At 68.8% G+C, this 113,875-nt stretch carries 109 protein-coding genes and 5 tRNA genes (2 of these 114 only partly in view); 75 read left to right on the top strand and 39 right to left on the bottom strand.

Going from position 1 to position 113,875, the window contains the following annotated elements; genetic code table 11:
- The 3 genes in view from DEU36_RS01815 to DEU36_RS01805 are tightly spaced (at most 44 nt apart) and all read left to right on the top strand, a layout consistent with a single transcriptional unit that may run on beyond the window.
- A protein-coding gene (locus DEU36_RS01815) for a carbohydrate ABC transporter permease (RefSeq protein WP_259455174.1) crosses the window boundary here: on the top strand, nt 1–703 show its 3' portion. Its footprint begins 224 nt before the window's first position; only the last 703 of its 927 coding nucleotides appear in the window; the start codon falls outside the window, past its left edge; the stop codon is at nt 701–703.
- A 44-nt stretch (nt 704–747) separates the two neighbouring features.
- Nucleotides 748–2,415, top strand: a complete 1,668-nt coding sequence (locus tag DEU36_RS01810) for an extracellular solute-binding protein (RefSeq protein WP_120262663.1) — start codon at nt 748–750, stop codon at nt 2,413–2,415.
- Between the two features lie 32 nt (nt 2,416–2,447).
- Nucleotides 2,448–3,152 (top strand): hypothetical protein, encoded by a 705-nt coding sequence (locus DEU36_RS01805; protein WP_120262662.1) that lies wholly within the window; start codon nt 2,448–2,450, stop codon nt 3,150–3,152.
- 13 nt (nt 3,153–3,165) lie between these two features.
- Here DEU36_RS01805 and DEU36_RS01800 read toward each other — a convergent pair.
- Nucleotides 3,166–3,238 (bottom strand) — tRNA-Arg (locus tag DEU36_RS01800).
- Between the two features lie 144 nt (nt 3,239–3,382).
- On the opposite strand from DEU36_RS01800, the gene DEU36_RS01795 reads away from it, so the two are divergent.
- Nucleotides 3,383–3,562 carry a methyltransferase gene (locus tag DEU36_RS01795; protein WP_259455173.1) on the top strand — a complete coding sequence of 60 codons (180 nt, stop codon included), beginning with the start codon at nt 3,383–3,385 and terminating at the stop codon, nt 3,560–3,562.
- Here DEU36_RS01795 and DEU36_RS01790 read toward each other — a convergent pair.
- Nucleotides 3,543–4,205: a YitT family protein gene (locus DEU36_RS01790; RefSeq protein WP_120262660.1), complete on the bottom strand. Its 663-nt coding sequence runs from the start codon at nt 4,203–4,205 to the stop codon at nt 3,543–3,545. The genes DEU36_RS01795 and DEU36_RS01790 overlap by 20 nt on opposite strands.
- 61 nt (nt 4,206–4,266) lie before the next feature.
- Between DEU36_RS01790 and DEU36_RS01785 the strand changes: the two genes are divergently transcribed.
- Nucleotides 4,267–5,676 carry a PLP-dependent aminotransferase family protein gene (locus tag DEU36_RS01785; protein WP_120262659.1) on the top strand — a complete coding sequence of 470 codons (1,410 nt, stop codon included), beginning with the start codon at nt 4,267–4,269 and terminating at the stop codon, nt 5,674–5,676.
- A 27-nt stretch (nt 5,677–5,703) separates the two neighbouring features.
- Here the strand turns inward: DEU36_RS01785 and DEU36_RS01780 are convergent, their stop codons facing one another.
- Nucleotides 5,704–5,964, bottom strand: a complete 261-nt coding sequence (locus DEU36_RS01780) for a hypothetical protein (protein ID WP_120262658.1) — start codon at nt 5,962–5,964, stop codon at nt 5,704–5,706.
- Between the two features lie 114 nt (nt 5,965–6,078).
- Here DEU36_RS01780 and msrA point away from each other — a divergent pair, with 114 nt between their 5' ends.
- The 5 genes from msrA (at nt 6,079) to DEU36_RS01755 (ending at nt 10,043) form a co-directional block, all read left to right on the top strand.
- Nucleotides 6,079–6,606, top strand: coding sequence for a peptide-methionine (S)-S-oxide reductase MsrA (gene msrA / locus DEU36_RS01775; protein ID WP_120262657.1), 528 nt, complete (start codon nt 6,079–6,081; stop codon nt 6,604–6,606).
- A 154-nt stretch (nt 6,607–6,760) separates the two neighbouring features.
- Nucleotides 6,761–7,255, top strand: a complete 495-nt coding sequence (locus tag DEU36_RS01770; RefSeq protein WP_120262656.1) for a single-stranded DNA-binding protein — start codon at nt 6,761–6,763, stop codon at nt 7,253–7,255.
- Between the two features lie 37 nt (nt 7,256–7,292).
- Complete coding sequence (locus DEU36_RS16255; RefSeq protein ID WP_259455172.1) at nt 7,293–7,787, top strand: DUF6993 domain-containing protein; 495 nt, start codon at nt 7,293–7,295, stop codon at nt 7,785–7,787.
- Between the two features lie 56 nt (nt 7,788–7,843).
- Complete coding sequence (ettA, locus tag DEU36_RS01760; RefSeq protein ID WP_120262655.1) at nt 7,844–9,523, top strand: energy-dependent translational throttle protein EttA; 1,680 nt, start codon at nt 7,844–7,846, stop codon at nt 9,521–9,523.
- Nucleotides 9,516–10,043, top strand: coding sequence for a thioesterase family protein (locus tag DEU36_RS01755; RefSeq protein ID WP_259455171.1), 528 nt, complete (start codon nt 9,516–9,518; stop codon nt 10,041–10,043). Before ettA ends, DEU36_RS01755 begins: the two co-directional genes overlap by 8 nt.
- Here the strand turns inward: DEU36_RS01755 and DEU36_RS01750 are convergent.
- Nucleotides 10,021–10,968 (bottom strand): acyl-CoA thioesterase II, encoded by a 948-nt coding sequence (locus tag DEU36_RS01750; protein WP_183045263.1) that lies wholly within the window; start codon nt 10,966–10,968, stop codon nt 10,021–10,023. The genes DEU36_RS01755 and DEU36_RS01750 overlap by 23 nt on opposite strands.
- Nucleotides 10,969–10,988: 20 nt before the next feature.
- Here DEU36_RS01750 and DEU36_RS01745 point away from each other — a divergent pair, with 20 nt between their 5' ends.
- A complete protein-coding gene (locus DEU36_RS01745) occupies nt 10,989–11,663 on the top strand; it encodes a hypothetical protein (protein WP_120262653.1) in 675 nt (224 codons plus the stop codon).
- 1 nt (nt 11,664) lies between these two features.
- Here the strand turns inward: DEU36_RS01745 and DEU36_RS01740 are convergent, their stop codons facing one another.
- From DEU36_RS01740 to pepN, 7 genes are all read right to left on the bottom strand, one after another.
- Nucleotides 11,665–12,135 carry a globin gene (locus tag DEU36_RS01740; protein WP_120262652.1) on the bottom strand — a complete coding sequence of 157 codons (471 nt, stop codon included), beginning with the start codon at nt 12,133–12,135 and terminating at the stop codon, nt 11,665–11,667.
- Entirely contained in the window at nt 12,132–13,256 is a 1,125-nt protein-coding gene (locus DEU36_RS01735) for a mechanosensitive ion channel family protein (protein ID WP_120262651.1), read from the bottom strand. Before DEU36_RS01735 ends, DEU36_RS01740 begins: the two co-directional genes overlap by 4 nt.
- A 46-nt stretch (nt 13,257–13,302) precedes the next feature.
- On the bottom strand, nt 13,303–13,977 hold the full coding sequence (locus tag DEU36_RS01730; RefSeq protein WP_183045262.1) for a response regulator transcription factor: 675 nt from the start codon (nt 13,975–13,977) through the stop codon (nt 13,303–13,305).
- On the bottom strand, nt 13,967–15,226 hold the full coding sequence (locus tag DEU36_RS01725) for a sensor histidine kinase (RefSeq protein WP_259455170.1): 1,260 nt from the start codon (nt 15,224–15,226) through the stop codon (nt 13,967–13,969). Before DEU36_RS01725 ends, DEU36_RS01730 begins: the two co-directional genes overlap by 11 nt.
- A gap of 10 nt (nt 15,227–15,236) precedes the next feature.
- Nucleotides 15,237–16,046, bottom strand: coding sequence for an ABC transporter permease subunit (locus DEU36_RS01720; RefSeq protein WP_120262650.1), 810 nt, complete (start codon nt 16,044–16,046; stop codon nt 15,237–15,239).
- Nucleotides 16,043–16,957, bottom strand: coding sequence for an ABC transporter ATP-binding protein (locus DEU36_RS01715; RefSeq protein WP_120262649.1), 915 nt, complete (start codon nt 16,955–16,957; stop codon nt 16,043–16,045). The genes DEU36_RS01720 and DEU36_RS01715 overlap by 4 nt, the downstream gene beginning before the upstream one ends.
- Nucleotides 16,958–17,066: 109 nt before the next feature.
- A complete protein-coding gene (gene pepN, locus DEU36_RS01710) occupies nt 17,067–19,613 on the bottom strand; it encodes an aminopeptidase N (RefSeq protein ID WP_120262648.1) in 2,547 nt (848 codons plus the stop codon).
- 112 nt (nt 19,614–19,725) lie between these two features.
- Between pepN and DEU36_RS01705 the strand changes: the two genes are divergently transcribed.
- From DEU36_RS01705 to DEU36_RS01690, 4 genes are read left to right on the top strand one after another with little or no spacing between them, the layout of a single operon-like run.
- The gene (locus DEU36_RS01705) at nt 19,726–20,271 is read left to right on the top strand and encodes a ribose-5-phosphate isomerase (RefSeq protein ID WP_120262647.1); all 546 of its coding nucleotides are present in this window, start codon (nt 19,726–19,728) and stop codon (nt 20,269–20,271) included.
- Entirely contained in the window at nt 20,271–21,278 is a 1,008-nt protein-coding gene (locus tag DEU36_RS01700) for an Fpg/Nei family DNA glycosylase (RefSeq protein ID WP_120262646.1), read from the top strand. Before DEU36_RS01705 ends, DEU36_RS01700 begins: the two co-directional genes overlap by 1 nt.
- Nucleotides 21,279–21,282: 4 nt before the next feature.
- Complete coding sequence (locus DEU36_RS01695; protein WP_120262645.1) at nt 21,283–21,936, top strand: FMN-binding negative transcriptional regulator; 654 nt, start codon at nt 21,283–21,285, stop codon at nt 21,934–21,936.
- The gene (locus tag DEU36_RS01690; protein WP_120262644.1) at nt 21,933–23,435 is read left to right on the top strand and encodes an amidohydrolase; all 1,503 of its coding nucleotides are present in this window, start codon (nt 21,933–21,935) and stop codon (nt 23,433–23,435) included. The genes DEU36_RS01695 and DEU36_RS01690 overlap by 4 nt, the downstream gene beginning before the upstream one ends.
- Nucleotides 23,436–23,554: 119 nt before the next feature.
- Here the strand turns inward: DEU36_RS01690 and DEU36_RS01685 are convergent, their stop codons facing one another.
- On the bottom strand, nt 23,555–24,040 hold the full coding sequence (locus tag DEU36_RS01685; RefSeq protein ID WP_120262643.1) for a DNA starvation/stationary phase protection protein: 486 nt from the start codon (nt 24,038–24,040) through the stop codon (nt 23,555–23,557).
- A gap of 109 nt (nt 24,041–24,149) precedes the next feature.
- Here DEU36_RS01685 and DEU36_RS01680 point away from each other — a divergent pair, with 109 nt between their 5' ends.
- Nucleotides 24,150–24,686, top strand: a complete 537-nt coding sequence (locus tag DEU36_RS01680) for a gamma carbonic anhydrase family protein (protein WP_120262642.1) — start codon at nt 24,150–24,152, stop codon at nt 24,684–24,686.
- A 35-nt stretch (nt 24,687–24,721) separates the two neighbouring features.
- Here the strand turns inward: DEU36_RS01680 and DEU36_RS01675 are convergent.
- A tRNA-Gly gene (locus DEU36_RS01675) sits at nt 24,722–24,795 on the bottom strand.
- A 135-nt stretch (nt 24,796–24,930) separates the two neighbouring features.
- Here DEU36_RS01675 and DEU36_RS01670 point away from each other — a divergent pair.
- The 6 genes from DEU36_RS01670 to DEU36_RS01645 all read left to right on the top strand — a co-directional run bounded on the left by DEU36_RS01670 (nt 24,931) and on the right by DEU36_RS01645 (nt 30,163).
- Nucleotides 24,931–25,004: transfer RNA gene (locus DEU36_RS01670), tRNA-Pro, on the top strand.
- Between the two features lie 71 nt (nt 25,005–25,075).
- Complete coding sequence (tig, locus tag DEU36_RS01665) at nt 25,076–26,635, top strand: trigger factor (protein ID WP_120262641.1); 1,560 nt, start codon at nt 25,076–25,078, stop codon at nt 26,633–26,635.
- 160 nt (nt 26,636–26,795) lie between these two features.
- A complete protein-coding gene (locus DEU36_RS01660; RefSeq protein ID WP_023950833.1) occupies nt 26,796–27,380 on the top strand; it encodes an ATP-dependent Clp protease proteolytic subunit in 585 nt (194 codons plus the stop codon).
- A 23-nt stretch (nt 27,381–27,403) separates the two neighbouring features.
- On the top strand, nt 27,404–28,069 hold the full coding sequence (locus DEU36_RS01655) for an ATP-dependent Clp protease proteolytic subunit (RefSeq protein ID WP_023950830.1): 666 nt from the start codon (nt 27,404–27,406) through the stop codon (nt 28,067–28,069).
- 169 nt (nt 28,070–28,238) lie between these two features.
- A complete protein-coding gene (gene clpX, locus DEU36_RS01650; RefSeq protein ID WP_120262640.1) occupies nt 28,239–29,507 on the top strand; it encodes an ATP-dependent Clp protease ATP-binding subunit ClpX in 1,269 nt (422 codons plus the stop codon).
- 59 nt (nt 29,508–29,566) lie between these two features.
- Nucleotides 29,567–30,163 carry a dihydrofolate reductase family protein gene (locus DEU36_RS01645; RefSeq protein ID WP_120262639.1) on the top strand — a complete coding sequence of 199 codons (597 nt, stop codon included), beginning with the start codon at nt 29,567–29,569 and terminating at the stop codon, nt 30,161–30,163.
- A gap of 10 nt (nt 30,164–30,173) precedes the next feature.
- Here DEU36_RS01645 and DEU36_RS01640 read toward each other — a convergent pair whose 3' ends face one another.
- A complete protein-coding gene (locus tag DEU36_RS01640) occupies nt 30,174–32,216 on the bottom strand; it encodes a M3 family metallopeptidase (RefSeq protein WP_120262638.1) in 2,043 nt (680 codons plus the stop codon).
- Nucleotides 32,217–32,285: 69 nt separating this feature from the next.
- On the opposite strand from DEU36_RS01640, the gene DEU36_RS01635 reads away from it, so the two are divergent.
- Together DEU36_RS01635 and DEU36_RS01630 are read left to right on the top strand one after the other, a co-directional pair.
- Nucleotides 32,286–32,903: a helix-turn-helix domain-containing protein gene (locus DEU36_RS01635; protein WP_120262637.1), complete on the top strand. Its 618-nt coding sequence runs from the start codon at nt 32,286–32,288 to the stop codon at nt 32,901–32,903.
- A gap of 2 nt (nt 32,904–32,905) precedes the next feature.
- Complete coding sequence (locus tag DEU36_RS01630) at nt 32,906–34,219, top strand: MFS transporter (RefSeq protein ID WP_120262636.1); 1,314 nt, start codon at nt 32,906–32,908, stop codon at nt 34,217–34,219.
- Nucleotides 34,220–34,241: 22 nt separating this feature from the next.
- Here the strand turns inward: DEU36_RS01630 and DEU36_RS01625 are convergent, their stop codons facing one another.
- The 5 genes from DEU36_RS01625 to DEU36_RS01605 all read right to left on the bottom strand — a co-directional run bounded on the left by DEU36_RS01625 (nt 34,242) and on the right by DEU36_RS01605 (nt 39,445).
- Complete coding sequence (locus DEU36_RS01625) at nt 34,242–34,475, bottom strand: hypothetical protein (protein WP_120262635.1); 234 nt, start codon at nt 34,473–34,475, stop codon at nt 34,242–34,244.
- A 1-nt stretch (nt 34,476) separates the two neighbouring features.
- Nucleotides 34,477–37,056 carry a valine--tRNA ligase gene (gene valS / locus DEU36_RS01620; protein WP_120262634.1) on the bottom strand — a complete coding sequence of 860 codons (2,580 nt, stop codon included), beginning with the start codon at nt 37,054–37,056 and terminating at the stop codon, nt 34,477–34,479.
- 105 nt (nt 37,057–37,161) lie between these two features.
- Nucleotides 37,162–37,983 carry a MetQ/NlpA family ABC transporter substrate-binding protein gene (locus tag DEU36_RS01615; RefSeq protein WP_120262633.1) on the bottom strand — a complete coding sequence of 274 codons (822 nt, stop codon included), beginning with the start codon at nt 37,981–37,983 and terminating at the stop codon, nt 37,162–37,164.
- Nucleotides 37,984–38,015: 32 nt separating this feature from the next.
- Nucleotides 38,016–38,687 carry a methionine ABC transporter permease gene (locus DEU36_RS01610; protein ID WP_259455169.1) on the bottom strand — a complete coding sequence of 224 codons (672 nt, stop codon included), beginning with the start codon at nt 38,685–38,687 and terminating at the stop codon, nt 38,016–38,018.
- A complete protein-coding gene (locus DEU36_RS01605) occupies nt 38,684–39,445 on the bottom strand; it encodes an ATP-binding cassette domain-containing protein (protein ID WP_120262632.1) in 762 nt (253 codons plus the stop codon). Before DEU36_RS01605 ends, DEU36_RS01610 begins: the two co-directional genes overlap by 4 nt.
- A gap of 45 nt (nt 39,446–39,490) precedes the next feature.
- On the opposite strand from DEU36_RS01605, the gene DEU36_RS01600 reads away from it, so the two are divergent.
- Complete coding sequence (locus tag DEU36_RS01600; RefSeq protein ID WP_120262631.1) at nt 39,491–39,907, top strand: OsmC family protein; 417 nt, start codon at nt 39,491–39,493, stop codon at nt 39,905–39,907.
- A gap of 10 nt (nt 39,908–39,917) precedes the next feature.
- Here DEU36_RS01600 and DEU36_RS01595 read toward each other — a convergent pair whose 3' ends face one another.
- Both DEU36_RS01595 and DEU36_RS01590 read right to left on the bottom strand, forming a co-directional pair.
- Complete coding sequence (locus DEU36_RS01595; RefSeq protein WP_120262630.1) at nt 39,918–40,424, bottom strand: GNAT family N-acetyltransferase; 507 nt, start codon at nt 40,422–40,424, stop codon at nt 39,918–39,920.
- Nucleotides 40,421–41,104 carry a hypothetical protein gene (locus tag DEU36_RS01590; protein WP_120264303.1) on the bottom strand — a complete coding sequence of 228 codons (684 nt, stop codon included), beginning with the start codon at nt 41,102–41,104 and terminating at the stop codon, nt 40,421–40,423. The genes DEU36_RS01595 and DEU36_RS01590 overlap by 4 nt, the downstream gene beginning before the upstream one ends.
- 212 nt (nt 41,105–41,316) lie before the next feature.
- Here DEU36_RS01590 and ileS point away from each other — a divergent pair, with 212 nt between their 5' ends.
- Genes ileS through ndk form a run of 4 tightly spaced genes read left to right on the top strand, consistent with a single transcriptional unit; the run spans nt 41,317 to nt 46,850 of the window.
- The gene (ileS, locus tag DEU36_RS01585; RefSeq protein WP_120262629.1) at nt 41,317–44,694 is read left to right on the top strand and encodes an isoleucine--tRNA ligase; all 3,378 of its coding nucleotides are present in this window, start codon (nt 41,317–41,319) and stop codon (nt 44,692–44,694) included.
- Nucleotides 44,691–46,043: a folylpolyglutamate synthase/dihydrofolate synthase family protein gene (locus tag DEU36_RS01580; RefSeq protein ID WP_120262628.1), complete on the top strand. Its 1,353-nt coding sequence runs from the start codon at nt 44,691–44,693 to the stop codon at nt 46,041–46,043. Before ileS ends, DEU36_RS01580 begins: the two co-directional genes overlap by 4 nt.
- Nucleotides 46,031–46,432 (top strand): DUF4233 domain-containing protein, encoded by a 402-nt coding sequence (locus DEU36_RS01575; RefSeq protein ID WP_120262627.1) that lies wholly within the window; start codon nt 46,031–46,033, stop codon nt 46,430–46,432. Before DEU36_RS01580 ends, DEU36_RS01575 begins: the two co-directional genes overlap by 13 nt.
- A 1-nt stretch (nt 46,433) precedes the next feature.
- Complete coding sequence (gene ndk, locus DEU36_RS01570; protein WP_120262626.1) at nt 46,434–46,850, top strand: nucleoside-diphosphate kinase; 417 nt, start codon at nt 46,434–46,436, stop codon at nt 46,848–46,850.
- Between the two features lie 63 nt (nt 46,851–46,913).
- Here the strand turns inward: ndk and DEU36_RS01565 are convergent, their stop codons facing one another.
- A complete protein-coding gene (locus DEU36_RS01565) occupies nt 46,914–47,513 on the bottom strand; it encodes a vitamin K epoxide reductase family protein (protein ID WP_120262625.1) in 600 nt (199 codons plus the stop codon).
- Between the two features lie 278 nt (nt 47,514–47,791).
- Here DEU36_RS01565 and DEU36_RS01560 point away from each other — a divergent pair, with 278 nt between their 5' ends.
- Complete coding sequence (locus tag DEU36_RS01560) at nt 47,792–50,221, top strand: Rne/Rng family ribonuclease (RefSeq protein WP_120262624.1); 2,430 nt, start codon at nt 47,792–47,794, stop codon at nt 50,219–50,221.
- 33 nt (nt 50,222–50,254) lie between these two features.
- Here DEU36_RS01560 and DEU36_RS01555 read toward each other — a convergent pair whose 3' ends face one another.
- Nucleotides 50,255–50,527, bottom strand: a complete 273-nt coding sequence (locus DEU36_RS01555) for a DUF4031 domain-containing protein (RefSeq protein WP_120262623.1) — start codon at nt 50,525–50,527, stop codon at nt 50,255–50,257.
- A gap of 232 nt (nt 50,528–50,759) precedes the next feature.
- Between DEU36_RS01555 and rplU the strand changes: the two genes are divergently transcribed.
- The 10 genes from rplU to DEU36_RS01505 all read left to right on the top strand — a co-directional run bounded on the left by rplU (nt 50,760) and on the right by DEU36_RS01505 (nt 57,753).
- Complete coding sequence (gene rplU, locus DEU36_RS01550; protein ID WP_023950787.1) at nt 50,760–51,068, top strand: 50S ribosomal protein L21; 309 nt, start codon at nt 50,760–50,762, stop codon at nt 51,066–51,068.
- 17 nt (nt 51,069–51,085) lie between these two features.
- Nucleotides 51,086–51,343 carry a 50S ribosomal protein L27 gene (rpmA, locus tag DEU36_RS01545; protein ID WP_005053492.1) on the top strand — a complete coding sequence of 86 codons (258 nt, stop codon included), beginning with the start codon at nt 51,086–51,088 and terminating at the stop codon, nt 51,341–51,343.
- 73 nt (nt 51,344–51,416) lie between these two features.
- The gene (gene obgE, locus DEU36_RS01540; protein WP_120262622.1) at nt 51,417–52,928 is read left to right on the top strand and encodes a GTPase ObgE; all 1,512 of its coding nucleotides are present in this window, start codon (nt 51,417–51,419) and stop codon (nt 52,926–52,928) included.
- Entirely contained in the window at nt 52,925–53,749 is an 825-nt protein-coding gene (gene proB, locus DEU36_RS01535) for a glutamate 5-kinase (protein ID WP_120262621.1), read from the top strand. Before obgE ends, proB begins: the two co-directional genes overlap by 4 nt.
- A gap of 30 nt (nt 53,750–53,779) precedes the next feature.
- A complete protein-coding gene (locus tag DEU36_RS01530) occupies nt 53,780–55,042 on the top strand; it encodes a glutamate-5-semialdehyde dehydrogenase (RefSeq protein ID WP_120262620.1) in 1,263 nt (420 codons plus the stop codon).
- A gap of 47 nt (nt 55,043–55,089) precedes the next feature.
- A complete protein-coding gene (locus DEU36_RS01525; RefSeq protein ID WP_120262619.1) occupies nt 55,090–55,317 on the top strand; it encodes a hypothetical protein in 228 nt (75 codons plus the stop codon).
- A 10-nt stretch (nt 55,318–55,327) separates the two neighbouring features.
- Nucleotides 55,328–55,924, top strand: coding sequence for a nicotinate-nucleotide adenylyltransferase (gene nadD / locus DEU36_RS01520; RefSeq protein WP_120262618.1), 597 nt, complete (start codon nt 55,328–55,330; stop codon nt 55,922–55,924).
- Nucleotides 55,921–57,267, top strand: a complete 1,347-nt coding sequence (locus DEU36_RS01515) for a hypothetical protein (protein ID WP_120262617.1) — start codon at nt 55,921–55,923, stop codon at nt 57,265–57,267. The genes nadD and DEU36_RS01515 overlap by 4 nt, the downstream gene beginning before the upstream one ends.
- Complete coding sequence (gene rsfS, locus DEU36_RS01510; RefSeq protein WP_120262616.1) at nt 57,264–57,653, top strand: ribosome silencing factor; 390 nt, start codon at nt 57,264–57,266, stop codon at nt 57,651–57,653. Before DEU36_RS01515 ends, rsfS begins: the two co-directional genes overlap by 4 nt.
- 27 nt (nt 57,654–57,680) lie before the next feature.
- A tRNA-Ala gene (locus tag DEU36_RS01505) sits at nt 57,681–57,753 on the top strand.
- 397 nt (nt 57,754–58,150) lie between these two features.
- Here DEU36_RS01505 and DEU36_RS01500 read toward each other — a convergent pair.
- From DEU36_RS01500 to DEU36_RS01485, 4 genes are read right to left on the bottom strand one after another with little or no spacing between them, the layout of a single operon-like run.
- The gene (locus DEU36_RS01500) at nt 58,151–59,032 is read right to left on the bottom strand and encodes a 3-methyladenine DNA glycosylase (RefSeq protein WP_396652144.1); all 882 of its coding nucleotides are present in this window, start codon (nt 59,030–59,032) and stop codon (nt 58,151–58,153) included.
- A 37-nt stretch (nt 59,033–59,069) separates the two neighbouring features.
- Nucleotides 59,070–59,777: an SOS response-associated peptidase gene (locus DEU36_RS01495; RefSeq protein ID WP_120262615.1), complete on the bottom strand. Its 708-nt coding sequence runs from the start codon at nt 59,775–59,777 to the stop codon at nt 59,070–59,072.
- Between the two features lie 55 nt (nt 59,778–59,832).
- Nucleotides 59,833–60,867: an App1 family protein gene (locus DEU36_RS01490; RefSeq protein WP_120262614.1), complete on the bottom strand. Its 1,035-nt coding sequence runs from the start codon at nt 60,865–60,867 to the stop codon at nt 59,833–59,835.
- Nucleotides 60,868–60,871: 4 nt separating this feature from the next.
- The gene (locus DEU36_RS01485; RefSeq protein WP_120262613.1) at nt 60,872–61,552 is read right to left on the bottom strand and encodes a DedA family protein; all 681 of its coding nucleotides are present in this window, start codon (nt 61,550–61,552) and stop codon (nt 60,872–60,874) included.
- A gap of 51 nt (nt 61,553–61,603) precedes the next feature.
- Here DEU36_RS01485 and DEU36_RS01480 point away from each other — a divergent pair, with 51 nt between their 5' ends.
- The 6 genes from DEU36_RS01480 (at nt 61,604) to DEU36_RS01455 (ending at nt 71,749) form a co-directional block, all read left to right on the top strand.
- A complete protein-coding gene (locus DEU36_RS01480; RefSeq protein ID WP_120264301.1) occupies nt 61,604–62,953 on the top strand; it encodes an anthranilate synthase component I family protein in 1,350 nt (449 codons plus the stop codon).
- A 52-nt stretch (nt 62,954–63,005) separates the two neighbouring features.
- Entirely contained in the window at nt 63,006–65,588 is a 2,583-nt protein-coding gene (leuS, locus tag DEU36_RS01475; protein WP_120262612.1) for a leucine--tRNA ligase, read from the top strand.
- A 207-nt stretch (nt 65,589–65,795) separates the two neighbouring features.
- Nucleotides 65,796–67,169 (top strand): glutamate decarboxylase, encoded by a 1,374-nt coding sequence (locus DEU36_RS01470; protein ID WP_120262611.1) that lies wholly within the window; start codon nt 65,796–65,798, stop codon nt 67,167–67,169.
- 10 nt (nt 67,170–67,179) lie between these two features.
- Nucleotides 67,180–68,739, top strand: coding sequence for an amino acid permease (locus DEU36_RS01465; protein WP_120262610.1), 1,560 nt, complete (start codon nt 67,180–67,182; stop codon nt 68,737–68,739).
- Between the two features lie 68 nt (nt 68,740–68,807).
- Complete coding sequence (locus tag DEU36_RS01460; RefSeq protein ID WP_259455167.1) at nt 68,808–69,422, top strand: ComEA family DNA-binding protein; 615 nt, start codon at nt 68,808–68,810, stop codon at nt 69,420–69,422.
- Nucleotides 69,419–71,749 (top strand): ComEC/Rec2 family competence protein, encoded by a 2,331-nt coding sequence (locus DEU36_RS01455; protein ID WP_259455166.1) that lies wholly within the window; start codon nt 69,419–69,421, stop codon nt 71,747–71,749. The genes DEU36_RS01460 and DEU36_RS01455 overlap by 4 nt, the downstream gene beginning before the upstream one ends.
- 11 nt (nt 71,750–71,760) lie before the next feature.
- Here DEU36_RS01455 and DEU36_RS01450 read toward each other — a convergent pair whose 3' ends face one another.
- Entirely contained in the window at nt 71,761–72,360 is a 600-nt protein-coding gene (locus DEU36_RS01450) for a TetR/AcrR family transcriptional regulator (RefSeq protein WP_120262609.1), read from the bottom strand.
- Between the two features lie 88 nt (nt 72,361–72,448).
- Between DEU36_RS01450 and DEU36_RS01445 the strand changes: the two genes are divergently transcribed.
- Together DEU36_RS01445 and holA are read left to right on the top strand one after the other, a co-directional pair.
- Nucleotides 72,449–73,564, top strand: a complete 1,116-nt coding sequence (locus DEU36_RS01445) for a zinc-binding alcohol dehydrogenase family protein (RefSeq protein WP_120264298.1) — start codon at nt 72,449–72,451, stop codon at nt 73,562–73,564.
- A 42-nt stretch (nt 73,565–73,606) separates the two neighbouring features.
- Nucleotides 73,607–74,647 carry a DNA polymerase III subunit delta gene (gene holA / locus DEU36_RS01440; protein WP_120262608.1) on the top strand — a complete coding sequence of 347 codons (1,041 nt, stop codon included), beginning with the start codon at nt 73,607–73,609 and terminating at the stop codon, nt 74,645–74,647.
- 61 nt (nt 74,648–74,708) lie between these two features.
- Here the strand turns inward: holA and rpsT are convergent, their stop codons facing one another.
- From rpsT to DEU36_RS01425, 3 genes are all read right to left on the bottom strand, one after another.
- Nucleotides 74,709–74,969, bottom strand: coding sequence for a 30S ribosomal protein S20 (gene rpsT, locus DEU36_RS01435; protein ID WP_112614742.1), 261 nt, complete (start codon nt 74,967–74,969; stop codon nt 74,709–74,711).
- Between the two features lie 116 nt (nt 74,970–75,085).
- Nucleotides 75,086–75,823 carry an alpha/beta fold hydrolase gene (locus DEU36_RS01430; RefSeq protein WP_120262607.1) on the bottom strand — a complete coding sequence of 246 codons (738 nt, stop codon included), beginning with the start codon at nt 75,821–75,823 and terminating at the stop codon, nt 75,086–75,088.
- Nucleotides 75,824–75,940: 117 nt separating this feature from the next.
- Complete coding sequence (locus DEU36_RS01425) at nt 75,941–80,833, bottom strand: ExeM/NucH family extracellular endonuclease (protein ID WP_259455165.1); 4,893 nt, start codon at nt 80,831–80,833, stop codon at nt 75,941–75,943.
- Between the two features lie 270 nt (nt 80,834–81,103).
- Here DEU36_RS01425 and lepA point away from each other — a divergent pair, with 270 nt between their 5' ends.
- The 11 genes from lepA to era all read left to right on the top strand — a co-directional run bounded on the left by lepA (nt 81,104) and on the right by era (nt 92,024).
- Complete coding sequence (lepA, locus tag DEU36_RS01420; protein WP_120262606.1) at nt 81,104–82,954, top strand: translation elongation factor 4; 1,851 nt, start codon at nt 81,104–81,106, stop codon at nt 82,952–82,954.
- A 26-nt stretch (nt 82,955–82,980) separates the two neighbouring features.
- A complete protein-coding gene (locus DEU36_RS01415; protein ID WP_120262605.1) occupies nt 82,981–83,640 on the top strand; it encodes a DUF1990 family protein in 660 nt (219 codons plus the stop codon).
- Complete coding sequence (gene hemW / locus DEU36_RS01410) at nt 83,640–84,857, top strand: radical SAM family heme chaperone HemW (protein WP_120262604.1); 1,218 nt, start codon at nt 83,640–83,642, stop codon at nt 84,855–84,857. The genes DEU36_RS01415 and hemW overlap by 1 nt, the downstream gene beginning before the upstream one ends.
- Nucleotides 84,858–84,937: 80 nt before the next feature.
- On the top strand, nt 84,938–85,975 hold the full coding sequence (gene hrcA, locus DEU36_RS01405) for a heat-inducible transcriptional repressor HrcA (RefSeq protein WP_120262603.1): 1,038 nt from the start codon (nt 84,938–84,940) through the stop codon (nt 85,973–85,975).
- A 39-nt stretch (nt 85,976–86,014) separates the two neighbouring features.
- Complete coding sequence (dnaJ, locus tag DEU36_RS01400) at nt 86,015–87,133, top strand: molecular chaperone DnaJ (protein WP_120262602.1); 1,119 nt, start codon at nt 86,015–86,017, stop codon at nt 87,131–87,133.
- Nucleotides 87,134–87,137: 4 nt separating this feature from the next.
- Nucleotides 87,138–87,866: a 16S rRNA (uracil(1498)-N(3))-methyltransferase gene (locus DEU36_RS01395; protein WP_120262601.1), complete on the top strand. Its 729-nt coding sequence runs from the start codon at nt 87,138–87,140 to the stop codon at nt 87,864–87,866.
- Nucleotides 87,867–87,910: 44 nt separating this feature from the next.
- Entirely contained in the window at nt 87,911–88,258 is a 348-nt protein-coding gene (locus tag DEU36_RS01390) for an HIT domain-containing protein (RefSeq protein WP_120262600.1), read from the top strand.
- A 46-nt stretch (nt 88,259–88,304) separates the two neighbouring features.
- Nucleotides 88,305–89,342, top strand: a complete 1,038-nt coding sequence (locus DEU36_RS01385) for a PhoH family protein (protein WP_120264296.1) — start codon at nt 88,305–88,307, stop codon at nt 89,340–89,342.
- The gene (gene ybeY / locus DEU36_RS01380) at nt 89,339–89,803 is read left to right on the top strand and encodes an rRNA maturation RNase YbeY (RefSeq protein WP_120262599.1); all 465 of its coding nucleotides are present in this window, start codon (nt 89,339–89,341) and stop codon (nt 89,801–89,803) included. The genes DEU36_RS01385 and ybeY overlap by 4 nt, the downstream gene beginning before the upstream one ends.
- Nucleotides 89,800–91,128, top strand: coding sequence for a hemolysin family protein (locus DEU36_RS01375; RefSeq protein WP_120262598.1), 1,329 nt, complete (start codon nt 89,800–89,802; stop codon nt 91,126–91,128). The genes ybeY and DEU36_RS01375 overlap by 4 nt, the downstream gene beginning before the upstream one ends.
- Entirely contained in the window at nt 91,125–92,024 is a 900-nt protein-coding gene (gene era / locus DEU36_RS01370) for a GTPase Era (RefSeq protein WP_120262597.1), read from the top strand. Before DEU36_RS01375 ends, era begins: the two co-directional genes overlap by 4 nt.
- Here the strand turns inward: era and DEU36_RS01365 are convergent.
- Nucleotides 92,021–92,623: a hypothetical protein gene (locus tag DEU36_RS01365; protein WP_120262596.1), complete on the bottom strand. Its 603-nt coding sequence runs from the start codon at nt 92,621–92,623 to the stop codon at nt 92,021–92,023. The two genes, era and DEU36_RS01365, sit on opposite strands and share 4 nt — an antisense overlap.
- Before the next feature lie 206 nt (nt 92,624–92,829).
- On the opposite strand from DEU36_RS01365, the gene leuA reads away from it, so the two are divergent.
- Nucleotides 92,830–94,590, top strand: a complete 1,761-nt coding sequence (leuA, locus tag DEU36_RS01360) for a 2-isopropylmalate synthase (RefSeq protein WP_120262595.1) — start codon at nt 92,830–92,832, stop codon at nt 94,588–94,590.
- 60 nt (nt 94,591–94,650) lie between these two features.
- Here the strand turns inward: leuA and DEU36_RS01355 are convergent, their stop codons facing one another.
- Complete coding sequence (locus DEU36_RS01355) at nt 94,651–95,373, bottom strand: 3'-5' exonuclease (protein ID WP_396652160.1); 723 nt, start codon at nt 95,371–95,373, stop codon at nt 94,651–94,653.
- A gap of 90 nt (nt 95,374–95,463) precedes the next feature.
- On the opposite strand from DEU36_RS01355, the gene DEU36_RS01350 reads away from it, so the two are divergent.
- The gene (locus tag DEU36_RS01350) at nt 95,464–96,363 is read left to right on the top strand and encodes an alpha/beta fold hydrolase (protein WP_120262593.1); all 900 of its coding nucleotides are present in this window, start codon (nt 95,464–95,466) and stop codon (nt 96,361–96,363) included.
- Here DEU36_RS01350 and DEU36_RS01345 read toward each other — a convergent pair.
- Nucleotides 96,323–96,883 carry a CGNR zinc finger domain-containing protein gene (locus DEU36_RS01345; protein ID WP_120262592.1) on the bottom strand — a complete coding sequence of 187 codons (561 nt, stop codon included), beginning with the start codon at nt 96,881–96,883 and terminating at the stop codon, nt 96,323–96,325. The genes DEU36_RS01350 and DEU36_RS01345 overlap by 41 nt on opposite strands.
- Before the next feature lie 74 nt (nt 96,884–96,957).
- Here DEU36_RS01345 and DEU36_RS01340 point away from each other — a divergent pair, with 74 nt between their 5' ends.
- Nucleotides 96,958–97,965, top strand: coding sequence for a DMT family transporter (locus tag DEU36_RS01340; protein ID WP_120262591.1), 1,008 nt, complete (start codon nt 96,958–96,960; stop codon nt 97,963–97,965).
- On the opposite strand, the gene DEU36_RS01335 is transcribed toward DEU36_RS01340, so the two are convergent.
- The 3 genes from DEU36_RS01335 to DEU36_RS01325 form a co-directional block, all read right to left on the bottom strand.
- The gene (locus DEU36_RS01335; protein WP_120262590.1) at nt 97,931–98,401 is read right to left on the bottom strand and encodes an Lrp/AsnC family transcriptional regulator; all 471 of its coding nucleotides are present in this window, start codon (nt 98,399–98,401) and stop codon (nt 97,931–97,933) included. The two genes, DEU36_RS01340 and DEU36_RS01335, sit on opposite strands and share 35 nt — an antisense overlap.
- A gap of 80 nt (nt 98,402–98,481) precedes the next feature.
- Nucleotides 98,482–99,084: a histidine phosphatase family protein gene (locus DEU36_RS01330; protein WP_120264295.1), complete on the bottom strand. Its 603-nt coding sequence runs from the start codon at nt 99,082–99,084 to the stop codon at nt 98,482–98,484.
- A 37-nt stretch (nt 99,085–99,121) separates the two neighbouring features.
- The gene (locus DEU36_RS01325) at nt 99,122–99,970 is read right to left on the bottom strand and encodes a Sir2 family NAD-dependent protein deacetylase (protein ID WP_120262589.1); all 849 of its coding nucleotides are present in this window, start codon (nt 99,968–99,970) and stop codon (nt 99,122–99,124) included.
- Between the two features lie 55 nt (nt 99,971–100,025).
- Between DEU36_RS01325 and DEU36_RS01320 the strand changes: the two genes are divergently transcribed.
- Entirely contained in the window at nt 100,026–100,817 is a 792-nt protein-coding gene (locus tag DEU36_RS01320) for an RNA methyltransferase (RefSeq protein WP_120262588.1), read from the top strand.
- Here DEU36_RS01320 and DEU36_RS01315 read toward each other — a convergent pair whose 3' ends face one another.
- A complete protein-coding gene (locus DEU36_RS01315) occupies nt 100,818–101,663 on the bottom strand; it encodes an SGNH/GDSL hydrolase family protein (RefSeq protein ID WP_120262587.1) in 846 nt (281 codons plus the stop codon). It abuts the gene before it with no gap.
- 78 nt (nt 101,664–101,741) lie between these two features.
- On the opposite strand from DEU36_RS01315, the gene DEU36_RS01310 reads away from it, so the two are divergent.
- The 4 genes from DEU36_RS01310 (at nt 101,742) to DEU36_RS01295 (ending at nt 105,983) form a co-directional block, all read left to right on the top strand.
- Nucleotides 101,742–103,586, top strand: coding sequence for a DEAD/DEAH box helicase (locus tag DEU36_RS01310; RefSeq protein WP_120262586.1), 1,845 nt, complete (start codon nt 101,742–101,744; stop codon nt 103,584–103,586).
- A gap of 97 nt (nt 103,587–103,683) precedes the next feature.
- Nucleotides 103,684–103,768, top strand: a tRNA-Leu gene (locus tag DEU36_RS01305).
- A gap of 72 nt (nt 103,769–103,840) precedes the next feature.
- On the top strand, nt 103,841–105,139 hold the full coding sequence (locus tag DEU36_RS01300; RefSeq protein ID WP_120264294.1) for a M20/M25/M40 family metallo-hydrolase: 1,299 nt from the start codon (nt 103,841–103,843) through the stop codon (nt 105,137–105,139).
- A 10-nt stretch (nt 105,140–105,149) separates the two neighbouring features.
- Entirely contained in the window at nt 105,150–105,983 is an 834-nt protein-coding gene (locus DEU36_RS01295) for an undecaprenyl-diphosphate phosphatase (RefSeq protein WP_120262585.1), read from the top strand.
- A 30-nt stretch (nt 105,984–106,013) separates the two neighbouring features.
- Here the strand turns inward: DEU36_RS01295 and DEU36_RS01290 are convergent, their stop codons facing one another.
- Nucleotides 106,014–106,880, bottom strand: coding sequence for a PAC2 family protein (locus DEU36_RS01290; RefSeq protein WP_120262584.1), 867 nt, complete (start codon nt 106,878–106,880; stop codon nt 106,014–106,016).
- A gap of 122 nt (nt 106,881–107,002) precedes the next feature.
- On the opposite strand from DEU36_RS01290, the gene DEU36_RS01285 reads away from it, so the two are divergent.
- The 8 genes from DEU36_RS01285 to DEU36_RS01250 form a co-directional block, all read left to right on the top strand.
- Nucleotides 107,003–107,683 carry an HAD family phosphatase gene (locus tag DEU36_RS01285; RefSeq protein WP_120264293.1) on the top strand — a complete coding sequence of 227 codons (681 nt, stop codon included), beginning with the start codon at nt 107,003–107,005 and terminating at the stop codon, nt 107,681–107,683.
- Complete coding sequence (locus tag DEU36_RS01280) at nt 107,680–108,690, top strand: tRNA (adenine-N1)-methyltransferase (RefSeq protein WP_120262583.1); 1,011 nt, start codon at nt 107,680–107,682, stop codon at nt 108,688–108,690. The genes DEU36_RS01285 and DEU36_RS01280 overlap by 4 nt, the downstream gene beginning before the upstream one ends.
- 9 nt (nt 108,691–108,699) lie before the next feature.
- On the top strand, nt 108,700–109,662 hold the full coding sequence (locus DEU36_RS01275; protein ID WP_120262582.1) for an FKBP-type peptidyl-prolyl cis-trans isomerase: 963 nt from the start codon (nt 108,700–108,702) through the stop codon (nt 109,660–109,662).
- A 35-nt stretch (nt 109,663–109,697) separates the two neighbouring features.
- Complete coding sequence (locus DEU36_RS01270; RefSeq protein ID WP_120262581.1) at nt 109,698–110,699, top strand: YafY family protein; 1,002 nt, start codon at nt 109,698–109,700, stop codon at nt 110,697–110,699.
- Nucleotides 110,696–111,655, top strand: coding sequence for a YafY family protein (locus tag DEU36_RS01265; protein ID WP_120262580.1), 960 nt, complete (start codon nt 110,696–110,698; stop codon nt 111,653–111,655). Before DEU36_RS01270 ends, DEU36_RS01265 begins: the two co-directional genes overlap by 4 nt.
- A 60-nt stretch (nt 111,656–111,715) precedes the next feature.
- On the top strand, nt 111,716–111,964 hold the full coding sequence (locus DEU36_RS01260; RefSeq protein ID WP_120262579.1) for a twin-arginine translocase TatA/TatE family subunit: 249 nt from the start codon (nt 111,716–111,718) through the stop codon (nt 111,962–111,964).
- Between the two features lie 66 nt (nt 111,965–112,030).
- On the top strand, nt 112,031–112,810 hold the full coding sequence (gene tatC, locus DEU36_RS01255; RefSeq protein ID WP_120264292.1) for a twin-arginine translocase subunit TatC: 780 nt from the start codon (nt 112,031–112,033) through the stop codon (nt 112,808–112,810).
- Nucleotides 112,807–113,875, top strand: the start of a protein-coding gene (locus tag DEU36_RS01250; RefSeq protein ID WP_120262578.1) for an RNA helicase. It continues 1,406 nt past the right edge of the window; the window shows 1,069 of its 2,475 coding nt (coding positions 1–1,069); the start codon lies at nt 112,807–112,809; its stop codon lies off the right edge, out of view. The genes tatC and DEU36_RS01250 overlap by 4 nt, the downstream gene beginning before the upstream one ends.

Genomic DNA, 113,875 nt, shown 5'->3' with positions numbered 1-113,875 from the left:
CAACATCGACACCTTCCGCGTGGTGATGAACGACGGCACGTTCTGGACGAACTACGGGAACACGTTCCTCTACACGATCGTCGGGACCATCATCGCGATGGCGATCACGACGACATATGCGTACGCGCTCAGCAAGCCGTATCTGAAGGGCCGGACCTTCTTCGTCGGCATCGCCGTCTTCACGATGTTCTTCGGCGGCGGGCTCATCCCGAACTACATCCTGATCGCGAACTATCTCGGGTGGCGGAACAGCATCTGGGCGGTCGTCGTCCCCGGGGCGCTCAGCGTGTTCAACCTGCTCGTCATGAAGTCGTTCTTCGAGAACTTCCCCGAGGAGCTCGAAGAGGCGGCAGCCATCGACGGGCTCACAACCTATGGCATCTTCTTCCGGGTCGTGCTGCCGCTGTCGAAGGCCGTGCTCGCGACGATGACGCTGTTCTACGCGGTCAGCATCTGGAACTCGTGGTTCAACGCCTTCCTGTTCCTCGACGACAAGTCGCTGTTCCCCGTGACGGTCTATCTCCGAAACCTCATCGCTGCCGCGACGGGGGTACAGGAAGCGCTCGGCGGCGAGTCCGCGCAGGTCGCCTCGAACATCCAGGCCGTCACGATGCTCCTCACGGTGCTCCCCATCATCTGCCTGTACCCCTTCATCCAGCGCTACTTCGTCTCGGGCGTGATGCTCGGGTCGGTCAAGGGCTGAATCCCCTACGTCGAACGACGGCGTTCACACAGAGGAGAAACACAATGAGAATCACTCGCCACACCTTTGCCGGTGCCGCGGGCTTGGCGGCTGCCGCGCTCGTGCTCTCGGCCTGCTCCGGACCCGGTGCCGAGGATGCTGCCGGCGACGGCGGCGCCACGATCGCGGATGCGCAGTCCGTCGGCGCCATGGAGGACTTCGAGGCCGGGGTCACCTTCGCCGCGACCGAGCCCGTCGAGTTCTCGCTGATGTACCGTGACCACCCCAACTACCCGGTGAAAGACGACTGGTCGATCTTCCGGCATCTTGAGGACGATCAGAATGTCACGTTCTCGCGCACGGACATCCCCATGGCCGACTTCGACCAGAAGAAGTCGCTGCTCATCGGTAGCGGCGAGGCGACCGATATCATCTCGTCGACCTACGCCGGGTCCGAGACGCAGTTCGTTTCCGGCGGGGCGCTCCTGCCGATATCCGACTACTTCGACTACATGCCGAACTTCCAGAAGAAGATCGCCGACTGGGGTCTCGAAGACGACCTCCAGAATCGCCGGCAGGAGGACGGGAAGATCTACCATCTGCCGGGGCTGCGAGAAGTTCCCGACGTTCAATACTCCGTTGCCATCCGCGAGGATCTCTGGGAGAAGGCCGGCATCTCCGAAGACCCGGCCACGTGGGATGAGTACCTCGAGCAACTCGAGAAGGTTGCCGCAGCCAACCCCGAACTCGACTACGCCATGTCGGACCGCTGGACCGACGCGACGCCGCTCGGCTCGCTGCTGAGCATCATGGCGCCGAACTATCCGACGGCAGCCGGCTGGGGCTATGCGAACACGTGGTACGACCAGGAAGCCGGCGAGTACGTGTTCACCGGCGCGTCCGACGGGTACAAGGAGGTCGTCTCCGACGCGGCCGCTCTGGTCGAGGCGGGCGTCCTCGACCCGGAGATCACCCAGAGCGACGACCAGGCCGTGCAGAAGTTCATCGCCGGCAAATCGGCCGCGATCTCCGGCAACACGCAGACAATCGCCGAGTACCGGCAGAAGTTCGCTGACTCGGGGCAGGGCGACGTTCCGATCCGGCTGCTCTCGCTCCCCGGCGGACCGGCGGGGGACAAGCTGCCGAGCGGTCGCTTCACATCGGGCATCCTCATCTCGAGCGCTGCCGCCGAGAAGCCCTACTTCAAGGCGCTGTTGCAGTTCGTCGACTGGCTGTACTACTCCGACGAGGGCCTCGAGTTCGCGCAGTGGGGCGTCGAGGGCGAGACGTTCACACGCGAGGCGGACGGCACGCGCAAGCTCATGGACGACATCGCCTGGAGCTCGATCAACGCCGGCGCGCCGAAGCTGCTCAACGCCGATTACGGCTACAGCAACGGTGTCTTCCTGCTCGCGAACGGCTCGTCTCAAGAGCTGGTGCTCTCGATGATGACCGACGAGATCGCCGCGTGGACGGCGGCGCAGCTCGAGAAGAAGGAGCAGCTCCCGACGGCGCCCGCGCCGCTTCTCAACGAGATCGAGCTCGAGCAGACCTCGCTGCTGCAGACGCAGCTCACCGACGCCGTGCACGCCGCGACCGCATCGTTCATCACCGGCCAGCGCTCCATCGAGAACGACTGGGACGCGTACGTGGCCGAGCTCGAGGGACTGGGGTCGGGCCAGCTGATCGACACCTTCAACACAGCCCTCGAGCGAACGCTGAAACAGGACTGAGCGGAAGGGCGCGGGACGGAGGGAGCGAGGAAATGGATGTCGAGGCCACCACGGATCGTCGAAGCGACCCGGCCGATGAGGTCGGGCGGGGGCCGTTGTCACGCGGCGCGGCGTTCGTCTACCGACAGATGGTGCTGGAGGCGCAGCTGCTGATCGCCGTGCTCCCGTCCATCGTCACGATCCTGTTGCTCGATCGCGACCCCTCGAACCTCCCGTTGTTCGTGCTCGCGTTGCTGCCCGTCGCCCCCGCGCTCGTCGCGGGGGTGGCGGCGGCCACGGTCGCGCACACCGATCTGTCGCCCAGTCGCCATTTCTTGCGCTCATATCGCCGCGACCTCGTGCCCACTCTTCGGTGGGCGGCGCCGGCGGCGCTCGCGCTCGCACTGCTGACCTTCAACCTGATCCACCTCGGAGACGTCGACGGCGGGGCGGCCCTGCGCCCGCTCTACACGGTGCTGAGTGCGCTCGTCCTCATCTGGGGCGGCCACATGGTCGTCCTCACTGCCGGCTTCGAGTTCCGTCTGCGTGATGCGGCTCGTATCGCCGTGGTCCAGCTCGCGTCGCAGTGGCGGTTCTCGTTGGGCGTGCTGTCGCTCATCGTCGTCGCGGCGTTCCTCGTCATCGTCTCGAGCGAAGCCGTCCTGCTGCTCGTACTCTGGGCGTTCGCGGGCCTGCTCGCGCTCATGGCGCGACCGTTGCGAGACGACACGGCCCGGAGGTACACGCGGTCATCGTGACGCGCACGCGGAGTGCCCCCGACAGGATTCGAACCTGTGACCAACGGATTAGAAGGCCGCTGCTCTATCCACTGAGCTACGGAGGCGGATGTCTCTACGGTATCGCGCGGCGGCGGGCATGTCCGGCCAGAAGGCGCCGGGCTCTGGCCCCGCGGGTTCCGGCGGCGTAGCCTGCCGGTGTCGGAAGGGGTTCGAGGATGAACGCGCAGACGCGATCTACAGCACTATGGGTGGCATACGGAACCGGGGGAGTCGCGGGGATGATTCGCCATCGCGGCGACGAGTACGTCGTGACGATGGCGGGAGCAGACGCCGAGCTCGGCTCGTATCCCACGATGGAGATCGCGAAGAGCGCCCTCCATGCGCACATGACGCCGGGAGCGGAGTGGCCTACGTTCCGGGAGCACTGAGGCCGGGCATCGGGGCGGCGGGCGCCGCGGCAGGCTCGGCCCGGCCCGTGCCGCCACCCACGCGACTGCGGGAACGCCGGTCGAACAGCGGCAGGCTGACGTGCACGATGGGGCCGATGAGGACCGCGAACAGAACCGTGCCGAGGCCGACCGTGCCACCGAGCAGCCACCCGGTGACGAGGACGGTCGCCTCGACGCCGAGTCGACCCGCCCAGATGGGCCATCCCCACCGCTGGTGGATGCCGGTCATGAGTCCGTCACGGGGGCCCGGGCCGAGACGTGCGCCGATGTAGATCCCCGAGGCGACCCCGACCAGGACGGTGCCTGCGAGGAACATCACGACTCGAGCGAGCCAGTGGTCGGGCGTGCCTAGCAGGGGAAGGCTGAACTGCATCGCGGCGCCGACCACGAGGATGTTGGCGACGGTGCCGACGCCTGGCCGTTGACGCAGAGGGATCCACAGCAACAGCACCAGGAACCCCGTAATGCTCACCACCCATCCGATGCCGATGCCGGTGTTCTTGCTCACTCCTTCGGCGAAGACCGTCCACGGGTCGAGCCCGATCCCGGCGTCGACCATGACGGCGCAGCCCACGCCGAACAGGACGAGGCCGACGATGAGCTGTGAGAAGCGGAGGATCACCCGACCATTTCACCGGTGAATTGGCCATTGCGAAAGAGGCCAATTCACGTACTGTGGCCGTATGCACTCCCGGATCTCGGCCAGGTCGTTGGAAGTCGCGCTCGGAGGCTGGCGCACCCGAGAGCCGGCATACGAGGCTCTTGCAGACGGCATCCGACTGCTGTGCCTCGACAATCGCATCGCTGCGCGCACGCTGCTCCCGGCCGAGCGCGCTCTCGCACAGACGCTGGGGCTGAGCCGGACGACAGTGGCGAGCGCGTACGCCAGCCTGCGCGCGACCGGGCATATCGAGAGCCTGCGGGGTTCGGGCAGTGTGACCACCGCCCAGCCGTCACGCGGCGGAGGGACGGTACTCGCAGAGCCAGGGTCGATCGATCTGCAGCAGGCGAGCCCGAGTGCTTGGCCAGGACTCGCAGGGGTCATCGCGGAGACGGCATCGGATGCCGCAAGGCTCGTCTCGCGAACGGGTTACGACACCTTGGGGTCGAACCGTCTGCGCGACGCGATCGCGGACCGCTACACCCAGCGCGGCATCGCGACGTCGCGGGATCAGATCCTCGTCACCGCAGGCGCGCAGAGCGCCATCCATCTCTTGTCGGAGGTGCTCGTGGCCCGGGGTGAGCGCGTGCTCGTCGAGACCCCCACCTACCCCCATGCCGCTGAGGCTCTGCGAGCCGCGGGGGCCCGCCTCGTCGCGGTGCCGGTCACCACGACCCACGGGTGGGATCTCGATCGCCTCGACGAGGCAGCACGACGAACCCGACCTGCGCTCGCGTATCTGATGCCCACCCTGCAGAACCCGACGGGCCGCTCGATGACGAGGCGCGAGCAGGAGGCGCTGCGCGAGGTCGCCCAGCGCGGCTGCACGCTCGTCGTGGACGAGACCACGGCGGAACTGGCGTTCGGTGCGCCAGCGCCCCTGGCATTGCAGGAGGAGGATGTCGTCCGGATCGGCTCGCTCGGAAAGACCGTGTGGGGCGGCTTGCGCGTCGGATGGGTCCGCGCCCAGCCGGAGGTCATCCGCCGGCTCCACGCGGCGCGTCCGGCGCGTGACCTCGGTACGGCGGAGTTCGAGCAGGAAGTGGCGGCACGTCTCCTTCCGCGGATGGCCGAGATACTGCCGCAGCGCGCCGAGCTGCTCTCGAGCGGCTACCGCGCCGTGCGGGCGGCTCTGCGCGACAAGCTGCCTGATTGGGATGTTCCCGATGTCGACGGTGGCGTCGCTCTGTGGGTCGGTCTCCCGGCGCCCCTCAGCGGACCGCTTGTCCTCGGTGCGCGTGCGGAGTCCGTCTACCTCAGCTCCGGTCAGCGCTTCGCCGTCGACGGGGGACACGAGAACCGACTGCGCATGCCGTTCACGGCATCGCCGGCCGAGCTCGAGCGAGCCGTCGATGTCTTGGCCTCAGTGTGGGCGCGTGTGACGAGCGGCGCCCGGACGGCGGGACCGCCGCCCCTCGACGCCCTCGTGTGAAGCGCGCTCGGCGCGGGTCGCGAGGGGTCATCGTGAGAGTCGGAGGGTGTCGGCCGCCTCTGCGATGCGCCAGAACTCGCCGATCGATCGGAAGGAACGGGACGGCGCGTGGAATCGGAGGGCGAGGAATCGCTCGCCGCGCGGCGTCTGGACGCGGCGGACGAGCCCCCGCACGTGGCCGTCGCCCGCGACGACCCGCCAGCGGTCGGTGCCGAGCGCCACGAGCCTGTCACTCGGGCGCCCCGTCACTGTCAGGGTCTGATCGATCTGAGCCGGCATCGTCGACATGTGTGCCTCCTCCTCGGAGGCTACGCAGTGCCTCCGACATCGGCGGGAACACCGGCGCGGGCGTGATGGTTGGCTAGGGTGAGACCTCGCGTGAGCGGGAGAACGGAGCTTTCCATGACCACCACCTTCATCCTCGCCGGGGGCTGCTTCTGGTGCCTCGACGCCGCGTACCGCGCGCTCGACGGTGTTTCCGAGGTCGTGTCGGGTTACATCGGCGGCAACGTCCCGCACCCCAGCTACGAGGCGGTCTGCACGGGCACGACCGGCCACGCCGAGGCTGTATCGGTGACGTTCGACCCGGATGTGATCCCCGCAGACGTGATCCTCGACGCCTTCTTCACGATGCACGACCCCCGACAGCTCAACCGGCAGGGAGCCGACGTCGGCACCCAGTATCGTTCGGCGATGTTCCCGCTGGATGACGCGCAGCGCGAACTGTTCGCCGCCGCCCGCGACCGCGCCGACGAGATGTGGGGCGGCGGCGTGGTGACGACGATGGAGCCCGCCGATGATTTCTACCCCGCGGAGGACTACCACCAGGACTTCTTCGCGAAGAACCCCGGACAGGGATACTGCCTCGCGGTGGCGGTGCCGAAGGTCAACAAGGTGCGCGCCCGTTTCGCGGAGTACGCCCGGAGCTGACTCCTCCCCAGCGGGTAACGAGGGCGGTTCTGCACCGATGTGCGGAACCGCCCTCGTCGTCGACCGTGCGGAGCACAAGCTAGGAGCGCTCCGGCACTCGGCGGGCACGCGGGTGCCGGAGCGTTCCCCTTCCGTGCCCCGCTGAGGAGCAGACATGTCAGACCGCATCACCGTCATCGGAAACATCGCCACCGAGCCCGAGCAGCGCCGCACGGGCAGCGGCATCCCGGTCACGAGCTTCCGGCTTGCGAGCAGCCAGCGCTATCGCGACGCGCAGTCCGGCGAATGGGTCGACGGGACGACGAACTGGTACCGGATCAGTGTGTTCCGTGCGCTCGGCGAGAACGCCTTCGCGTCCCTTCGGAAAGGGCAGCGGGTCATCGTCGACGGACGACTGCGGCTGAAAGAGTGGGAGGCCGGCGACAAGCGCGGCATCGAGATCGAGATCGACGCCGATGCGATCGGACATGACCTCAAATGGGGTACGGCCACATTCCAGCGCACCCCGCGCCCGGATGCAGACGCCCCCGACCGCTCCGGCGCCGTGGACACGGGCCCGGCCGTCCCGCCGGGTCCCTCCAGCGTCGACGGTGACTGGGCCGTCGCGGTCGTTCCGGAGACGGACGGCGGCGGCCAGACGCCCTTCTGACAGGGTCGGGTGACGGAGCTCCGTCTAGAATCCAGGCATGCGTCTGCTTCGTTCGCCCCTCGCCCGCTCGTTGGTGGGGGCGGCCGGCGCTCTCGTCGTCGTCGTGTCGCTATCGGGGTGCTCGATGTTCGTCCCCGAGCCGGCGCCTCCCGCCACATCGGCTGCTCCCACCCCTCAGCCGACCACGTCGGAGGGGCCCGCGCCCCTCTCGCCCGAGAGCACGGCGAGCGACAACCTCCCGCTCTTCACCGAGGTCATGAATCAGGTGGCGGCCTCGCCCGACAGCGTCGCGGGTCGCGCTTATGTCGACGCGCTCGTGGCGGCGGGCTTCGACAAATCCACGATGCAGGTGACGGCCGACCGGACCTCTGTCGACGACCCGGTCGACAGTCTGCAGTTCTCCGTCCTGTGGGCGGGAGAGTGTCTCGTCGGACAAGTCGGCCCCTCGACCCCCGCACCCACGGCCATGGTGGTCCCGGAGCTTCCGAGCGGTGGCTGCCTGATCGGGAACACGCGCCCCATCGACTGGTGAATCGCGGGGCCCGCGCGGCGGAACCCGACGGCCCCGCCGACTAGACTCGAGACGTTATGGCCGAATACATCTACTCCATGGTCCGCGCCCGCAAGGCGGTCGGCGAGAAGCTCATCCTCGACGACGTCACGATGGCATTCCTCCCCGGCGCAAAGATCGGTATGGTCGGCCCGAACGGCGCCGGTAAGTCCACGATCCTGAAGATCATGGCGGGTCTCGACCAGCCGTCGAACGGCGAGGCGAAGCTCACGCCCGGCTTCACCGTGGGCATCCTCATGCAGGAGCCCGAGCTCGACGACACGAAGACCGTGCTCGAGAACATCGAGTCGGGCGTCGCCATCAAGGCCAAGCTCGACCGGTTCAATGAGATCTCCGCGCTCATGGCCGACCCCGACGCCGACTTCGACGCGCTGCTCGCCGAGATGGGCACCCTGCAGGAGGAGATCGACGCCGCCGACGGCTGGGACCTCGATTCGCAACTGAACCAGGCGATGGAAGCGCTGCGCACTCCGCCGGCCGACGCATCGGTGGCTCCGCTCTCGGGTGGAGAACGCCGCCGCGTCGCACTCGCGCGACTGCTCCTCCAGAAGCCCGACCTGCTTCTGCTCGACGAGCCGACCAACCACCTCGACGCCGAGAGCGTGCTCTGGCTCGAGCAGCACCTGCAGGCCTACAAGGGCGCCGTCATCGCCATCACGCACGACCGGTACTTCCTCGACAACGTCGCGGAGTGGATCGCCGAGGTCGACCGCGGCCGGCTCCTCAGCTACGAGGGCAATTACTCGACCTACCTCCAGAAGAAGGCCGAGCGCCTCGACGTCCAGGGTAAGAAGGACGCCAAGCTCGCGAAACGTCTGAAGGAAGAGCTCGAGTGGGTCCGCAGCTCGGCGAAGGGCCGTCAGACCAAGTCGAAGGCGCGACTGGCTCGCTACGAGGAGATGGCCGCCGAGGCCGAGCGCACGCGCAAACTCGACTTCGAGGAGATCCAGATCCCCGCCGGCCCGCGCCTGGGCAGCGTCGTGATCGACGCGAAGAAGCTGCACAAGGCGTTCGGTGACCGCGTGCTCATCGACGGACTCAGCTTCAACCTTCCGCCGAACGGGATCGTCGGTGTCATCGGACCCAACGGTGTCGGAAAGACCACGCTCTTCAAGACGATCGTGGGCCTGGAGCCGCTGGACGGTGGTGAGCTGAAGATCGGCGAGACCGTCAAGATCAGCTACGTCGACCAGTCGCGCGGCAACATCGACCCCGAGAAGACGCTGTGGGAGGTCGTCTCGGACGGGTTGGACATCATCACGGTGGGCAAGACCGAGATCCCCTCGCGCGCGTACGTGTCGAAGTTCGGTTTCAAGGGACCCGACCAGCAGAAGAAGGCGGGGGTGCTCTCCGGTGGTGAGCGCAACCGTCTGAACCTCGCGCTGACCCTGAAGGAGGGCGGAAACCTGCTGCTCCTCGACGAGCCAACCAACGACCTCGATGTCGAAACGCTCAGCTCGCTCGAGAACGCCCTTCTCGAGTTCCCCGGCTGTGCCGTCGTCATCACCCACGACCGGTGGTTCCTCGACCGCATCGCGACGCACATCCTCGCGTACGAGGGCACCGAGGAGAACCCGGCGCAGTGGTACTGGTTCGAGGGCAACTTCGAGGCGTACGAGGCGAACAAGATCGAGCGGCTCGGTGCGGATGCGGCGAACCCCGCGAAGTCGACCTACCGCAAGCTCACGCGTGACTGATCACGAGTCGCACTCGGTGGCCTCGGTGGTGACGACCGCCGGGGCCACGCGCGTCCGTATCCCGATCCATCTGCGCTGGGGAGACCTCGACGCGCTCGGACACGTCAACAACACCTCGATGCTCAAGCTCCTCGAAGAGGCGCGCCTGCGTGCGTTCTGGAAGCCGGAAGCCGGTCTCTCGGGGCCATCGACCGCGATCCTCGATGCCCTGAGCCTGTCAGCTGAGACCATGACGCTGATCGCGCGGCAGGAGATCGAGTACCTCGCGCCCGTTCCCTACGGTCAGCGCCCACTCGACGTCCAACTCTGGATCGGTCGCATCGGGGGGTCGAGCATCGACGTCTGCTACGAGGTCTACAGTCCCCGTGACGATGAGGTGCAGACGTGCTACGCCCGGTCCACCGCGGTGGTGGTGATGGTGTCGACCGAGACGGGCCGGCCCGTACGCCTGACCGATCAGATGCGAACGGCGTGGGCCCCTATCGTCGGAGAGCCCATCACCTACGCTCACCGTCGCTGATCGTCCCCGAGATCTCCGTGCCGGGGACCCGCACCATGATCTCCTGCGCGACGCTCGCGATGAGTGTTCCCGCGCGGTCGTAGATGCGTCCCGTCGACAGGCCTCGCCCGCCACGCGCGCTGGGCGACTCCTGGACGTAGAGGAGCCAGTCGTCCACGCGCGCCGAGCGGTGCCACCACATCGCGTGGTCGAGGCTCGCGACCTTCAGGCCCGGCGTCGCCCACGCGAGCCCGTGTGCGCGCAGCACCGGCTCCTGGATGGTGAGGTCGCTGAGGAACGCGAGCGCCGCGCGGTGCACGGTGGGATCGTCGGGCAGGGCTGAGCGGGTGCGGGCCCAGACCGCCTGCCGGGGCGTCTTCGTGGGGTCCGGGTCCAGGTAGATCGGAGCGGTGACGTGGCGCAGCTCGATGGGGCTCGCAGAGAAGATCCGCCGGCTCAGCGGGTGCATGCCGCTCAACTGCTCTTCGAGTGCGGGGAGGTCTTCGGGCTGCGGCATTCCGTCGGGCATCGGTTCCGCGTGCTCGACGCCGGGGTCCTCGTCCTCGAACGACGCGATCATCGAGAAGATCGGCATCCCGTTCTGGAACGCCTGCGTTCGCCGTGTCGAGAACGAGCGCCCGTCGTGGATGCGGTCCACGGAGAAGGTGATGTTGCGCGCCGAGTCGCCCGGGCGCAGGAAGTACCCGTGCATCGAATGGGGCACACGTTCGTCCGGCACGGTGCGCATCGCAGCCATCGTCGCCTGGGCGAGCACCTGCCCTCCGAAGACGCGTCCCTGCGGCATGACCTGCGATCTGCCGGTGAAGATGTCCTCTGTCGTCCGCGCCTCGCTCGACGAGAGGTCGAGCACGCTGAGCATGGCGGCGACGGGATCCGTCTCTTCGGCGGAGTGGTCGGGTGCGGGAGCTGAGCTGTGTGCGGACATCGCTCGGTAGTCTAGGACGGATGTCCGAGCGCCTCTTCTTCCCGCATTCCGAGGTCGCGCGCGACGTCCTGACGTTCGCCGGCCGCGCCGCCCGGCACGGCGACGGCGTCGTCAGGCTGCAGGCCGGCGCCGGCGTCCTCGCGCTCTCGTGTGCTCCGCTGTCTCCGCGTTCGCTCACCGACCCCACCCCGTTCGTCCTCGCTCTGCGGACGGCGCGGGTCGATCCCGAGCTCGAGTGCGACCTCACGGTCGACGCCGCTGCCCTCGCCCCCGACGCCGACGACGATCGCGCCGTCCGGCTCCCGGACAGCGCGGTCACGGCCGCGTGGTCCGGTGTTTCGCCGCCGCGCACCGGTTGGCGGGAAGACGGGACGCTCGACTCCGCCCGCGTTTCGCTCCGCGCTCAGTGGGGTATCGCCGCCGTCGCGCGTCAGCTGCCCACGGGGGCCGGTGACGACGTCGTCCACCTCGTCCGCTCGTCGGTGTGGGGTGCGCCGGACGGCGATCTGGCGGGTCTGCCCCTGGGTGTGGCCTTCGCGGCTGTCGGACTGGGGTTCATCGCGGGCGCCGAGAAGCCGACGATCCGTCGCACCGACGTCTGGACGCGCGTGTCCTTCGCGCGCGGGCACGTGCTCACCCGCGGCCCCGTCGCGATGGGGCTGACCCCCGTGCGGGCGACCGGCCCCGGACGGTGAGTCAGCTGGGCGTCGACGTGTCGTCGGCGGGTGCGGGATTCAGATCGATCGTCGCCCGGCCGTCCGGGCGCTGCGAAGCAATCCCGGCAGGATCGAACGTGTTGACCATCGCATACGCTGCGCGTTCGAGGTAGTCCCAGAGCGTCGCCTCGTGCAACGGCGGTAGCGCGAGCTCGTCGAGCGCCGTTCGCATGTGGCGCAGCCACCGGTCTCGCGCGTCGGGATCGACGTGGAACGGGCGATGACGCATACGCAGCCGGGGGTGACCGCGCTCCTCGCCGTAGGTGCTCGGACCGCCCCAGTACTGCTCGAGGAAAGTCGTCAGCCGGTGGGCCGCGGGAGCAAGGTCTGCCTCGGGGTACATCGGCCGCAAGACGTCGTCGGCGGCCACCTCCCGATAGAAGACATCGACGAGGCGCACGAACGTGCCGTGTCCGCCGACCTCGTCGTAGAAGCTGACCTGGTCGCTCACGGGTTGCCCTTCTGCTGATCGGATGAATCGCCGTCGCCGGGGTGCGACTCGGGCGAGGCAGCGGCATCCGATCCCGCGCCGCCGCCCTTGTTGCGCTTCGGCCGCCACTGCGGGCGCCCCTTCACCGGCGGCGGGGTCACGGGGTGGGGCTTGGTCCGCGGCGGATTCGCCCCCCGGATGCTCTGGGCACCCTCGAAGCCGGTGAGGACGGTGGAGTTGAGCTGCGGCAGCTTGACCCCGAGCTCATCCACCGCGTGCTTCAGCCGTACGCGCAACGCTCGCGCGACGTCGTCCTTCGCGTTGGGACGCGTCTTCACGACCACGCGGATCAAGAGAGCGTCGCCGGTGATCGACTCCAGCCCCCAGAGCTCGGGCTTCTCGATGATCCGGCTCCGCCACTTCGGCTCGCGTGCGAGGTCCTTCGCCGCGTCGATCACCGTCTTCTCGACGACCTCGACATCAGTGTCGGCAGGCACCGCGAGATCGATGATCACCCGCGACCAGCCCTGCGACATGTTGCCGATGCGGGTGATCTCGCCGTTACGAACGAACCACAGCGTGCCGTTGACGTCGCGAACATGCGTGACACGCACGCTGACGTACTCGACGATGCCGGTCGCGAGTCCGAGGTCGACGACATCGCCGATGCCGATCTGGTCCTCGGCGACGATGAACATGCCGTTCAGCACGTCTTTGACGATGTTCTGGGCGCCGAAACCCAGGCCCGCGCCGATGGCAGCCGACAACAGCGTGAACGAACCGAGAATGCCGGGGCTGAGGACCCCGACGACCATGAGCAGCGCGACGATGACGATGGTGACGTTGACGATGTTGGTCAAGATCGAGCCGAGCGTCCGCGTGCGCTGCACGATGCGCACCTGAGCCAGCGGCGACATGTCGATCGCGCGCGTGTCTTCGGCCTCGGCGCGCGTCTTCGCGCCGCGTACGATGCGGTCGACGATGCGCCCGATGAGTCGGCGCATCACCCACGACAGCGCGAACGCGCCCAGCACGATTCCGGCGACGGCGACGATGTTCCAGCCCGCTCCGGACAGGAACTTCCAGAAATCCTCAGCGGGGAACTCCCAGGCCAAGGGCAGCGGAGTGGTCACGGTGGTCATCGCTCCGATCCTAACGATGCGTCCCTTGACTCTCCCGAGAGCATGGTCAGGAGTCGACGCCGGGATCGGCGAGCCCATGGGCGATGAGCACGGCGTGCACGCGGTCTCGTGCGGGGAGCTTGGTCAGGATACGACCGACATGGGTCTTCACCGTCGACTCGCTGAGGAACAGCTCGGCCGCGATCTCGAGATTCGTCAGCCCTCGCGCCATCGCGGCCAGGACGTCCGCCTCGCGGGCGGTGAGCGAGCTCGGGGCGACCGGCTGGGGCGCCGGGAGTCCTGTCGCGGTGACCAGCTCGATCATCCGCCGCGTGATCCGCGGAGCCAGGGTCGCTTCGCCCGCGGCGACCGCACGCACCGCGGCGACGAGCTCGTCCCGACGCGCATCCTTCAGCAGGAAGCCTCCGGCGCCGGCGCGGAGCGCGCCGAACGCGTACTCGTCGAGGTCGAAGGTCGTCAGCACCAGCACCGCGACGCCCGGATACTCCGCTCGGATGCGTGCGGTGGCCTCGATGCCGTCGACGCCGGGCATACGCACGTCCATGAGCACGACATCGGGAGACGACGAGGCGACGGAGCGGAGCGCCGCCGCGCCGTCATCCGCCTCGCCGACGACCTCGATGCCCTCGGCAGCGTCGAGCACCATGCGGAACCCCAGGCGGATGAGCTGTTGGTCGTCGACGATCAGCACGCGGATGGGGGAGGCCTGGTCAACGGTCATGGTTCTCCTGTTCGAGCGGGATGCGGGCGTGCACGCGCCATCCTCGGCCGGGACCCGCCCCCGCGGTCACCGACCCACCCGCAAGGATGACGCGCTCGCGGAGTCCGCGCAGCCCGTATCCCGACGGCGACAGTGTGGGTACCACCGGCTCGCCGTCGTCGACGATGTCGACCTCTACAGCGTCCGGACGGTACGCGACTCGCACGTCGATGCGTTCCGCATGGCGCGCGTGGCGCATGGCGTTGGTGACGCCTTCCTGGACGATCCGCGAGATGGCCAGCTGCACCGCGCTGCTGAGCTGCGGCCTGTCGCCCGAGACGGTCAGCGTCGCGTCGAAGCCGGCGGCACGCGCGGAATCGACCGTCGCGACGGTCGTGTCGCGGGCCAGGGGAGCGAGCGGCGCGATGTCGTCCTCCCGCAGGATGCCGAGCGTGGCACGCATGTCACGCAGCGCTTCACGGCCCGTGGACGCGATCGCGGTGGCGCCGGGACGAGCCCGATCGATGTCGTTGGACGCAGCGACCCCCTCGGCGAGGGCGACCATCACGGTGAGCGAATGGGCGACGATGTCGTGGAGTTCGCGTGCGATGCGATCGCGCTCGGCGGCCGCGGCGAGCCGGGTCTGCTGGTCGCGCTCGACGACGAGCTGGCGCGACCGGTCGATCAGCGCCGCGACGTAGCGGTGACGGTTGCCGACGTTGGCGCCGATGAGCGAGCCGATCAGCGCAGCGAGCGCCTCGCTGACCAGGGAGTTCCAGGCGATCGCGGGGCTGATGCCCCCGGTGAACGCGAGTACCGCGACCACCGAGGCCATCACGCCGAGGGCCGCACCGACACCGATGAGGCAGGCACGGACGCTCCGGTGGACGGCGAGGGTATAGGCCGCGATCCCGAGCATCGGGCCGCCCGTCGGCAGAGGCGCGAGGAGGTAGGCCAACGAGACGATGACCGCTCCCACGAACACGACCGTCGGGTAGCGTCTGCGCACCAGGAGTGACGCGCAGCCCAGCACGATGATCACCATGACGAACGGTCCGGTCGCGGGCCACCGCTGGCCGAGACCGACCGCTTCGTCGATGCGATCCTCGTAACTCGTCGCGGGGACGAGCGAGAACGCGAGGCAGATCAGGGCGGTGAGGATGTCGGCGAAGACGGGATGCCGTGCCCAGAACTGCCGCAGCACCCCCGGGGGACGCGGAAGCCGCAGCTCGTCATCATGCGATGACGGGCTGCGGCTTCCGGGAGACACTCCTCGTACCCTACGCGTCGGTCGAGCGGAGAATCGCCCACCCGCCGAGCAGCGTCGCAGCCGGCCAGGCGAGGAGGGTGATGAGGCCCGTCACGAACTCATCGCTGCCGGGTGTCGTGACGGTCTGGGCCGCGCTCGAGGGCAGGTACTGGGTGAGATCGACGATCCACGCCCAGGACTCGCCCGCGAAGGAGAACATGCTCAGCACGATGGGCAGGACGAAGAGGATGCCCACCGTCGCGGCGATCGCGCCGGCACCGCTGCGGATGATGAATCCCCAGCCGAGACCCAGCAGCGCGAAGGTCGCCATCGCGAGGACGCCCAGAGCGAGCGGGATCACGGAGGTCTCGGCATCCGACCAGTCGATGGCTCGCTCGCCGAAGATCGGCGCAGAGGCGACGACCGACACGATCGTGGTGACGACGGTCGTCGCGGCGAGGAGGAGAGCGACGACGACGCCCTTCGCCACGAGCACGGCCCCGCGTCGCGGTTCAGCGGTGAGGGTCGAACGGATCATTCCGGTGGAGTACTCGCCCGTGATGGCCATGGCGCCGAGTATGCCGGCGACGAGCATCGTGAACTGCATCGGTGCGACGATCGCACCCACCGGATTGAAGTCGCCGCTGAACTCCTGGGAGGCCCATGCCATGAGGAGCGAGATCCCGATCGCCAGGACCGCGGTGACGGCCAGCGACCACCAGGTGGAGCGCAGCGTCAGCAGCTTGATGGCCTCGCTGCGGACGAGGCGTCCGAAGGACAGACGAGCGTCGGGCTGCGTGGGGCGCGCGGGCGCCGCGGTGTGCACAGCGGTGGTGGTCATCGCACGGCTCCCTTGGTCTGGTATTCGACCGATCCCTCGGTCAGAGCGAGATAGGCGTCTTCGAGCGAGCCGGCGCGCGGTGTCAGCTCATGAAGCGGGATGCCGTGCGCTGCGGCGGCGTCGCCGATCGCAGCGGCGCTGAGTCCTGCGACCTGCAGCAGACCGGGCTCACCCGTCGTGACGGCGACATCGGGGCCCGCGATGAGCCGGATGAGCTCGTCGGCGCGGGGCGTCCGAACGACGACGGTGTTGCTCGTCCACGAGCGGACGAGCTCGTCGATGCCGGCGTCGGCCAGGACGCGTCCGCGTCCGAGCACGATGACGTGATCGGCGGTGAGCGCCATCTCGCTCATCAGGTGGCTCGACAGCAGGACGGTGCGCCCCTGAGCTGCCTGCCCGCGGACGAACTGGCGCACCCAGCGCACGCCCTCGGGATCGAGGCCGTTGACGGGCTCGTCGAGGATCAGCGTCTGCGGATCTCCGAGCAGCGCCGCGGCGATGCCCAGACGCTGGCCCATACCCAGGGAGAACTTGCCGGCGCGCTTGCCCGCCACCGAACCGAGGCCGGTGATCTCGATCACCTCGTCCACGCGCGAGCGGGGAATGCCGTGAGTCGCGGCCATGGCGCGCAGGTGGTTGCGCGCGCTTCGGCCGGTGTGCACGGCCTTGGCGTCGAGCAGGATGCCGACCTCTGTGAGCGGGGAGCGCAGCGAGCGGTAGTCGCGGCCGTCGATCGTGACCCGGCCTGACGTCGGCCGGTCGAGCCCGACGATCATCCGCATCGTGGTGGACTTGCCGGCACCGTTCGGGCCGAGGAAGCCGGTCACCTTGCCGGACTGCACGGTGAAGCTCACCCCATCGACGGCGGTCTTGTCTCCGTACCTCTTCGTGAGGCCATCTGCAACGATCATGCGCCCCACGCTATCGAGGGCCGTCGCGGCCTGTCGTCCGTCGCCGGTGCCGTCACATGCCGATGGGCGTCGTACCGGAGTACGACGCCCATCGGCATTGCGGATGACCTCAGCCCTGCGCGTCGCGCTCCTGCACGGCGAGCGCGCGCTCGACGCCGGCGAGGTTCTCGGCCACGAGTCGACGCAGAGCGGCGGGAGCCTCGGGGTTCTGCGAGAGCCAGGCGCGGGTCGCGTCGCGCAGCTCGGTGTTGGCGAGCGCCGCGGGGTACAGGCCCACGATCAGATACTGCGCGATCTGGTAGGTGCGCGACTCCCAGACGGGCGACAGCATCGCGAAGTACTCGTCGACGAACCCTGCGAGATGGGCCACACCCGCCGGGTGGGTGAATCCGGCGGCGGCGGAGCGGACCACGGTGTTGGGCAGATCGTCGTTCTCGATGAGCGACGCCCACGCCGCCTTCTTCGCCTCGACTGAGGGGAGAGCTGCCCGAGCCTGCGCGGCGAACTCTCCGCCCTTGGCGGTGTTGTCGGCGGCGAGCGCGGCATCGATGTCGGCGGCCGAGACGGCGCCCGACGCCGCGAGCGAGACGAGGAGCGCCCACGACAGGTCGGCGTCGATCTCCAGTCCCGGGAGGACGGTGTCGCCCGATCGCAGCGCGCGGACGACATCGGCGTGGCCGGGGGTCGACGCCGATGACGCGAATGCGGTCACGAACTGGAGCTGGCTGTCACTTCCGGCCTCGGCCTGCTGCGCGAGGGCCCACAGCCCGTCGGCGACTCGGGCCCGGGCGGCATCCCGGTTCTGCGGGTCGACGTACGAGTTCGCCGCGAGCTGCAGCTGGCCGAGGGTGGTCCGCACGGTGGTGGACTCGGTCTCGGTACCGATGTTGCGCAGCACGAGGTCGATGTAGTCGGTTGCCGAGGCCTCCGCATCACGGGTCTGATCCCACGCGGCGCCCCACACCAGCGACCGCGCGAGTGGGTCGCTGATCTTCGCGAGGTGCTCGACGGCCGTGCGGAGCGAGCGCTCGTCGAGACGGATCTTGGCGTAGGCGAGGTCTTCGTCGTTCAACAGAACCAGGTCGGGCTGCGCGCGGCCCTGGAGCTCGGGGACTTCGGTCAGGTCGCCGTCGACATCGAGCTCGACGTGGTGGGTGCGGACGAGGGCGCCGTCCGTGAGCGAGTAGAACCCGACCCCGAGGCGGTGCGGACGGATCGTGGGATAGTCCGCGGGTGCCGTCTGCACGATGGCGAAGCGGGTGATGATGCCGTCGGAATCCGTGGCGATCTCGGGCTCGAGCGTGTTCACGCCCGCCGTCTCGAGCCACTTCTTCGACCAGGACTCGAGCTCGCGGCCGCTCGTGGCCTCGAGTTCGACGAGAAGGTCCGACAGCTCGGTGTTTCCCCACGCGTGCTTCTGGAAGTATGCCGACACCCCGGAGAAGAACGCTTCCACGCCTACCCAGGCCGCCAGCTGCTTGAGGACGGATCCACCCTTGGCATACGTGATGCCGTCGAAGTTGACCTGAACGTCCTCGAGGTCGTTGATGCGGGCGACGACGGGATGCGTCGAGGGAAGCTGGTCCTGACGATAGGCCCAGGTCTTCTCCATCGCATTGAAGGTCGTCCAGGCCTCGGTCCATTCGGTGGCCTCGGCCGTGGCGATGGTGGACGCCCACTCCGCGAACGACTCGTTGAGCCACAGGTCGTTCCACCACTTCATGGTGACCAGGTCGCCGAACCACATGTGCGCGAGCTCGTGCAGGATCGTCACGACGCGACGTTCCTTGACGGCGTCGGTGACCTTGGAGCGGAAGACGTACGTCTCGGTGAACGTGACGGCGCCGGCGTTCTCCATGGCTCCGGCGTTGAACTCGGGCACGAAGAGCTGGTCGTACTTCGCGAACGGGTAGGGGACGCCGAACTTCTCCTCGAAGTAGGCGAAGCCCTGACGGGTCTTCTCGAACACGTAGTCGGCGTCGAGGTACTGCCACAGGCTCTTGCGCGCATAGACGCCGAGCGGGATCACCCGTCCGTCTGCGCTGGTCAGTTCGGAGAAGACCTGCTCGTACGGACCTGCGACGAGCGCCGTGATGTACGACGAGATACGGGGGGTGGGCTCGAACGCCCAGGTCGCCGTTCCGCCGTCGCCGGGCACCGGCTCGGGCGTGGGGGAGTTGGAGACGACCTTCCATTCCGCGGGAGCGGTGATCGTGAAGCGGAACTCCGCCTTCAGGTCGGGCTGCTCGAACACGGCGAACACGCGACGCGAGTCGGGGACCTCGAACTGCGAGTACAGGTACACCTCGCCGTCGACGGGGTCGACGAAGCGGTGCAGGCCCTCACCGGTGTTGGTGTAGAGGCAGTCCGCGTCGACGATGAGCTCGTTCTGTGCGGCGAGGTCGTCGAGCGCGATGCGCGAGTCGCGGAAGGACGCGAGGTCGACCGCGCGACCGTTGAGGGTGATCTCCCGGACCTCGCGCGCGATGAGATCCACGAAGGTGGACGCGCCTTCGGTGGCGGCGAAGCGGATGACGGTGCGCGACCGGAAGGTCTCCGCGCCGACGGTCAGATCGAGGGCGATGTCGTAGCTCTGCGTGTCGACGATCGCGCGGCGCTCCTGCGCCTCGATGCGGGTGAGGTTCTCTCCAGGCACGTGCGTTCTGCTCCCAGGGTCGGGGTGAGGATTCAGGGCCGCGCGCTGCTGGCGCCGACGGCAACCGTGCCAGCCTACGCTTTCGGGGCTCGCACATTCATAGGATGGTGCCATGCGCATCCATATCGCGACCGACCACGCCGGTCTCGAGTTCTCCACTCAGCTCCAGCACCATCTCGCCGAGGCCGGTCACGACGTCGTCGACCACGGCCCGATCGAGTACGACCCGGTCGACGACTACCCGGCGTTCTGCATCCGAGCGGCGCAAGCCGTGGTGCGGGACCAGCAGGCCGGGGTCGAGGCCCTCGGAGTGGTCTTCGGCGGGTCGGGCAACGGCGAGCAGATGGCGGCGAACAAGGTGCACGGGGTGCGCGCAGCACTCGTGTGGAACATCCCGACCGCCGAGCTCGCGCGCGAGCACAACGACGCCAACGTGATCGCCATCGGCGCCCGCCAGCACACGTTCGACGAGGCGGTGACCTTCATCGACCGTTTCATCGCCACACCGTTCAGCGGAGAGGAGCGCCATGCACGCCGCATCGCGCAGCTCGCCGCTTACGAGGCCGACGGCAGCCTGCTCCCCGATCCGCGGGCGGGCGCGGACGGCGCCACGTCGCCGCTTCCCGCCTCCGACTCGTTCGATCCGGAAGCAGGCTGATGCCCGAGGGCCACTCCGTCCACCGGATCGCCCGCCAGTTCGAGCGCAACATCGTGGGGCACGTCGTGGCTGCTTCGAGCCCGCAGGGGCGGTTCGTCGAGGGTGCCGCAGTGCTCGATGGCCGCGAGGCGCTCGAGGCGCGCGCGGTGGGAAAACAGATGTTCCTCGCCTTCGAGGACGACGTCTGGCTGCGTGTGCACCTCGGGATGTACGGCGCGTGGGACTTCGCCGGCCAGATCGTCGTCGATCCGACCATCGCGTCGGCCAACGGTCGCATGGGACACACCAACCAGCGCGGCACCGTGCTCGCGCCGGTTTACGACAGCGCCGGAGAGAACTCGCTCAGCTCGATCGGCGCGCCCCGCCTGGCCCGAGGCCGGGTGCGCATGAGCGAGCAGACCACGGGGCTCGGCGGTGAGGGCGCGACCGGAGACGACGACTGGCCGCCTCCGGTCGTCGGACAGGTGCGGTTGCGTCTGCTCACCGAAGAGACCTGCGCGGACCTGCGCGGGCCGACCGCCTGCCAGCTGCAGACGCCCGAGGAGGTCCAGGCGACGATCGCCAAGCTCGGCCCCGATCCGCTGGTCGACGATGTCGAGGACGGCGAGGAGCGGTTCACCGCGACGGTCCGTCGCAAGCCGACACCCATCGGACTGCTCCTCATGGACCAGAGCGTGGTCAGCGGCATCGGGAACGTCTACCGTGCCGAGATGCTCTTCCGTGCACGCCTGAACCCGCACACCCCGGGTCGTGACGTCCCTGAGGAGACCGTCAGGCACCTGTGGCGCGACTGGGCCCGGCTGCTCGCGATCGGTGTCGAGACGGGCCAGATGATGACGATGGACGATCTCGACCCGGAGGCGTGGCGCCGGGCCATGGCTCACCGCGACGATCGGCACTGGGTCTATCACCGTGCGGGTCTGCCCTGCCGTGTCTGCGGCACCGCGATCGTTCTCGAGGAGATGGCATCGCGCAAGCTGTATTGGTGCCCGAACTGTCAGAGGTGAACGCATGAGGCAGAACCCGAGCTTCGCGATGACGGACGTCGTCGAGATCCGTCGCGTCATCGCGGAGAATCCCTGGGTCACGATCGTCAGCACGGGAGCCGACGGCCTGGTCGCGTCCCACTACGCGGTGCTTCTCGATGAGGAACGCGACGACCTCACCATCGTCGGGCACGTCGGACGTCCCGATGATCTGCTTCACGGCCTCGGGCAGGGCGAACTGCTCGTCGTCTTCCAGGGGCCGCACGGTTACGTGTCTCCCCAGTGGTACGGCGACGTGGCCGCGGTTCCCACATGGAACTTCGTGTCGGTACACCTCTCCGGAGTGCCGGAGATCTTGACGCCGGACGAGAACCTGCGCGTGCTCGAGCGCCTGGTCGACCGGTTCGAGTCGGGGCTCGCAGACCCCCGGGGACTGTGGGCTCCGCCGAACGACGAGGGCTTCGTGCGCCGTCTCGAACGTGGCACGGTGGGGTTTCGTCTGTCTCCGACGCGCGTCGAGGCGAAGCGCAAGCTGAGCCAGAACCGACCGGATGCCGTGGTCGACACGATCATCGACAAACTTGACGCGGGTGCCACCCCGTACGCCGATCCTCGCCTCGCGGACGAGATGAGACGCGCGCACGCGACGATGCGCGCGGCCCGCGAGGTTCGGTCGTGACCGGTCCCGCACGCGGCGATGGCGTCGCCGTCATCGCCGACGTCCGTTTGACCGGGCCGGGCCGCACCGATCCGTTCGGGGCGGACCCCGTCGACGTGCACCTCTCCGGCGGAACCATCGCCGACATCGCGCCCGCCGCAGCACTGCCCCGGCGCGGCGCGGTGATCGACGGGGGCGGCGGTCGGCTGCTCCCCGGCCTCTGGGACCACCATGTCCACACTGTGCAGTGGGCGCTCGCGGCCCGGCGGGTCGATCTCGAGGGCATCGCGAGCGCCGCCGAGGCGGCGGCTGTCATGGGAAGAGCGGCCGCCGACCACGACGGCCGCCGTATCGGCTCGGGCTTCCGTGACGCCCTGTGGCCGGATCGCCCTTCCCTCGAACTGCTCGACGGGATGACCGGCGACGAGCCGACCTATCTCATCAACGCCGACGTCCACAGCGTCTGGCTCAACAGTGCTGCTCTCCGGCGCGAGGGGATGTCGACGACCGACGGCGTGCTGCGCGAGGAGCCCGCCTTCGAGATCTCACGCCGACTGAACGCGTGCGATCCGTCGCTCGCGGACACCGCGGTCGTGGAGTCGATGTCGGCCGCGGCGGCGCGGGGGATCGTCGGCATCGTCGACCTCGACATGGCATGGAACGCCGAGGCCTGGGCTCGCCGGCTCAGCCGCGGATACGACGCCGTGCGCGTCTCGTTCGGGGTCTACGCCAGCCTGCTCGAACGGGCGATCTCCGAGGGACTCGAGACCGGCGATGCCATCGATCCACGCGGGCTCGTGCGGATGGGGCCGTTCAAGGTGATCACCGACGGGTCGTTGGGAACGAGGACGGCGGCATGCTCGCACCATTACCCGGGTGCCGCGACCGACTTCGGAGTCATGACCGTGCCGCCGGGTGAGCTCGTCGAGCTGATGCGGCTCGCGACGGGCGCGGGGATCGCCTGCGCGGTCCACGCGATCGGCGACGTCGCGAACTCGCACGCGCTGGACGCGTTCGCGATGACCGGAGCCACGGGCACGATCGAGCACGCTCAGCTCGTCGCGCACGCTGACATCCCCCGGTTTGCGCGCCTCGGCGTCGGCGCGAGTGTTCAGCCGTCGCACGCGGTCGACGATCGTGACATGGCGGACGAGTTCTGGGCGGGGCAGACCGCGATCGGCTACCCCATGTGCGAGCTGGTCGACTCGGGGGCGAACCTGCTCTTCGGCTCGGATGCTCCCGTCGCGCGTCTCGATCCCTGGACGACGATGTCGGATGCGGTGTTCCGAACGCGCGATGATCGAGAGCCTTGGCGCCCGCACCAGCGGGTGTCGGCGGCAGCAGCCCTCGCGGCGTCGACCGCCGGCGGCTCGCAGACCGGGTCGGCGATCGCACCCGGCGACGTCGCCGACCTCATCATCGTCGACCGCGATCCTCTCGCGGCCGAGACGCCGGGGGCACTGCGGTCGACCGCCGTCGCCGCGACGCTGCTCGCGGGCCGCCTCACCCACCTCGCCTGAGGGGCGGAGCGGCCGGGGACGTCACCCATGAACGACGCAACGGCGCGGCGACCGGCGTACCGGGCTCTCGCTTGATCGCCCGGTACCCGGTCTCCGCGCCGTTGCGTCGGCGCCGTGGATTACTCGGCGAGATGCGCCAGGAGGAACCAACGGTCCTTGTCAACGCCGCGCTTGATCTCGATGGCGACGTCCTGGCTGGTCAGGTCGACCTCGTCGAGACCGTCGATAGCGGCCTGAAGGTCGACGAGGGTCGCGTCGATGTCGGAGACGATCGCCTTGATCTCGTCCTGCCACTGCGCGAACCCGGCGGGCACGGCCGTCGTGGTCTTCTCGGCCATGGTCGAGACGCGCGAGTCGATCGGGAGGCCCAAGGCGACGATGCGCTCTGCCGCGGTGTCGGCGTAGTCCTGAGCGTGAGCGACGACCGAGTCGAGAAGCTCGTGGATCGCGATGAAGTTCGAGCCGCGGACGTTCCAGTGCGCCTGCTTGCCGTTGACGACGAGTGCCTGCATCTTGTGCACGACCGGGGTGAGGAACTGCGCGGCTGCCGCGGCGACCTCGGGGTCTGCGGTGAGGGCGGGAGTGGTGATGTTGGTGTCGGTCATGTCTGCGCTCCTTCTGGCAGGTCGTGGCCTGCATCTGTCCAAACGCTACTCACGCCGGAACATTCCGCAAGCAAGAGAAGGCTGGGCTCACCAGGGGTAACGTGTGGCCATGAGCGTCGCCTCCACCGCATCTCTGTTGCCGCTGGGAGAAAGGCGACCCCGCCTTCATCCGACGGTGTTCGTCGCGGATGGCGCGCGGCTCGTGGGCGATGTGGTCATCGGCGAGCAGTCGAGCGTCTGGTACAACGCCGTGATCCGCGGCGACCGCTCGCGCATCGAGATCGGCGACCGGAGCAACGTGCAGGACGGGGTCGTGATCCACGTCGACGCTTCGTCGCCCGCGCGCATCGGAGACGATGTCTCGATCGGTCATAACGCGGTCGTCCACGGCTGCACCGTGGAGGACGGCTGCCTCATCGGGATGAACAGCACGATACTCAGCGGTGCGGTGATCGGAACCGGATCGCTGGTCGCCGGGGGAGCCGTCGTGCTCGAGGGCACGGTCATCCCGCCCGGCTCGCTCGTCGCCGGCGTTCCCGCGAGAGTCCGGAGAGCCCTCACGCAGGACGAGCGGAGCGGGCTGGGCCGGAACGCTGCGACATATGTGCAGCTTCGCGACGATCACTCCGCAATCGCGGCCGAATGAGGAACTCCTCCTCGTACGCCGACGAGGAGGAGCGATGGAGGGGCTGACGAGAATCGAACTCGCATCATCTGTTTGGAAGACAGAGGCTTTACCACTAAGCTACAGCCCCGCATTCGACCGAAATCGAATGAGGATCACCACCATACTGAGGGCAATGCCCCGCACGCGGCAACCCGATCAGTCTAGCGGACTCCGTCGGCTAGACTGACCACGGCCGTTTTCCGACGCACGTGTGCTGCGCGCCCGGGGCGTAGCTCAGCTTGGTAGAGCGCCCGCTTTGGGAGCGGGAGGCCGCAGGTTCAAATCCTGTCGCCCCGACAACGGCCCCACGAACCCAGACCACCGAACGGACGCGCATGTGCGCGGCCGGATAAAGGAGAACGACAGGCATGGTCACCAGCACCGTCGAGACGCTCAGCCCCACGCGGGTGAAGCTCCACATCACGGTCAGCCCGGACGAGCTGAAGCCGAGCATCACCCACGCGTACGAGCACATCGCTCAGGACGTGCAGATCCCCGGCTTCCGCAAGGGCAAGGTGCCCGCTCCCATCATCGACCAGCGTGTCGGCCGCGGTGCGGTCATCGAGCACGCGGTCAGCGAGGGCCTCGACGGCTTCTACCGCGAAGCGGTCGCCGCCAACGAGCTCCGTGTTCTCGGCCGTCCGTCGGCCGAGGTCGTCGACTGGCCGAGCGACAAGGACTTCTCGGGCGACCTGAAGGTCGAGGTCGAGGTCGACGTCCGTCCCGAGTTCGAGCTGCCCGCCTACGAGGACATCACCATCGAGGTCGAGCCCGTCGCCACCGACGACGCCGCCATCGATGAGGAGCTCGACCGCCTGCGCGGCCGCTTCGGCACGCTCGTCACGGTCGACCGCCCGGCCGCGAAGGGCGACTTCGTCGAGCTGGACCTCGTCGCGACCATCGACGGCACCGAGATCGACCGGGCCGAGGGCGTGTCGTACGAGGTCGGCTCGGGTGAACTGCTCGAGGGCATCGACGAGGCCATCGAGTCGCTCACCGCCGGTGAGGACACCACGTTCCGTTCGAAGCTCGTCGGCGGCGACCACGCCGGCGAAGAGGCCGAGGTGGCCGTCACCGTCAAGGCCGTCAAGGAGCGCGAGCTCCCCGAGGCCGACGACGACTTCGCCCAGATGGCGAGCGAGTTCGACACCATCGCCGAGCTGCGCGAGAGCCTTTCCGAGCGCGTCTCGCAGCAGAGTCTGTTCACGCAGGGCGCCGCTGCGCGCGAGAAGCTCGTCGACGCGCTGCTCGAGAAGATCGAGATCCCCGTGCCGGCCGGACTCGTCGAGGACGAGGTGCACGCTCACCTCGAGGGCGAAGGTCGCCTGGAAGACGATGCGCACCGTGCCGAGGTGACCGAGGCGAGCGAGAAGCAGTTCCGCACGCAGATGGTGCTCGACAAGATCGCCGAGGCCCACGAGGTGCAGGTCTCGCAGGACGAGCTGACGCAGTACCTCATCCAGGCGTCCGCGCAGTACGGCATGGCGCCCCAGGACTTCGTCAACGCGCTCCAGCAGAACGGCCAGCTTCCCGTGATGGTCGGCGAGGTGGCACGCAACAAGGCCCTCGCGGTCGCGCTGGGCAAGGTCACGGTCGTCGACACCGACGGCAAGCCGGTCGACCTGACCGGCTTCATCACGGTCGAAGGCGAAGAGACGGCCGCCGACGAGGTCGTCGAGGAGGCGCAGGAGATCGCTGACGCCGCGGCCGACGCCGACGCCGCCGAGGCGGAGGAGAAGCCCGCCAAGAAGGCTCCGGCCAAGAAGGCTCCCGCCAAGAAGGCTCCCGCCAAGAAGAAGGCGGATGCCGCGGACGAGGCTCCGGCAGCGGACGAGAAGGCTCCCGCCAAGAAGGCCCCGGCCAAGAAGGCGCCGGCGAAGAAGGCCCCGGCCAAGAAGAAGGCCGACGACGAGGCTGCCGCCGAGTGATCCTCTGATCCCGGCGGTCGTCTGACCGGCAAAAGGGGCGGATGCTGCGGCGTCCGCCCCTTTTGCGATGACACGGCTATGCCCACGGCGAACACGGTCGGGGGCACGTGGCGGCGTCGGTAGATTCGACACGTCACGAAACTTCGGATCAGGAGCACACATGGCTGACCCCCTCATCGCAACAAGCGTCTTCGACAGACTGCTCAAGGACCGCATCATCTGGCTCGGGTCGGAGGTGCGCGACGAGAACGCGAACGAGATCTGCGCGAAGATCCTCCTGCTCGCCGCCGAGGACTCCGAGAAGGACATCTACCTCTACATCAACTCGCCCGGCGGATCCATCACCGCTGGCATGGCGATCTACGACACGATGCAGTTCGTGCCGAACGACATCGTCACGGTCGGCATCGGCATGGCCGCCTCGATGGGACAGCTGCTGCTGACCGCGGGCACCAAGGGCAAGCGCTACATCACCCCCAACGCCCGGGTGCTGCTTCACCAGCCGCACGGCGGCTTCGGCGGAACAGCCAGCGACATCCAGACGCAGGCGCAGTTGATCCTCGACATGAAGCGCCGACTCGCCGAGATCACCGCGGCGCAGACAGGCAAGTCGGTCGAGCAGATCAACGCCGACGGTGACCGCGACCGGTGGTTCACCGCGCAGGAGGCCCTCGAGTACGGTTTCGTCGACCACATCCGCGAGTCGGCCACCGACGTCGTCGGTGGCGGCGGCACCGAGAACTGATCGACCGGAGGAGAAAGACAACGATGAACACACCCGCCTTCGGCCTTCCCCACGGCGCTGCGATGCCCTCGAGCCGGTACATCCTGCCGCAGTTCGAGGAGCGCACCGCCTACGGCTACAAGCGCCAGGACCCCTACAACAAGCTGTTCGAGGACCGCGTCATCTTCCTCGGCGTACAGGTCGACGACGCGTCGGCGGATGACGTCATGGCCCAGCTGCTCGTGCTCGAGTCGCAGGACCCCGACCGCGACATCATCATGTACATCAACTCGCCCGGCGGATCGTTCACGGCCATGACCGCGATCTACGACACCATGCAGTACGTGTCGCCCCAGATCCAGACGGTCGTGCTCGGTCAGGCCGCCTCGGCGGCGTCGGTGCTGCTCGCGGCCGGTGCGCCCGGCAAGCGTCTGGCGCTTCCGAACGCCCGGATCCTGATCCACCAGCCCGCTGTCGGCGAGGCCGGCCACGGGCAGGCATCCGACATCGAGATCCAGGCCGCCGAGATCCTTCGGATGCGGACCTGGCTCGAGGAGACGATGGCACGCCACACGAACCGTACGCAGGAGCAGGTCAACAAGGACATCGACCGCGACAAGATCCTCTCGGCGCACGAGGCGATGGAGTACGGCATCGTCGACCAGGTGCTGACGTCGCGCAAGCGCACCCCCGCGGCGATCACGTCCTGACACGCGAGCTCACGTCGTATGGCCCCGGCATCGAGCCGGGGCCATACGTGTCATTGCGGCCGTTCGAATCGAACGCCGCGCAAATCCGCGGTGATGTCCGCGGGAGAGGTTAGGCTCGGAGCACCACGCTCTCAGGGGAGCGATGGATTCCGGCATCCAGGAGGGGTACATGGCTCGCATCGGTGAGAGTGCCGACCTGTTCAAGTGCTCGTTCTGCGGAAAGAGTCAGAAGCAGGTCCAGCAGTTGATCGCAGGACCCGGCGTCTACATCTGCGACGAGTGCGTCGAGTTGTGCAACGAGATCATCGAAGAGCGCATGGCCGAGTCGGGCGACGAATCTGTCGCCGAGTTCGATCTTCCGAAGCCGCGCGAGATCTTCTCCTTCCTCGAGGAGTACGTCGTCGGCCAAGACCCGGCAAAACGCGCCCTCTCCGTGGCCGTCTACAACCACTACAAGCGCGTGCGCGCACACTCGACACTCCAGCCGGCCGAACAGCGCGCGGACGACGTCGAGATCGCCAAGAGCAACATTCTCCTGCTGGGCCCCACGGGCTGCGGCAAGACCTATCTCGCTCAGACTCTCGCGAAGCGCCTCAACGTTCCCTTCGCGGTCGCCGATGCGACCGCCTTGACCGAGGCCGGTTATGTCGGCGAAGACGTCGAGAACATCCTCCTCAAGCTGCTGCAAGCGGCCGACTTCGACGTCAAGCGCGCCGAGACCGGCATCATCTACATCGATGAGGTCGACAAGATCGCGCGAAAGGCCGAGAACCCCTCGATCACCCGCGACGTTTCGGGTGAGGGCGTGCAGCAGGCCCTCCTCAAGATCCTCGAGGGCACCGTCGCGTCGGTTCCGCCCCAAGGCGGACGCAAGCACCCGCACCAGGAGTTCATCCAGATCGACACGACGAACGTCCTCTTCATCGTGGCGGGCGCCTTCGCCGGGCTCGAAGAGATCATCTCCTCGAGGGTCGGCAAGCACGGCGTCGGCTTCGGCGCGCCCCTGCAGGAGAAGGACAAGCAGCTCGACCTCTTCCGCGAGGTCGAGCCCGAAGACCTGCACAAATTCGGCCTCATCCCCGAGTTCATCGGCCGTCTTCCCGTCGTCACGTCGGTCGCGCCATTGGACCAGAAAGCGCTCATCGAGATCCTCACCGGTCCGAAGAACGCCTTCGTGAAGCAATATCAGCGGATGTTCGAGCTCGACGGCGTCGAGCTCGAGTTCGAAGACGACGCACTGCGTGCGATCGCTGACCTCGCCGTCGCCCGCAAGACGGGTGCCCGCGGCCTGCGCGCCATCCTCGAAGACGTCCTCGGACCGATCATGTTCGAGATCCCCTCGGCCGATGACGTCGACAAGGTCATCGTCACCCGGGCTGCCGTCGACGAAGGCGCCGCCCCGACGCTCGTCCTTCGCCAGAAGCGCAAGAGCGCCTGACATCACCGGCGGTCACGCACCGCCGTGGTGGTGTCGGACGTACGGCATAGCATCGCGTCATGCAACGCATCCTCTTCGATACGGCGAGCTCGCTCGACGGCTTCATCGCCGACGCCGGCCACTCGCTTTCCTGGCTCTTCGCGGTCGATGGGGGCGACGAGCCCGACGCGAGACTGGTTCCCGCCGATGCCGGCGTGCTGGTCGAAGGGTCGACGACATACGAATGGCTTCTCGCCGAGTCCGATCTGCTCGCACATCCCGACCGGTGGCAGGAGTTCCACGGCGATCGGCCGACGTTCGTCTTCACCTCGCGCGATCTGCCCCGCCCTGCTGGCGCGGACATCACCTTGGTCTCCGGACCGGTCGCGGATGTCCTCCCGCGCATCCGAGCGGCTGCCGGTGAACACGACATCTGGGTCGTCGGCGGGGGAGACCTGGCGGGGCAGTTCCTCGATGCGAACGCGCTCGATCAGATCGCGGTGTCGTTCGCACCCGTGACGCTCGGTCGCGGATCGCCCCTGCTTCCGCGCCGCGTCGAATCGAACCGGCTCGCGTTGCGATCGGTCGAGCAGGTGGGGGCGTTCGCGCGCCTGGTCTACGACGTCAGGCCCACCGGTGGAGGCAATGCCCCGCTCCCACCGGTGGATCCCGCGTGAATGATGCGATTCAGGCGCTGAGGCCGCGGCGCGCGAGGAGCGGCTCGATGCGGGCGTCACGCCCCCGGAAGTCACGGTATGCCTCGAGCGGGTCCTTCGAGCCTCCGACGCCGAGCAGCCGCTCGCGGAAGCGGTCGCCATTGGCACGGGTCAGTCCGCCGTTCTCTTCGAACCACTCGACGGTGTCGGCATCGAGGACCTCGCTCCAGATGTAGGAGTAGTACCCCGCGCTGTAGCCGCCCGAGAATATGTGGGCGAAGTAGGTCGACGAGTAGCGTGTCGGCACCGCCGGGTCGTCGAGTCCGATGTCGGCCAGCGCCGCGGCTTCGAAGGCGGCGACGTCGGTGACCGCGGCTGCCTCGTCGGCACTGAGCGAGTGCCATGCGAGGTCCAGCCATGCGGCCGCGAGGTACTCGCTGGTGGCGAATCCCTGGTTGAAGGTGCCCGAGGCCTGGAGGCGCGCAACGATCTCCGACGCGAGCGGTTCGCCGGTCTCGACATGCCGTGCGTAGTTGGCGAGCACCTCGGGGTGGTAGATCCACATCTCGTTGACCTGGCTGGGAAACTCGACGAAGTCACGGAAGACGTTGGTCCCGGCGAACGTCGGGTACGTCACCGCGGCGAACAGCCCATGCAGCGCGTGTCCGAACTCGTGGAAGAGAGTCGTGACCTCATCAAGCGTCAGCAGCGTGGGGGTCCCCGGAGCGGGCTGGGGCACGTTGAGGTTGTTGACGACGATCGGTGTCGTACCGCGCAGTTCGGACTGCGACGCGATCGAGTTCATCCAAGCCCCGCCACGCTTGGTGTCGCGGGTGTACAGGTCGAGGATGAACAGGCCGAGGTGCGAACCGTCCTCGTTCGTGACCTCGAAGACACGGACGCCGTCGTGATAAGCGGGCAGGTCGTCGCGCTCGCGGAAGGTGATGCCGTAGAGCCGGGTGGCCGCGAAGAAGACCCCCTCGCGCAGCACTCGCTCGGCCTCGAACCAGGGGCGGAGCGCCGTCGTGTCGATGTCGAGGGTGCTGGCACGCACGCGCTCCGTCGCATAGGCCCAGTCGGCGGCCCCAACCGTTTCCCCGTCGAGGATCTCCGCGAGCGCATGCTTCTCACGCTGTGCATTCTGTGCGGCGGGCGCCGCGAGCTTGCGGAGAAGCGATGAAACGGCCTCCGGGCTGCCGGCCGTCTGATCGGAGGTGACGTACGCCGCGTGCGAGGGGAAGCCGAGCAACTCGGCGCGTTCGGCGCGAAGCCTCACGATCTCGAGCAGCACGGGGCGGTTGTCGTGGGGTCCGCTTCTCGAGCCACGCGACCGCGATGCGGCGAGGATGCGCTGGCGGGATCGGGGATTCGTCAGGGACGCAAGTGCGGGGTGCCCTGTGAAGAGCGTCAGCGTGATGACGAAGGCGCCGGGAAGACCTCGATCGTCGGCGGCGCGTGCGGCGGCGGAGAGCTCGCCGTCGCTCAGCCCATCGAGCTCTTCATGCGTCTCGAAGACGACGGCGAGATCGTTGGTGTCGGCGAGAAGATTCTTCTCGAAGGTCGTGGTGAGTACGGAGAGCCGGCGGTTGAGCTCCGTCAGTCGCTGCTTGGCCGGCGCGTCGAACCCCGCGCCGGCGTGGGTCATCTGCACGAACCTCCGCTCCAGCAGGTAACGCTGTTCGTCTGTCAGCCCCAGGTCGGCACGCGCACCGTACAAGCGTTCGATCCGGGAGTACAGCCGTGAATCGAGCAGGATCGCGTCGGAGTGCGCGGACATCATCGGCGCGAGCCGTTCGTCGACCTCCTGCACCGCCGGCGTCGCGTCGGCGGAGCTGACGGTGTAGAAGGTGCGGGCGACGTGGCCGAGGAGCTCGCCGCTCTTCTCCCAAGCCGCCACGGTGTTCTCGAACGTCGGCGGCTCGGCGCTGCCGGCGATGGCGTCGATCTCGGAGCGCTGCTGATCGAACGCCTCTGCGAACGCGGGGAGGTAATCGGAGACGGAGATGTCGCGGTAGTCCGGGAGCCCCCAGGGGAGCGTCGGTGAGGTCAGAAGCGGGTTCGAGGATGCCGGCATCCCCCCAGCCTACGTCGATTCGCAAAGAACATGTTGCAAAGAACTGCTTGCAAAGATACCTTTGGATCCATGACCAACAAGCAGGACGAGGCGCCGGGCCGCCGCGACATCCGCACCCTCGATTCCGGAGCGCTTCGGGCGCTCGCTCACCCCGTGCGCGTGCGTCTGTACGACATCCTCAGTCAGCAGGGCCCTCAGACGGCCAGCTCCTTGGCCGCGATGACGGGGGAGTCGTCGGGTTCGACCAGCTACCACCTGCGCGCGCTTGCGAAGCACGACCTCATCCGCGAGATTCCCGAGCGCGGCACCGCGCGAGAGCGCTGGTGGGAGCGTCCCACCGGAGGTGTCTCATTTCCCGGGCCCGACACGATGCGCACCCCCGCGGGACGCGCGGCGACCCAGGTCGTGATGGGGGAGTTCCTCGATCGCCGCCACGACCAGCTCATGCGTTTCGTCGGAACCACTCTGCGAGACGAGCTCGATCCGTGGGCCGAGAAGGCGTTGATCACCTCGGCCACCGTCTCGCTGACGGTCGAGCAGCTCGGCGAGGTCAATGCCCGGATCCAGCGCGTCATCGACGACGTCGTCGACGAGTACCGCATCGCCCCGGGCGCCGAACCGACCCCGTCCCGCCGGATCGTGTCGCTGCGCGCCGAAGCATTCCCGATCACCACCGAGAGCGACTGATCATGAGCGTCATCACCGCCTCCTCGACCCTCACGCCGCCGTCGGCCCGCCCGCTCGGGCGCGACTTCTCGCGGCTGTGGACGGCCGCCGCGTTCAGCAATCTCGCTGACGGTCTCGGACGCACCGCCGTCCCGCTCATCGCGACGACCCTCACGCGCGACCCCTTGCTGATCTCCCTGCTCGGCGCAGCAGCATTCGTCCCCTGGCTGGTCTTCGGCGTCCCGGCAGGCATGATCGTGGATCGTTTCGATCGTCGTCGCGTCATGGCTCTCGCCAACACGGTGCGCGGCCTCGCTGCGGTCGGACTCGCGGTGCTGACGGTCGCCGGCGGTCTCGATGTCACCTGGCTCCTGGTGGGCACCCTCGTCTTCGGGTTCGGTGAGACGCTCTTCGACAACGCGACCAACGCGGTCATCCCGAGTGTCGTCGCCCGCGACCAGCTCGATCGTGCGAACGGTCGGATTCAAGCCGCGCAGATCACGATCGACAGCTTTCTGGCACAGCCGGTCGCCGGGGTCCTCTTCGCCGTGTCTCTCGGACTGCCACTGTGGCTCGGCGCCGCGGGGTACATCGTCCCGATCGCCCTTGCGCTCCTGCTCCCGGTGGCCGCGGCGCGGTCGCGCTCGTCGTCCGTCGTCGGCGGCGACCGGGGCGAGGTCGTCGCCGGCGCTGTTCCGGAGCCCCTGCCCGCAGCGCCCGCCGCACCGGTTCCCGCGCGCGACGCGTTACGGTACCTCTGGCGCCATCGCTTCCTGCGCGCCCTGGTCGTGTTCACCTCGGTCGTCGGATGCGCGTTCGCCTTCGCGCAGGCGCCCACCTTGCTGTACTTCCTCGACGTTCACGGCCTCCCCGAGATCGCCATCGGTTTCGTCACGGCGGGCGTCGGCGTAGGCGCACTCGCGGGCTCGCTCCTCGCGGCGCGCCTGGTGAGCCGGTTTGGGCGTGGCAATGTGATGTGGGGCGCGAACCTGGCCGCCGCGGTGTGCATGGTGGGGGTGGGTTTCGCCCCGAACCTCGTGGTGGCGATCGTGGCTTACGCGGGAATGGCCTTCGCGGTGTCGTTGTGGAATGTACCCTGGGGTGCGCTGCGACAGCAGATCATCCCGCCGGACCTGTTCGGACGCACTCTCGGCATCATCCGGACACTCACGTGGGGCCTCTTCCCGGTGGCCACGGTTCTGGGCGGTCTGGTCGCGTCTCTCGACCTGCGACTGCCCTTCATCACGGCGGGGATCGTGTGTCTCGTCGCGACGACGATCTGCACGCGCCTCATCCGATCCGCGTCCGCACAGGTCTCTCCCGCCGTCTCGGAGTGAGCGACGGGAGAAACCTGCGGCATCAGAACGTGTCGTCGTCGATCTGACCCACCACGGGCTCGCCCGCGGCGTCGAGTGAGACCACGACACCGGTCTCGAGCTCGGCCACGGGGCGTCCCTCGAGCCAGGTCAGAGTCCACTTCGGGCGGGGATCGACGTCGAGCACGCGATCGACCGCGTGGATCTGATCACGGAATGCGGCGGGCAGCGAGGCCGGCGGTTCGTCGCCGCTCGTCCACCGCGTTCCCAAGCGCACCTCAGACCTCCTGCGGCGCGAGCTCGACGCGCTCCACGACCAGGTCGCCGTCGCCCTCGAGGAGATCGAGCTCGGCGATGCGTCCGACCGCCTTCAGGTCGCCCTCGGCGCGACGCAGGCGCTCGATCGTCGCGGCATCCGCGCGGAGCGAGAGAACGGAGACGGGGGTCTTCTGCGAGGCCTTGGCCTCCGTCTTCGCCCGTCGGATGCCGATGAGCGCGGCGCTGGCGGTGGTGAGGACGGCCGGGTCGCCATCGATGCCGCTGGCCTCGGGCCACGAGGCCGTGTGCACGGAGCCCTCCTCGAACCACGACCATGCTTCCTCCGCCGCGAAGGCGAGGACGGGCGCGAGCAGACGCAGAAGCGACGAGAGGGCGAGACGCAACGCCAGTGCCGCCGACGCTTGTCCCTCGTCGGAACGGTCGTAGGCGCGCTCCTTGACGAGCTCGAGGTAGTCGTCGCAGAAGGTCCAGAAGAACGCCTCGGTGATCTCCAGTGCGCGAGCGTGGTCGTAGGCCTCGAACGCGCGAGTGGCGTCGACGATCACCCGGTCGAGCGTGGCCAGCATGGCGGCGTCGAGGTCGTGAGTCACTGCGGCCCCCTCGGGGACCGGGAACGAGAGCACGAACTTCGCGGCGTTGAGCACCTTGATCGCGAGTCGGCGCCCGATCTTGACCTGCGTCGGGTTCTGGGGGTCGAACGCGGCGTCGGAGCCGAGGCGACTCGAAGCGGCCCAGTAACGCACCGCGTCCGTGCCGTGCTGCGCGAGGATGTCGGCGGGGGTGACCACGTTGCCCTTCGACTTCGACATCTTCTTGCGGTCGGGGTCGACGATGAAGCCGGAGATCGCGGCATCCGACCACGGCGCGCGGCCGTCCTCGAGTGCGCTGCGGAGCATCGTGGAGAACAGCCACGTGCGGATGATGTCCTGTCCCTGGGGACGCAGGTCGAAGGGGGCCACGAGCTGCCACAGCTGTTCGTCGCGCTGCCATCCGCCGGCCAGCTGCGGCGTCAGCGACGACGTCGCCCAGGTGTCGAAGATGTCGCGCTCCGCGTCGAAACCGCCCGGCACGCCTCGCTGGTCTGCGGTGTAGCCCGCAGGGACATCGGTGGTCGGGTCGATCGGGAGCTGCGATGGGTCGGGGGTGATGACGCGGTCGTAATCGCGTTCGCCGTTCTCGTCGAGGGCGTACCAGATCGGGATCGGCACACCGAAGAAACGCTGACGCGAGACGAGCCAGTCGCCGGTGAGGCCGTTGGTCCAGTTCTCGTAACGCACCCGCATGAAGTCGGGGTGCCACGACATCTCCTGGCCGAGCGAGATCAGGCGGGAACGCAGCTCTTCATCGCGCGCACCATTTCGCAGGTACCACTGGCGCGTCGAGACGATCTCGAGTGGACGGTCGCCCTTCTCGAAGAACTTCACCGGGTGACTGAAGGGCTTGGACACCTCGAGCAGCTCGCCGGACTCCTGCAGCAGCTCGACGATGCGCTTCTTCGCGCTGAAGACGGTCTTGCCCGCGAGTTCCGCGTAGGCCGCGCGTGCGGAGTCGGTGACGATGACCTCGGGAGCGTCGGCGATGATGCGGCCGTCGTGTCCCAGGATCGTGCGGTTGGGCAGATCCAGCTCACGCCACCAGATGATGTCGGTCACGTCACCGAACGTGCAGATCATCGCGATTCCCGAGCCCTTGTCGGGTTGCGCGAGGTGGTGCGCCAGAACCGGCACCTCGACGTCGAAGAGGGGCGTGCGGACCGTCTTGCCGAAATAGGGCTGGTAGCGCTCGTCATCCGGGTTGGCCACGAGTGCGACGCAAGCCGGCAGCAGCTCGGGTCGCGTCGTCTCGATGTGGATGTCGCCGCTGCCGTCGGTCTTGTGGAACGCGACACGGTGGTACGACGCCTGCTGCTCGCGATCCTCGAGCTCGGCCTGCGCGATGGCAGAGCGGAAGTCGATGTCCCAGAGCGTGGGGGCGAGGGCCTGGTAGGCCTCGCCGCGGTCGAGGTTTCGCAGGAACGCGAGCTGGCTGATGCGGATCGTGTCGTCGGAGATCGTCCGATACGTCTGGGTCCAGTCGACGGAGAGGCCGAGCTGCCGGAAGAGCGACTCGAACTGCTTCTCGTCCTCGATCGTCAGCTTCTCGCAGAGTTCGATGAAGTTTCGCCGGCTGATGGGCACCTGATCGGCGGCACGGCTCGACTTGTTGTCGCCGCCTTCGAACGGCGGTACGAACGACTCGTCGTAGGGGAGGGTCGGGTCGCAGCGCACGCCGTAGTAGTTCTGAACGCGGCGCTCGGTCGGGAGGCCGTTGTCGTCCCAGCCCATCGGGTAGAACACGCTCTTGCCGCGCATGCGCTCGAACCGCACCTTGAGGTCGGTGTGGGTGAACGAGAAGACGTGACCGATGTGCAACGACCCGGATGCCGTGGGGGGCGGCGTGTCGACGGAGAAGACACCGCCACGGCCCGTCTCAGCGGCGTGGGCGCGGTCGAAGAGGTAGGTGCCCTGCTCGGCCCACGCGGCGTCCCACTTCTGCTCGAGGCCTTCCAGAGCGGGCTTCTCGGGAATGTGCGCTGTCATGGGAACTCCTCGACGATATGTGCGGCACTGTGTGAGCGTGCCTGAGTGTGCGTCCTCCGAGTCTACCGGGGGTGGGGCGCCGCGCTGGTGCCCCACCCCCCGGCGTCAGAAGGCGGCCTCGATCGTGGCGTTGCCCTCGATCACCTTGCGCACCTCATCGCTCGTGAACGCGTCGATCAACGCCCGAGTCGCCGGAGAGTCCGCCTCCGCCGAGGGGACGACGAGCTGAAGTGCGAAGCGGTCGTCGAGCTCGGTGAGCAGACCGTCGTCCTGCGGCGTGAGGCCGAGCGCGGCGATGTGCGAGGGCCACTGGAACACCAGGTCCGCCTCGTCGTACGCCGTGTTCAGCTGGTTGATCTCCAGCGACAGGAACTGGAGGTTCTTCGGGTTCTCCGCCACGTCGTCGAGCTTGGCGGCGTACGGGTCGACGCCGGGGGCGAGGCCGATGATGTCGGCGTCGGCCAGCAGCTTGAGCGCCCGTGCGGTGTTGGACGAGTCGTTCGGGATGGCGACCGTGGCACCGTCGGTGAGCTCGTCGATGTCGCGCAGTGTCTTGGAGTAGAACGCGATGACGAAGTTGTAGACGGGCTGAACGGCCTCGAGCGACGCGCCGTTCTTCTCGTTGAACTCCGTCATGTACGGCTCGTGCTGCGAGAAGTTGGCGTCGATGTCGCCGGCCGCGAGCATGTTGTTGATCGTGACGTAGTCCGACACCGGAACGAGCTCGATCTCGTACCCGTCGGCGATCGCCGCTCCGGCAGCCTCGACGATGTCGGTGGCCGGGGCGGTCACCGCGCCCACGCGCAGTGTCGTGACCGCGGAATCCGCGTCGCCGGGCGAACCGGCGCAGCCGGCCAGGAGCCCGGCAGCCGCCAGGGTGGCGACAGCCGCCGTGGCGATGCGGGTGCGAAGGGTGCGAAGGGGCATGGGTTCTCCTCGTGAGAGCGGATGGATGAGGGTCAACGGTGGTCGAGGCGGACGGACAGCCGGTGACCGATCGATTGGACGATCAGCACGACGGCGAGGATGACCGCGATCGTGAAGTACATCAGTGGGTAGTCGTACTCCTGGTAGCCATAGCGGAGCGCGAAGTCGCCGATGCCGCCACCGCCGACCACTCCGAGCACAGTGGAGTACGACAGCAGGCTGATCGTGGCCGAGGTGAGCGCGTAGACGAGGCCGGGAATGGCCTCCGGCAGGAGGAAGCGCACGATCGTCTGGGGGAGTGTCGCCCCCATCGTGCGGGCGACACGAGGAATGCCGGGGTTGATCTCCCGCAGGATCTGCTCCACCAGTCGTGCGTAGATCGCGACCGCGACGAAGCAGAGGGAGAACGTGGCCGCCGGGGTGCCGAACGTGGTCCCGTAGACGAGCCGGGTCACCGGGATGAGGAACACCACGAGCAGCAGGAACGGGAAGGACCGCACGATATTGATGAAGAGGTTCCCGACCCACCACACGACACGGTTCGGTGCAGTGCCGCCCCGGCGCGTCAGGTACACGAGCATGCCGAGCGGGAGCCCGAGCACCACAGCAGCTGCGAGCGAGACGACGAGCATGTAGCCGGTCTCCCCGAGCGCCTCCAGCAGATCCTCACCCCGGCGCCCGAGCGATTCGCCGAGGCCGGTCACGCGCCCAGCTCCCGCCGCGCCCGATCGAGGTAGGTCTCCTCTGCGAACCCCGCGTCCGGCTCCACCGACAGGATCTCCCGCAGGCGCCCGTCCTCGAAGAGAGCTACGCGGTCACAGATCCGCCGGACGACGGTGAGATCGTGGGTCACCACGACGACAGTCGTGCCGAATCGGTCACGAGCCTCGCGAAGAAGCGTCAGCACGCCGTCCGTGGTCGTGGCGTCGAGCGATGAGGTCGGCTCGTCGCACAGAAGGATGTCGGGGCGAGCGACGAGGGCTCGGGCGATGCCGACCCGTTGGCGCTGGCCACCGCTGAGCTGCGAGGGATAGGCGTCCTCGCGGCCGGCGAGACCCACGAAGCCGAGCATGTCGTCGACCGCACCGCGTCGCTCGCTCGCCGGTACGCGCCCACGGGGGCCGCGCAGGTCGAGCGCCAGCGCGACGTTCTGGCGAACGGTGCGGTTCGCGAGCAGGTGCACCCCCTGGAACACGACCCCGATGCGCCGACGCAGGCCGCGCAGCGCCGCTCGGCTGAGTCCCGCGGGGTCGTGACCGAGGACCCGCACCGTGCCCGCCGTCGCCCCGACCTCGGCCGTGAGGAGCGACAGGAGGGTGCTCTTGCCCGCGCCGCTCTCACCGATGACTCCGAAGATCTCGCCGGACGTGACAGCGAGATCGATGTCGACGAGCGCACGAGCTCCGCCCGAGTACGTGACGCCGACCCCGCTGAGGGTGATCGGATCGTCGGTCGGTGGCACGCGGCATCCTCTGATAGTTGGACGACGTTCAACTATAGTCGACGAATGGTCATCCGATACCGCACCTCCGCGCTCAACGACGACGGCGGAACGGGGGTGAGCCGCGTGCCGGACGGCGTTGAGGTCGCCGTCTCCAACCCGTTGCAGCCGGGCCACGACACCCACGCGAGCAATCCGGAGCAGTTGCTGGCATTGGCGTGGTCGACCTGTCTGAACGCCACGGCTCAGGCGATCGTCGCCGGCCGCCACCGCACGAAGGTGCGGGTCGAGGTCGCCCTGCGCGATGCCGAGGAGCGCCCGGGCTACGAGTTCGTCGCCACGGCTTTCGTGTCGGGCGAGGGCCTGGACGAGAGCGGAGCTTCGCAGCTGGCCGCTGCGGCGCACGATCGGTGCCCCGTCTCGCGGCTCCTCGAGGCCTCGCCGCTGGCCGAAGTGCGAGGCGAGGCCTGGGCGGTGACCTGATGAGCCGCCGTCAGCGGTCGACGGCGAAGCCGAGATGCGGCATGTCGACGCCGCGGTAGTGCACCATGAACCGGCGGCGCACCGTCATCCCGAGCCGGATGGCGACGTTCATGGATGCGATGTTGGTGTCGCGCACCTTGGCCCAGATCGCCGGTGCGCCGAGTTCGCGGAATCCCCAGTCGCGCGCCGCCGTGGCTGCCTCGGTCGCGTACCCGCGATGCCAGTGCGCCCGCTGGAACAGGTACCCGACCTCGAGCACCTGCTCGTCGCCCACGTACTGGCGTGTGATGCCGCACTGCCCGATCATCCCGGCGCCGGGAAGATCGACGGCCCACAGGCCGAATCCGTCCTCGTCGTATCTCTGGAGGTTGCGTGCGAGCCACTGCGCGCTCTCGTGGTCGTCGAACGGCCCCTCGTAGGCGGTCATCGCGACAGGGTCCGTGAGGATCTCGCGAAGGGGGCCCAGGTCGTCCTCGGTCATCGGACGGAGCACCAGGCGCTCCGTTCGAGCGATCACGGGTGCGAGTCCCCGGCGGAGTCGTCGTCGCGGACGTCCCACCCGAGAGCAACGCCGAACGCGGCGGCGTGCACCTCGATCTGGCGCCGGGATGCGGTGGCGCCGGCAAGCGCCCGGATGTCGGTGAACGCGAGCGCCTCGAGACCGCGGAGATCGAGGTCGGTGCTGGAGAGCGCCCGGGTGTCGAACTCGTCGACCGTGGTGTTCGCGAATCGCACTCGTTCCAGGAGCGCGCCGGGAGCGTCGAGCGTGCCGATGCGGCAATCGATGATCTCCACGTCGCGCAGCGTCGAGGCCGGAACCGAGAGGTAGTCGATCCGGATGCCGCGCAGGATCACGCCGTCGAAGCGAGCCCGCTGCGCGTCGAGTGTGCCGATCCTCCCTCCGATGAGGGTCACGGTGCGCCAGGTGCCGTCGCCGACGCGCAGCTCGGGGGTCGCGAGATCGCGGATGACGACGTCGCTGAGGACCGCGCCGGTGAGATCGAGCCGCTCAGGAGCACCGGGCTCGACGACGCTCTCGCTCAGTCGCGCGTGGGCGCCGTCCACCGAGCCGCCACCGACCGAGACGGAGACCTCGACGAGATCGCCGTGCCGCGACAGGGTGGCGGGCTCGAGATGACGCGGCAGATCGGGGTCGCTGACGCGAGGGGGTGCGGGACGGGTACGCGGACGGGCCATACGATCAGCGTATGCCGACGGTATGATGGGGTCATCAGCACCGATCCGGCCATCACCGGGGAGCTCTCGGAAGAACGGCGGTCATCCGCTCAGTAGAACCGAGCGGGGCAGGCCCGTCACAGCCGCTGGGAGAGTGGCCCTCCGGGGCAAGCGGGGTGGTACCGCGGTCGCACGATCGTCCTCGCAGGAAGTCCGACCCTGCGAGAGAAGCCATGACCTATCCGAAGTCCTCTGCTTTCGGCCCCGCCGCCGACAGCGTCGTGCCGAGCCCCCGCTTTCCCGACCTCGAGCGCGAGGTGCTCGCGTTCTGGCAACGCGACGACACCTTCCGCACCTCGATCACGCAACGCGAGGGCGCACCCGAGTGGGTCTTCTATGATGGCCCGCCCTTCGCCAACGGCCTGCCGCACTACGGGCACCTGCTCACCGGGTACGCGAAGGACGTCTTCCCCCGGTTCCAGACGATGCGCGGCAAGAAGGTCGACCGCGTCTTCGGGTGGGACACCCATGGGCTGCCCGCGGAACTCGAGGCGATGAAGCAGCTCGGGATCACCGAGAAGAGCGAGATCGAGGCGATGGGCATCGCCGCCTTCAACGAGAAGGCGCGCTCGTCGGTGCTCGAGTACACACGCGAGTGGGAGGACTACGTCACCCGGCAGGCGCGCTGGGTCGACTTCGAGCGCGGATACAAGACGCTCGACACGGGCTTCATGGAGTCGGTGCTCTGGGCGTTCAAGGAGCTGTGGGACAAAGACCTCGCCTACGAGGGCTACCGGGTGCTGCCCTACTGCTGGCGCGACGAGACTCCGCTGTCGAATCACGAACTGCGCATGGACGACGACGTCTACAAGATGCGACAGGACCCCTCCGTCACCGTCACCTTCCCCTTCGTCGGCGCGAAGGCCGAGACGCTCGGACTCACCGGCGTCCGTGCCCTCGCCTGGACGACGACGCCATGGACGCTTCCGACCAACTTCGCCCTCGCCGTCGGCCCGGACATCCGCTACGTCGTGCTGCCCGGCGGCCCGGCCGGCGCTGCCGACGTCCACGAGGACCGCGCCGAGGCCGACGCCCATCGCTACCTGCTCGCTGAAGACCTTCTCGGCGGATATGCCAAGGACCTCGGCTACGGCGACGTCGACGAGGCGCGCGCCGCGGTCGAGCGGACCGTCGTCGGCCGCGAGCTCGCCGACGTGCAGTATGACCGGCTCTTCGACTACTACGCCGATGCCGAGACCTGGGGAACGGGGTCGGCGTGGCGCGTGCTGGTCGATGATTACGTCACGACGACCGACGGCACGGGAATCGTCCACCAGGCTCCGGCCTACGGTGAGGACGACCAGCGCGTCACGGCCGCTGCCGGCATCCCGCTGATCATGAGCCTCGACGACGGCGGACGGTTCCTGCCCCAGGTCGCGGATGTCGCGGGCGAGCTGTGGATGGACGCCAACCGACCGCTGATCCGCCTGCTGAAGGCCGAGGGACGTCTGCTTCGCGAAGCGAGCTACGAGCACTCGTACCCGCATTGCTGGCGCTGCCGCAATCCGCTGATCTACAAGGCGGTGTCGAGCTGGTTCGTGCGCGTCACGGCGATCAAGGACCGCCTGCTCGAACTCAACGAGCAGATCACGTGGGCACCCGAGAACGTCAAGCACGGGCAGTTCGGCAAGTGGCTCGAGGGCGCGCGCGACTGGTCGATCAGCCGAAACCGCTTCTGGGGCTCGCCGATCCCGGTCTGGAAGAGCGACGACCCCGAGTACCCGCGAACCGACGTGTACGGCTCGCTGGCCGACATCGAACGCGACTTCGGTCGCCTGCCGCGCAACGAGGCGGGCGAGGTCGACCTGCACCGGCCGTTCATCGATGACCTCACGCGTCCGAACCCCGACGACCCGACCGGCCGCTCGACGATGCGCCGCATCGAGGACGTCTTCGACGTGTGGTTCGACTCCGGGTCGATGCCGTACGCACAGGTGCACTACCCATTCGAGAACCGGGAGTGGTTCGACGAGCACGCTCCGGCGGACTTCATCGTGGAGTACATCGGACAGACCCGCGGCTGGTTCTACGTCATGCACGTCCTCTCCGGCGCCCTGTTCGACCGGCCGGCGTTCTCGGGCGTCGCCTGCCACGGCATCGTGCTCGGCAGCGACGGTCAGAAGATGTCGAAGTCGCTACGGAACTACCCGGACGTGTCCGAGGTCTTCGACCGCGACGGTTCCGACGCGATGCGGTGGTTCCTGATGGGCTCGTCGGTGCTCCGCGGCGGCAACCTCGTCGTCACCGAAGAGGGCATCCGGGCGGGCGTGCGGGAGTTCCTGCTTCCGCTGTGGAACACCTGGTACTTCTTCGCCACCTACGCCAACGCGGCCGGCGGTGAGGGCGGGGCCGGGTACGAGGCGCGGCGTCGGACCGACTCCACGAACGTGCTCGACCGCTACATCCTGGCGCTGACCGGCGACCTGGTGCGCGATGTCGCCGCCGACCTGGAGGCCCTCGACTCCACGATGGCCGCGGCCAAGCTGCGCGACTTCGCCGAAGCGCTCACGAACTGGTACATCCGCCGCTCCCGCGATCGCTTCTGGGTGGGCGTCGTGCCGGGCGACGATGCGTCGACCGAGGCGTTCGACACCCTCTACACGGTGCTCGAGACGCTGACCCGGGTCGCGGCGCCGCTTCTGCCCCTCGTGAGCGAGCGCGTCTGGCAGGGCCTCACCGGCGGCCGGAGCGTCCACCTGGAGGACTGGCCGGACGCAGACGAGTTCGCGCCGGCAGCCGACATCCGTTCGGCTATGGACGCCGTCCGCGAGGTCTCATCAGTGGCCAACGCTCTGCGCAAGAAGGAGGGCAAGCGCGTGCGCCTGCCCCTGCCTCAGCTCACGGTTGCGACGAGCGACGCGGCGTCGCTGGAGCAGTTCGCCGACATCCTCCGCGACGAGCTCAACGTGAAGGATGTCGCTGTGGCCGAGCTTTCGGACGACCTCGCGGCCTCGTACGGCATCAGCCAGCGCCTCTCGGTGAACGCCCGCGCGGCCGGACCACGCCTGGGCAAGCAGGTGCAGCACGTCATCGCGGGTGCCCGGGCAGGCCTGTGGAGCGAGCAGGACGGTGTCGTGACGGTCGACGGGATCGCTCTGGAACCCGGGGAGTACGAGCTGACGCTCGAGGCGGGCGGTGTGGCCGAGGGAACGGCGATCGCACTGTTGTCCGGCGGCGGATTCGTTCTGCTCGACACCACGACCACGCCGCAGCTCGAAGCCGAGGGGCTGGCCCGCGACGTCATCCGGGCCGTGCAGGACACGCGCAAGGCCGCCGGTTTCGAGGTCAGCGACCGCATCCGACTCGGACTCACCTTCGACTCCGACGATGACGCCGCCGCGGTCGCATCGGCGTTCGAGGCCGCTGATGTCGCGGGCGAGACACTGGCTCGCGAATGGGCGGTGCGGTCCCGGTCGCAGACCCTCGCGACATCCGCGGAGCTCGCCGCCGAGGGAAGCGCCGACTTCGAGGCCGTCGTCGCCGCCAAGACCTACGCGAACCAGGCCGGCCTCACCGTGAGCGTCACCCGTCTGACAGGAGAGAACGCATGACCGATCAGGCCCGGGCGGACGCCGTCTATGCAGCGCTGCTGCAGCGTCAGGGGGAGCAGTGGGTGCAGCCGCGCGTCGAACGTACGCGGCGCGTCCTCGAGCTGCTCGATGATCCGCAGCGCACCTATCGCGTCGTCCATGTGACGGGCACGAACGGCAAGACGTCCACCAGCCGCATGATCGAGAGCCTCGTTCGAGCACACGGCTTGCGCACCGGGCTCTTCACCAGCCCGCATCTCGAACGGTTCACCGAGCGGATCCTCATCGACGGCGAGCCGATCGCCGACGCAGCCGTCGCCGACGCATGGGAGGAGATCTCGCCGTTCGTCGATCTGGTGGATTCGGAGCTGGATGCCGCAGGCGACGCACCGCTGACGTTCTTCGAACTGCTCACCGTGCTTGCATTCGTCGCGTTCTCCGACGCGCCGGTCGATGTCGCCGTCATCGAGGTGGGTATGGGCGGGTCGTGGGACTCCACCAACACCGCCGACGGCGACGTCGCGGTCATCGGGCCCATCGCTCTCGACCATGCCGATCGCCTCGGGGAGACGATCGCCGAGATCGCTGCGGTGAAGGCAGGGATCATCAAGCCCGGCGCGGCAGTCGTCTCGGCGGTGCAGACCCCCGAGGCTGCTGCGCAGATCCGCGCGCGCGCGGCGGAGGTCGCCGCGACCGTCGGGTTCGCCGGAGATGACTTCGGCCTGTCGGGGCACAGTCTCGCCGTGGGCGGGCAGCAGATCAGCGTCCGTGGCCGGGCGGGGGAGTACCCGGAGCTCTACCTGCCGCTGTACGGCTCGCACCAGGCGGAGAACGCCGCTCTGGCCGTCGCCGCAGTGGAGGCCCTCATCGGGGCCGAGGACCAGGCGCTGCACGCGGAGGTGGTGGCGGATGGCCTCGGCGCGGTGACGTCTCCCGGTCGGCTGCAACTCCTCGGCATCAGCCCCACCGTCCTCGTCGACAGTGCCCACAACCCGCACGGGGCCGCCGCCCTCGCCGCGGCGCTGCGCGAATCGTTCGACTTCGATGAGTGGGGCGTCGTGCTGGGTGTGCTGGGCGACAAAGACGCCTCCGGGATCGTCGACGCCCTCGCGCCGGTCGCGACGCACGTGTTCGCGACCGCACCGGACTCGGAGCGCGCTTCGGAGCCGACCCTCGTCGCCGACCTGGCGGAGGATCGCGGACTCGGTGTGACCGAGCACCGGGACCTGGTCGAGGCGGCCGAGGCCGCACGCGAGTGGGCTGCGGCCGCGGAGCGTCGCGCGGTCGTCATCGCGGGTTCCGTCGTGCTCGCCGGAGAGGCGATCGCCCTCGCCGGCGCGGAGGACTGGAAGTCGGGATGGCAGGCGTGAGCCGGGCGCGCGAGCGCCGTCGTCGCGGGGCCGCCGAGTCCCTCGGATCGGTCGTGCTCGGCTTCGAGTCGATCGTCGTCTTCCTCGGCGGGCTCACGGTCTACGGACTGGGCGTTCTCCCCGACGGCATCCCGGACTGGTGGGGGGTCGTCGCTGGAGCTGTGCTCGCCGTCGTGATGATCCTCACGTCCGGGGTGCTCCGGCACCGGTGGGGCATCGTGCTGGGCTGGGCGCTCCAGGTCATCCTGGCTCTCGGCGTGTTCCTCGTGCCCGCGCTGGGAATCGTGGCGCTGGTTTTCGGGGGCATGTACGCATATGCGACGATCAAGGGGGCTGCTCTCGACCGGCGGAACGCCGCCCGCGCAGCCGACGAATCGAACGGAGACTGACATGCCCACCGAAGAGACCCTCGTCCTCGTCAAGCCCGACGGTGTGGCCCGCGGCCTCACCGGCGCGATCCTGGCCCGTATCGAGGCGAAAGGCTACGCGCTCGTCGACATCCGTCTCGTCGAGGCTGATCGCGACCTGCTCGAGAAGCACTACGCCGAGCACGCCGGCAAGCCGTTCTACGAGCCGCTGCTCGAGTTCATGCAGAGCGGGCCCTCCGTCGCGATCCGCCTGGCAGGAAACCGCGTCATCGAAGGCTTCCGCTCGCTCGCCGGGACCACCGATCCCACGACCGCCGCCCCGGGAACGATCCGCGGCGACTTCGGCCGCGACTGGGGGCTCGCGGTCCAGCAGAACCTGGTCCACGGCTCTGACAGCCCCGAGTCCGCCGCCCGTGAGCTGCAGATCTGGTTCGGCTGACCTTCCCCGCGACATTCCGCCCGCGACTCGACGTCATGACGTCGGCTCGCGGGCGTCGTGGTTTCAGAGGAAACCGATCCAGTCGAGGCGGATCTGCGCGACGACGGCGATCGCGACATAGCTGAGCACGGCCAGCAACGGGACCCAGCCGGAAAGACCCGCCGCCACGGCGCGCCCCCGTCGCGGGAGCGGCACGACGCCCGACCGCAGGACATGCAGGGTCACCGCGTAGAAGCTCGGGATCGTCACGAACCAGGTGACCATGCACCACGGGCAGAGGGTGCCGAGCACGAAGATGCTCTGCGAGATGAGCCAGACCACGAACCCGAAGGCGAACGCCATCCCTGCCCAGAAGAGCAGCCAGAACCACCGTGAGAAGCGGGCTCCGGCGAGGATGGCCGCGCCGACGACGACGGGCGCGACCCAGCCGGTCAGCCCGAGCAGAGGATTGGGGAAACCGAAGACCGAGCCCTGCGGGGAGGTCAGGTTGGCGCCGCACTGGACCACCAGGTTGAAATCGCAGGATGCCGTCGCCGTCGCGTCCTCGAGAAGATGCAGGCGCTCGGTGGTCAGAGCGAACGCGGCGATCCAGCCGATGACGCCCGCGATCATCAGCCAGACGGCGAGAGCGACGGGGCGGGCGTGGCTGCGAGGAGCGGACATGACGGCGATTATCCCATCGCACTCGATGACCCGGCCGTGAGGCTCGGAGCCCGCGTCCCACGAAGCGACGCGCGTAGTGCGATAATGAATGTCGATGCACGCACGCAGCCGCGCTGCGACAGTGCTTCACGAGAGACTTCGGGCAATGGCTGCCCACGCAGGCCGTGCCGAGAGCCGGCTGCACACCGAGTGAGTTCGCGGCTCGTCCTTCCGGGAGCGACGCCGCCAGAGATGTGCCGGGTGGCGCGCGGTGCCGCCCGAAGAGGAGTACGCCAGTGATGGCCGACGATCGCAACGACAATCCGACCCCCGCTGAGTCCGCAAGCGCGGTAGACGCCGCCGCAGCCGAACTGGCTGACGCAGTGGCGTCGATCGACGCCACCGAGGAACACATCGACAGTGGGCGGGCCGCAGAGGACGCCGCAGCCGAGCCTGCTGCGGGCGAGAGCGACGGCGCCGAGGCGACCGACGCCCCCGCGGTACCGGATGAGCCCGCCGCGGCCGGCGAGTCTGCACCGGCCGCGGAGCCCGCACCGGCTGAGGAGCCCGCACCGGCTGAGGAGCCCGCACCGGCTGAGGATCAGACGGTTTCCGAACCTCCTGCGCCCGCTGCGGAGCCTGAGCCCGGCGACGAGCCCGCCCCCGGCGACGCGGGCCCGCCGACCGCGGTGTCGCTCGGCCTCCTTCCCGCGGAGTTCGTGTCGGCGGTCTCGACCGCGCTGCACTTCTACGCGCCCGAGCTCCCGCCGCTCCCCGCGCTGCCGGACGACGGCGACGATGACGAAACCGCATCTTCGTCGGGGCCGGGCAGCTCTCGTCGTCGCGGCCGCCGCCGCGGCGGATCCAACGGCGACGACGGCAACGAGCCGGCTCCGCGGCAGCGTGCGGTCGAGCTCATCACCGAGCCGCAGCGGATCAAGGGCTCGACCCGCCTCGAGGCGAAGAAGCAGCGCCGGCGCGACGGCCGTGAAGCAGGCCGTCGTCGCACCGTGGTCACCGAGGCCGAGTTCCTCGCACGCCGCGAGGCGGTAGATCGCGTCATGGTCGTCCGCTCGAAGAACGGTCGTATCCAGATCGCCGTGCTCGAGGACAACGTTCTGGTCGAGCACTACGTCGCCCGCAACCAGGACGCGTCGCTGATCGGCAACGTCTACCTGGGGCGGGTGCAGAACGTGCTTCCGAGCATGGAAGCCGCCTTCGTCGACATCGGTCGTGGTCGAAACGCCGTGCTGTACTCCGGCGAGGTCGACTGGGATGCCGTCGAGACGGGCAATCAGCCGCGCCGCATCGAGCTCGCACTCAAGTCCGGTGATCGCGTCCTCGTGCAGGTGACGAAGGACCCCGTGGGACACAAGGGCGCCCGGCTCACCAGCCAGATCTCGCTGCCCGGCCGCTACCTCGTGTACGTCCCCGGCGGCGCCATGAACGGCATCTCGCGAAAGCTCCCCGACACCGAGCGGGCGCGGCTCAAGCGCATCCTGAAGGAGGTCCTCCCCGAGTCGTCGGGCGTGATCGTGCGCACTGCCGCTGAGGGCGCGACGGAGGACCAGCTCACGCGGGACGTGCAGCGACTCACCTCGCAGTGGGAGCACATCAGCTCGCAGCTCGAGAAGATCCAGGCACCCGCGCTGCTGCACTCCGAGCCCGATCTGCTCGTGAAGATCGTGCGAGACGTCTTCAACGAGGACTTCTCGCGGATGCTCATCCAGGGTGACGAGGCGTACGCGACCATCACGTCGTACCTGACGGGAGTCGCTCCTGACCTTCTCGAGCGCGTCGAGAAGTACGAGGACGAGCAGGACCCATTCGACGCGTTCCGTGTGACGGAGCAGATCGAGAAGGCTCTCGACCGCAAGGTCTGGCTGCCGTCGGGCGGTTCGCTCGTGATCGACCGCACCGAAGCCATGACCGTGGTCGACGTGAACACCGGCAAGTTCGTCGGATCGGGCGGCAACCTCGAGGAGACCGTCACCAAGAACAACCTGGAGGCAGCCGAGGAGATCGTCCGGCAGCTGCGCCTGCGCGACATCGGCGGCATCATCGTCGTGGACTTCATCGACATGGTGCTCGAGTCGAACCGTGACCTCGTGCTGCGGCGCCTCATCGAGTGCCTCAGCCGTGACCGCACGAAGCACCAGGTGGCGGAGGTCACCTCCCTCGGCCTCGTGCAGATGACCCGCAAGAAGCTCGGACTCGGCCTCCTGGAGACCTTCAGCGAAGCCTGCGACGTGTGCGCGGGACGCGGCGTTATCGTCCACCACGACCCGGTCATCAAGCACCGCGGCGCGGGCTCGCAGAACGGCAACGGCAACGGCAACGGGTCGGCACGCCGCAACGGTCGGGGCGGTGGCGGTGCCACGGCGCCGGCTCCGGCCACCGGAGGCACGCACGTGATCACCGAGGGTGCGAAGTCCGCTCTCGCGCAGATCGCCGCTTCGACGATTCAGCCCACCGCCGCGGAGGAGGACGCCGAGCTCGTCGCAGTGGCGGTGGAGCCCGAGGCCGCGCCCGTCGAGCGACCGAAGAAGCCGCGTCGCAAGAAGTCCGAGCCCAAGGCGCCGCGCACCGAGAAGGACCTGCTGCTCGACTCGGTGCTCAACGCGCTCCCCGAGCCCAAGGCCCCGGGCCAAGGGCGTGGACGGCGTCGAGTCACGACGGCCGCCCTCAGCGGCACCCCCGTCTCGGCGTCGCCGACCACCGAGGACTGACGCCGTCATCGACGTGAACGCCGCGGGACCGATTCAGATCCCGCGGCGTTCGCGCGCTGTCACGCGAAGCCCGGACGCGATGAGCCGCCGCACGAGCTCGTGGCCCGACACATGCTGTGCGCCGCCGGCTACGAGACGGTCGAACGCCGAATCGGGCACGTCGTAATGGTCGAGGTCGAATGCTCGAGCCGGGAGATCGTGGCGCTGTGCGAAGGCGTGAAGCTCGTCGATGTCCGAGTCGCTGACGAGGTGAGACCAGAGGCGGCCGTGCGCCGGCCACCGCGGATCGTCGATCAGAATCGCCATGCTCTGATCCTACGAAGCGGATGCCGCCGGGCCCCGCGCCGCGACACACCCGGCGGTCCTTTTGCCGGATCTGCCGGTATCCGGTAAAGTGGACCCTTGGTGCAGCGAGTCCGTCGACGTCCCGTCACGATAGCGGCTCAGCCACAGGATCATCTGGGGCACGCGCACCAAGACTTTCCAGTCTCGCAAAGACAATCGGAGCCGTGCGCTCCACAGAAGAAACAGGTGTGAAGTGGTTTACGCAGTTGTGCGCGCCGGCGGCCGTCAGGAAAAGGTCGAGGTCGGCACGATCGTCGTCCTCGACCGTCAGGCGGCTCAGATCGGTGACAAGCTCGAGCTTCCCGCTGTTCTCCTCGTCGACGGCGACGCCGTGACCACCGACGCTGACAAGCTCGCGAAGGTCACGGTCACCGCCGAGGTTCTCGGTGAAGAGCGCGGCCCGAAGATCGTGATCCAGAAGTTCAAGAACAAGACCGGCTACAAGAAGCGCCAGGGCCACCGTCAGGACCTCACGCGCGTCAAGATCACCGGCATCAAGTAAGCCAGGGAGACGCAGAGATGGCACACAAAAAGGGCGCAAGCTCCACCCGTAACGGTCGTGACTCCAACGCACAGCGCCTCGGCGTGAAGCGCTTCGGCGGCCAGGCCGTCAGCGCCGGCGAGATCCTCGTCCGCCAGCGCGGCACCCACTTCCACCCCGGCGCCAACGTCGGCCGTGGCGGCGACGACACCCTGTTCGCGCTCGCGGCCGGCGCCGTCGAGTTCGGTACGAAGGGTGGCCGCAAGGTCGTCAACATCGTGGCGGCCGCCGAGTAATTCGGACCAGACCACTTCGCGGCGAGGGGCGGGCTTCGGCTCGCCCCTCGCCCTGTTTTCCAGGAGGCACCGCATGGTGACGTTCGTCGACCGGGTCACGCTGCATCTGCGTGCAGGCAAGGGCGGGAACGGCTGCGTGTCGGTGCGCCGTGAGAAGTTCAAGCCGCTCGCCGGCCCCGACGGGGGAAACGGCGGTGACGGCGGAGACGTCGTGCTCGTCGCCGACCCCCAGGTGACGACCCTGCTGTCGTATCACCACTCGCCTCACCGCTCAGGCGGCAACGGCGGATTCGGCATGGGCGACAACCGTTCGGGCGCGGCCGGGGAGCACCTCGAGCTCCCGGTGCCCGTCGGCACCGTCGTCAAGACTCCCGAGGGCGAGACCCTCGTCGACATGGTCACGCCCGGTATGCGCTTCATCGCCGCGCCGGGCGGCCAGGGCGGCCTCGGCAACGCTGCGCTGGCGTCCCCGAAGCGCAAGGCACCGGGCTTCGCGCTGCTCGGAACCCCCGGGTGGGAGGGCGACGTTCAGCTCGAGCTGAAGACGGTCGCCGACATCGCGCTCGTCGGATTCCCCTCAGCGGGCAAGTCGAGTCTCATCGCGGCGATGTCGGCCGCACGCCCGAAGATCGCCGACTACCCGTTCACGACCCTGCACCCGAACCTCGGGGTCGTGCAGGCCGGCGATATCCGCTACACCATCGCCGACGTCCCCGGCCTGATCGAGGGCGCGAGTGAGGGCCGCGGACTCGGTCTCGAGTTCCTCCGTCACGTCGAACGGTGCTCGGCGCTGGTCCATGTGCTCGACTGCGCGACGTTGGAGCCCGGACGCGATCCGATCTCAGACCTCGACGTGATCCTGGCCGAACTCGGGGCGTACCCCGTGCCGGAGGGTCAGGTTCCGCTGCTCGACCGACCCCAGCTGATCGCGCTCAACAAGACCGACGTGCCCGAGGCGCGCGATCTCGCCGACCTCGTCCGTCCCGATCTCGAGGCGCGCGGTTACCGGGTGTTCGAGATCTCGACCGTGAGTCGGCAGGGTCTGCGCGAGCTGTCGTTCGCCATGGCGGAGCTCGTCGCCGAGCACCGGGCCTCGGCGGCAGCCGAGGTACCCGCAGAGCGCATCGTCATCCGTCCCCAGGGAGCCGAACGCGACTTCACCGTGCGCGTCGAAGGCGGGACGTACGGCGATGTGTACCGCATCCTCGGCGCGAAGCCCGTTCGGTGGGTCCAACAGACCGACTTCCAGAACGAAGAGGCTGTGGGCTTCCTCGCCGACCGTCTCGACAAGCTGGGCATCGAGAACGAACTGTTCCGTCTCGGCGCGACCCCGGGATCCACGGTGGTCATCGGCGAAGGCGACGGGATCGTCTTCGACTGGCATCCGTCGCTGTCATCCGCCGCGGAACTGATGTCGGCGCCGCGCGGAACCGACCCGCGACTCGATCTCAACCCGCGTCGCACGTCGAACCAGCGTCGCGAGCGCTACCACGAGCGAATGGACGCGAAGGCCGAGGCCCGTGCCGAGCTCGAGGCCGAGCGTCGTGCGGAGAAGACGCGAGGTGCCTCAGAGGACGAGGCGTGAGCCTGCTTTCGCGCGCCGAGCTCAACGGCGCCCGACGGGTGGTCGTGAAAGTGGGATCATCCTCGATCAGCGGCGACAACGCCGGGAAGATCGACTCTCTCGTCGACGCGCTCGCTCAGGCGCACGCGCGTGGCACCGAGGTCGTCCTCGTCTCATCGGGTGCTATCGCCACCGGCATGCCCTACTTGCGTCTCGCAGAGCGTCCGACAGACCTCGCGACCCAGCAGGCGGCGGCCGCCGTAGGGCAGAACGTGCTCGTCTACCGCTACCAGGACGCGTTGCGGCAGTTCGGAATCGTCGCGGGTCAGGTGCTGCTGACCGCCGGTGACTTCGACGATCCGACACATCGCTCGAACGCGCGCCGCGCCATGGAACGGCTGCTCGGTCTGCGCATCTTGCCGATCGTGAACGAGAACGACACGGTCGCGACGCACGAGATCCGCTTCGGCGACAACGACCGGCTCGCTGCCCTCGTTTCACGCCTCATCGGTGCCGACGCCCTGGTGCTCTTGAGCGACATCGCCTGCCTGTACACACGCCCGCCGAGCGAGCCCGGCGCGCGCCCCATCGAGCGGGTCGCCTTCGACGACGATCTCAGCGGCTACGAGTTCGGGGCCACCGTCGTCAACAGCGTCGGGACCGGGGGAGCCGCCACCAAGGCTTCCGCCGCCCGGCTGGCAGCCGAGGGCGGCGTCGCGGCCCTCGTCACCAGCATCGATCTCGCCAGCGAGGCGCTCGCGGGTGCCGATGTCGGCACGTGGTTCGAGGCCGACCCCGCCCCGGCGCTTCCGTCAGGCACCGGTGCCATCGGCGTCGCCTGATGCTGAGGCGCCCGTCGCTAGACTGGCGTGATGATCACCGCCGTCGCTACCGACGTCTCTGAGCGCTTGCGCGCCGCGAAGCGGGCGAGCCGCTCGATCGGCCTCCTCGATGATGCTGCGAAGGCCGCGCTGCTCGACGCGATCGCCGACGCGCTGATCTCGGACACCGCAGTGATCGTTGCGGCGAACCGTGACGACCTCGCGCGCGGCGACGCGGCCGGCATCTCCGCGGGCTTGCGCGACCGGCTCGTGCTCGACGATGCGCGCGTCGCCGCGCTCGCGGATGCCGTTCGGGATGTCGCGCGCCTTCCCGACCCCGTGGGCCGTGTGCTCGACGAGCGAGAGCTGCCCGGCGGTGTCCGACTGCAGAAGGTCTCCGTGCCGTTCGGCGTCGTCGCCTCGATCTACGAGGCGCGCCCCAACGTCACCGTCGACATCACCGCGCTCGCGCTGCGGTCAGGAAATGCCGTCGTGCTTCGCGGCGGGTCAGCCGCGCAGTCGACGAACGCGGCCCTGATCGAGTCGATGCGGAACGCGCTTCACCGCGCCGGGGTCGATTCCGACGGCATCCAGACCGTCGACGACTTCGGGCGTGAGGGCGGGCGACTCCTCATGCGCTCTCGCGGACTCGTCGACGTCCTCGTCCCCCGGGGCAGCGCGCAGCTGATCGAGACCGTCGTGACGGAATCGACGGTTCCGGTGATCGAGACCGGCGCAGGGGTCGTCCACATCGTCCTCGACGAATCGGCGCCGCTCGACTGGGCCCGCGACATCGTCGTGAATGCCAAGGCGCAACGACCGAGCGTATGCAACGCGGTCGAGACCGTGCTCGTGGTGCGTTCAGCGGCCGAGCGTCTCATCCCGCCCGTATCCGAAGCGCTCACCGGAGCCGGCGTCACGATTCACGGAGACGACGACGTGCGTCGCCTCGTGCCACGGGCCGTGCCCGCGACCGAAGACGATTGGGCGACCGAGCACATGAGCCTCGATCTCTCGATGCGGGTGGTCGACGACCTCGATGACGCGCTCGAGCACATCCGCCGCTACTCGACGATGCACACCGAGGCGATCGTGACCGCCGATGAGGCGAACGCCGAGCGCTTCCTCGCCGAGGTCGATGCGGCGGTCGTCATGGCGAACGCCTCGACGCGCTTCACCGACGGCGGTGAGTTCGGATTCGGCGCGGAGGTCGGGATATCGACCCAGAAGCTGCACGCCCGGGGTCCGATGGGACTCCCCGAACTGACCAGCACGAAGTGGCTCGCGCGCGGCGCCGGGCAGACGCGCGCCTGACCACCTAAACTTGACTTGCGCCGCCGCGCGAAACGAACGGAGCCCTGATGACACTCGCCACGATCACCGCATTCGCCGCCGAGCAGACGGAGCACCACGGCAACGTGCAGGCGGAGACGATGATCTTCGGCGTCATCGCCCTGGTCATCTTCTTGGCACTGGGGCTCGTGACGTTGTCGTACCGCAACGTCGCCAACCGTCACGCCGGCAAGGCCGAGGCCTACGCAGCAGCGCACGGCAACCAACTGACGCAGACGGAGAACGGCCACCACTGAGGCCGAACCGATGACGGGAACGCGTGCGCCGCGTATCGGCGTGATGGGCGGCACGTTCGACCCGATTCATCATGGACACCTCGTGGCTGCGAGCGAGGTCGCCCAGTCTTTCGACCTCGACGAGGTCATCTTCGTCCCGACGGGAACCCCCTGGCAGAAGTCCTTCGTGTCGCCGGGGGAGCACCGGTACCTGATGACGGTCATCGCGACCGCATCGAATCCGATGTTCACGGTGAGTCGCGTCGACATCGATCGAGACGGCCCGACGTACACGATCGACACGTTGCGTGACCTGAAAGCGCAGCGGCCCGACGCGAACTTCTTCTTCATCACCGGAGCCGACGCCATCGCGCAGATTCTCAGCTGGAGGAACCATGATGAATTGTGGGAGCTCGCCCATTTCGTCGCGGTTTCGCGTCCCGGCCACACGCTTTCGAGTGCCGGACTACCCAGTGATGACGTGAGCCTGCTCGAGATCCCCGCGCTGGCGATCTCGTCGACCGACTGCCGGGCACGCGTCGGACGCGGACATCCGGTGTGGTACCTCGTCCCGGACGGGGTCGTCCAATACATTGCGAAGCATCATCTCTATCGGAGCAAGGCATGAGCGACAACGAGCAACAGCCATCGACTCCGCAGCTGACGCGCCGGCAACTGCGTGAGCTGCGCAACACGGCGTCCAACCCGATCATCGTCGACCCCGACGCCACCGACGACGCGTCCGCGGTCGGAGAGGCGCCGACGCCGGCTCCGCTGCCGCGCGCCGCGGAGCCCGTGGAGGTGCCGCCGGCACCTGTGCCGCAGGCGTCGGTCGACCTCGGATCGCCGGCGCTCACCCGTCGTCAGGCCCGCTTGCAGGAGAAGATCCGCACCGCATCCATCCCCGTCGTGACGGCTACCGGAGAGCACCCGACGGTCTCCGGCGATCACGCTGACACCGATCACGCTGACGCCGACGTCCCCGAATCGCCGGATTCGACCGGCGAACAGGCTAACGAGGACGTTGACCACGTCGAGGACGGCGCGTCGATCGGGGACGCCGCTGCGGCCGACATCGAGCGGGCGGACGCCGACGCCGCGTCCGACGCCGCGTCCGACGCCCCGGAAGAGGAAGTCCCGGAAGAGGAAGCCCCGGGGGAGGAAACTCCCGAGGAGGACGCCGCCGATCACGCCGACGAGATCGAGGCGAGCGTCGACGACGTCGACGAAATGGAGCCGGAGTCCGGCGACGCTGAGTCCCGCGACGACGAGGCGGGCGAGTCCGAGGTCGCTGCTCCCGAGGCGGATGAGTCGGAAGTCGTCGAGCACGACGCCGAGCACGACACCGTCGCTCCCGAAGCTGTCGATGGGGCCCGGGAACCGGCCGCTGAGGCCGAGGCCAAGACCGAGAACCAGGATGCTGGAGTCGCAGAAGCCGAGCATGGCGACGACGAGGAGTCCGAGCGTCACGTCGTGTCGAACGACCTCGGTGCCGATCTGCTCGCGGGTGAGGCTACGGCGACCGAGGTACCCGCCTCGTTCGATCAGTTGCTCTCGCGCAGCGCCGCGGCAACGGGCGCCTTCACGACGCCGAACGCTCTCATCCTGGCCGAGAACCCCGACGCGGGCCCGCTGGTGGCACCGGTGACCGCTACGGGCGAGGTCCTCATCACGGGCACCTTCTCGCTTCCCGAGAACTTCGGTTCGACGGGAGTCGTTCCCGGAGTGGCCGACGGAAAGGAAGTCGACGCGGTCCTCGTGGACGGCGAGCTTCCGGCGTCATCGTCACCCACGCCCATCGCCGCGAGCGCGGCCATCTCGACCATCAAGAGTGCCGAGGACGTCATCCGTCCGCCGGCACCGGAGAAGGGCAGCCGTTGGACGGTCGCCCTCGCCATCACCGCGGGGGCGCTCGCCCTCGCCCTGGCGGGCGTTCTGCTCGTCTCGCTTTTCACAGGAGTCTTCGGATGAGTTCACAAGCAGTCATCGACATGGTCGCCGTCGCGGCGGCGGCCGCAGAGTCCAAGGGCGGCGAAGACCTCGTCGCCCTCGACGTGTCGCAGCCCCTTCCGCTCGTCGACGCCTTCCTTCTCGTCAGCGGCAACAGCGAGCGCAACGTCGCCGCGATCGCCGACGCGGTCGAGGAGGGCATGCTCGAAGCCGGTCACAAGCGTCTGCGCCGCGAGGGACGCACCGAGTCGCGCTGGGTGCTGCTCGACTTCGGCGACCTCGTCGTGCACGTCTTCCACGAGGAGGAGCGGGTGTACTACGGCCTCGAGCGCCTCTGGAAGGACTGCCCGGTCATCCCCATCGAGGCGGCCGTGGTCACGAGCACACCCGGAGATGTTGTAAGCTAAATGAGTTGCCGCGAGAGCGGGAACCACGGGCCTGTGGCGCAGCTGGTAGCGCACCTGCATGGCATGCAGGGGGTCAGGGGTTCGAGTCCCCTCAGGTCCACCGTACAAAGATGAAAGGCCCCGCCATCGGCGGGGCTTTTTCGTCTCGCCTCTTGTCGTGCACGACAGGTCCTTTATGCGGACGCCAGGCGACCTGTATCGGTCATCGAATTTACCGGATGCGCCCCTGCAGGTAATGCGAGGCATGCACGCGAATTCGAGTCGACGATGATCCTTTCCGTTTCCTTGGAACGAGCGGCGAGGGATCCACCGCCGTATCGGCCCGAGCTGCGTCCTGGTACGAGATTCCGCGGGCCGGGAACACGTTCAACTGCATCCTCGGATCGGGGAACAACACGGCCCGACGACGCGGTCACATCTCGAATGGTGGGGCGGCGGATCGATCTGCACGCGCGGATCGCAACTCGGCCTCTAACCGGAGAGGTCGTCCCAACGATTCAGTCGCGCGCAGCGGCCGGGGTCAGCACATCGAGCACAGCCCGGCGCAGCGCTTGCCCACGGGTGCTCAAGAGCCGTTGCTGACGAACGTACTCGGCTTTTCCGTCGGGCGTCTCGATCGCGACGGGGGAGTAGCCCCAATCACGCAGATCATAGGGCGAAGCCCGCATATCGAGCTCACGAATGTCGCGAGCGAGAACGAATGCGTCCAGGAGAAGGCGCCCCGGCACGAGGGGACCGAGCTTCAGCATCCATTTGTAGACGTCCATGCCTGCGTGCAGGCACCCCGGCTGTTCCCGCGCGACGGCGCCCTCGCGATCGAGCGGCTCGCGGTTACGCGGTGCGGCCTCGGCGGTGAAGAAGCGGAACGCATCGAAGTGCGTGCACCGCAGGTCATGCGCCTCGACGACGGCATCGGTGCCCGCCGCCCCCAGCCGGAGGGGGATCTCGTGGCGCGTCGCATCGGCGCGGTAGACCATCGCCCACTCGTGCAGGCCGAAGCAGCCGAACGCCGCGGGGCGGTCGAGAGTCGCTCGCAGGAGGCCGGTGACGCCGCGGTAGAGCGAGCCACGTTCGTGGCGGAACTGCTCTTCGGCGACCCGCACGTGGTCATCGTGGACTGTCTCGTACCAGCGCCACCCTCCGCGTGCGTCGGCAGCACCTTCGAGGACGACGCCCGGGCCCGGGTGCCAACGCCGGAGGACGGCCGGTTTGTAGGAGTAGTAGGTGAAGAGGAAGTCCTCTACCGGGTGCTTCTCGGCGCGGGAAGCACGACGGCGGTGGTCGGCCGTGAGTTCGTCAGCGCGCTCCGCGTGCACCTCGGACCGTTCACGCCACACCTCGGGTGCGAGCGTCACGGGTTCGGAGAGGCGGAGTGTCACCTTTCGAGGATAGACACCGGTGCGTGGCGACGGCGTGTCAGGCAGGCTCGATCAGGGACGGCTCGTCGTTGCGCACGTTGCCCACTGCCGCCCCGACAGGGAACCACGTCAGCGTGTCGACGACGGACGGTGCCGCGTCGACCACTGCGTCGAGCAGGTCGGCCGGGTACTCGGTGGTGGGATCGAGCCAGACGTCGGCGTACTCGGCGTCGATCATCAGCGGCATCCGGTCGTGGATCTGTGCCAGGCCGTCGACAGCCGCGCATGTGAGGATCGTGAAGCTCAGCAGCCAGCGCGCGGGGTCGTCGGCGGGGCGTGCCGGGTCCTTCCACCACTCGTAGAGCCCGGCGAAGAAGAGCGGCTCGCCGCCTTCGGGCCGAACGAAGTGAGGTGTCTTCGCGCCGGTCTCGCCCTGCCACTCGTAGTAGCCCGATGCGGGCACGACCGCGCGACGTGAAACGAGCGCGTCGCGAAAGGTCGGCTTCTCGGCCGCTTCTTCGGATCGGGCGTTGAATGCCCGCGATCCGACCGAAGGATCTTTGGCCCAGCCGGGAACGAGGCCCCATCGCGCCGACGCCAGCCGACGCGTGGGCGGCTCGGTCTTGGCGGAATCGAGGACGATAGTCGCTTGAGCGGTGGGTGCGATGTTGAACGAGGGTCCGGGGAGGTCGTCGGGAACGACCTCGGCGCGCAGAACGCTCGCGAGCTCGGAACCGACGCGGGCTACGACGAAACGACCGCACATCTCTTCAGCGTACGGGTCAGGTGGAACATCGGAGTGCGCCGCACCCGGTCACGGTTCAGTCGCGCGCGATGACGCCGACGTCGGCGAGCCGGTCGAGGAGCGCGGCTCCATCCGACCCGGTGACCCACGGCACCTGCGCGGCGGAGTGGTCGTTCACCGCGGTTCGGCCGCCCGCCAGAACCGCCTCGGCGGGGGAGAGGCGGCGGATGGCGACCGCGCGCACGCGATCGGGGTACTCGCTGGCGAACGCGGTGTAGAGCGCGTCGTCGTGCTGGCCGTCGTCGCCCACGAGGAGCCAGCGGACGTGCGGGAACTCCTTCGCGAGGCGCCGGAGGTTCTCGGCCTTGTGATCGCGTCCGCTGCGGAACCAACGGTCGTGGGTCGGTCCCCAGTCGGTGAGGAGCATCGGGCCGGACGGGAACACGTGGCGCCGCAGGAAGCGGATGAGCGTCGGTGCGACGTTCCAGGCGCCGGTGGAGAGGTAGATCACCGGGCTGCCGGGACGATCTCGCGTCAGGCGCTCGAGCATGACCGCCATGCCCGGGACCGGCTGGCGGGCATGCTCATCGAGCACGAACGAGTTCCAGGCGGCGACGAAGGGACGCGGCAGGGCGGTGACCATGACGGTGTCGTCGATGTCGGAGACGATCCCGAAGTCGATGTCGTCGGAGATCACGAAGACCCGTGTCTCGATGACCTCGCTGCCCTCGACGGTCATCGAGATCGTCTGCCAGCCGGGCTCGAGCGCCCCGGGGAGCTCGACGTCGACGACCCCGCCACGATCGGCGATGACCTCGTGGGTCGTGCCCGCGATCGTGACCTGCACCTGCGCGAAGGCCACGGGGACCGACGCGAAGCTGCGCCAGCCGCGGACCGATGCGTATTCGCCGCCCTTCGCGGGGCGCTTCTGGGGCGCGATCAGCACTCGCCCGAGGACGCGGACCCACCCGTCGCCGCCGTAGCCGGGATACGCCGCGACGGTCGGTCGTTGACCGCGCGCGCGGGCGCGACGTTCGCGCCACGAGTGGAATCGGCGCTCGAGGCGCGCCAACCACAGGATCTTCTTCCGTGGTGCGGGTGAGGAAGCCATCGCTTCAGTCTTTCACGTCCCCGTCGGCGAGTCGGGTCTTCTCCTCCTCGAGCCGCAGATGACGTGCCTCGCGCCGGGAGATGAGGCGCTTGATGAGGTAGGCGAGCAGGAGGAAGACCACGATGACGCCGACGAACAGGTAACCGGCGTACTGGATGTTGTCGGAGATCTCGCGATAGGTCTTCGCCGCGGCCGCGACCACTCCGACGTACAGCGATGTCCAGATGACGCAGGCGGGCGCCGTCCATGCGATGAAACGGCGATACGAGAACCCGCTCATGCCGACCGTCAAGGGAACCAGCGAATGCAGCACGGGCAGGAAGCGCGAGAGGAAGATAGCGGGACCGCCACGGCGACGGAGGTAGAGCTCCGAACGCACCCCGTTGTCCTCGCCGATACGGCGGCCGAGGCGCGAGAAGCGGATGCGGGGGCCGAGCCAGCGCCCGAGCGCGAAACCGATCGACTCGCCCGCGAGCGAGCCGGTGACGACGGCGGCGCCGAGCACGAAGCCCTCGCCGACGCTCCCGACGGCGGTCGCGGCGACGATGACGACCGTGTCGCCCGGCACCACGAGCCCGATGAGCGCGCTGGTCTCGAGCATGATCGCGATGCCCGCGACCACCGTGCGCAACACCGGGTCGATGCTCTGCACGGTGTTCAGAATCCAGTCGAGGATCTCGTTCACGCTCCGAGCCTAGGGGCGCCGGCTAAGACATAACCTGTGACGGTGCCCGAGATGACCAGCTTCCGCTGCCTCGACGGCTGGACCGATCCCGCCGAGCTCGTGCGCGCGGTGCCGGGCGACCACGTCTTCTGGCTCGACGCCGGCGTCGACGCGCATGAGGGCTGGAGCTGGATCGGATCGGGTGCACCCGCCGACGCCCCGGACCCGGTGGTCGACGGATCGCAGCGGTCGCGTCGGAGCGGCGCTCGGGACATCGGACCTTTCGTCGGAGGGTGGGTCGGGTGGGTCGGGTACGACGCTGCGGCATCGCGCGCGGGATCCCCTGCGACGCCGGATGCCGGTGAACCCGAGGCGCTCTGGCTGCGGGTCGACCGATTCGTGGCTTTGGACCACGCACGACAACGCGTGTGGGTCTCGGCGCCCGACGACAGCATCGAGGACTTCGCGGCAGAGGTCGATGGTTGGCGCGCCACGGTCGCAGCCCGCTCCGGCGCTGGGTCGGTCGCGCATGCCGTGGATGCGCCGGGAACGCAGAAGCGGGGCCTCGTCGCCGCGGCCCGTGTGAATCCTGAAAGGTATGCCGCGCTCGTCGAGGACTGCCGGCTCGCGATTCGGCGGGGTGACGCGTACCAGCTCTGCCTGACGACGCGCTTCTCGGTCCGCGACGATCGCCCGATCGACCCGCTCGCCGTGTTCCTGAGGCTGCGGGCGGCGTCATCCTCGCACCACGGCGGACTGATCCGCTCGGGAGAGCGGGCTCTGATCAGCGCGAGCCCGGAACGGTTCCTCGCACTTGCCGGTGGCGCCGTGCTCACCAGCCCGATCAAGGGCACACGACCGCGCGGCGGCGACGCGGCATCCGATGCGCGGCTCGTGCGCGACCTCGTTTCGAGTCCGAAGGAGCGCGCCGAGAACGTCATGATCGTGGACCTCATGCGCAATGACCTGCAGCGGGTCAGCGCGCCTGGATCAGTCGTCGTCGAGCGTCTGCTCGAGGTGGAGACCTACCCGACCGTCCATCAGCTCGTCAGCAGCGTGTCGGGCGCGATCCAGCCGGGTACGCGCCTGTCTCAGGTTCTCGCCGCCACCTTCCCCGCCGGGAGCATGACCGGTGCACCGAAGCTCTCGGCGATGACGATTCTGAGCGAACTCGAGGACGCGCCTCGAGGTACGTACGCGGGATGCTTCGGCTGGGTCGGCACGGACGGCGACGCGGATCTCGCCATGATCATCCGATCGATCGTGGTCGCCGGTGATCACGCCTACGTCGGGGCCGGCGGCGGCATCACCTGGGGATCCGAGCCGCAAGCCGAGGTCGACGAGGTCGCGCTGAAAGCGCGGGCGCCCTTGGCCGCGCTCGGTGCGGAGCTGCCGCCCCGGTGGCGGGAACGGGTCCGGTAGCCTGGGAGAGGTGCTCTCGCGCCCTTTCTCGCATTCCCAGATAGGTTCACCCGTGACCGACAGCTCCACTGATCGCGCCAACACGCCCGATTCCGCCGCTTACGACGCCCACGCCGTGCAGGCGAAGTGGCAGCGCGCGTGGGCAGACGCCGATCCCTTCCGCGCGGGCGGCGACGACGACAAGCGTCCCCGCAAGTACGTCCTGGCGATGTTCCCGTACCCCTCGGGCGACCTCCACATGGGGCACGCCGAGAATTACCTCTACTCCGACATCGTGGCCCGCTTCTGGCGCCACCGCGGCTACAACGTGCTGCACCCGATCGGATGGGACAGCTTCGGGCTGCCCGCGGAGAACGCCGCGATCAAGCGCGGCGCCGACCCGCGCGCCTGGACCTACGACAACATCGCGCAGCAGAAGCAGAGCCTGCACGAGTACGGCGTCTCGTTCGACTGGAGCCGCGTGCTCCACACGAGCGACCCCGAGTACTACACCTGGAACCAGTGGCTGTTCCAGAAGCTGTACGAGAAGGGACTGGCCTACCGCAAGGAGAGCCCGGTCAACTGGTGCCCCAACGACCAGACGGTGCTCGCCAACGAGCAGGTCGTCGACGGGCACTGCGAGCGCTGCGGTGCCGAGGTCGTGAAGAAGAAGCTCACGCAGTGGTACTTCAAGATCACCGAGTACGCCGATCGACTGCTCGACGACCTGAACCAGCTCGAGGGCTTCTGGCCGCAGAAGGTCATCCAGATGCAGCGCAACTGGATCGGCCGATCGGTCGGCGCCGACATCGACTTCGAGATCGAGGGTCGTGACGAGAAGGTCACGGTGTTCTCGACGCGCCCCGATACGCTCCACGGTGCGACCTTCATGGTCGTCGCACCCGACTCCGACCTCGCTGCCGAATTGGCGGAGGGTTCGTCGGATGAGGTGCAGCAGCGCTTCCGCGAGTATCTGCAGACCGTGCAGAAGACGAGCGAGATCGACCGGCAGACCGCCGACCGGCCGAAGACCGGTGTGTTCCTCGACCGTTTCGCCATCAACCCCATCAACGGTGAGCGACTGCCGATCTGGGCGGCCGACTACGTGCTGGCGGACTATGGCCACGGCGCGGTCATGGCGGTTCCCGCCCACGATCAGCGCGATCTCGACTTCGCGCGCGCCTTCGACCTGCCCGTGCGGGTCGTCGTCGACACGACCGCCCCGGTGACCGGCGCGATGCCGGTCATCGAGCTCGACGACGAGGGCGTGCCGCTCGATTCGGCGCCCGCGATCGACGACATCGACCCGGCCCGCACCGGTGTCGCCCTCACGGGCGACGGGCGCATGATCAACTCGGGCGCACTGGACGGGCTGAGCAAGCGCAACGCCATCGCGCGCGCCATCGAGCAGCTGACCGCGAGCGGCACCGGGCGCGCGGCCAAGACGTATCGCCTCCGTGACTGGCTGATCTCACGTCAGCGGTTCTGGGGAACCCCGATTCCCATGATCCACACGGATGACGGTCGAATCGTTCCCGTCCCCGCGGAGGAGCTGCCGGTGCGTCTGCCCTCCGTCGAGGGACTGGACCTCACCCCGAAGGGCGCGTCGCCCCTCGGCGCCGCGACCGACTGGGTCGCCACGACCGATCCCGAGACGGGCGAGCCGGCACGCCGCGACCCCGACACGATGGACACGTTCGTCGACAGCTCGTGGTACTTCCTGCGGTTCCTGTCGCCGAACGACGCCGGACAGGCCTTCGCGCCGCGCGAGGCCGACAAGTGGGGCCCGGTCGACTTCTACATCGGCGGCGTCGAGCACGCCATCCTGCATCTGCTCTACGCGCGCTTCATCACCAAGGCGCTGTTCGACATGGGCCAGGTGGAGTTCACCGAGCCGTTCTCCAGCCTCATCAACCAGGGAATGGTCATCCTCGACGGTGCGAAGATGTCGAAGAGCAAGGGCAACCTCGTGCTCTTCCAGGAGGAGCTCGAGCAGCACGGCGCCGACGTCCTGCGCGTGGCACTCGCCTTCGCCGGCCCCGTCGAGGACGACAAGGACTGGGCCGATGTCTCGACGACGGGAGCGGCGAAGTTCCTCGCCCGTGCCCTGCGCGTCGCCGCCGACGTCGACAGCGAGATCGACGTCGTCTGGGCGGAGGGGGATGCTGCGCTCCGCCGCGTCACTCACCGCCTGTGGGCCGATGCACCGGGGCTGGTCGAGCAGACGAAGTTCAACGTCGTCGTCGCGCGCCTCATGGAGCTCGTGAACGCCACCCGCAAGGTCATCGACAGCGGTGCCGGAGCGTCCGACCCGGCCGTCCGTGAGGCGGCAGAGGCGATCGCGGTCATCCTCGACCTGTTCGCGCCGCACACCGCCGAGGAGATGTGGGCGACGCTCGGCCACGAGCCGTTCGTCGGCCTCGCCGTGTGGCGCCAGCCCGACCCGACCCTGCTCGTCGAGGAATCCGTCACCGCGGTCGTCCAGATCGACGGCAAGGTCCGTGGCACGCTCAGCGTCTCGGCGAAGATCTCCTCGGATGAGCTCGAAGCCCTCGCGCGCGGCGACGAGAAGATCGTCCGCGCGTTGAACGGCCGCGAGATCGCCCGCGCCGTCGTGCGCGCACCCAAGGTGGTCAGTTTCACCACCGCTCGGTGACGCACGGGTGAGGGCCCGGTCCACTAGCGGACCGGGCCCTCACCCGTGTCCGGGGCCGTTTCAGAGCGCCCGCTGCGCTGTCGTCGACCCCCCTTGTGACGCCTGTGACCCCGTCTTAACTTGGGGGGCATTCACTGGGGCGGCACAGACCGCGGGGACACGGTCGACCCCTCGCCGCCTCTACTCGACGTGCAACGAGGAGACGACATGAACGACGAAACGATCAGCCCCGCAGCCCCGCTGTTCACCCGTCCGACGGAGGCGAAGGGCGCCCCGCGACACGTGATGCCGCAGAACGAGTCGCTCCCCGCGACGGCCAAGCAGATCATCGAGGACGAGACGATCCTCGACGGCAACGCACGGTTGAACCTCGCCACCTTCGTGAGCACGTGGATGGACGACGAGGCGAAGGACGTGTACACCTCGTCGTTCGACAAGAACATGATCGACAAGGACGAGTACCCCCAGACAGCAGCCATCGAGGACAACTGCTGGCGCATGCTCGCGAACCTCTGGCACTCGCCCGACGCCGGTCACAGCATCGGCACCTCGACCATCGGCTCGTCCGAGGCGTGCATGCTCGGCGGGCTCGCGTTCAAGCGCCGCTGGCAGCAGTTCCGGCGCGCGAAGGGCTTGGACACATCGACTCCGAACCTCGTGATGTCGAGCGCCGTGCAGGTCTGCTGGGAGAAGTTCTGCAACTACTTCGACGTCGAACCCCGGTTCGTTCCGATCACCGAGGAGCACAAGACCCTCGACGGTCATGATCTCGAGAAGTACGTGGACGAGAACACCATCGGCGTCGTCGCGATCATGGGCGTCACCTACACCGGCATGTACGAGCCCGTCGCCGCCATAGCCGCGGCACTCGACGCGATCCAGGAGCGCACCGGACTCGACATCCCGATCCACGTCGACGGCGCCTCGGGGGGCATGATCGCACCCTTCCTGCAGCCGGACCTGGTCTGGGACTTCCGGCTCGAGCGGGTCCATTCGATCAGCACATCGGGTCACAAGTACGGGCTCGTGTATCCCGGTCTCGGCTGGGTCGTCTGGCGGGAGGCCCGCTGGCTTCCCGAGGACCTCATCTTTCAGGTGAGCTACCTCGGCGGCGAGATGCCGACGTTCGCACTGAACTTCTCGCGGCCGGGCGCGCAGGTGCTCCTGCAGTACTACCTGTTCCTCCGCCTCGGGTTCGAGGGATACCGGGCCGTGCAGCAGGAGTGTCAGGATGTCGCGAAGTATCTCGCCGCGGGCATCGCGGCGCTCGATGCGTTCGAGCTGTGGAACGACGGCAGCGACATCCCCGTCTTCGCGTGGCGCCTGAAGCAGGGGCACACCGACAAGTGGACGCTCTACGACCTGCAGGATCGGCTGCGCATGCGCGGGTGGCTCGTACCGGCCTACCCGATGCCCGACGACCTCACCGACATCACGGTGCAGCGCATCGTCGTTCGGAACGGGCTGAGCATGGATCTCGCGCAGTCGCTGCTGGCCGACATCGAGATGGAGGTCGCCTACCTCGACGGCCTGCAGTCGCCCATGCCCACCGCAGCCGCGAACTCGGCGTTCCACCACTGAGGGGGGCATCATGTCCACATCTCAGCCTTCCCCCCGTACGACGCCGAACCACCCGCTCGCGCCACGATCGAGTGTCACGAGCTATCTCGGTGTGGGTCAGCTCGCTCTGCTGACGCTCGTCGTCGTCGCGAGCCTGCGCTCGCTGCCGGCGATGGCCGTCTTCGGCCTCGGCAGCGTGACGCTCTACATCCTCCCGGCGATCTTCTTCCTGATCCCGACGGCGCTCGTGGCCGCAGAGCTCGCGACCGGTTGGAAAGGCGGCATCTACGTCTGGATCCGTGAAGCGATGGGCAACCGCTGGGGCTTCACCGCCGTCTGGCTGCAGTGGATCCAGAACGTCGTGTGGTACCCCACGCAGCTGGCGTTCATCGCGGCCGCGCTCGCGTTCGTCTTCCTCGATCCGTCACTGTCGAGTTCGGGCTTCTTCACGGCTGTGGTGATCCTCGTGCTGTACTGGGGCTCGACGCTGGTGACGCTGCGCGGCGGGAACCTCTTCGCAAAACTGGGCTCCTGGGGCGGCATCCTCGGCACGCTGCTCCCGGCGGCCATCCTGATCGTCTTCGGAGCGATCTGGGTCTTCAGCGGCGAGAAGAGCCAGGTGCCGCTCACGCCCGACGCGGTCATCCCGCCGTTCACCGGCATCGCATCGATCGTGCTGATCGTGTCGAACTTCCTCGCCTATGCGGGCATGGAGGTCAATGCGGTGCACGTGAATCAGATGAAGGACCCCGGCCGCGGGTTCCCACGTTCGATCCTCATCTCGTCGATCCTGATCCTGCTCGTGTTCATCCTGCCGACCATCGCCATCTCGGTCGCGGTCCCGCAGGAGAAACTCGGTTTGACGAACGGCATCATGCTCGCGTTCCAGGAGTACTTCCAGCACTGGGGTGTGGGGAAGTGGGCGACGGCAGCGATGTCGGCGCTCATCGCGGCGGGTGCCCTCGCGTCCGTGATCACCTGGATCGCCGGCCCGTCGAAGGGCGTGCTCGCCGCTGCCGAGACGGGCCTTCTTCCGCCGCTGTTGCAGAGGAAGAACAAGGCCGGTGTGCAGTCGGGCATCCTCATGCTGCAGGGCACGATCGTCACGATCCTGGCGGCCATCTTCATCGTGGTGCCCAACGTCAGCGCCGCTTTCGTCGCGCTGATCGATATGGCGGCGGCGCTCTACCTGATCATGTACATGATGATGTTCGCGGCTGCGATCGTTCTCCGACGCACGCAGCCGAGCGTGAAGCGCACCTACCGCGTGCCGGCCATGGGGTTGGTCGCGGGTGTCGGGTTCGTCGCGAGCCTCGCCGCGTTCGTCTTCTCGTTCATTCCGCCGTCGGGGTTCACCGCGTTCTCGCCCGCGCTGTACCCCTGGATCGTCGGGCTGGTGATCATCGTCCTCGGGGCTCCGCCGCTCATCTTCTACGCCGCGCGCAAGCCGTCATGGGACATGCGAACCGCGGAAGAGAAGAGCGTTGCGGTCACCCACGAGGCGGACGCACCCGCCGCTGCTGGTGGCGGAACAGCGCCGAGCAGTCGGCGGCGCCCGGATCCCTCGTCGAGCCCTCCACAGACGGGGTGAGGTCTGCGGCGTCCCGAGGCAGCAGCCGGACACCGTATGGTCGGGGGCAGCGCGCCTAGCCTGACGGCGTGACTGCTCACGATCCTGCTCCGGCCCGGCGCCGCCTGGGAGTCGGCGCGCTGATCGTGCTGATCCTCGCGGCCGCGGCGGTCACCGTCGGAATCGGCGTCGTACGCTCACTCGCTGCACCGGTCGCGCTGGTGACGCCCGTCGTCACCCCGACCGCCGTCACTGACGACGTCGGCGACGACGCCGTGTACGTTCACGTCCACGGCGCGGTCGTGACGCCCGGACTCTACCGACTCGACGCCGGCGCACGGGTCGTCGACGCGGTGGCGGCGGCGGGCGGGTTCAGCTCAGCGGCCGATCCGGCAGGCGTCAATCTCGCCCGCGCCGTGACCGACGGCGAGCAGCTGTTCGTCCCCGAGCCTGGCCAGGAGCCGCCGCCGGATGCCGCGGGCGGGGGCGGCGCAGGCGTAACGGCCCCCGACCGCGTCGTCGATCTGAACACGGCGGATGCCGCGGCGCTCGACACCCTTCCGCGGGTGGGCCCGGCTCTCGCGGAACGGATCATCGCCTGGCGTACCGAGAACGGGCGCTTCACGAGTGTCGATGACCTGCTGGCGGTCTCCGGCATCGGCGAGAAGATGCTCGAGGCGCTGCGCGATCGGGTGCGGGTGTGAGCGGGCGCGTCCGCCGCCGTGACCTTCGGATGCTGCCCGTAGCGCTCGGCGTCTGGGCCGCCGCGCTCATCGCGACGAATCGTCCCGACCTCGCGGTCGCACTGGCCGGCGTACTGTGGGCCACCGCGTGCGTGCTGCTACCCGGGCTGCCGGTCCTGGCCCGCAGACGCCGTCGCGACGCTCGGCCACGACCGACGTGGATCGCGATCGCCGCTGTCGCGGTGGCGTTCTCGGCCGGGTCGGTGTCCGTGGTCGCGATGAACGTGCCCGATCGCGATCAGGCGCTCGCTCTTCCGCTCAGCGGCGGTCGCATGGTCGTCATCGAAGCAGACGTGACGGGCAAGATCGAGGCCTCCCCGACGGGCTGGCGCTTCGACGCCATCACGAGCCGAGTGCATGCTGGCGATGCGGACGTCGCGGTCAGGGTCCCGATCATCGTGCGCACGCCGGCACGTCCCGCCGGGCTCGACCTCGGCTCGGCCGTGTCGCTGACCGGCTCGGCTTCGCCCGCCCGGGCGGGGGAGCGGGCGGTCCTCGTCGTCACCTCGACCGCGCCCCCGAGCGTGTTCTCCACGCCGCACGGCCCGCTCGCTCTAGCCGCGACGCTTCGCGAGGCGCTGATCGAGCAAGCCGCATCGCTGCCGCAGCCTGGAGCCGGGCTCGTACCCGGTCTCGCTGTCGGCGACACCGCCGCTGTCACCGCGGAACTCGACGCGCAGATGAAGACCGCGTCGCTCTCCCACCTGACCGCCGTCTCCGGGGCGAACTGCGCTCTGGTGGTCGGCATCGCGTTCGTCGGCGCCGGGATGCTGGGGCTGCGGCGCCCCTGGCGCGTCGCGATCGGGCTCGCCGCGCTGTCCGGGTTCGTGATCCTGGTCTCACCCGAGCCGAGCGTGGTGCGGGCGGCTGCCATGGCCGCCATCGCGATGCTCGCAGCGCTGCTCGGGCGCGCGGGCGCGGGGGCCTCCGTTCTCTGCCTCGCGATCGTGCTCTGTCTGATCGCCGATCCCTGGCTCGCGGGCAGCATCGGGTTCGCGCTGTCGGCGACCGCCACCGCAGCACTCGTCTTGTTCGCCGGTCCGGTCAGCGATTCACTCCACCGCGCCATGCCGCGCCCTCTCGCCCTCGCTATCGCGGTGCCCGCCGCGGCGCAACTCGCATGCACTCCGATCCTGGTGATGATCGACCCCAGGCTGCCCGTGTACGCCGTGCTCGCCAACGCGCTGACAGCACCGGCGGCGCCGCTGGCGACGATCGCCGGTCTCGCGGCGTGCCTGAGCGTCGGGATGCCGTGGCTGGCGAGCGGCCTCGCCGTCATCGCCTGGCTTCCCTGCGCATGGATCGCCGCCACCGCCGAGGCGGTCGACGTCATGCCCGGCAACTCCATCGACTGGCTCCCCGATACCCCGGGGGTGGCGCTCGCCACGGTGCTCTGCGCAGCCCTTTTGCTCTCCGTTCTTCCCCGCACGCCCCGCCGGACTCGCGGGGTCTCGGCTGGGCTCGTCGCCCTCGTCGCCGGCGCAGCCGCGGGATCCGCCCTCGTGACCGGGCCGCTCGAGCGCGCGCGGACACCCGACGACTGGGCGGTCGCCCAATGCGACGTGGGACAGGGCGATGCCGTGCTCCTCCGATCAGGCGACACCGTCGCGCTGGTCGACACCGGCCCCGATCCCGCTGCCTTGGCGGCATGCCTCGACCGCTTCGGCGTCGAGCGGGTCGATCTGCTGATCCTGACGCATTTCGATCTCGACCATGTCGGAGGCGCCGACGCGATCGTGGGACGCGTCGGGACGGTGTTGCACGGCCCGGTGGCCGATCCGAAGGAGCAGGCGCTCCTCACGCGTCTCTCCGGTGCGGGCGGCAACATCGTCGAGGCTTCCGCGGGTATGGCCGGCCTCTTGAGTGACGCTGAATGGCAGGTCCTGTGGCCACGCCCCGGAAGCGACGCGTTCGCCCCCGGCAACGACACCAGCGTCGTGATCGATGTTCGTGGTGGCGGCATTCCCGCCACGCTGCTGCTCGGCGATCTGTCCGAAAGACCCCAGCTCACCCTCGGAGCCGCGCTGCGCGCGACCTACGACGTCGTGAAGGTGTCGCACCACGGCAGCGCCGACCAATCGGCATCGCTGTATCGCCGTCTCGACGCGCGTGTCGCCCTCATCGGGGTGGGGGAGAACTCCTACGGCCATCCGCGTGACGAGACCCTGGCGCTTCTGCGCTCGCTCGGCCACGAGATCGTCCGCACCGACGAGACCGGGGCAGCCGCGCTCACCGTGACCGACGACGGCATCCGCGTGTGGCGCGAGCGCGTCGCAGCGAGGTCCTGATCGAGGCGATGTCAGTCGACGCCCGGCGAGCCGTGGGCCGCACCGCCGCCCGCGTTCGCGAAAGAGATCATCCTGGCGTGCAGGTCGAGGATGATCGAGGCGAGCGATGCCGCGTCATCCGCGGCGGTCCAGAGATCGAGCGCCGTATCGAACAACCCCGCAACGATCCTGGACGTCAGGGCCGCATCGACCTCCTCCGCCCCGCGCCGCAGCAGCCCCTCGCGGATCGCGCCCGCCAACGCCGCAGACTTCGATCGCTCTCGTTCGATGAGGTGCGGATCCGATGCGATGATGATCCGACGCTCACGGATCCCCTCCCGCCAGGCTTCCAACTCCGGCGTCACCGCGAGCAGACCGTGCATGGCGAGCGCCATCGGATCGAGCCCGGCGGGCGCCGATGCGAGCGGCTCGACCACGACATCCGGGAACTCCCGTTCCCGGAGGAAGAGCACGTCGCGCTTATCGGGGAAGTGCCGGAAGAACGTCCGGGTCGTCAGGCCCGCCCGTTCCGCGATCTCCGGAACCGTCGTTCGCGCATATCCCTGCGCGCGGAACAGCTCGACCGCTGCCTGCTCCAGGCGCAGCGCGGCATCGGGGGCCCAGCGTGGCATACCGCGAGCCTACCTGACGACATGATGTGTCATCATGGGTGCGCGACCTATGACATTGCGTGTCATCACTTTCCGAATCGGAGCCCGCATGCCCCCGAACACCGCCGCTTGGCTCCCGTCCCCACGAGCGGATCTCGTCGTCGAACCCGCCGCGATGCATGAGCCGGGAGCGGGGGAGATCCTCATCCGCAGCCGCGCGATCGCGGTCAACCCGCTCGACGACGTCAAGCAGTGGACCGGGAACCTGATGTATCGCTGGCTCGGGTATCCCGCGGTGCTCGGCGAAGATGTCGCCGGCGAGGTGGCCGCTGTCGGGCCGGGGGTGACGCGTTTCGCCGTGGGAGACCGTGTGGCTGCGTACGCCGTCGGGATGGAGCGCGGCCGGCGCCACGAAGCCGAGGGCGCCTTCCAGCTCTACGTCGTCGTCAGAGAAGACCTGGCGACCCCGTTGCCCGACGGCCTTCCGTTCGAGCGAGCCGTGGTGCTGCCCCTCGCCGTATCGACCGCCGCCACCGCGCTCTTCCAGGACGACCAGCTCGCACTCCGCTCGCCGACGGCACAAGCGCGGCCGACGGGGAAGACCGTGGTCGTGTGGGGCGGCTCGACGAGCGTGGGGAGCAACGCGATCCAGCTGGCGGTTGCGGCGGGCTATCGCGTCATCGCCACCGCGTCAGCGCACAGCGAGGCCCGGGTGCGTGAGCTCGGCGCCCACCTCGTCGTCGACCGTCACGATCCCGGGGCTGTCGACGCCGTCGTGGCGGGAATCGGGGAGGACCCGCTCGTCGGCGTCGTCGCGATCGGGACGGGCTCCGGCGATGCGGCGGTGAGGATTGCGGCAGCCGGCGGAGCTCGACGCGTCGCTCTGCTGAGCCCGCCGGTCGCCTTCACGACACTCCCGCGGCGAGGCGGTCCCAGCGTGGCGTTCCTGCGCACCATGGCGAGGATCGGGCTGTCGCAACTCGCGACCCAGGTCCGAGCCCGCGCACACGGCGTCACTGCCCGATTCGTCTGGGGCAGTTCACTCATGAGCAACGACGTGGGTCCGATGCTCTGGCGGGACTACCTGCCCGCGGCTCTCGCGGCGGGCAGACACATCTGTGCGCCCGACCCGGAGATCGTCGGTGAGGGTCTGGAGAGCATTCAACACGCGCTGAACCTGCTCCACGACGGTGTTTCCGCACGGAAGCTCGTGGTCCGCCTGTAACGGCCACCGCACGGGGTCTGTGGTCGCGATTAGGCTGGGAGCATGCCGCCGAGCCCCCGCCGTCCTGCCGCCCGCAGCGCTGCGAAGTCGGCCATCAGGCAGCTCTCGTGGCGTGCCCCCGAACCGGCTCCGATCGTGCTCGTCGCGGGTCCTGAAGAGGTGTGTGCCGAGCGCGCGATCGCGGGTCTCCGCGACTACTTGAAGGCCGAAGACCCGAGTCTCGAGGTCTCCGACATCCGCGCCGACGACTACGCCGCGGGCACCCTTCTCGGCATGGCGTCGCCGTCGCTGTTCGGCGAGCCGAGGCTGGTGCGCGTCGCCGGTGTCGAGAAGTGCTCCGACGCCTTCCTCGCCGAGGCCCTCGCCTACCTCGAGAACCCGCAGGAAGGCGCCACGATCGTGCTGCGGCACACGGGCGCGAGTGTCCGCGGCAAGAAGCTGCTCGAAGCCATCCGCTCGGGTACGGGAGGCGGTGTCGAGATCTCGGTGCCGGCGATCAAGCGCGACTCCGACCGTTTCGACTTCGCCGCGGGGGAGTTCAAGGCAGCCGGCAAGCGCATCGCGCCGTCGGCCCTGCGGACCCTCGTGTCGGCGTTCGCCGACGACCTGACCGAGCTCGCTGCCGCGTGTCAACAGCTGATCTCCGATGTGCCCGGCGACATCGGCGACCAGGTCGTCGAGCGGTACTACGGCGGCCGGGTGGAGACGACCGCTTTCGCCGTCGCCGACACCGCGATCGCAGGTCGTTACGGCGAAGCGCTCATCACGCTGCGTCATGCTCTCGCCAGCGGTGCCGATCCGGTTCCCCTCGTCGCCGCCATCGCGTCGAAGCTGCGCACCATGGCGCGCGTCGCCGGCTCGCGGGAACCATCGGGCGCACTGGCCGCCCGCCTCGGCATGAAGGACTGGCAGGTCGATCGAGCCAAGCGCGACCTCGTCGGTTGGACGGAGTCGGCCCTCGCAACCGCGATCCAGGCGGCCGCCCGCGCGGACGCAGAGGTGAAGGGTGCCTCGCGCGACCCGGTCTTCGCTGTCGAGCGGCTCGTGACCGTCATCGCGACGCGGGCACCCTACGGGTCCTGAACGCGCGGCGGCAAAGCGAAAGGCCCGCCCCACGCGGGGACGGGCCTTCGACAGTGACGGCTCAGAGAGCGGCGACCTGCTTCGCGATAGCAGACTTGCGGTTCGCAGCCTGGTTCTCGTGGATGACGCCCTTGCTCACGGCCTTGTCGAGCTTCTTCGTAGCCTTCGCGAGCGCCTTCTCGGCAGCGGCCTTGTCGCCGGCGGCGATGGCCTCGCGGGTGCGACGCACCTCGGTCTTCAGCGCGCTCTTGACGGCCTTGTTGCGCTCGCGCGCCTTCTCGTTGGTCTTGTTGCGCTTGATCTGCGACTTGATGTTCGCCACGTTCGACGTATCTTTCGTTCGGAGTTTTCGGTGGATGTGCCGGACGACAGTAGAGGGATGCCGCACGGCGGTCGTGTGAGGGAGGAACCCACACGGCAAGCCGACTTCAGAGTCTATCAGGTCGCGTCGCGAGAGCCGGTATTCGCGAGGGTCGCGAGGGCGAGATCGATGACCGCGTTGAACACGCGCGGACGCATGGCGGTGACGAGGTGGCTGGTGCGGGGGACGACGATCAGCTCGGCATCCGGCGCGAGCTTCGCGAACAGGCGCTCGTTGACACGCAGCTGGTCGTACTGGCCGTTCACGAACCAGGTCGGCACATCGATCCGTCGGATCGCCGCGAGCAGGTCGAGCACCGACAGGCTGGCCAGCGCAACGTCCTGCGCATCGTAGGCGTAGCCGCCGGCGCCGAAGTCGGGCCGGGTCTCGACAGGGAGCGTCCGGTCGAGGACCCAATCGGTGATCCGCTGGCCGCGGCCCGGCAGGCGGTCGAACCCGAGGGCGAGCGCTCGGTACACCGCGAGGCCGAATCCACGGGGGATCGCCGTGCACGACGCGGCGATGAACGCCGAGACCGGGGGACGCTCTTCGCGACCGACGTAGGCGGTGCTCAGCAGCCCACCCATCGAGTGGCCCACCAGCAGTACCGGGCCGCGCTCGGCGGCATCCCGAACCGCATCGTCGATCGTGGCGAACGCGCCATCCAACGTGAAGGTCTCGGCCATCCGGGTACCATGCCCGGGCAGGTCGAGCGCGGTGACGGGGATGCCGCGCTCTCGAAGATGGGCGACCTGGGCGCGCCACATCGTCGCCGACGTTCTGATCCCGTGCACAAGCACCACCTGTGCGGTCATGTCTCCACCCTAGGGATCGCAAGCATGCACGGGGGAGCTGCTCAGCAAGCTCATGGACGAGTGAGGGCGACCGGTCATCCCGGGCCGCCCTCACTCCGCGTCAGCGTCGCCGCACGCTCATCGCATCGGCATCGCGCTGCGTCGACGCGTGACCGCGAGCACGCCACCCGCCACGAGGAGCATCGCACCGGCGAGGAGCACGCCGAGCGGCGTCTCGGCGCCGGTCACCGCGAGCTGCCCCGCACGCACGACGGTGATCGCGAAGTCGAGCGGCTGCTCGCCGGATGTCGAGATCCGCAGCGTGTGGGCTCCCACGGCGAAGTCCGCAGGGATCGCCACCCGGAACGAGGTCACACCGGAGTCGTCGGCGGCCGGGATGCCGCGAACCTCGATCGGTTCGCTGAACAGCGTCGCACCGATCTGCTGCCCGGGCTCGAGACCCGACACCCGCACATCGATGAATCCGCCCTGCTCGACTCGGGTCGTGGACAGGTCGACCTGCGCCCAGGTCCCGGTGCCGGGGTCGGTCCCCGGCTCGGTGCTCGGCTCGCCGATCCGAACGGGGACGGTGACGGTCGTCTCCGTGGCATCCGTCGTCAGGACCAGCTCCGCAGCGCCGTCGGGGAGGCCCGCCGGCAGCGGTACCGCCACGACCGCGCTCCCGCCCGCCACGGGTGCCGACGCGATGACCGAGCCGTCGAGCGAGACATCCACCGCGCCATTCTGAGGCGCGCCGAGGCTCGTCATGTCGAGGTTCGACACGGTGAGCTCGAGCATCGAGCCCGCAGCCGCGGTCTCGGGGACTCCCTGGACGCGGACGGCGTGCTTCGCGAACGACGGCGCGACCGGATGCTGCTCGCCGAGGTAGTCGATCCAGGCCTCGTGGTCGAGGAAGCCGGTGTCGACGTAGTCGGTGCCCGCAGCGAACGCGCGGAAGTTGTCTCCCGAGCCGGACGCGAGGAACGAGAGCGTGCCGATGCGGTACTCCGCGTCGAGGTCGAGCGGCTGCCCGTCGACCGTGACCGACGTGATCCGACTACCCTCCGGACGCGTGTCGTCGTAGGTGTACGACACGTTGTCCGACAGGCCCAGCTGCAGGTAGGGGCGCGACGGCACGTTGCCGTCCTTGTCACGCTGCCACTGCTGCTCGAGCACACGCACGAAGTCGGCGCCGGTGAGCGTCACCAAGGCCATCGTGTTGTTGAAGGGAAGCACCGCATACGCCTGACCCCACGTGACCGTGCCGTCCGGTACCCCCGCGACCGCGTTGGCGCCGAACTCGGCCTGCGTGTCGAACAGGTCGGCCCGGAGGCCGCCTGAGTTCGTCACTCCGATCTGCGCGCCGTTCGGCAGGTTCGCGAGGTTCGAGCGGATCGACTCGGCGACGAGGTTGCCGAGCGAGGACTCCGACGCCCGATCGTCGCGCTTGCCGCCGGCGTAGGCGCCATCGACATACGAGCCGCCCGAGTACGCGCTGGTGATGTCGGCGGAGATCGTCGCGACCGGCGTGTTGCCGATCTCGGCGAAGTCCGCGAGCGCCTTCCGGACGATCTCGTCGACCTCGGCCACCCGCGGGTAGGTCGCGATCAGGTCGGCGGCGGGAGTCTTCGTCTGCCCCACGTTCTCCTGCGTGTGAGCGACGACCTCGCCGCTCGCCGGATCGACCGAGAGGACGACCTTGCCGACGAACTCCCCGTACGAGCCGGTCTGCACGATCGGACGCGTCCGATCCGTTCCCGGGATCGGCGCCGACCACGCGTACAGCTTGTGCGTGTGACCGGTGTAGATGGCATCGACCTCGGGGGAGGTCTCGTTAACGATGCGAGCGAAGACCGCACTGTCGGCCACGGCCTCGTCGAGGCTCGCGTCCGACGCGCTGTCGGCCGCACCCTCGTGGTAGAGCGCGACGATGACGTCGGCCTGATCACCCGAGCCGTCGGTGAGGTCGGCCGCGACGCGGTTGACCGCCTCGACCGGGTCGCCGAACTCGAGCCCGGCGATGCCCGCGCCGCTCACCAGCGCCGCGGTCTCCTCGGTCACGACGCCGATGACGCCGATCGTGAGGCCCTGCGATTCGATGAGCGCGTACTCGTCGAACTGCGGGTCGGTCGTGCCACTGGCGTAGACGTTCGCCCCGAGGTGGGTGAAGTCGGCACGCGGGATGACGCGGTCGCGCAGGTCGGCGAAGCCGCGGTCGAACTCGTGGTTGCCCACGGCGCTCGCCCGCAGGTCGAGAGCGTTCAGCACGTCGATCGTCGGCTCGTCCTGCGCCAGCGACGACGCCGGGAGCGAGGCCCCGATGTTGTCACCGGCCGACAGGAGCACGGCGCCGGGAGCCGCGGCTCGCAGCTCCTCGATCGTCCCGGCGAAGCCGACGGTTCCGGGGATCTCCGGCTGCGCCTTGGTCTCGCCGACCGCGGGCTTGGGCGGCGTGACGCCGGTGATGCGGCCGTGGAAGTCGTTGATCCCGAGCAGCGTCAGATCGATCGGCTCGACAGGGGCAGCGGCTCCCGCCGAAAGACCGACCTTGACCGGGTCGTGGTCGGACGAGCGGTAGGGGCCGTCGTCATAGAACAGGGCGCCGTGATTGTTGTAACGGCTGTACTCGAACGAGACGGGCTCACCCGAGTTGATGTTCCAGATGTCGGCGCCGGTCGCGCGCTGGCGTGCCGCGTCGTTCATCAGAACATGGTCGAGTGAACCCGCGAGGCCCGAAAAGGAATAGCTCGACTTCTCGATGCCGAGAGCGACCTCGGCCGATTCGTAACCTGCGCCTCGCAGCACCTCGATGGGGTCTTCGCGGGTGTACGAGTTGAAGTCGCCCACGAGGATGACGGCGTCGGTGTCGCCCTGGATGGTCGGGACCCACTCGCTGAGCGCGGTCGCCTGACGCACGCGCGACTCGTTGGACTTGCCCTGTCCGTTCGGGTCCTCGCCATCGCCCGGCCAGGGTCCGGCCGAGCCCTTCGACTTGAAGTGGTTCACGACGAGGAGGAACTCCTCACCCCCGCCGGCCGGCGCGAACGTCTGCGCGATCGGCTCGCGTGCGTTGCCGAACGCCTGTCCGTCCGCCGAGAGCGTGCCGAGAGCGCGCGCATCGCCGACACGTTCGACGAGCGCCGGCTGGTAGATGATCGCGTTGGTGATCACGTCACGCAGGGATGCCGGCGGGAGCTCGGCCGACGACGGAACATAGGCCCACTTGCCGGGCTCCGAAGCAGCGTTCAGCGCCGCGACCAGCGAAGCCGTCGCTTCGTCGACGGTCTCGCCGAGCGCTGCGGAGTCCTCGATCTCCATCAGACCCACGACAGAGGCGTCGAGGGTGTTGATCGCCGCGACGATCTTCGCCTGCTGACGCTCGAGGTCATCGGCGTCCCACGCTCCGCGCTGATCGCAGCCGCCCTGCACGTTGACGCCGTCGCCGGTGCGATCTGTGTAAGCGTCACAATCGCTGTCGTCGACCCCCAATGTCGTGAAGTAGTTCAGGACGTTGAACGACGCCACGCTGAGATCGCCGCCGACCGCTGCCGGGGAGGCCGGGCGATCGACGGTGAAAAGGACCTGGTCGCCCGCGCCGGTCGCGTCGCCGACGCGGAACTGCGTCGGATTCAGCTTCCAGGTGTCGTTGCGGTAGTCCAGGACGTACGCGCCGCTCAGGGTCGCGCTGCCGCCGACCACGGGCGGCTCGTCGAGCGACAGGTACGCGGGGATCAGATCGCCGTTCACCAGCGCACCCGTATCGCGGTCTCGCGCCGCGAAGTTGATGGAGCCACCGTCGTCGAGCACGACTCCACGTGCGAGGTTGTCGGCAGCGACCGCCGCGGCCTCGGCAGATCCGGGTCGCGCGGCATCCGTCGGCTGGCGCAGCGGCGTGCCATCGGTCGCCAGACCCACCTCGCCGTACTGGCCGGTCGAGTAGGTGTTGCTGATGGTGAACTGCTCGTCGACCTCGACGAGCATCGACTCGAGCGCCTCGCGCGCAGCGACGTCACGCGGCCATTCCGCGAGAGTCACCGGCGCGGGAGCTACTGCGGCCGCGTCCAGCCGCTCAGCCGCACCGGCCGCGACGGAGAGCTGGGTGAGCCCGTTGAACTCGCTCGCGACACCCGTCACCCGCACGTTGTCGCCGAGTGCGACCTCGCGTGCCACCGCCGCTGTGCGGGTGTAGACGAAAACGGCATCCGAAGACGTGCGGTCGGGGTCGTAGGCGCCGCCGCTGCCGGCGGTCTGAATGACGTAACCGTTGTAGCCGCCGGTCGCGTAGTGCGCGGTGACGACGCCCTCGGTCGTGACGGTCGTGCCGGCAAGGGGAGTGGCGTCGCCGGAGCCCTGGATCTCGGCGATCGAGACCACCGCGGGCTCGGCCGGCTGCTCCGGCTCGCCGGGCTCTTCCGGCGGGCCTGCGACGCGTCCTTGCGGTGTCGGCGCACCCGCGGTGAAGTCCGCGGCATTGTCTGCCGAATTGCTACCGTCCATGCTCCGCGCGACGCTCGTCGCGTTGGACGTCGCGGGTGCCGCAGCCGAGCCGGCGAAGTCCGTCGCGTTGCCCCAGCCGACGTAGTCGACGACTGTGTCGTTCTGGGCGAGGCCCGATCCGCCGCTGAGCGCGGTCGTCGAGCTCACGAGCGCGACCTTGCCCTGGGTGCCGCTCATCGGGATGGAGCCCTCGATGTCGGCGGTGAAGCCCGGGAGCTGGGCATCGCCGCCGACCGCCTGGCCGATCAGCAGATGTCCGCCGGGCTCGATCGTCGCGCCCGCCAGCGTGGTGACCTGCCAGCTGGAGCCCGTGGCGGAGGCGTACTGAACGCTCCAGCCGTCGAGCGAGACGGCCGCATCCGAGGTGTTGCGCAGCTCGATGAAGTCACGATTCAGCGGGGCACCGCTGTTGCCGCCACCGCCGTAGATCTCGTTGATCACGACGGGCGCGTCGGCGCTGACGGCGGCAGTCGCCGGCATCGCGGCCCAACCCACACCTCCCGCCACGATCGCGACGGCGGCGCTGGAGGCCACCCATCTCTGCCAGGGTCGTCGCGCGGGCGCGACAGGGTCTGCTGTGATCACGGTGCTCTCCCGGGGGCGGACCGGGCACGGGGATTTCGCGCAATTGCCGGCCGCCGCATTGAGCATTCGACGCCACTGATGTGTTCGGCAAGTAGCGGAATGGTTAATTGTTTTTCACCAGACCAGTTACTGGCGTGTCCGTCGCCGGTCCTCGTACCATCACGCGCGCGAGCTTCTGCGGCAGTGTCGTCTCGCCACCCCGGGTAGACTTCCCGGGACATGTCTCCGCGCGCACTCCAGCCGCTCGCGCCTGCCGCAACGCCGCCCGAGCTCATCCGCAACTTCTGCATCATCGCCCACATCGACCACGGCAAGTCCACGCTGGCCGATCGGATGCTGCAGATCACCGGCGTTGTCGCCGACCGCGACATGCGCGCTCAGTACCTCGACCGTATGGACATCGAGCGTGAGCGCGGCATCACGATCAAGAGCCAGGCGGTGCGGATGCCGTGGTCGAAGGACTCGGGCACGTTCGCGCTCAACATGATCGACACGCCGGGTCACGTCGACTTCACCTACGAGGTCAGCCGATCGCTCGCGGCGTGCGAGGGTGCGATCCTGCTCGTCGACGCGGCGCAGGGCATCGAGGCTCAGACCCTTGCGAACCTGTACCTCGCGCTCGAGAACGATCTGCAGATCATTCCGGTGCTGAACAAGATCGACCTTCCCGCTGCCGACCCCGAGAAGTACGCGGCCGAGCTCGCGAACCTGATCGGCGGCGACCCGGAAGACGTCCTTCGCGTGAGCGGCAAGACCGGCATGGGCGTCGAGGAGTTGCTGGATCGCATCGTCGACCGCATCCCGGCCCCCGTCGGAGACCCCGACGCTCCGGCGCGCGCCATGATCTTCGACTCGGTCTACGACGCCTACCGCGGTGTGGTCACCTACGTCCGCATGGTCGATGGCAAGCTCGAGCCCCGCGAGCGCATCCAGATGATGTCGACGCGCGCGACGCACGAGCTGCTCGAGATCGGCGTGTCGAGCCCCGAGCCGATTCCCACCAAGGGACTCGGCGTCGGCGAGGTCGGCTACCTCATCACCGGCGTGAAGGACGTCCGCCAGTCCAAGGTCGGTGACACGATCACCAATCATCGGAAGCCCGCGACGGAGGCCCTGCCGGGGTACACCGACCCGAAGCCGATGGTGTTCTCGGGCATCTACCCGATCGACGGCAGCGACTACGGCGACCTCCGCGAGGCGCTCGACAAGCTGAAGCTGTCGGACGCGTCGCTGCAGTACGAGCCCGAGACCTCCGTCGCCCTCGGTTTCGGCTTCCGATGCGGCTTCCTCGGGCTTCTCCACCTCGAGATCATCACCGAGCGCCTGTCACGCGAGTTCGGCCTCGACCTCATCACCACCGCGCCGTCGGTGACCTACGAGGTCGCGACCGACACCGGCGAGACCGTCGTGGTGACCAACCCCAGCGAGTACCCCGACGGGCGCGTCGCCGAGGTGTCGGAGCCGGTCGTCAAGGTCGGCATCCTCGCGCCGAAGGACTACGTCGGCACCGTCATGGAGCTGTGCCAGTCGCGTCGCGGCACGCTGCTGGGCATGGACTATCTGAGCGAAGACCGCGTCGAGCTGCGCTACAACATGCCGCTCGGCGAGATCGTGTTCGACTTCTTCGATCACCTCAAGTCGCGCACGCAGGGCTACGCGAGCCTCGACTACGAGCCCGCCGGATCGCAGACCGCCGACCTGGTGAAAGTCGACATCCTGCTGCAGGGCGAGAAGGTCGACGCTTTCAGCTCGATCGTCCATCGCGAGAAGGCGTACGCCTACGGCACGATGATGACCGAGCGCCTGCGCAAGCTCATCCCGCGCCAGCAGTTCGAGGTGCCGATCCAGGCCGCCATCGGCGCGCGCATCATCGCCCGCGAGAACATCCGCGCCATCCGCAAGGACGTCCTCGCCAAGTGCTACGGCGGTGACATCACCCGCAAGCGCAAGCTCCTCGAGAAGCAGAAAGAGGGCAAGAAGCGCATGAAGATGGTGGGTCGTGTCGAGGTGCCGCAGGAGGCGTTCATCGCCGCGCTGTCGGGCGACGTCGAAGGCAAGGACAAGAAGTAGCCCCACCGGGAGCAACGAGGAGACCCATGCATCAGCGACGCGGGACCTTCCGAGACGAGACCGTCGACTACGCGGCGGTCGGTGCGACGCGCGCGCACGACCTGATGGCGTATCCGCCGGAGCAGAGCATCCCCGCCGAGGATGCCTGGCGCATCGGCAGCGGGCAGTCTCGGTTCGACACCGCCGCCGACCTCCTGATGTCGTGGGCGGCGCTCCGAGGCGCGGGGCTGCGGGTGGCCGATGTCCGGCCGGCCTCAGGTCCGATGTACACCGGCGTCGCGTTCGACGACCAGGGCAACGCCGTCGCGCCCAGCAGCATGGACCACGAGCAGCGCTTCGCGGCGGACGGCACTCCCTACGTGGGTGCCGGCACGACGCTACGGGTCCATGGGCGAGTGTCGGGTCTGAACGCGGATGCCGAACTCCGCGTGATCTTCGTCGACGAGGAGCCCCGACGCGTCGCGTTCGCTCTCGGTACGGTCGGCGGTTCCGTGGTCAGCGGGGAGGAGTCTTTCCTCCTCGAGTGGCGCGACAACGACGAGGTGTGGTTCGTGGTGCGCGCGTTCGACAGGCCGACGGCGCTGGCCTACCGCATGCTCAAGGGCCTCGTCCGCCGCCGCCGCCGGCTGCTGTTCCAGGGATACCTTCGCGCGATCTCGCCGCTGTACGCGACGCCCGGCGCCTGATGGGGGCGGCACTGCCGATCGGTGATCCGGTGCCGGTCGGCGGCACCCTGCCCGACGACCTCGTCATCGCCCCCGACGTTCCGTTCGGGGTGTACGTGCACGTCCCGTTCTGCCGCGTGCGATGCGGCTACTGCGATTTCAACACGTACACAGCCACGGAACTGCGCGGTGCTCGTCAGGACGCGTACGCCGACGAGGTGCTGCGCGAGATCGCCCTGTCGGCTGCCCTGATCGACGAGCGCGGCCCCCGTCGTGCGGCACAGACGGTGTTCTTCGGCGGCGGCACCCCCACGCTGCTACCGGCGGGAGATCTCGCGCGGATGCTGAGCGGCGTGCGTGAGACGTTCGGCATCGCCGCGGGTGCGGAGGTCACCGTCGAGGCGAACCCCGACACGATGAGTCCACGAGTCGCCGACGAACTGGCGGCCGCCGGTGTCACCCGTCTGTCGATCGGCATGCAGTCCGCCGTGCCGCACGTGCTGGCTGCGCTCGATCGCACGCATGATCCCGCCAACGTGTCGACCGCCGTCGCCGCTGCCCGCGGGGCTGGGCTCGACGTCTCGGTCGACCTGATCTACGGCGCGCCGGGGGAGAGCCTCGACGATTGGCGACGCTCCGTCGACACCGCCGTCTCGCTCGAGCCCGATCACGTGTCCGCCTACGCCCTGATCATCGAGGAGGGCACGCGCCTCGAGCGGCAGATCCGACGCGGCGAGGTCGCCGCGCCCGACGATGATCTGCAGGCCGACATGTACGAGCTGGCCGACGAAAGCCTGGCCGACGCGGGCTTCTCCTGGTACGAGGTGTCGAACTGGGCGAGGTCGACGGATCAACGCTCGCGCCACAACCTCGCCTACTGGCGGGGGACCGATTGGTGGGGCTACGGGCCCGGCGCCCACAGCCACGTCGCCGGTCTCCGGTGGTGGAACGTCAAGCATCCCGCCGCGTACGCCCAGCGACTGGCAGCGGGACACTCGCCCGCGGCGGGCCGGGAGCGCCCCGATGCGGACGCGCTGCGGCTGGAGTCCGTGCTCCTGCGCTCTCGCATCGTCGAAGGGCTCGGGATCGACGAGTTGGGCGACCCCGGCCGGCGAGCCGTGGCCTCGCTCATCGCCGACGGCCTGATCGAGGGCGCCGACGCGGTGCGCGGGCGCATCGTGCTCACCCGGCGCGGACGTCTCATGGCCGACGCCGTCGTTCGCGCACTGACGGAGTGACCGCCGGGAGGCGATCGCGGTCGTCCACGCGATAGAATTGGCACTCACAGACTTCGAGTGCCAAGCAGGAGGTGACGGACATGGTCTCAGAGCGCGGACTGCAGGTGCTGCGGGCGATCGTGCAGGACTATGTCGACACCCGCGAGCCCGTGGGTAGCAAGTCGATCGTCGAACGGCACGCGTTCGGCGTGTCGGCTGCCACGATCCGCAACGACATGGCGCTCCTCGAGGACGAGGAGCTCATCGCCGCCCCCCACACCTCGTCGGGACGCGTTCCGACCGACAAGGGCTACCGCGTCTTCGTCGATCATCTCGCGGGCCTCCGCCCGCTGAGCGCTGCACAGCGCTCAGCGATCACGACCTTCCTCGACGGGCCCACCGACCTCGACGACCTGCTGGTGCGCACGGTCCGCGCCCTCACCCAGCTGACCGGTCAGGTCGCCATGGTGCAGTACCCGTCGTTCGCGCGCGCCCAGGTGTCGCACCTCGAGCTGGTGGACTTGGGCGGTGGACGCCTCGTCGTCATCGTCGTGACCGACACCGGCCGGGTCTCGCAACGGGTCGGAGTCGTGCGGACGCTTCTCGACGGAGCGCAGTTCGAGGTCGCCAAGGCGACGCTGCGCGCTGCCGTGACGGGCGTGGCGGTCCGCGACGCGGTCACTGCCGTCACGGCTCTCGCAGAGGGAGATCCCGTCGCCGATCCGATCGGCGAGGCCGTGCGGGAGGTCTCGCGCATCCTCGTCGAGGAACTCGAGACCTTCCGCCAGGACCGCCTGGTGATGGCGGGCACAGCGACGCTCGCTCGGCGCGAAGCCGACTTCCGCGGCAGCATCTACCCATTGCTCGAAGCGATCGAGGAGCAGGTGACGCTGCTCCGGCTCATGGGCGAGATGGTCGCCGACGACCGCGGCGTCGCGGCGCGCATCGGCCGCGAGAACGAGGCGTACGGACTGTCCGAGGCCTCGGTCGTGACGAGCGACTACGACGTCCCGGGGTCACGTGCCCGGGTCGGTCTCATGGGACCGACCCGCATGGACTACCCGACGAACCTCGCGACGGTCCGCGCCGTCGCGCACTACCTCAGCCGGCTCCTCGACGAAGACGAGAAGTCGCGCTGACCCGACCCATCCACGCCCGCAGGGGCGGAAAGGCGATCCGTGGCTGACCACTACGAGGTCCTGGGCGTCGCGCGCGACGCGTCGCCCGACGAGATCAAGAAGGCGTACCGACGCCTCGCACGAGAGCTGCACCCCGACGTGAACCCGGGGGAGGACGCGTCCGAGCGATTCAAGCTCGTCACGCACGCCTACGACGTCCTCAGCGACCCGGAACAGCGTCAGCGCTACGACATGGGCGGCGACTCCGCCGGCGGTTTCGGTGGCGCTGCCGGCTTCGGGGGCTTCAGCGACATCTTCGAGACCTTCTTCGGGGGTGGTGGCGGCGGTGGCCGTGCCGGGCGCCCGCGCTCTCGACGTGAGCGCGGGCAGGATGCCCTCGTTCGGGTGACCCTCGAGCTCGGTGACGTCGTCTTCGGTGTGCACCGAGACATCGAGGTCGACACCGCGGTGCTCTGCGACACCTGCCAGGGCTCCTGCTGCCAGCCGGGAACCCAGCCCGTCACATGCGATGTCTGCCATGGCGCGGGAAACGTCCAGCGCACCGTCCGGAGTCTGCTGGGCAACGTCGTGACGTCGCAGCCCTGCAACGTTTGCCAGGGCTACGGCACGACCATCCCGTATCCGTGCACGACCTGCCAGGGTCAGGGACGCGTCCGGGCCCGCCGAACGGTCTCGCTCGACATCCCCGCCGGCGTCGAGACCGGACTGCGCCTCCAGCTCCCCGGCTCGGGCGAGGTCGGTCCCGCCGGTGGACCGAACGGCGACCTGTACCTCGAGGTCACGGTCAACCCCCACGACGTCTTCAGCCGCGAGGGCGACGATCTACTCGCGACGCTCGAAGTGTCGATGCCGGATGCCGTGCTGGGCACCAGCACGACGATCGAGTCCCTCGACGGACCCGTTGAGCTCGAGCTGCGTCCCGGAGTGCAGTCCGGTGACGTCCTCACTATCAAGGGGCGCGGCATCACGCCTCTCCGTGGCTCGAACCGCGGCGACCTGCGTGTCGGCGTCCACGTCGTGACCCCGACGCGACTCGACGCCAAGGAACGAGCGCTGATCGAAGAGCTGAAGAAGCGCACGAAGTCTCCGGCGCCACAGCTCGCGCAGTTCCACCAGGGGATGTTCGCCAAGCTCCGCGACCGGTTCCGGAACAGCTGACCGCATGGCGCTGCACTTCCTCGTCGACCTGCCCCTCACCGCCCGACCGGGCGAATCGGTCGAGCTCACCGGCGCCGAAGCGCATCACGCGGCCGGTGTCCGTCGCGTGCGGGTCGGCGAGACGGTGACGGTGGGCGATGGTGCGGGTGCGTGGCTCGAAGGCACCGTCACGGCGGCCGACCCGAAGCTCGTCCGCATCGAGGTGCGCGTCCGCGACGAGTACCCCGCGCCCGCTCGACGCGTCACGTTGATCCAGGCGCTCGCGAAGGGCGATCGGGACGAGCTCGCGGTGCAGGCCTGCACCGAGCTCGGCATCGACGCGATCGTCCCGTGGCAGGCCACCCGAAGTGTTTCGCGCTGGAGCGGCCCGAAGGTGGAACGCGGGGTCCAGCGCTGGGCGACCATCGCACGAGAGGCGGCGAAGCAGGCGCATCGCGCGTGGCTGCCCGCCGTGGAGGCGCCCCTGTCGACGGCTGAGGTCGCACAGCGGTGCGCCCGTGAACGCGTGCTCGTGCTCGAGCCGACGGCGACGCGACGGCTCAGCGATGTCGACGCGGGGGAGGGCGACGTCTCGCTCGTCGTCGGGCCGGAGGGCGGAATCGCCCCGGAAGAACTCGACGCGCTGACCGCCGCCGGTGCGATCACCGTACGTCTGGGCGACACGGTGCTGCGGACGTCGACCGCCGGCCCCGCTGCGCTCGGCGTGGTGAACGTCGCCATCGGGCGCTGGTGACACCGGCCCGTCCCGGCGCCGAACCCCGTCGATAGACTGAAGCCATGAGCGAACCGTCCGTCTTCACGCGCATCCTCCGCGGCGAGATCCCCTCGGAGATCATCGCCGAGACCGAAAACGTGTTCGCCATCCGCGACATCGCGCCGCAGGCGCCCGTCCACCTCCTGGTGATCCCCAAGACCGAGCGCTACCGCACGGTGGTCGAGCTCGCCGCGGGCGACCCCGCCCTCCTCAGCGAGCTCATCGGGCTCGCCAACGCCGTCGCCGCCGAGCACGCCGACGGCGACTTCCGCCTGATCTTCAACACCGGCCCGGGCGCGGGACAGACCGTGTTCCACGTTCACGCCCACGTCCTCGCCGGCGACCTCTCCGAAGGGAGCCTCGGTGGCTGATGCTTCCGAACCCGCCGTCGCGACGATCCTCGCCGACGGTGTCGCCATGGTCCAGCTGCTGGGCCCCCAAGACAGACTCCTCCGCGTCGTCGAGCGCGAGCACCCCGACGTGGACGTGCTCGTGCGCGGCAACGAGATCACACTCACGGGAACGACGGATGCCGTTGCGGCGGCCAAGACGCTCGTCGACGAGCTGATCGCGATGGCGCGCGCCGGGCAGGGGCTCGACCCGAGCGACGTCACGACCTCGAGCCGCATCCTGCAACGCCGCAACGGCGACGAGGGCCTCCGTCCCTCCGAGGTGCTGGGCGAGGCGATCCTCTCGTCGCGCGGCAAGGTCATCCGACCGAAGACGCTGGGGCAGAAGGCATACGTCGACGCGATCGATGAGAGCACGATCGTCTTCGGCATCGGTCCTGCCGGAACCGGCAAGACGTACCTCGCGATGGCGAAGGCCGTGCAGGCGCTGCAGCGCAAAGAGGTCAACCGCATCATCCTCACTCGACCCGCCGTCGAAGCGGGCGAGCGCCTCGGCTTCCTCCCCGGGACCCTCACCGACAAGATCGACCCGTACCTTCGGCCGCTCTACGACGCCCTCAACGAGATGCTCGACCCCGAGCTCGTTCCCAAGCTCATGGCCACGGGCACGATCGAGGTCGCACCGCTCGCCTACATGCGCGGGCGCACGCTGAACGACTCGTTCGTCGTGCTCGACGAAGCTCAGAACACCACGCCCGAGCAGATGAAGATGTTCCTCACGCGTCTGGGCTTCGGCACGCGCATGGTCGTCACCGGCGACATCACGCAGGTCGACCTTCCCCAGGGAACGTCGGGGCTGCGAACGGTGACGCGCGTGCTGAAGAACATCGACGACATCCACTTCGCCACCCTCACGAGCGACGACGTCGTGCGCCACACGCTGGTCGGCCGCATCGTCGATGCCTACAGCGAGTACGACGAGCAGCGCCTCGCTGCCCGTCGCGAGCGCGACGAGGCGAGCGAGTTCGCCAACCGGGCCGAGCGGCGCACCGCGACACGGCCCGTCGGTCCGCGCGACCGGCTCCCGAAACGAGGACGTTCATGACCATCGAGATCACCAACGAATCCGGCGTGTCCGTCGACGAGACCGTGCTCCTGCGGCTGACCGAGCACAACCTCGCCCAGCTGAACGTGAGCCCGGATGCCGACCTCGCCATCCTCCTCGTCGACGAGGGCGCCATGGAGTCGCTGCACGTGCAGTGGATGGACGAGCCCGGGCCCACCGACGTGCTCAGCTTCCCGATGGACGAACTCCGCCCGGGCACCGAGGACGCGCCGACGCCTCCGGGTCTCCTGGGTGACATCGTGCTGTGCCCACAGGTCGCCGAGGCCCAGGCCCAGGCGGCGCGGCACACGACGCTCGACGAACTCATCCTCCTCACGACGCACGGGCTGCTGCACCTGCTCGGATTCGATCACGCCGAGCCGGACGAGGAGCGCGAGATGTTCGGGCTCCAGCGCGAGCTGATCTCGGCCTTCCACGCAAGCGAGCGCCGCCGCGCGTGACCGTCTTCCTCCTCGTCCTCGGCGCGGTGTTCCTCGTCGCGCTCGGGGGCCTGATGGCCGCACTCGACGCCGCGCTCGGAGTGACATCGCGCGCCGACCTCGCCGATTGGGCCGAGACGAGCCGACGGCAGCAGGCCTTGCGTCGCATCGCGGACGATACGACGGCGCACGCGAACGCCGTCGTCTTCATCCGCATCCTCGCGGAGTCGACGGCTGCGGTGTTCGTCACGGCTGCATTGACGTTGGCGCTCGAGAACCTGTGGTGGGCGATCCTCGTCGCCGCCCTTCTGATGACGGCGGTGTCGTTCGTCCTGGTCGGCGCGAGCCCGCGGGCGGTCGGGCGCCAGCACGCCCGCGGCCTGCTCATCGCCTGCGCCCCGATCGTGCGCGGTGCTCGGATCGTGCTCGGCCCGCTTGCTCACCTCCTGGTCATCGTCGGCAACCGCGTGACCCCCGGAGTCTCCCGCGGCACGTCGTTCGCCTCGGAGGAACAGCTATTGAGCATGGTCGACGAGGCGGTCTCGCAAGACCTGATCGAGGCCGATGACCGTGACCTCATCCACTCCGTCTTCGATTTCACCGATACGCTCGTGCGGTCGGTGATGGTGCCGCGGACCGATATGGTCACGGTGCCGCAGACCGCGACGACGCACGAGGCGCTCGCGCTCTTCCTCGAGCGGGGTGTGTCACGGGTGCCGGTCACCGACGACGAGCGCGACGACATCGTCGGTGTGGTCTACCTGAAGGACCTCGTGCAATTCTCGTACGGGGAGGCGTCGGGCTGGCGCGACGTCCCCGTGGGACGAGTGGCGCGGCCGGCCGTGTTCGTGCCCGAGTCGATGCGAGCTGAGTCGCTGCTGCAGCAGATGAAGCGGGATGCCGTCCACGTGTGCCTCGTCGTCGACGAGTACGGCGGGGTCGCCGGGCTCATCACCCTCGAAGACCTCATCGAGGAACTCGTGGGCGAGATCGCCGACGAGTACGACCGGGGCGCCGCCGAGGTCGTCGAGCTCGAGCCCGGCCGATACCGCGTGAGTGCACGGTTGGGCCTCGATGAGGTCGGCGAGCTGTTCGGCATCGAGCTGGACGACGACGACGTCGACTCGATCGGCGGTCTGCTCGGCAAGACGCTCGGACGGGTCCCGATGCCCGGCGCGACGGTGACGGTCGACGGGATCACGATCACCGGTGGGGTCTCACGCGGACGCGGGCGGGGTCTCGCGACCGTCTTCGTCGAACGCGCCCCGGCCGACGAGACGGACGACATGGCACACCCGCGTACCGGCGAGGTCCGCGTGGCACGAAGAGGAGAAGACAGCAGATGACCGCAGCAGAGACCCGGTCGGGGTTCGTGACCTTCGTCGGTCGCCCCAACGTCGGCAAGTCCACTCTGACGAACGCCCTCGTGGGGGAGAAGGTCGCGATCACCAGCGACAAGCCGCAGACGACGCGGCGCGCGATCCGCGGCATCCTGAATCGGCCCGGCGGCCAGCTCGTCATCGTCGACACACCCGGCATCCACAAGCCGCGGACGCTGCTCGGCCAGCGGCTGAACGACCTCGTCGAGCAGGTCCTGGGCGACGTCGACGTCATCGGCTTCCTGGTTCCCGCCGTCGACAAGGTCGGCCCCGGCGACCGCCGCATCGCCGCATCGCTCGACGGCTACCCGCGCGCCAAGAAGGTCGCGATCGTGACGAAGACCGATCTCGCCGGCCGTGACGAGATCATGGAGCGTCTCATGGAGGTCGACAGCCTCCGCGAGGATTGGGCTGCGGTGATCCCCCTCTCCGCAGTCACGGCCGAGCAGCTCGACGTGCTGTCCGACGAGCTGCTCGCCCTCATGCCCGAGGGGCCGGCGCTGTACCCCGACGATGTCGTCACGGACGAGTCGACCGAGGACCGGATCGCCGAGATCATCCGCGAAGCCGCCCTCGAAGGCGTGCGCGATGAGCTGCCCCACTCGATCGCCGTCACGGTGGAGGACGTCGCTCCTCGCGACGGCTCCGACCTCACGGACGTCTACGCAAACATCGTCGTCGAGCGCGACAGCCAGAAGGCCATCATCATCGGCCGCAAAGGCTCCCGGCTCGCGGATGTCGGTGCTCGTGCCCGCGCTCAGATCGAGCCGCTTCTCGGGACCCGGGTGTTCCTCTCGCTGCGGGTGCGTGTCGCGAAGGAATGGCAGCGCGATCCCAAGCAGCTCGGGCGCCTCGGCTTCTAGCCGACCTCGCGCATCGCCGACTGGATGACGACGACATCCTCACCGAATTCGGCGTCCGCCGCTTTCTGGAGTGTTCCGTCGTCCCACACGACCGTGACCCAGAGGCGACCGTCGTACGCGCCGGATGCGAGCACCGTGTCGCCGAGGGTGTCGTGCACCCGCTGTTCGACGTCGTGGAGCTCGGCGTCGTCCGCCCTGCCGGGGACCCCGCCGGTGGGGTCGGGAAGCGGCATCGGATCGTAAAGCGCGAGCGGTACCGCCGGCGCAGTGACGGCGAACGACGATCCGTCGTAACGCCCCTGGACGGCATAGGTACCCCAGGTCGAGCCGGACATCGTGGTCGCGTCGGTCAGAGATTCCCAGTCCCACCCCGTGAGGGGAATGCCGGAGCACTGCGGCGGGGCCGACTCCGCGACGGCGCCGAGACACAGCTGAGCGCCCGAGCCGTCGTCGAGGACGGTCCCCTGGGCCACGACGTCGCCGGCGGGCGGAGCGGGGTCGAGCGAGGTCGGCGCGGCCGCAGGTGTCGAGGCGCAGCCCGCGGTCAGGGCTATCGCACACATGATGAGGGCGAACAGGCCCGCGCGCGGAGTACTCATATCCCGACAGTGTCGCGCACGACGCCATCGTCTCAGCGGCGGCACGCCTGTGTGCGGCGGACGGATGAGCGGGGTGTAACCTGGGCGCATGCGCTTCGGCCGACTGCTTCTCCTTAGTCGCCGCGACGAGTCCTCGTTCTAGGGCCTCTCTCGTCGCGGAGCTTCGCGTTGGCCCGCCACACCGGATGAGGAAGAGCGAGACGACCATGGAGAACAACCAGAAGCCCTCGGGCATGCCGATTCACAAGTATCGGCCGTTCCACGAGCAGATCCGCGTCGATCTGCCAGACCGAACCTGGCCAGCGAAGCGCATCGAGACGGCGCCCCGCTGGTGCGCGGTCGACCTGCGCGACGGCAACCAGGCTCTCATCGATCCGATGAGCCCCGAGCGCAAGCGCGTGATGTTCGAGCTGCTCGTGAAGATGGGCTACAAGGAGATCGAGGTCGGGTTCCCGAGCGCGAGCCAGACCGACTTCGACTTCGTTCGTCAGCTGATCGAAGACGGCCTGATCCCCGACGATGTGACGATCCAGGTGCTCACCCAGGCGCGCGAACACCTCATCAAGCGCACGTACGAGGCGATCGCCGGTGCGAAGCAGGCCATCGTGCACCTGTACAACTCGACGAGCATCCTGCAGCGCGAGGTCGTCTTCCGCACCGACCGCCAGGGCATCATCGACATCGCGCTCGAGGGCGCGCGCCTGTGCCGGCAGTACGAGCAGACGGTCCCCGAGACGGCCGTCTACTACGAGTACTCGCCTGAGAGCTATACCGGCACCGAGCTCGAGTTCGCCGTGGACGTCTGCAACCAGGTCATCGAGATCTTCGAGCCGACGCCCGACCGCAAGGTCATCATCAACCTTCCCGCGACCGTCGAGATGGCCACGCCGAACGTGTACGCCGACTCGATCGAGTGGATGAGCCGACACCTCGCTCATCGCGAGAACGTCGTGCTGTCGTTGCATCCCCACAACGACCGTGGCACGGCGATCGCTGCCGCGGAACTGGGCTACATGGCCGGCGCCGATCGCATCGAGGGCTGCTTGTTCGGCAACGGTGAGCGCACCGGAAACGTCGATCTCGTGGCTCTTGGCATCAACCTGTTCACACAGGGCATCGACCCGCAGATCGACTTCAGCGACGTCGACGGCATCAAGCGCACGGTCGAGTACTGCAACCAGCTGCCCGTTCCCGAACGGAGCCCCTGGGCCGGCGACCTCGTATTCACCGCCTTCAGCGGGTCCCATCAGGACGCCATCAAGAAGGGCTTCGAGGCGATGGCGGCCCGAGCGGCGGCCGACGGCGTCTCGATCGACGAGATCGAGTGGGCGGTGCCCTATCTGCCCGTCGACCCCAAGGATCTCGGACGTTCGTACGAGGCCGTGATCCGCGTCAACTCGCAGTCGGGTAAGGGTGGCGTCGCCTACCTGCTCAAGACCGACCACGCCCTGGACCTGCCGCGCAAGCTGCAGATCGAGTTCTCGGGAGTCGTGCAGGAGAAGACGGATGCCGAAGGCGGCGAGGTCACGAGCGACCAGATCTGGTCGATCTTCACCGACGAGTACCTGCCCGCCCCGGCCGACGACGACAAGTGGGGCCGGTTCGAGCTTCTCGGCACGCGCACGCAGAGCGACATGTCGGGCGATGTGCGCCTCGACGTCACCCTGCGCGACGGCGACGAGCAGACCGACGTGTCCGGCGTCGGGAACGGGCCCATCGCCGCATTCCTCGAGGTTCTGGGCGATCGCGGGTTCGACATCTCCCTCTACGACTACGTCGAGCACACCCTGAGCTCGGGCGGCGACGCTCAGGCGGCGGCCTACGTCGAACTCCAGGTCGATGACCAGCGCCTCTGGGGAGTCGGCATCGACGGTGACATCTCGACGGCGAGCCTCAAGGCCGTCGTCTCATGCGTCAACCGCGCGATCCGCACCCGCGAGCGCTCGTCGGAGTTGACCGCGGTCTGAGGGACATCGCTCGCGGGTGAGGGCGGTCTCGTCAATCGGGGTAGTTCTCACCCGCGAGCGTCAGCGGATGGGCCACGATCCGTCGACCTCGGCGTCGATCCGGCCGATGCTGACGAAGTACTCGGTCAGGCTTTCGGCCTGCGCCCGAGCCCAACCGATCTGACGGGTGTGGAGCTCCGCGGCGGTCGACGGCAGCCCGTCGGCGAACCGCTCAGCCAGGATCTGCGCGACCCGCCCCGCCGCGATCGCGTCTGCGGAGGCCTCGTGCGCCCCGGTGAGGGTGACGGCATAGTGGTCGGCGACGACCGACAGGGTGCGCTTGCCCTTGCGGTAGCGGTCGTATCGCTTATCGATGACGAGCGGGTCGATGACGGGGGAGGGCGCGACGATCGGAGTGACGCCGTGCCGCAGCGCCTCGTACTTCAGCATGGAGAAATCGAACGGGGCGTTGTACGCCACGACGGGGATACCGGCGTCGAAGAGCCCACGCAAGGCGGCGGCGACCTCTGCGACGACCTCTTGCGCAGGACGCCCCGCCCGGCGCGCGTGCTCGGTCGTGATGCCGTGGATCGCCGCAGCACCCTCGGGGATGTCGATTCCCGGGTCGGCCAGCCAGCTGTCGGCGCGCACCGGGACTCCGTCGGCATCGAGCACGCCCACGTGCGCCGTGACGATGCGGTCGGTCGTCACGTCGACACCCGTGGTCTCGAGATCGAAAACCCCGAGCACCCGCGACCATTCCGGTGCGCCGAAGGGCCAGAGATCGAGTTCGGGCGTCGTCACGGCGAGGGGTCGGTCCGGCTCCACGGATTCGAGGCTACGGCTCAGGTCCGACACTCAGGATCCGACGCGCCGCCTCCGTAGACTCGACGGGTGCCGAACGTCTCGCCGTACGAACCGCTCCTCGCACGCATCCCGGTGCGGCGTCACGAGGCCGATGTGCTCGGGGGGACGACCGTCTACTGGGTGTACGGACGCGACGACGCCGCGCAGACGCTTCTGGCCGTCCACGGGTTCCGTGGCGAACACCATGGCCTCGAGCCCGTCGTCGCGCACCTCGACGACGTCCGCGTCGTCATGCCGGATCTGCCCGGCTTCGGCGAGACACCGCCGATCCCCGGACGCGCGCACGACCTCGACACCTACGCCGATTGGCTCACCGCCTTCTCAGCCGCCGTCGCTCCCGGTGCCGTCGTCGTCGGTCATTCCTTCGGCTCGATCGTCGCCGCCGCCGCGGTGGCGGGCGGGCTCCCGACACCGCGGTTGATCCTCATCAACCCGATTGGCGCCCCGGCGCTCGAGGGACCGCGCGGCATCTTCACGCGCCTCGCCGTCGGGTACTACGCCGTCGGAGCGCGTCTGCCCGGCCGCCTCGGCGAGGCGCTCCTGCGCAATCGGATGATCGTCCGGGTCATGAGCCTCGCGATGGTCAAGACCCGCGACCGGGCGCTTCGGCGATTCGTCCACGATCAGCACGACACCTACTTCTCGAGCTTCGCCGACCGTGATGTGCTTCGCGATGCGTTCGTGACCTCGGTCTCGAACGACGTGCGCGCTTCGGCGCCGCGCATCTCGCAGCCGACGCTGCTCATCGCCGCTGTCCAGGATGACATCACCCCGATCGAGGCCGAGCGCCGGTTGCGCGAGCTCTTCCCCGCCGCCGAGCTCGTCGAGATCGATGGGGTGGGGCACCTCATCCATTACGAGAAGCCGCGCGAAGCGGCGGCCTCGATCAGGCGGTTCCTCGGGCTTTCCGACGACGGTATGCGTTGACGTTCATCCGGTTGCCGCAATTGCCGGTGTCGCAGTAGCGCTTCGAGCCGTTCTTGGAGAAGTCGACGTAGACCGCGGCGCAGTCGTCGGCGGCACAGATCCGCACACGGTCGTAGGCGTCGGCGCGGATGACGTCGACGAAGGCCATCCCGGCCTCGACGAGCACGCGGGTCGCGAGCGGCGCGTCATCCGGGGTCGCGTGAATGTGCCAGTCGTACCCGTCGTGGATCACCAGCTGGGGCTGAGCACGCCCGTCGCGCAGCATGGCGTTGACGTGAGCGACAGCGGAGTCGCGGTCGAGTTCCCACAGCTCCCGGAGTCGCGCCCGGATAGCGCGCATGGCCTGCAGCTCGGCGTCGTCACGCACGATCGCTCCCGTGAAGGCGAACTCGGTGAGGAAGGCATCCAGATCGCCGCGATCGGCGAGCGTGTCGCCGGCGTCCGCGCCCGTGAGCGGCAGCGTGTTGACCAGCGCAGCCGTCGCGCGCAGCGACAATTCCGTGTCATGGATGAAGACCACGTTGACTCCTGACGATCGCGAGCATTACTGTCACGAGTGTAGATAACGTTCACCCCTGACCACCGAGGCTGTCGATGACGAACCCCACCGCGCCCCTGCCCATCATCGCAGGCTCGCCGGAGACAGCGCCCGCGAGCGCCCCCGGCCGCCGGACGGCGGGAATGGCCATGGCTGTCGCCTCCGCACTGGCCTTCTCGTCGAGCGGACCTCTGGTCAAGCCGCTGCTGGAAGGCGGCTGGTCGCTCGGGGCGGCGCTCTTCATCCGGATCGGTGTCGCAGCCCTCATCCTCTCGCCGTTCCTCATCCGAGCGGTCGCGCGCGAGCGAGGCTTCCTGCGCCGACACGGCCTCGCTCTGATCGCCTTCGGCGCGATGCCCGTCGTCGGCTGCCAGCTCTTCTACTTCTCGGCGATGCAGCGGATGCCGGTCGCCGTCGCCCTCCTCATCCAGTACCTGGCACCCGTGCTCCTGGTCATCTGGGTCTGGCTCACAACCCGCCGCCGGCCGTCTCCCACGGTCATCGCCGGCTCCGTCGTCGCGATGGCTGGTCTCGTGCTGGTCGTCGATATCGCCGGGGCTCGCTTCGACTTCTGGGGCACGCTCCTCGCCCTCGGCGCCGCACTGTGCACCTGCGTCTACTTCGTCATGGCCGAGCGCACCGGCGACACGCTGCCGCCCCTCGTCCTCGCCGCCGGCGGAATGGTCGTCGCGACCGCGATCATCGGCAGCCTCTTGCTCACCGGCATCCTGCCCTTCACCACGAGCACGGTCCTCGCCGACGTGGTCGGGATGCAGCTGCCGCCCGTCGTCGTGCTGCTGTGGGTCGGCGCAGCCACCGGGACCGCCTACGCGCTGGGCGTCTCAGCGGTTCCGCGGACGGGATCACGTCTGGCGTCTTTCATCGGCTTGTCCGAGGTGCTGTTCGCCCTGGGCTTCGCATGGCTGCTCCTGGCGGAGGCCCCCGCGCCGGTGCAGTTCATCGGCGGCGCGCTCATCCTCGTGGGCGTCGTCCTCGTGCGGCTCGACGCCGACCGGATGACGACGGCCGTCAGCCCGCGCGTCCCTGCGCGAGCAGCGGCTTGACGCGGTGGGGGATGACGTCGTCCATGACGAGCGAGGTCTCCGTGCGCTCGACCCCGTCGATGGCGAGGATGCGGGCGTCGACAGCGAACAGGTGCTGGGTGTCTCGGGCGACCACCCGGACCATCAGGTCGACCTGGCCGCTCAGCCCTTGAGCCTGCAGCACCTCGGGGATGGTCGCGAGCTCCTGAGCGATGCGAGGCAGGTCGGGCTGACGCAGGACGACGCTGATCAGCGCCTCGATCGGGAAGCCGAGGACACGCATCGAGATCGACCGCTCATACGAGAGGAAGACGCCGGACTGCTCCAGCCGCGCCATGCGCGCCTGGACCGTGTTGCGTGACATCCGCAAGCGCTCGGCGAGGGCGACGACCGTCGCACGGGGGTCGTCGGCGAGGGCCTCGAGCAGAGCGAGGTCGACACGGTCGTGCATGGTCATGATGCTGGACGATACACCGCTCGAGGTACCTTCCATGAGCGGCGCCTCCCGACGGAGCCGCCGCGATCAGGCCGTGGCGATCAGGTCGTCGCGAGCGCGGGGGAGTCGATGAGGCGCAGACGCTCGCGTTCCATGACGAAGGTGTGGGCCGAGCCGTTGGCCAGCCGCACCCCCTGCAAGGGGAACTCCTCGCCGGTCGCGTGACGGATGACCTCGCGGATGAGCGCACCGTGCGCCACGACGATCAGCGGCACGGATGTCGGCGCCGTGGTGGCGCGCGCATCACGGACCGCACGTTCGAGCCCGCGCAGAGCGCGTTCGCGGACCACCGGCCATGGCTCGGCGTTGGGCACGTCGGCGACAGCCCACTCGCCCCAGCGGGCGTGGAACTCCTCGACGCCGACTCCCTCGGCATCGCCGTAGCTGCGTTCTCGCAACTCGGGGTAGGTGCGGGGTGCGGCGGCGCCGAGGCCGTCCGCGATGATGCGCGCGGTCTCCGCTGCGCGGGAGAGGTCGCTCGAGGCCACGACGACGTCACCCTCGATCGACGTGCGGAGGGCCGCCGCGACTGCGCGAGCCTGCTCGCGGCCGAGGTCGTTGAGCGGGATGTCTGTGGAGCCCTGGATCCGGCGTTCGCGGTTCCAGTCGGTCTCGCCGTGGCGCACGAGGGTCAGGATGGTCACCACTCGACCCTACGCGGGGCGCCGCGAGACCTCGACCTCAGTGCTCTGACGCGAGCGCATCGGCGAAGACGCGGAGGACGTGACTCGTGCCGCCGTCGATCTTCACCGTGGCCTTCGCGTCCGACCGCGTCACGCCACGATTGACGATCACCACGGGAAGCTTGCGCCGGCGCGCGCGTTCGACGAGGCGAACCCCGGAGTTCACGACGAGCGAGGATCCCGCCACGATGAGCGCCTCGCTCGTGCGCACCAGCTGTTCGGCCTCCGCGAACTTCTCGCGGGGCACGAACTCGCCGAAGAAGACCACATCGGGTTTGAGCATGCCGTCGCAGACCGTGCAGGTGGGCACGATGAAGCCGTCGCTCGTCGCGGGCAGGACATCGCCGTCGGGGCCGAGCTCGACGTTCTCGGGCACCGTGATCCAGGGGTTTTCGCGCTCGACGCGTTCTGCGAGGTCGCGGCGGTCGAACACCTGCCCGCAGTGCAGACAGAACACCCGCCGCATCGTGCCGTGGAGTTCGACGACCCGGCTGCTCCCGGCCCGCAGATGCAGTCCGTCGACATTCTGCGTGACCACGCCCGTCACGATTCCGGCGCGCTCGAGGTCGGCCAGCGCCGCGTGACCGTCGTTGGGACGGGCGGCGGCGAAGGCCTGCCAGCCGAGATGGCTGCCCACCCAGTAACGCCGACGCGCGTCCGCGCTCGCGAGGAACTGCTGGGCCGTCATCGGCGTCCGCACCGGCGCGCCCGCGCCCCGGTAGTCGGGGATGCCCGAGTCGGTCGACACGCCGGCGCCCGTGAGCACCGCGATTCGACGGCCGGCGAGCACGTCGAGGGCGCTCTGGATCTCGTCGCCCGCGGGCGTGTCGAGATCGGGAATCGTCACGGTCCTACTCTACGAGCGTCCGCGCGACCCCCGGGTGACGTGCGAGGCTGGACGAGTGCCCGTGATCCGCATCGACGACGCCACCGATCCCCGCCTCGCGGACTACCGCGACCTGACCGACGTCGCATTGCGGCGAGTCCTCGAGCCCGCGGGCGGGCTGTACATCGCCGAATCCGCGAAAGTGATCGCCCGGGCCCATGCCGCGGGACACCACGCACGTTCGTTCCTCGTGCAGGAGAAATGGCTTCCCGATGTGGTCGACCTCGCAGGCGACGCGCCGGTCTTCGTCGTCTCCGACGAGGTCGCCGAGCAGGTGACCGGTTACGCCGTGCACCGCGGTGCCCTCGCCGCGATGCACCGGCCGCGTCCCGCTCCCGTGAGCGAGGTCGTCGCCGACGCCCGGCTCGTGCTCGTCCTCGAAGACATCGTCGATCACACGAACGCGGGCGCCGCCTTCCGTGCCGCCGCCGGGCTCGGCGCCGACGCCGTGCTCGTGAGCGAGCGCTGCGCCGACCCGCTCTACCGTCGCAGCGTTAGAGTCAGCATGGGCACGGTCTTCCAGGTGCCGTGGACGCGCCTTCCGGCATGGTCCGAAGCGGCACCGATGCTCCGCGACGCCGGCCTGCACCTCGCCGCCCTCGCTCTCGCCGAGGGGGCCGTGCCGCTCGACGAGTTCGCCGCGGCGCGGCCCGATCGGGTCGCGCTCCTGATGGGAACCGAGGGCGACGGGCTGAGCAGACGTGCCCTCGCTGTCGCCGACACCGTCGTCACGATTCCGATGGCCGGGGGAGTGGACTCCCTCAACGTCGCGGCGGCCGCCGCGGTGTCGCTCTGGGCGTTGCGCTGATCACTCGGGGTCGTCGGCGCGCCGGAGCACGGGCAACGGCTCGGGCCGCTTGGCCGTGATGTGGTCGCCCGACGACTGATGCCGGAGTCGTCGCAGCACCCAGGGCATGAGGTACTCCCGAGCCCAGACGAGGTCGTTGGCGCGAGCCGCCCGCCACGTGAGGACCGGCGTCGTGTCGGGCTGCATGGGCTGGAGATCGTTCGGCACATTGAGCGCCCGCAGCACCATGCGTGCGACCTCGTGGTGCCCGAGGGAGTTGTAGTGCAGCCGGTCGTCGTCGAAGAAGCGCATGTCCTGCACCTCCTTCAGAGCCCACTGGTCGGCGACGATGGCGTCGTAGCGATCGGCGATCGCCCTGATGTTCTCGTTGTAGATCGCCACGCGGCCGCGGATCCCGCGGAAGACCGGTGTGAACTCGGTGTCGATGCCGGTGAAGAGCACGAGTGTCGCGCCGGTCGACGACAGGCGCACGACGGCATCCTCGAACTGCTGCGCGACCGCGTCGGGATCGGAGCCGGGCCGGATGACGTCGTTGCCGCCTGCCGAGAACGTGATCAGGTCGGGCTTGAGCGCGAGGGCGGGCTCGATCTGGTCGGCCACGATCTGACCGATCAGTTTGCCGCGCACCGCGAGGTTCGCATAGGCGAAGTCGGAGACCTGCGAGCTGAGCACCTCCGCCACGCGGTCGGCCCAGCCCCGGTGCCCGCCCGGGCTCCCCGGCTCGGGATCTCCGATGCCCTCGGTGAACGAATCGCCGATCGCGACCATGCGGCGCCATGGGTGGGCGGTCTCGTTCGGCACGTAAGGCGTGCGGCGCGCGTCCTCGGACGGCTCGTTCTTCCTCATGACCCCTCCTGAAGCTCCGTACCTGCCACGGTATCTCGTGCCGGGCGATCGTGTGGGTGGGGTCGTTTAAGGTGGTCCATCGTGACAGAGGACCCCCAGGAGCACTTCGGAAGCTTCGCCGCCGAGCACCTGTCACCCTCGTTCCCGCAGCGTGCGCCGTGGGGTACGGCTCAGCGTCTGCGCGCCTGGCAGGCGGAGGCGCTGGACCAGTACTTCGGCGCCGACGGACCGGAGGGTGTCGGGCGCGGACCGCGCGACTTCCTCGCCGCGGCGACCCCCGGCGCCGGTAAGACGACGTTCGCGCTCCGCCTGGCGTCGGAGCTGCTCCGCCGCGACGTCGTCGACCGCATCGTCGTGGTCGCCCCCACCGAGCACCTCAAGACGCAGTGGGCGGATGCCGCCGGCCGCGTCGGCATCCGCCTCGATCCGCGTTTCAGCAACCGTCACGGGATGCCGTCGCGGCAGTACCACGGCGTCGCGGTGACCTACGCGCAGGTCGCCGTCAAGGCATCCGTCCACCAACGGCTGACGATGGACGCCCGGACTCTGGTGATCCTCGACGAGGTGCACCACGGCGGCGACGCGCTGAGCTGGGGCGATGCGCTGCGTGAGGCCTACGGGAGGGCGACGCGACGCCTGCTGCTCTCGGGAACACCGTTCCGGAGCGACACCGCTCCCATCCCGTTCGTGGAGTACCACCCGAACGAGAAGGGCATTCGTCTCTCCAAGACGGACTTCAACTACGGGTACGGTCGAGCCCTCGCCGACGGCGTCGTGAGGCCCGTGCTGTTCCTCGTCTACGCCGGTCACATGAAGTGGCGGACCAAGACGGGCGACGAGTTCGAGGCCCACCTCGGCCAGGACAACACGAAGGACATCACGTCGCAGGCGTGGCGCACCGCGCTGAACCCCGAGGGCGACTGGATCCCGGCCGTGCTGCGGTCAGCTGATCGTCGCCTGACGGAGGTGCGCCAGGACGTACCGGATGCTGGCGGGCTCGTCATCGCCACCGACCAGACCGCGGCGCGCGCCTATGCCGACATCCTGCAGCAGATCACCGGCGAGGCCCCGACCGTCGTCCTCTCCGACGACAAGGCCGCGTCGGGCAACATCGAGGTCTTCGCGCAGTCGACCTCCCGGTGGATGGTCGCGGTGCGCATGGTTTCGGAGGGCGTCGACGTGCCCCGGCTCGCCGTCGGGGTGTACGCCACGTCGTCGTCGACACCGCTCTTCTTCGCCCAGGCGATCGGCCGCTTCGTGCGGGCGCGTCGTCGCGGCGAGACCGCGAGCGTCTTCCTCCCGAACGTGCCCGTGCTCCTCAACCTCGCTGCGGAGATGGAGCGTCAGCGCGACCACGCGCTGGATCGTGAAGCAGGTGACGATGACGGTCTCGAAGACACGTTGCTCGCCGAGGCCGAGAGCGAAGACAAGGCATCCGAGGAGCTGACCCAGGAGTTCAGCTATCAAGCGCTCGGCTCGGTCGCCCATTTCGACCGCGTCCTGTTCGACGGGGCGGAGTTCGGGCAGCTCGCGGTGCCTGGGACCCCCGAGGAGGAGGAGTTCCTCGGTATCCCCGGTCTTCTCGAGCCCGAACACGTCCACGAGCTTCTGATGCAACGGCAGTCCCGCCAGACGAAGCATCGGCACAGCCGGGAGGCCCGCGAGAAGGCGACCGCCGGCACCCCCGGCGACGAAGCCCCCACTGCCGAGTCCACCCTGCCGGAGCCGCTGCACCGTTCCCTGAAGGAGCAGCGCCAACTGCTCAACAGCCTCGTGGGCCTGTACGCACGGCAGAGCGGTGAGCCGCACGGACAGATCCATGCGGAGCTGCGGCGCGTATGCGGCGGCCCGGCCGTCTCGCACGCGACGGTGGCCCAGCTCCAGGCCCGCATCGCGGTGCTGCGTTCGCGCGTGAGGTCGTGACTCCGAGGGGTGCGCCACGCCCGGCGTGCCGACGATTCTTCACCCCGGGACGGACGTGTTAGTGTTGTTCCTCGGTCGGGAACAACTGAAAAACACTGCGCGGGTGGCGGAATAGGTAGACGCGCTAGCTTGAGGTGCTAGTGCCCGTATAGGGCGTGGGGGTTCAAGTCCCCCCTCGCGCACAGTGAGAGAAGGGCTCCGGAAACGGAGCCCTTCGTCATTTCCAGGAAGCGTTCGCGACTACCGTGGAGAGCATGTCCGAGTACGACGATCTGCCCGAGGTCGCCCGCGTCGCGCGAGACCTGATCCGATTCGACACCACCAACTACGGTGAGGGCCGCTCACGCGGCGAACGCGAGGCGGCGGAGTACGTGGGGGCCTACCTCGAGGCGCTCGGTCTCCGGCCCGAGTACTACGAGCCGATCCCGCGGCGGACGAACGTCTCGGTGCGCATCCCGGGACGCGACCCTTCCAAGCCGGCTCTCGTCCTGCACGGCCACCTCGATGTCGTGCCGGCGGTCGCCGACGACTGGAGCGTCGACCCGTTCGGGGGAGTCGTTCGCGACGGGATGCTGTGGGGCCGAGGCGCCGTCGACATGAAGGACATGGACGCCATGATCCTCACGTCCGTGGCCGAGCTGCTGCGGGCGGGCGAGCAGCCCGAGCGCGACCTCGTCGTGACGTTCTTCGCCGACGAGGAGAACGGCGGGGTCGAAGGCTCCCAGCTGGTCGTGCGCGACCGCCCGGAGTGGTTCGCCGGCGCGACCGAGGCCATCAGTGAGGTGGGCGGGTACTCGATCGGCGTCGACGGGCACCGGGCCTATCTCCTGCAGGTCGGCGAGAAGGCCCTCGTCTGGCTACGACTTCACGCGACCGGGCGGGCGGGCCACGGCAGTCGCCTGCACCCGGAGAACGCGATCACCCGGCTCGCCGAGGCCGTCGCGGCCCTCGGCCGCGCCGCCTGGCCGATCGAGCTCACCGACACCACGCGACGCCTCGTCTCCGACCTCGCCGGCATCAGCGGGCGCGATTCCTCGGATCCCGATGCCGTCGCAGCTGCGACGGGTCCGACCTCCGCCTTCCTCGCGTCGACATTCCGCACCACGACGAATCCGACGGGCCTGACCGCGGGCTACAAGCACAACGTCATCCCCGATGCCGCGTCGGCCGCGATCGACGTGCGTACGCTCCCCGGGCAGGAGGACGCCGTGCTGGCGCAGATCCAGCGGATCGTCGGCGACGACATCCGCATCGAGATCGTGCACCGTGACATCGGGCTCGAGGTTCCCTTCGAGGGATCGCTCGTCGATGCCATGGTCGGCGCACTCGGACGCCACGACCCCGGCGTTCCGGTGCTGCCCTACCTCATGGGCGGCGGCACCGACAACAAGGCCCTCTCGGAGCTGGGGATCGCGGGATTCGGGTTCGCGCCGCTGCGCCTCCCGGCCGATATGGACTTCACGGGTATGTTCCACGGAGTCGACGAACGCGTCCCGATCGACGCACTCGTCTTCGGACAGCGCGTGCTCACCGATCTCATCCGCACGTATTGAAAGGCCGCTCATGCAGCTCCTCGAGGCCATCATCCTCGGTATCGTCCAGGGTCTGACCGAGTTCCTGCCGATCTCCTCGAGCGCTCACCTGCGCATCGTGGGGGAGTTCCTGCCATCGGCCCAGGACCCCGGCGCCACCTTCACCGCGATCACCCAGATCGGCACCGAGCTGGCCGTGCTGGTCTACTTCTGGAAGAAGATCACCCGCATCATCGGTCGGTGGTTCCGATCGTTCACCGGCTCGGTCCCGCGGAACGACGCGGATGTGCGACTCGGGTGGATCGTCATCATCGGCACGCTCCCGATCGGCGTGCTCGGCTTCCTCTTCCAGGACGTCATCCGCGACACTTTCCGCAACCTCTGGCTCGTGGCCATCGTCCTCATCGTCTTCGGCCTCATCCTCGGCGCCGCCGACGCTCTCGGGCGTCGTGTCCGCACCGAGAACGACCTGACCTACGGGCACGGTCTCGCGCTCGGTTTTGCGCAGGCACTCGCCCTCATTCCCGGAGTGTCGCGCTCGGGAGCCACCACCACCATGGGGCTCGCGCTCGGGTACACACGCCCGGCCGCAGCTGAGGTCGCTTTCCTTCTGGCTGTGCCGGCCGTCTTCGGCAGTGGTCTCTATGAGCTGCTGCAGGCGATTCGCGAGCCCGGCGCCTCGGTGTTCTCGCTCGTCGACACCGCCGTCGCCACCGTCGTCGCCTTCGGCGTGGGTCTCGCCGTGATCGCCTTCCTCATGCAGTACCTCAAGCGCGGCAGCTTCCTGCCGTTCGTGCTCTACCGCGTCGGCCTGGGCGCTGTGCTGATCGTCCTGCTCTCGCTGGGTGTGCTCCAGGCATACTGAACCGGCCGAGCGCCGGTCGCGGCTCGCCTCTCAGCGATGCGGGCCGCGACCGAGGCCGCGGCCGTCGCCGCCGTCACCCCGGTGGCGCAGATACTTCTCGAACTCCTGCGCGATCGCGTCGCCCGACGCCTCGGGGGAGTCCCAGGTATCGCGGGTCTGCTCGAGCTGCCGGATGTACTCCGTCATCTCTTCATCGTCCGCGGCAGCGGCGTCGATCGTCGCCTCCCAGGCGAGTGCATCGCCCGGCAGCGAGCCGCGGGCGATCTTGGCCCCCGTGATGCCCTCGAGCTTGTCGAGGAGCGCCAGAGTCGCTTTCGGCGACGGCGAGTGACCCGCGACGTAGTGGGGCACGCTCGCCCACAGTGCGGCCGTGGGGATTCCGGCCTCCTCCGCGGCTGCGGCGATGACCGACAGGATGCCGACCGGGCCCTCATACGTCGAGCGTTCGAGGCCCAGCGCCGTCCGCAGCTCGTCGTTGTCGCTTCCGCTGAAGACGGTGATGGGGCGAGTGTGCGGAACGTCGCTCATCATCGATCCGAGCGCCACCACACCGGTGATGTCTTCACGCAGCGCGGCGTCCACCAGCTCGGCGGCGAACGATTTCCAGGCACGCGCCGGCTCGGCGCCGCTGAGGATCCACAGCCGGGTGCCGCGCGCGGTCGCGCGGGGGCGCCAGATCGTCGCATCGGGCCAGGTGAGGGATCTGCGGCCGTCGGCGTCGGCCTGGATGTGCGGCCGCGTGTACATGTAGTCGAAGTAGAGCTCGGGATCGACCGAGTAGACCGCGTCGTAGGGACGGGATTCGCGCAGCTGCGTGGCGGCGGCCGTGGCCGCCTCGCCGGCGTCGTTCCATCCGTCGAACGCGACCACGAGGACGCGGCGTCCCAGACTGTTCAACCCGTCCTCCGTTCCGTGCCGGCTCGCTCTGCGCGAGCGGGTCTGCTCCACGATACGCCGAGGCCGGTGCGTGCGGGTCGGGCCACGCGGCCTCTCAGCCCCGCATCGGTAACATGGTGCGGATGACTTCTCGTTCCCCCGCCGCGGTCCTCTGGGACATGGACGGCACGCTCGTCGACACCGAACCGTACTGGATGGCCGCGGAGGGACCGCTGGTCGAGAGCTTCGGCGGCGTGTGGACGCACGAGCAGGCACTCGGTCTCGTCGGACTCGGACTCGAGGATTCCGCCGGCATCCTGCAGAACGCCGGCGTTCGGATGCAGACGCACGAGATCATCGACCACCTGACCGAAACCGTCTCGGGGCAGCTCCGCCTCGGCGGCACGCCGTTCCGCCCGGGCGCGCGCGAACTGCTCTCCGGTCTGCGCGAAGCGGGGATCAAGACGGCGCTCGTGACGATGTCCATGCGCAGCATGGCCGACACGGTCGTGTCGTCGATTCCCTTCGACGCGTTCGACACCGTCGTCGCCGGCGACGAAGCAACCCGCCCCAAGCCCTATCCGGACCCCTACCTCCAAGCATGCGAGGCGCTCGGCGTCGACGTGGCCGACACCGTCGCCATCGAGGACTCTCCGAACGGCCTGCGCTCGGCGGTCGCCTCCGGCGCGGTCGCACTCGGGGTGCCGTTGATGGTGCCGCTGCACGGGCTCGGCGCTCATGCACTCTGGGACTCCCTCGCGGGACGCTCGGTGGCCGACCTGGCCGATCTCTTCTCCCTCCACCGACTCGGAGCCTCCGCATGATCGACGACCTGCAGCCCCGCGGCCCCTTCCGCTACGGCGACCGCGTGCAGCTGACCGGCCCCAAGGGACGGATGCACACGATCACGCTTCGCGAGGGAGGCGAGCTGCATACCCACCACGGGGTCCTGCGCCATGAGGTGCTCGTCGGTCAGCCCGACGGGTCGGTGGCGACCAACAGCGGGGGCCACGAGTACCTCGCGCTGCGGCCGCTGCTGCGCGACTTCGTGATGTCGATGCCGCGCGGGGCTGCGATCGTCTATCCGAAGGATGCCGCGCAGATTCTGGCCGCCGCCGACATCTTCCCGGGGGCGACCGTCGTCGAAGCGGGCGTCGGCTCGGGCGCGCTGTCGCTCTGGCTGCTGCGAGCCATCGGCGAGACGGGCCGGCTCGTGTCCTTCGAGCGTCGCGCCGAGTTCGCCGAGGTCGCCGAGGCGAACGTCACGACGTTCATGGGCAGCGCCCCCGCGAACTGGTCCGTCGTCGTCGGCGATCTGGTCGAGAGTCTTCCCGACGCCGTCGCGCCGGGGACCGTCGATCGCGTGGTCCTCGACATGCTCGCCCCCTGGGAGTGCATCGACGCCGTCGCCGACGCGCTCGCCCCCGGCGGCGTGGTGCTCTGCTACGTCGCCACCGCCACCCAGCTCAGCCGCGTGGCCGAGTACGTGCGCGGCACCGGGCTGTTCACCGACCCCGACGCCTCCGAGACGATGATCCGCGGCTGGCACGTCGAGGGACTGGCCGTGCGTCCCGACCACCGGATGGTGGCGCACACGGGCTTCCTCCTCACCGCCCGCCGGCTGGCGCCGGGAGCGATCCCGCCGGATGTGCGCAAGCGCGCGTTGAAGAAGCCGTCCTATGCCGATGCCGACGTCGAGATGTGGACGCCCGGGGCCGTGGGCGACCGCGAGATCACCGACAAGAACCTGCGCAAGCGCGTCCGTGAGGCCCAACGCGCGGCCCGCGGCGCCGCCTCCGCGTCGGACGGGCACGACGGCGAGTCCGCGTAGACTGCTGCGGTGCGTAGGATCATCGCCGCCGCCGGCGCCCTCTCTCTGACCGTGCTGTCCCTCACGGCCTGTGCCACGCCGTCCTCGGGCTCGGCGTCGTGCACGCGCGACGTGTCCGCGTCGTCGGCCCTCGATCTGGTCGAGATCACCGACACGCCGGTCGGTACCAAGCCCACGGTCGAGCTGTCGGCTCCCGTGCACGGCGACGGCCTGTCGGCACGTGACACCATCACCGGCGAGGGCCGCGCCATCACGAGCGATGCCCAGGACGTCGTCTTCGACCTCACGGTCATCGACGGCTCGTCCGGCGCCCCGATCGCGGCATCCGGGTACACCGGCCAGCTGTCGGAGGTCTACCCGCTCGACAGCTGGGAGGCGACGTTCCCCGGGCTCGTCGACGCGCTGCACTGCGCGACCGAGGGGTCTCGTGTCGTGATGGCTCTCGGGCCCGACGAGGTGACGGCAGACACGCGCGCCCGCTTCGGCATGGCCGAGGATGCGACGACCGTCGTCGTGCTCGACCTCCAGAAGGTCTACCTCGCCGCGGCCGACGGTGCGGAGCAGTTCAACGACCGCGCAGGAATGCCCTCGGTCGTCGTCGCCCCCGACGGACGCCCCGGGGTCCTCATCCCCGACAACGACCCGCCCACCGATCTCGCGGTCGAGGTGCTGAAGAAGGGTGATGGCGAAGAGGTCACCGGTGATGTACCGGTCCGTGTGCACTACACCGGCGTGACGTGGGCCGACAAGAAGGTCTTCGACAGCACGTGGGATCGCGGGGCTCAGCCCATGGAGCTCGACCAGACGATCCCCGGATTCGCGGAAGCGTTGCGTGGCCAGACCGTCGGCTCGCAGGTCCTCGTGGTCATTCCACCGGACCAGGGATACGGCGAGACCGCGCAGGGCGCGATCCCCGCGAACTCCACCCTCGTCTTCGTCGTCGACATCCTCGGCCTCGACCCCGCGTCCTGAATCTGCCGCGGGCGCGCACGCCTAGAATCGAAGGCATGTCCGTCACCCCAGCACGCGTCCCTCCCGAGGAGCGCCTGGTCAACCTGGTCGTCGCCCTCATGGCGACCGAACAGGGCGTGACGAAGGACACGATCCTGGGTTCCGTGTCGGGATACCGCGAGCAGGTCGAATCCGGTTCACGACGCGAGGCGCTCGAGAAGATGTTCGAACGCGACAAGGAGAACCTCCGCGGCCTCGGTGTGCCGATCGAGACGATCGGCGACTACGCCGACCCCGACGATCTCCGTGAGGCGCGCTACCGCATCCCACCGACGGAGTACGAGCTGCCCGCCGACATCACCTTCACCCCGGCAGAACTGGCCGTGCTGACGCTGGCCGGGGGAGTGTGGGGCGAGCACACCCTGTCTGCCGGGGCGCGTTCGGGTTTGCGCAAGATCCGCTCGCTCGGCATCGACGTGGACGAGCCCATCATCGGGTTCGCCCCGAGGCTCGACCTGCACGACGCGTCGTTCCTGCCCCTTCAGCGGGCTATCGAGCAGGCCCGGGAGGTCGAGTTCGACTACCTCCGTCCCGGCTCCGATCGCCCCCGGCGGCGCCGGGTGCGCCCATTCGCGCTGGTGGAGTTCGAGGCCCGTTGGCACCTGTTCGGGTGGGACACCGGCGTGGAGGCCGAGCGCACGTTCCTGCTCTCCCGCGTTCTCAGCGACGTCGTCGTGACGCGGCAGGGATTCGACGAGAGCCTTCGCGTCGGCGCCGGCGAACGGGCGCTATCAGGCCTTCGCGACGTCGCGCTCCGTCAGAACGCGACCGTCACGGCGGTGCCGGGAACCGAGGCGGAACTGCGTCTGCGTCGCCGGGCCCGTGCCGAAGCGACGAATGGGCGACAGGTCGAGATCCCTTTCGTCGACCTCGAGGTGTTCGCGGACGAGCTCGCTTCGTACGGACCTGAGGTGATGGTTCTCGAGCCGCGCGCGCTGCAGGATGCCGTCATGCGGCGTCTGCGCGCCGCCCGCGACCGATCGGCGGAGTCGGCGTGAGCGGCCAGCCGGTCGTGGCGACCGACCGTGCCGCGCTGATCCTCCAGCTCGTCCCCTATCTGATCGCGCAAGGCGAGGTGACGGTGGCGCAGGCTGCCCGCGACTTCGACGTCGAACCGCGGCAGATGCGTGCGATGGTCGAGAAGCTGACCGTCATCGGGCTCCCCGGCGAGGGCGGTTTCTGGCAGATGGCGAACGATCTGTTCGACATCGACTGGGACCTGCTCGACCGCGAGGACCGCATCGTCATCACCAACGCGGTCGGCTTGGAGCGGTCTCCCCGCCTCACCGCTCGCGAGGCCGCAGCCCTGCTCGCCGGGCTGCAGCTCGCCGCCGCCGTTCCGGGGGTCGGCGACAGCGGTGTCGTGCAGGGGCTCCTCACGAAGCTCTCGCGCGGCGCAGGGCAGACGCCCGCGGATGTCATCGTCGCGCCCGCTCCCGTCGACGACGTCCGTGAGACGGTGGCGCGCGCACTCCGCGAGGGTGTCGCCGTGACGTTCACCTACACCGCCCCGGATGCGCATCCGACGACGCGCACGGTGGATCCGGTGAAGGTGACCATCTCGGCGGGGCAGTGGTATCTGCAGGGCTGGTGCCACATGCGCCGCGCCATGCGCACCTTCCACCTCGACCGCGTCACCGAGCCCGCAGTCACCTCGATCGCGGCGCTGCACTCTTCGGAGCCGGTGCCCGAACTCTTCGAGCCGGGAGACGACGAGGTCGTCGCCGAGATCCGTTACCCGGCGCACGCAGCCTCGGCCGTCGGCGAGTTCCTCGCCAACGCGCAGGTGCACGAGGAAGGCGGATTCCGGAGGGCGTTCATCCGCGTCGCCGACCCCCGCTCGCTGAAACGACTCGTCGCCCGGAGCGGCGGCGACGTCGAGATCGTCGCGCCGCCGGAGGCCCGGCGGGCAGCTCACGACTGGGCTCAGGCGGCTCTCGATCAGTACCGCTGAAGCGGGCTTTCGCATCAGTGCGGGGGTTAGACTGTGCGAAACCATCGATGAGGAGACTCAATGAGCAATCTGTTCGCAGGTCCGCACCTGTGGATCCTACTCATCGTCATTCTGCTGCTTTTCGGTGCCGCGAAGCTTCCGGCGCTGGCCAAGAGCATGGGACAGTCCGCCCGTATCTTCAAGGGCGAGATGAAGGCCATGAAGGAAGACGATGCCACCGCCGGCACCGCCACCTCGACGACGGCTGACGTCGCACCCGTCGAGAAGCCCGCGGACCCGAAGAGCGGTCCCGCGGCTCCCACACCGTAGCCCCGCGTGGTGACGGCTGAGCGCACGCGCTCAGGGGCGGAGGGCGCGCCCCGGCGCGACAAGCGCATGTCTCTCGGACAGCATCTGATCGAGCTGCGACGACGTCTGATCATCTCGGCGATCGCCCTTGTGGCGTCGATGGTGGTGTCCTTCTTCCTCACCGACTGGATCATCTGGGCGATGACCGAGCCGATCCGGATGGTTGCGGAGCAGCGTGGCGACACCGAGGCCGTCAAGCTGATGTACTCGACGATCACCGGCCCGTTCGACATGCGGCTGCGCATCTCCTTCTCGGTCGGCATCATCCTCTCCGCCCCGGTCTGGCTGTGGCAGATCTGGGCCTTCCTGATGCCCGGCCTGACGCGCAAAGAGGTCCGTTACACAGTCGGCTTCGTGTCGGCCGCAGTACCGCTGTTCTTCGCGGGCGTCTACACCGGCTGGCTCGTGATGCCGCACATCGTCGAGATCATGGCGACGTTCTCGCCGGAATCGTCCGCGAACTTCTACGAGGGCAAGTACTACTACGACTTCGTCTTCAAGCTGCTGCTGGTGGTCGGAGTCGCGTTCATCATCCCCGTCTTCCTCGTGGCCCTGAATTTCGCCGGGATCATGAGCGGCAAGGCGATCCTCAAGGGATGGCGCGTCGCGATCCTGATCGCCGTCGTCTTCTCGGGGCTCGCGACGCCTGCCGCGGACATCGTCAGCATGCTCATGCTGGCGTCGATCCTGACGGTGCTCTACTTCGCGGCCGCCGCGTTGTCGCTCCTGCTCGATCTTCGGCGCTCGCGTCGTGCTCCTGAGCTCACCGTTCCCGGTCCGGCCCCGACGACCGATCCACTCTCGTGAGCGACGCGAGTCCCGCCGAGCGATTCCTCGCGGCGCAGTCCGCCCGGGCGCATCCGCTCACGGCGGCGTTCGCCGGCATGCAACGATTCGACCTCGACCCGTTCCAGGTCGCCGGGTGCCATGCACTCGAGGAAGGCAGGAGCGTCCTCGTCGCTGCTCCGACGGGCGCCGGCAAGACGATCGTGGGCGAGTTCGCCATGCACCTCGCGATGCTCGAACCCGATACCAAGGCGTTCTATACGACGCCCATGAAGGCGCTGTCGAATCAGAAGTTCCGCGAGCTCGTCGACGTCTACGGCGAGGACGAGGTCGGCCTCCTGACCGGCGACACCAACATCAACGGCAGCGCTCGCATCGTGGTCATGACCACGGAAGTGCTCCGCAACATGCTGTACGCCGACTCGCCGGCTCTGCGTGGACTGCGGTACGTGGTCATGGACGAGGTGCATTACCTCGCCGATCGCTTCCGAGGCGCGGTGTGGGAGGAGGTCATCATCCACCTCCACCCGTCCGTGCGGATGGTGGCGCTCTCGGCGACGGTCTCGAACGCCGAGGAATTCGGCGACTGGCTCGACACGGTCCGGGGTGACACCGCGGTGGTGGTCTCCGAGATCCGCCCGGTCCCTCTCGAGCAGCACGTCCTGGTGCGCGGGGATCTCCTGCCGCTGTTCGACGACCGCTCCGGTGTCGCGACGGCTCAGGTCAACCAAGAGCTCACACGTCTGAGGTCGCCCCAGAGCCAGCGTTATGAGAACAACCGCCGCGCGCACGGATACCGCGGGGGAGGGGGCCGCGAGGCGCATCGCAAGCACCGCGGCGGCACAGCGCCCGCGCGCCCAGCAGCCGTGCAGCGCCTCGAGCGCATCGACCGTCCCGCGGTGGTCGAGCTGCTCGGCCGGGCCAACCTGCTTCCCGCCATCTTCTTCATCTTCAGCCGAGCGGGTTGCGACGGGGCCGTCCAGCAGGTTCGCCGCGCGGGTCTGCGCCTCACGACCCCCGAAGAGCGCGACGAGATTCGCGCGATCGTCGATCGACGCACGCGGGCGCTGGCGCAAGAAGACCTCG

Source organism: Microbacterium sp. AG238 (assembly GCF_003610405.1).
Classification (GTDB): domain Bacteria; phylum Actinomycetota; class Actinomycetes; order Actinomycetales; family Microbacteriaceae; genus Microbacterium.
The sequence above is the reverse complement of the archived record's forward strand: the minus strand, read 5'-3'. Positions and strand labels throughout refer to the sequence as shown.

Bases quoted from the DNA above. Each gene is read 5' to 3' on its own strand.
- rpmA (WP_005053492.1), top strand. From the start codon at position 51,086: ATGGCACACAAAAAGGGCGCAAGCTCCACCCGTAACGGTCGTGACTCC.
- DEU36_RS01495 (WP_120262615.1), bottom strand. From the start codon at position 59,777: ATGTGCGGTCGTTTCGTCGTAGCCCGCGTCGGTTCCGAGCTCGCGAGC.
- DEU36_RS01700 (WP_120262646.1), top strand. From the start codon at position 20,271: ATGCCCGAGGGCCACTCCGTCCACCGGATCGCCCGCCAGTTCGAGCGC.
- DEU36_RS01785 (WP_120262659.1), top strand. From the start codon at position 4,267: ATGCACTCCCGGATCTCGGCCAGGTCGTTGGAAGTCGCGCTCGGAGGC.
- DEU36_RS01695 (WP_120262645.1), top strand. From the start codon at position 21,283: ATGAGGCAGAACCCGAGCTTCGCGATGACGGACGTCGTCGAGATCCGT.
- clpX (WP_120262640.1), top strand. From the start codon at position 28,239: ATGGCTCGCATCGGTGAGAGTGCCGACCTGTTCAAGTGCTCGTTCTGC.
- DEU36_RS01635 (WP_120262637.1), top strand. From the start codon at position 32,286: ATGACCAACAAGCAGGACGAGGCGCCGGGCCGCCGCGACATCCGCACC.
- DEU36_RS01600 (WP_120262631.1), top strand. From the start codon at position 39,491: ATGGTCATCCGATACCGCACCTCCGCGCTCAACGACGACGGCGGAACG.
- DEU36_RS01285 (WP_120264293.1), top strand. From the start codon at position 107,003: ATGACTTCTCGTTCCCCCGCCGCGGTCCTCTGGGACATGGACGGCACG.
- ileS (WP_120262629.1), top strand. From the start codon at position 41,317: ATGACCTATCCGAAGTCCTCTGCTTTCGGCCCCGCCGCCGACAGCGTC.
- DEU36_RS01470 (WP_120262611.1), top strand. From the start codon at position 65,796: ATGAACGACGAAACGATCAGCCCCGCAGCCCCGCTGTTCACCCGTCCG.
- DEU36_RS01365 (WP_120262596.1), bottom strand. From the start codon at position 92,623: ATGAGTACTCCGCGCGCGGGCCTGTTCGCCCTCATCATGTGTGCGATA.
- DEU36_RS01490 (WP_120262614.1), bottom strand. From the start codon at position 60,867: ATGGCTTCCTCACCCGCACCACGGAAGAAGATCCTGTGGTTGGCGCGC.
- DEU36_RS01340 (WP_120262591.1), top strand. From the start codon at position 96,958: ATGACGAACCCCACCGCGCCCCTGCCCATCATCGCAGGCTCGCCGGAG.
- ettA (WP_120262655.1), top strand. From the start codon at position 7,844: ATGGCCGAATACATCTACTCCATGGTCCGCGCCCGCAAGGCGGTCGGC.
- DEU36_RS01680 (WP_120262642.1), top strand. From the start codon at position 24,150: ATGAGCGTCGCCTCCACCGCATCTCTGTTGCCGCTGGGAGAAAGGCGA.
- DEU36_RS01280 (WP_120262583.1), top strand. From the start codon at position 107,680: ATGATCGACGACCTGCAGCCCCGCGGCCCCTTCCGCTACGGCGACCGC.
- DEU36_RS01565 (WP_120262625.1), bottom strand. From the start codon at position 47,513: ATGTCCGCTCCTCGCAGCCACGCCCGCCCCGTCGCTCTCGCCGTCTGG.
- DEU36_RS01575 (WP_120262627.1), top strand. From the start codon at position 46,031: ATGGCAGGCGTGAGCCGGGCGCGCGAGCGCCGTCGTCGCGGGGCCGCC.
- DEU36_RS01745 (WP_120262653.1), top strand. From the start codon at position 10,989: ATGTCCGAGCGCCTCTTCTTCCCGCATTCCGAGGTCGCGCGCGACGTC.
- era (WP_120262597.1), top strand. From the start codon at position 91,125: ATGACCGCAGCAGAGACCCGGTCGGGGTTCGTGACCTTCGTCGGTCGC.
- DEU36_RS01555 (WP_120262623.1), bottom strand. From the start codon at position 50,527: ATGGCGATTCTGATCGACGATCCGCGGTGGCCGGCGCACGGCCGCCTC.
- DEU36_RS01750 (WP_183045263.1), bottom strand. From the start codon at position 10,968: ATGTCCGCACACAGCTCAGCTCCCGCACCCGACCACTCCGCCGAAGAG.
- DEU36_RS01300 (WP_120264294.1), top strand. From the start codon at position 103,841: ATGTCCGAGTACGACGATCTGCCCGAGGTCGCCCGCGTCGCGCGAGAC.
- DEU36_RS01580 (WP_120262628.1), top strand. From the start codon at position 44,691: ATGACCGATCAGGCCCGGGCGGACGCCGTCTATGCAGCGCTGCTGCAG.
- leuA (WP_120262595.1), top strand. From the start codon at position 92,830: ATGGAGAACAACCAGAAGCCCTCGGGCATGCCGATTCACAAGTATCGG.
- DEU36_RS01630 (WP_120262636.1), top strand. From the start codon at position 32,906: ATGAGCGTCATCACCGCCTCCTCGACCCTCACGCCGCCGTCGGCCCGC.
- DEU36_RS01315 (WP_120262587.1), bottom strand. From the start codon at position 101,663: ATGAGGAAGAACGAGCCGTCCGAGGACGCGCGCCGCACGCCTTACGTG.
- lepA (WP_120262606.1), top strand. From the start codon at position 81,104: ATGTCTCCGCGCGCACTCCAGCCGCTCGCGCCTGCCGCAACGCCGCCC.
- DEU36_RS01445 (WP_120264298.1), top strand. From the start codon at position 72,449: ATGCCCCCGAACACCGCCGCTTGGCTCCCGTCCCCACGAGCGGATCTC.
- ndk (WP_120262626.1), top strand. From the start codon at position 46,434: ATGCCCACCGAAGAGACCCTCGTCCTCGTCAAGCCCGACGGTGTGGCC.
- DEU36_RS01770 (WP_120262656.1), top strand. From the start codon at position 6,761: ATGTCAGACCGCATCACCGTCATCGGAAACATCGCCACCGAGCCCGAG.
- DEU36_RS01260 (WP_120262579.1), top strand. From the start codon at position 111,716: ATGAGCAATCTGTTCGCAGGTCCGCACCTGTGGATCCTACTCATCGTC.
- DEU36_RS01615 (WP_120262633.1), bottom strand. From the start codon at position 37,983: ATGCCCCTTCGCACCCTTCGCACCCGCATCGCCACGGCGGCTGTCGCC.
- nadD (WP_120262618.1), top strand. From the start codon at position 55,328: ATGACGGGAACGCGTGCGCCGCGTATCGGCGTGATGGGCGGCACGTTC.
- DEU36_RS01685 (WP_120262643.1), bottom strand. From the start codon at position 24,040: ATGACCGACACCAACATCACCACTCCCGCCCTCACCGCAGACCCCGAG.
- DEU36_RS01430 (WP_120262607.1), bottom strand. From the start codon at position 75,823: ATGACCGCACAGGTGGTGCTTGTGCACGGGATCAGAACGTCGGCGACG.
- DEU36_RS01780 (WP_120262658.1), bottom strand. From the start codon at position 5,964: ATGTCGACGATGCCGGCTCAGATCGATCAGACCCTGACAGTGACGGGG.
- DEU36_RS01720 (WP_120262650.1), bottom strand. From the start codon at position 16,046: ATGACCACCACCGCTGTGCACACCGCGGCGCCCGCGCGCCCCACGCAG.
- DEU36_RS01640 (WP_120262638.1), bottom strand. From the start codon at position 32,216: ATGCCGGCATCCTCGAACCCGCTTCTGACCTCACCGACGCTCCCCTGG.
- DEU36_RS16255 (WP_259455172.1), top strand. From the start codon at position 7,293: ATGCGTCTGCTTCGTTCGCCCCTCGCCCGCTCGTTGGTGGGGGCGGCC.
- DEU36_RS01805 (WP_120262662.1), top strand. From the start codon at position 2,448: ATGGATGTCGAGGCCACCACGGATCGTCGAAGCGACCCGGCCGATGAG.
- DEU36_RS01415 (WP_120262605.1), top strand. From the start codon at position 82,981: ATGCATCAGCGACGCGGGACCTTCCGAGACGAGACCGTCGACTACGCG.
- DEU36_RS01335 (WP_120262590.1), bottom strand. From the start codon at position 98,401: ATGACCATGCACGACCGTGTCGACCTCGCTCTGCTCGAGGCCCTCGCC.
- DEU36_RS01735 (WP_120262651.1), bottom strand. From the start codon at position 13,256: ATGACCACCGTGACCACTCCGCTGCCCTTGGCCTGGGAGTTCCCCGCT.
- valS (WP_120262634.1), bottom strand. From the start codon at position 37,056: ATGACAGCGCACATTCCCGAGAAGCCCGCTCTGGAAGGCCTCGAGCAG.
- DEU36_RS01515 (WP_120262617.1), top strand. From the start codon at position 55,921: ATGAGCGACAACGAGCAACAGCCATCGACTCCGCAGCTGACGCGCCGG.
- hrcA (WP_120262603.1), top strand. From the start codon at position 84,938: ATGGTCTCAGAGCGCGGACTGCAGGTGCTGCGGGCGATCGTGCAGGAC.
- ybeY (WP_120262599.1), top strand. From the start codon at position 89,339: ATGACCATCGAGATCACCAACGAATCCGGCGTGTCCGTCGACGAGACC.
- DEU36_RS01590 (WP_120264303.1), bottom strand. From the start codon at position 41,104: ATGGCCCGTCCGCGTACCCGTCCCGCACCCCCTCGCGTCAGCGACCCC.
- tig (WP_120262641.1), top strand. From the start codon at position 25,076: ATGGTCACCAGCACCGTCGAGACGCTCAGCCCCACGCGGGTGAAGCTC.
- obgE (WP_120262622.1), top strand. From the start codon at position 51,417: ATGGTGACGTTCGTCGACCGGGTCACGCTGCATCTGCGTGCAGGCAAG.
- DEU36_RS01450 (WP_120262609.1), bottom strand. From the start codon at position 72,360: ATGCCACGCTGGGCCCCCGATGCCGCGCTGCGCCTGGAGCAGGCAGCG.
- DEU36_RS01645 (WP_120262639.1), top strand. From the start codon at position 29,567: ATGCAACGCATCCTCTTCGATACGGCGAGCTCGCTCGACGGCTTCATC.
- holA (WP_120262608.1), top strand. From the start codon at position 73,607: ATGCCGCCGAGCCCCCGCCGTCCTGCCGCCCGCAGCGCTGCGAAGTCG.
- tatC (WP_120264292.1), top strand. From the start codon at position 112,031: ATGTCTCTCGGACAGCATCTGATCGAGCTGCGACGACGTCTGATCATC.
- DEU36_RS01660 (WP_023950833.1), top strand. From the start codon at position 26,796: ATGGCTGACCCCCTCATCGCAACAAGCGTCTTCGACAGACTGCTCAAG.
- DEU36_RS01270 (WP_120262581.1), top strand. From the start codon at position 109,698: ATGTCCGTCACCCCAGCACGCGTCCCTCCCGAGGAGCGCCTGGTCAAC.
- DEU36_RS01655 (WP_023950830.1), top strand. From the start codon at position 27,404: ATGAACACACCCGCCTTCGGCCTTCCCCACGGCGCTGCGATGCCCTCG.
- DEU36_RS01730 (WP_183045262.1), bottom strand. From the start codon at position 13,977: ATGACCGTTGACCAGGCCTCCCCCATCCGCGTGCTGATCGTCGACGAC.
- DEU36_RS01525 (WP_120262619.1), top strand. From the start codon at position 55,090: ATGACACTCGCCACGATCACCGCATTCGCCGCCGAGCAGACGGAGCAC.
- DEU36_RS01395 (WP_120262601.1), top strand. From the start codon at position 87,138: ATGGCGCTGCACTTCCTCGTCGACCTGCCCCTCACCGCCCGACCGGGC.
- DEU36_RS01530 (WP_120262620.1), top strand. From the start codon at position 53,780: ATGATCACCGCCGTCGCTACCGACGTCTCTGAGCGCTTGCGCGCCGCG.
- DEU36_RS01295 (WP_120262585.1), top strand. From the start codon at position 105,150: ATGCAGCTCCTCGAGGCCATCATCCTCGGTATCGTCCAGGGTCTGACC.
- DEU36_RS01560 (WP_120262624.1), top strand. From the start codon at position 47,792: ATGGCCGACGATCGCAACGACAATCCGACCCCCGCTGAGTCCGCAAGC.
- DEU36_RS01465 (WP_120262610.1), top strand. From the start codon at position 67,180: ATGTCCACATCTCAGCCTTCCCCCCGTACGACGCCGAACCACCCGCTC.
- DEU36_RS01480 (WP_120264301.1), top strand. From the start codon at position 61,604: ATGACCAGCTTCCGCTGCCTCGACGGCTGGACCGATCCCGCCGAGCTC.
- DEU36_RS01390 (WP_120262600.1), top strand. From the start codon at position 87,911: ATGAGCGAACCGTCCGTCTTCACGCGCATCCTCCGCGGCGAGATCCCC.
- DEU36_RS01810 (WP_120262663.1), top strand. From the start codon at position 748: ATGAGAATCACTCGCCACACCTTTGCCGGTGCCGCGGGCTTGGCGGCT.
- DEU36_RS01715 (WP_120262649.1), bottom strand. From the start codon at position 16,957: ATGATCGTTGCAGATGGCCTCACGAAGAGGTACGGAGACAAGACCGCC.
- DEU36_RS01705 (WP_120262647.1), top strand. From the start codon at position 19,726: ATGCGCATCCATATCGCGACCGACCACGCCGGTCTCGAGTTCTCCACT.
- msrA (WP_120262657.1), top strand. From the start codon at position 6,079: ATGACCACCACCTTCATCCTCGCCGGGGGCTGCTTCTGGTGCCTCGAC.
- hemW (WP_120262604.1), top strand. From the start codon at position 83,640: ATGGGGGCGGCACTGCCGATCGGTGATCCGGTGCCGGTCGGCGGCACC.
- rsfS (WP_120262616.1), top strand. From the start codon at position 57,264: ATGAGTTCACAAGCAGTCATCGACATGGTCGCCGTCGCGGCGGCGGCC.
- DEU36_RS01385 (WP_120264296.1), top strand. From the start codon at position 88,305: ATGGTCCAGCTGCTGGGCCCCCAAGACAGACTCCTCCGCGTCGTCGAG.